Consider the following 115343-nt stretch of genomic DNA (forward strand, 5'->3'; position numbering starts at 1 on the left):
TGACCATCTTCCGCCCGAAATACATCACTTTCGATTGCCACGGTACGCTGATTCATTTCCAGATGGCAGAAGCTGCCCGCGATCTCTATGGTGATCGTCTGGGCGAGGCCGAGATGCAGCAATTCATCAAGGACTTCTCTGCATATCGCCTGGACGAGGTCATGCATGACTGGAAGCCTTACGCCGAAGTTGTCCATAACGCTCTGTCGCGCACCTGCAAGCGCAACGGTGTGGCCTTCAAGGACGAAGATGCGGTAATGGTGTATGAGCGCGTTCCGACATGGGGTCCGCATGCGGACGTTCCGGCCGGTCTGGCGAAGGTTGCCAAGGAAATTCCGCTGGTCATTCTGTCTAACGCCATGAATTCGCAGATCATGTCGAATGTGGCAAAGCTTGGCGCGCCGTTCCATGCTGTCTATACCGCCGAACAGGCGCAGGCCTACAAGCCGCATTTCAAGGCTTTCGAATATTTGTTCGACATGCTCGGCTGCGGCCCGGAAGATATTCTGCACGTCTCGTCCTCCTTCCGCTACGACCTGATGTCCGCGCACGATCTCGGCATCAAGAACAAGGTCTGGGTCAACCGCGGCCACGAACCGGCAAACCCCTATTACGGTTATACGGAGATCTCCGATATTTCCGGTCTCGCGGGCGTCGTTGGACTGTAAGGAAGGACCGGATCATGAAGCTCGTCTCCTATTGGCACGACACGGCGCCCCTGTTTGCGGGGGCGGCGCAAGGTCCTGTCGAAGGCCATTACGATGTGGCCGTCATTGGTGGCGGCTTCACGGGTCTGGGTGCTGCGCGCCAGCTGGCAAAAGCGGGCGCGCGCGTGGTTGTTCTTGAAGGACAGCGCGTCGGCTGGGGTGCTTCCGGGCGCAATGGCGGCCACCTCAACAACGGGCTGGCCCACTCCTACCTCTCCGCCAAGGCGGAACTCGGTAAGGAGCGCGCCATCGCGCTCTACAAGGCGCTGGATGCCTCGATCGACACGCTGGAAAGCCTTATCGCCGAGGAAGGGATCGATTGTAATTTCCGCCGCGCCGGCAAGCTGAAAATGGCTTCGAAACCGCAGCATTTCGAGAGTCTGGCGAAGAATTTCGAGGCTGTTCATGCCGAGGTGGATCCCGATACGGCTCTTCTGTCGGTTGACGATCTCAAGGCGGAAATCGGCTCTCCCTTTTATGGCGCCATGCTGTCCAAGAAGAGCGCCATGATGCATATGGGCCGCTATGTGGCCGGCCTTGCGCAGGCTGCCAGCCGCCATGGTGCGGTCATCTTCGAAAATGCGGCGGTGACGAAACATACTCAGAACGGCAAGACACACACGCTGGAAACGGCGCGCGGCAAGGTCACCGCGGATAATGTTCTTGTGGCAACCGGCGCCTACACGCCCTCCGGCTTCGGCTATTTCCGCCGTCGCATCATCGCGGTCGGCAGTTTCATCATCGCCACGCGGCCGTTGACGGATGCCGAGATCAAGGCGTCCGTTCCGGGTAACCGCACCTACGTCAACACCATGAATATCGGCAATTATTTCCGCCTTGCACCGGACAACCGCTTGATCTTCGGCGGCCGCGCGCGCTTTTCCACGACATCGGACCAGCGTTCGGATGCCAAAAGTGGCGCGATCCTGATGGATAGCCTTCACCGCATATTCCCGCAGCTTGCGCATGTGCCGATCGATTATTGCTGGGGCGGACTGGTTGATATGACCAAGGACCGTTATCCCCGCGCCGGTTTCCATGACGGCGTCTGGTACGCCATGGGCTATTCCGGCCACGGCGCCCAGCTTTCCACCCATCTGGGCATGATCATGGCTGACGCCATTCTGGGCCGCCCGGACAACAACCCGCTGAAGGGGATGGACTGGCCGGCGGTGCCTGGCCATTTCGGCAAGCCCTGGTTTCTTCCCTTGGTAGGGCTTTATTACAAGATGCTGGATAAGATTCAGTAGCGGGTTAGTTCATTTCTTCATCATGCCGGACTTGATCTGGCATCCAGCCACTGCGCGCCTGCACGGTGAATAGTCTTTTACGATCAATGACGTGATCGCGCTGGACCCCGGATCTATTCGGAGGTCACGACACGTGAATGCCGTGGCTTTGCCAAACCAATTCATGCCTCCGGATTTTTCTTCCACCCCTGGGAATGCTGCTTTTTCAATTTCGCACCAAAAAAGAAGGGCCGCAGAGCGGCCCTTTAGGCGGGGAGAAAGAAACAGTCTTCAGGCAAGCCCACCGATGTGGAACGTCTTCATTTCCAGATATTCCTCGATGCCGACCTGTGCGCCTTCGCGGCCGAGGCCGGATTGCTTGACGCCGCCGAAGGGGGCGACTTCGGTGGAGATCGCCCCGGTATTGAGGCCGACCATGCCGAACTCCAGCGCTTCGCCCACGCGCCAGGCGCGTTTGAGGCTTTCAGTGTAGAAATAGGCGGCAAGGCCGAAGGGCGTGCCGTTGGCGATCGCAATCGCCTCCTCTTCCGTCTCGAAGCGGAAGAGCGGGGCGACTGGCCCGAAGGTCTCTTCGCTCGCCAGCCGCATGGCGGTTGTTGCGCCCGTCAGCACCACCGGTGCGGTATATTGCGAACCTTCAGGCAGATCATGAGGCTTGGTAATGATCTCGGCGCCCTTGGAAACGGCGTCATCGATATGCGCGCGGATTTTGGCGATTGCCGGCTCGTTGATCATCGGACCGATGGAAACACCTAGTTCCGTTCCGGGTCCGACACGCATGGCATCGACGCGATCAGCCAGTTTTTTCGCAAACGCATCGTAAACGCTCGCCTGAACGAGAATGCGGTTGGCGCAGACGCAGGTCTGACCGCCATTGCGGAATTTCGAAACGAGCGCGCCTTCGATGGCGAGATCGAGATCGGCATCGTCGAATACGATGAAAGGGGCATTGCCGCCGAGTTCCAGCGACAGTCGTTTTACACTGTCCGCCGCACCGCGCATCAGCAGCGAACCGACACGGGTAGAGCCCGTGAAGGAAATTTTCCGCACCGTCTCATTGGCCATGATCTCGTTGCCGATCTCCGTCGGCATGCCGGTGACGATGTTGATGACGCCAGCCGGAATGCCTGCACGTTCGGCGAGAACGCCGAGCGCTAGGGCCGAATAGGGCGTGAATTCCGAGGGCTTGATGACCACGGTGCAGCCAGCCGCCAATGCAGGTGCGACCTTGCGGGTGATCATGGCGTTCGGGAAATTCCACGGTGTGATGATGCCGCAGACACCGACCGGCTCCTTCAGCACCACGATACGGCGATCCGGCGTCGGAGAGGGAATGGTGCCGCCGCTGATGCGTCGGCCTTCTTCCGCAAACCACTTGACGAAGGATGCTCCGTAACGGATTTCGCCCTTGGCCTCTTCAAGTGGCTTGCCCTGTTCGATGGTCAACATCAGGCCGAGATCGTCGATGTGTTCGATCATCAACGCGAACCATTTTTCCAGAAGCGCCGCGCGCTCCGCGTGCGTTTTCTTCTTCCACGGCCCGAAGGCAGCGTTGGCGGCTTCGATGGCCGCGCGGGTTTCCACGCTGCCCATATCCGGCACGGTGCCGATCACCGCCTGCGTCGCCGGGTCGATCACGTCGACCGTCTTGCCTGATGCGGCCGCTTTCCATTCCCCGCCGATCAAACCCGTTTGGCGAAAGAGTTCCTTATCCTTCAAGCCCTGCATTATCTGTCTCCGAAATCAGTCGAGAGCCGCAAGAACTGCGGCAGTTATTACGTCTGTCTTGTCCTTGCCCGGCACGGTGCCAATGCCCCGGCCGGTCGCCATTTCCAGCGCCGCCATGACCCGCTTGGCCGCATCCGCCTCACCCAGATGCTCCAGCATCATGGCGCCGGACCAGATGGCGGCGATGGGGTTGGCAATGCCGAGATGGGCGATGTCAGGGGCCGAACCGTGCACCGGCTCGAACATGGAGGGTGCCGTGCGGTTGGGATTGATATTGGCGGAGGCGGCAAAACCGAGGCCGCCCTGAATGGCTGCGCCGAGATCGGTCAGGATATCGCCGAAGAGGTTTGAGGCGACCACGACATCAAGGCTTTCCGGCGCCATCACCATGCGCGCCGCCATGGCGTCGATATGATAACTGGAAACTTCAACATCCGGATATTCGGCGGCGAGCTTTTGCGTCACCTCGTCCCAGAACACCATCGAATATTTCTGGGCGTTGGATTTGGTGACGGAAGCCAACTTGCCGCGACGCTTTTGCGCCTGCTCGAAGCCGAAGCGCAGGATGCGTTCCACGCCCTTGCGGGTGAAGATGGAGGTTTCGACAGCGACCTCGTCTTCGGTGCCCTGATGGACGCGTCCGCCAGCACCGGAATATTCACCTTCGGTATTTTCACGGATGCAGAGAATGTCGAATCCATCCGCTTTCAACGGTCCCTGCACGCCGGGCAGAAGCCGGTGCGGGCGGATATTGGCGTATTGCACAAATGCCTTGCGGATCGGCAGAAGCAGGCCGTGCAACGATACCGAATCCGGCACCTCCGCTGGCCAGCCGACCGCGCCCAGCAGAATGGCGTCGAAGCCGCGCAGGGTCTCGATGCCATCCTTCGGCATCATCGCGCCGGTCTCCTTGTAGAAGGCGCAGGACCAGGGGAATTCGGTGCCTTCAAGCGCAAAACCGGAGCTTTTTGCTGCGGTGTTGAGAACCTGCCAGGCGGCATCAGTCACGCTTTTGCCGATGCCGTCTCCGGGAATGAGTGCGATGCGATGCGTTTTCAAGATGCTTCCCCTGTTACAGTCCGATCAGGACGCTTTTGCTCTTGCGGTTGGCGAGATAGGCCTCCCGTCCGAGATCCTTGCCGATGCCGGAGCGTTTGTAACCGCCGGTCGGCAGGATATGGTCGCGGGAGCGGCCATAACGGTTGACCCAGATCGTTCCTGCCTGGATGGCGCGAGACAGGCGCATGACGCGCGAGATATCGCGGCTGAAAAGACCTGCGGCAAGACCGTAGGTCGGATGATCGGCGAGCGCCAGCGCCTCTTCTTCCGTCTTGAAGGTTTGCAGGGTCAGCACCGGCCCGAATATCTCCTCTGTGACAGCAGGGGAGGTCTGGTCGACATTTGCGATCAAGGTCGGCTGGTAGAAATAACCCGGACCGTCCATGATCGCGCCGCCCGTCAGGCATTCGCCGCCATGCGCGACAGCCGCCTGCACGATGCCGTCAATGCGCTGGCGCTGCACTTCGGAGATGATCGGCGAATACTGTGTTGCTTCGTCCCAGGTCGGGCCGGGCTTCACTGTCTTCATGCGAGCGATGATTGCGGCGGAAAGCGCCTCTGCGACAATCTCTTCAACGATGATGCGCGAGCCGGCAACGCAGGCCTGCCCGGCATTGGACAGAATGTTGCCGGCGATCGCGGCGGCGGCTTTTTCGATATCGGCGTCTGCAAAAACCAGCTGCGGACTTTTGCCGCCCAGTTCCAGCGTCATGGGCTTGACGCCGGTACGCGCGATATTTGCCATGATGGCCGAACCTGCTGCCGTCGATCCGGTGAAGCTGACCTTGGAAATTTCGGGATGGCCGGTGATGGCATTGCCTGTCACAGGCCCGTCACCCAGCACGATGTTGATAAGCCCGGCGGGCAGCCCTGCCTTGATGGCCAGTTGCGCCATGAAAATGCTGGAGAAGGGCGTCATTTCCGATGGTTTCAGCACTACGGCATTGCCGGCTGCGAGTGCCGGGCCAAGCTTCCAGCCCGCCATGGACACCGGAAAATTCCAGGGCGTAATGGCGCCCACGACGCCATAGGGCTCGGTCATGATCATGCCGACGCTTGTATCGTCGGTCGGCACGAGATCACCGCCCTCCTTGTCTGCAAATTCGGCAAAGAAGCGGATCTGTTCGGCAGTGACGGCGATATCGCCGGCAATCAGGTGGCCCACGGGCCGGGTTGAGGAGAGCGCCTCGATTTTCGCCAGCGTCTCGGCTTCCTGCTCGATCAGGTCTGCCCAGCGTTGCAGCACCCTGGTGCGCTCACGCGGGCGCACGCCGCCCCAGTTACTGCTCTTCAGTGCGGCTTTGGCGGTTTGCACCGCCTCATCGACAAGTGCCGCATCCGCCTTCGGGCAACCGGCATATTCGATACCGTCCGAAGGACGATGCATGTCGATGCCGTTTTTAGCCGGGATCAGCCGGTCACCGATGAAATGGCCGATCGGCAGGGACAGGCTGTCTGGATCGAAGCTGAGCGTCATGGATGATCCTCTGTGGATATGCGCCGAAGCTACTCCCTGATGGCAAGCAGCATCGACCGACTGCGGCGGGGGCGGTGAACGAAAATCCTGTTTTGCTGGTGGCCCACAGCGCAATCTTCGGCGGGCATGAAGACCGCGCCGAAAACCTTGCGACGGGTCCGATCGAGGGCCGTAAATCCGGTCGAAAGGCATCCGGGCAGGATACCTATGTAAACCATGGCTGGCATCCGCCTGCGGATTGCCAGCCATCGCTGTTCTCAAAAATGCCTCTGCATCAGCCGGGATGCCAGGCATGCTGTTCGGCAAATCATCCGTTCACGGTCACATAGATCTTGCGCACGGTTTCGATTGTCTTCCAGACGCCAACGAAACCGGGCTTCATGACGAAGCTGTCGCCCGCCGTGTAACGCAGCGGCGCGCCGCCCTCCGGTGTGATCTCGATAACGCCTTCGAGAATGTGGCAGAATTCGAATGTCTCGCCCTTGATCGAGCGGCTTTCGCCGGGGGTCGCTTCCCAGATGCCGGTATGCACGGTGCCATCACGGGCTTCGTCTAGCGGCCAGGTTTTGAACGACGGGTCGCCGGCGATGAGGCGTTCGGGCAGGGCCTTGGAGGCTTTCGGTTCAAAGGCGGGATTGGTGTCGATGGTCTTGAGGAGAGACATGGGTGTCCTTTCTTGGAACGGTAGGATCAATATCCGCGGCTACGGTCAACGAGGCCGAGCGGTTCGAGACCGGATTCGTATCGTTTGATATTTTCGACGACGGTGCGGGCAGCGGAATGGGGCTGGGTGACGCTGGCAATATGCGGCGTCAGGAGAATTTTCGGATGGGTCCAGAAGCAGTGGTCTTTGGGCAGGGGCTCCGGATCGGTAACGTCAATCACCGCACCTGAAAGCCTGTCGCTGTTGAGTGCATCGAGCAAAACGTCATGATCTAGCTGTTTGCCGCGCCCGGCGTGAACCAGAGCAGCCCCTTCGGGAAGCATCCCCAGACGCTCGGCGTTCAGAAGCCCCGTGGTCTCGTCGGTGAGAGGCAGCAGGCAGACGATAATATCGCTGGTGGAGAGAATGGATTTGAGGCCGTCGTCGCCATGATGGCAGGTGACGCCATCGATCTGACGCTGTGAGCGGCTCCAGCCGGAAAGCGGAAAGCCGAAAGGTTTCAGCCGCTCCAGCGCCGCAACGCCCAGCATGCCGAGGCCGAGAACGCCCACCCGGCACTCTTCCGCCTGACGCTGGGGCAGGGCATTCCACAGTTGCTGGCGCTGCTGGTTTAAATAGACTGGCAGGTTGCGGTGGAGGGAAAGTACGCCGAGACAGATATATTCCTGCATCATGCGGATGATGCCCTCATCCACCATGCGTACGACCTTTACCGTCTCAGGGATCGCCTCGATGTGAAACTGGTCGACACCCGCGCCGATCGAAAACAGGACTTCGAGATTGCGGTAACGGGCAATGTCCCGTGGTACCGTCCAGGTGATGAGGTAACGGACTGCGTCGGGATCGACAGTTGATGCATCCATCGAAAACGGCAGGTCAGGCAGTTCTGCAGCTAGAGCCTGCCGGAAAATCTCGCCGCGCTTGGCGTCGGAATTGAAGAGAAACGTCATCTGAAATCTATGCTTCCCGAAGGTTCAAGCCGTACAGCGGCTTGCGAGTGTTTCCAGCATCGACTGGCAGGCCGATAGTTCGCCCGTCGTTATGAACTCGTCCGGCTTGTGGGCGCGACCGATATCTCCTGGTCCGCAGATGATGGCGTCGATGCCCGCCGCCTGGAACAGCCCCGCCTCCGTGCCGTAGCTGACGGCGGCGAGACAGGGGGTGCCGGTCAATTCCTCCAGAAGCAGAACAAGCGGAGCATTGGCTGCAAGCGAAAGCGCCGGATAATCGCTCATAGGCGTCCATTCGATATCGACACCCTTTGCTGCAAGAGCCTCGACGCTTGCGCGAACCGGCCCGAGCAGTTCAAGCGGAGATATGCCGGAAATCGCCCGCGCTTCCAGCTCGATGGCCGAGAAATCGGGGATGATGTTGATCGCCTGGCCGCCCTTCATCGTGCCGATCTGCAGCGAGGAGTAGGGTGGCTCGAAAGTCGCTTCAAAAGGGCCTTTCGTCAACTCATGTGCCGTCTCCACGGCCTTTGCCATGATGCCGGTCATCAGGTGAATGGCATTCACCCCCTGATCAGGCCGGGACGAATGGCCGGAACGACCACGGATGGTAATGCGAGCTGCTGCTTTACCCTTGTGCGCACGAACCGCCCGCAAATTGCTCGGTTCGCCGATAATTGCGCCGGCCGGTGCGGCGCACAGTTCAGGCAATCTGGCGAGAAGGTGCGGAACGCCACGGCAACCCGCCTCCTCGTCATAGGAAAAGGCGATATGCACGGGACGTTTCAGCGCCGTGCGCGAAAATGCAGGCGCCGCGGCGAGAACCGTGGCCAGGAAACCCTTCATGTCGGTGGTTCCGCGCCCGTAGAGACGATCATTTTCCGCCCGCAGTGTAAAGGGATCGGAAGACCATTCCGGCTCGCTGGCGGGTACGACATCCATATGGCCGGACAAAACATAGCCGGCGCGATCGGCCGGGCCGAAGGTGGCGAAGAGATTGGCGCGGTCGCCCTCCGGTCCCGCAAGCAGCGATACTTTCGCGCCGTGGCTTTCAAGATAATCGGCGATCCAGCCGGCAATATCGCCATTGGCGGTTCCAACGACCGACGGGAAACCGACGAGACGCTCAAGGATTTCGATTGCGTTCAATGGTCGTCTCCGCTGACCGGATTGTCATCCCGAAAGCTTAGAATGGACTGCGACGTTTATCTGCTGAAATGCGAATGATTTCGGTAGATTGTTGTGACCTTCCAGTGCTTTCAGAAAATTCGTGCTGGCGTAACCGGCTACCGTCGGATGTCGTGGGCTAGGCCGGGATCGGATGAAGGTTGTGAGCCGTAGGGGAAGAGGGCCGTTGGTTATGGACCTGCTCAAAGTCGATAGTTTCGAGTTGCGGACCGTGGATATCGCGGACGTGGCTGCCGATCATCTGCATGCACTCTCCATGGCCGTCGGATGGCGATATCACGCGAATGAATGGTGTTTTCTGCGGCAATGCGGCGTGGGTCTCGCTGCGCTCGATGAGATCGACCGTGTTGTCGCAACCGCGATGCTCTTTCCCTATGATCAGGGGTTTGCGACGCTTGGCATGGTCATTGTTTCCCCCCGTTTGCAGGGGCAGGGCGTAGCACCATGGCTTGTGCAGAAACTTGTCGCGAAATTCCCCACTGTCTCCCTGCGGTTGAACGCGACGGGAGCGTCGCGGCGGTTGTTTTCAAGGTTGGGTTTTGCCGGTGATACGGAAAAAGTATATCTGTTCCGGGGAAGGGCGAATTGCCTTTTCGAGATACCGCCGCCCGGCAGAAAACAACGAATAGAGCCGTTATCCGCAGGTCATCTGACTGATGTGGTGGAACTAGACCGGGCGGCTTTTGGCGTTTCGCGCCGGAACGTTTTGCAGCGACTTTTGACGCAGAATGCGGGTTACGGTGTGTTTGAGGCAGACCGTCTTACCGCTTTTGCGCTGCGCCGTGCGGCGGGGCGGGGCCACATTATCGGTCCGGTCGTTGCGGGTGCGGACATGGATGCGATTGCGCTTGTGAGGCGGCATTTTACCGATCTGGACGATGAGCTGGTGCGCCTCGACACCATCGGCGACAATAGTCTCTTTATTGATTTTATTGCGCAATCCGGGCTGGTGGTGATTGAAACCCTTACCGCCATGTCCAAAGACGCACCGCAACCGGCGCCTTCCGGCGCTACAAAAATTTTCGCGTTGGCGGGTCCGTCTTTGTGCTGAGCTGCGGCACTATCGCAATTGACGCCCCGGCGCTTGCCCCTTATGTCAGAAAGCGACGGTTCCTGAAGCCGAACGGCAAAGGGATTAATAGGGAACATGGTGCGGGTGATTTCTATCGCCCAATGCCGTGGCTGCCCCCGCAACTGTAAGCGGATTGCCGTTCATCCTCGTGACGCCTGAAAAGCGTCATGCCACTGCACCCTTCAAGGTGCGGGAAGGCAGATGAACGGCGCATATTCGCGAGCCAGGAGACCTGCCGTCATAATATTGACCATCGTTACGGGCGGGGATGCCCGGAAGAGGAGCTGATTATGACCTTTCCGTCCGCGGAAACGTATTTAGAGTCCCGTTCTCCATCTCCACACTTGTTGTCGCTCTGTCACTACGCGTTTTGACGCGCGGCCTGCGGATCACGCCACTTTATTTAGACTGGAGAACATATGTTTCATTTCAAACGCCTGCCGGTTTCCGCCGGTCTTCTGGCTGTCGCACTAGCGGCCTTGCCCGCCGGTGCCGCTCAGGCTGCCGAAACCACCTATCCGCTGACGATCAATAGCTGCGGCCACGAAATCACCTTCAAGCAGGCGCCCGCCCGCACAGTATCGGTCGGCCAGAGCACGACCGAGGTTCTCTATCTGCTCGGCGTGGCCGACAAGGTGGTGGGCACGGCGCTGTGGATCGGCCCGGTTCTGAAGGGTTACGAAGACGCCAATGACAAGGTGGAGCGGCTTGCCGACAATGATCCGAGCTTCGAGGCGGTGGTTGGCAAGAGGCCAAACCTCGTGACGACGCAGTTCCAGTGGCAGATCGGTCCCGAAGGCGTTGTCGGAACACCGGAGCAATTCGCCGAACTCGGTATTCCCGTTTATACCTCCCCTGCCGATTGCATGGGCAAGGACAATTCCGGCGGCGGCGATGGCGTGCGCAAGTCCGTTTTCACCATGGACCTGATCTACCAAGAGGTCCGCGACCTTGCGAAAATTTTCAACGTGCAGGATCGCGGCGAGGAAGTCGTTGCCGACCTGAAAAAGCGTGAGGAAGCCGCCCGCGCCAAGATCGCTTCGGCGAATGGCAAGATTTCAGCAGTCTTCTGGTTCTCCAGCGCCGAGCTGGATATCGATCCTTACGTGGCGGGCCGCAATGGTGCGCCGGGTTACATCATGTCCGCGCTCGGGCTGAAGAACGTTATCGAAAGCGATGAGGAATGGCCGACTGTTGGCTGGGAAACCATCGCCAAAGCCAATCCGTCCGTGATCGTTGCCGGCAAGATGGACCGCCGGCGTTTCCCCGCCGATGACGTCGCCGTCAAGCTCAAGTTCCTCGCTACCGATCCGGTTGCCAGCATCATGCCCGCCGTCAAGGCGGCCCATGTCTTCGAAATGGACGCGCAGGCGATGAACCCGACCATCCGCACGATCGAAGGCATTGAAACGCTGGCCGAGGCGATTTCCACAGCCGGTCTCGCCAAGTGAACGGTCTTTCCGTCAATCTCGGCAGGGCGGGTCTGGCTTTTGCCGCACTCGCCCTGCTGCTCGTCGCGCTGATGGCCGGTGCGGCCATCGGCGAGACTGCCATTCCATTCGACGTGGTGGCAAAGACCATTGCCAATCGTGTCTTCCATGCGGGTTATCCGCTGGAGCCGCTGGATGAGGGCATCGTCTGGAGTTACCGCCTCAGCCGCGCCGTCGTTGCCGCGTGCTGTGGCGCCTCGCTGGCGCTGGCCGGTGCGGTGCTTCAATCACTTCTGCGCAACCCGCTCGCCGATCCCTATATCCTCGGTATTTCCGCAGGCGCCTCAACCGGGGCCGTGGCCGTGGCGCTTCTGGGCTTCGGGGCGGGGTTCCTGACGATGCCGGCTGGCGCCCTGATCGGGGCTTTTGTGGCTTTTTCGCTTGTCAGCCTTCTGGCGGTGCGGGCAGGGCACGGCAACAGCGCCATCATCCTGGCGGGGGTCGCCGGTTCGCAACTGTTCAACGCCATGACGTCGTTCATCGTCACCAAATCCGCCAATGCCGAACAGGCGCGCGGCATCATGTTCTGGCTGCTGGGCAATCTTTCGGGCGTGCGCTGGCCGGATGTCTGGCTGGCTTTGCCGGTCAGTATTGCGGGTCTTGGGGTGTGCCTCTGGTACGCACGCGCGCTTGATGCTTTCGCTTTCGGCGGTCAGGCAGCAGCTTCGCTCGGTATTCCGGTGCGCCGGGTCTATGCGGTGCTGATCTCGGTTTCGGCGGTCATGACGGCAGTCATGGTGTCGCTGGTCGGTTCTATCGGCTTCGTCGGTCTCGTCATCCCGCATGCGGCGCGTATCTTCGTTGGCGTTCGCCACGGCATGTTGCTGCCGGTGACGGCGCTGACCGGTGCAATTTTCATGATCATCGCAGATATCCTCTCGCGCACCGTCATTCCGGGGCAGGTGCTGCCGATCGGCGTGATCACTGCGCTGGTCGGCGCGCCCGCCTTCGCCTTTATTCTCGGGCAGAAGAGAGGCCGGTCATGAAATTATCCGCCCACGATCTGCATTTCCATGCCGGCAATCTCGACATCGTGCGCGGTGTTTCGCTGGAGGTCGCCACGGGCGAGTTTCTGGGTATCATCGGGCCGAACGGTTCGGGCAAAAGCACGTTGCTTTCCATGCTGGCCGGCATTCGCATGCCGCGTCGGGGTCATGTCATGCTTGGTGAGGAACGGCTTGCCACATTCGGGCGGCGCGAACTTGCCCGCAGGCTGGCCTTTGTGGAGCAGCAGGCCGAAACCACCGAGCGCATCAGCGCGCGACAGGCCGTGGAACTGGGGCGCACGCCCTATCTCGGCCCGCTTTCCGCATGGTCGCCAAAGGACGACGCCATCGTCGATGCGGCGCTCGGAAATGTCGATATGGCGGACAAGGCCGAGCGAAACTGGCATCACCTTTCCGGCGGCGAACGCCAGCGCCTGCACATTGCCCGCGCATTGGCGCAGGAGCCGCATATTCTGCTGCTGGACGAACCGACCAACCATCTCGATATCGGCCACCAGATCGGTCTGCTCGATCTGGTGCGCAGGCAGGGACTGACGGTTGTGGCGGCGCTGCATGATCTCAATCACGCCGCCATGTTCTGCGACCGCGTCGCCATCATGCATCGCGGTGAAATGATCGCTGTCGGCCCACCGCGCGAGGTCCTCACCTCTTCGACCATCGCCGATGTGTTCGGGGTGCAATCCGTCGTCACCACGGATGAAAGCGGATTTTCACATATTCGTTTTCTGCCGGCCCACGGTGCGGCCGATCACGCAAGGAAAGCAACGGCACGATGATGAAATTGAAAAGACTTGCAAATCTCCACTTTTGCGCCCGACAGCTTTGCGTTTCCGCGGGACTTGCCATGGTTGTGGCCACAGGGTTTTCCATTCAAGCCGGAGCCGAGACCTTCGAGGTGAAGATGCTGAACCGTGGCGAAAAGGGCTCCATGGTGTTCGAACCCGATTTTCTGGAGATCGCTCCCGGCGACCGCGTGCGCTTCGTGCCGAGCCACAAGAGCCATAATGCCGCGACGATCGATGGTATGGTTCCCGAAGATATTGAAGGTTTCAAAAGCCGGATCAACGACGAATTCGAGACCGGTTTCGAAAAGCCAGGCTTTTACGGCATCAAATGCTCGCCGCATTACGGCATGGGCATGGTTATGCTGATCAAGGTGGGGGACGCGGTTTTGCCGCAGAGCTACAGGACGGTAGAGGTCCCAGGCCGGGCGAAGCCGCGCTTTGAGGAGCTATTCGAGCGGGCGGAAAAATGAGGTCCCTGCATCGCGTTTTCATGCGTCATGCACGACTAGATCCGGCATCCAGCCACGGCGCGTCTGCACCGTGAGAAACTATTATTAAGCGATCAAGGACTTGGTCGCACTGGACCCCGGATCACATCCGGGGTGACGGAGAGCTGGGCGGCAGCTTGGTGGCTTTGGTCGCCCTATCCCTTGCCGGACGTGTGCGGCTTCACGGCGCATATTGCATAACGGTGCTGCAATCCCCGCAAAATGCCTTTCAGCAGACTGAAATTTTTCGCCTGGGCACGATGAATGGCCTGAAGTTCCTGATCGATAGCAACGGGCTCGAAGCCGGTTTCACGCAACAGCGCTGCAACGTCACCAGCTCTTGCACCCTGTGAAAAATAGACCCGCGATAGAATGCTGTTGAAGGTGTTTTCCGGATCCGCCGGCTTGTGCGGCTGGTCCGGCTTCACAAGGCCGATGCTTTCCAGACCCGCCGCCAGCTTCTTGACCAGTCTTTCGCGCCAGCCGGTGTTGACGAAATCGCCATCGACGATCAGCAGGCGTCCGCCGGGTTTCAAGACACGGAACCATTCGGCAAAGCTTGCCTTCGGGTCAACCAGCGTCCAAACCAGATGGCGGGTGATGATGACGTCGGCGCTTTCGTCCGGCTCCATCGTGTTTTCGGCGTCGCCGACAAAAAAGCGGATATTGCGCCCGCGGGTTTTCGCCTTCGCCCTTGCAAGCTCCAGCATGGTTTCCGACCAATCCATGCCGGTGACCTGAAAACCGAGATCGTCCATCAGGTGCGAGATAACGCCGGTGCCGCTGGCCAGATCCAGCGCCTTGCGGCCTTCTCCCTGGCCCAGATGCTTCAAAACCAGCGCGTGCCAGGCCTTGCGCTCTTCTTCGGAGAAAATCTCATGACCCGGGGAAAGGTCGAAAGTCGCGGCGCGGCCGGACCAATAGGTTTTGATTTCGTCTCTCAGGCTGTCGTTTTTGCCATAGTGGATAGTGTCGATCATCGGTCTTCAGCTCACATACCGCTCAGTTAAGAATGGCTCTAAAACATAAAACTTGACTAGTATAGTCAGAAAATAATACAGCCGCGCCAGTCAACACTGGAGAGCAATATCCGATGCGCATCTCAGCCAAATCCGCGGCACTTGCCCTTGGCCTTCTCGTATCCGCAGCGTGGCCTGCATTGGCCGAAAAGGTCACCGTCAAGGATGTGACCGGCCGCGACGTGGAAGTCAATGTGCCCGTTTCGCATGTGATCCTCGGCGAAGGCCGTCAGATCTATTTCCTGGCGGCGCTCGACAAGGAAAACCCTTTCCAGCACGTTGTCGGCTGGCGCGACGACCTGGCGAAAGCCGACCCGGAAACCTATGCGGCCTATCTTGCCAAGTACCCTGATATTGCCAAGCTGCCGACCTTTGGCGGCATGAAAGACGGCACCTTCGACATCGAGCAGGCCATTTCGCTGAAGCCAGACGTGATCCTGATGAACATCGACGCGAAGACCGCGACGCAGGAGGCCGGTTACATCGAGAAGCTCGAAAAGGTCGGCATCCCGCTCGTTTACGTCGACTTCCGCGAAAAGCCGATGGAAAACACCGAGCCGAGCATGCGTCTGATGGGCCAGCTGACCGGCAAGGAAAAGATCGCCGAGGACTTCATCAAGTTCCGCGCCGACTCCATCGCCAAGGTCACCGATACGCTCGAAAAGGCCAATCCGAAGAAGCCCGTCGTGTTCGTCGAACGCGCCGGCGGTTATTCCGACGATTGCTGCATGTCCTTCGGCAACGAGAATTTCGGCAAGATGGTCGAACTCGCCGGCGGCATCAACATGGCCAAGGACATCATTCCCGGCACGTTCGGCAACGTCAATCCGGAACAGATCATCGCCTCCAATCCGGAACAGATCATCATCACGGGTGGCAACTGGAACGGTTATGTTCCCGGCGGCAACTGGGTCGGTGTCGGTTATGGCGCGGATATGAAGGAAGCCCACCGCAAGCTTGAAAACCTGACCAAGCGCCCGGCTTTCACCGGGGTACAGGCGGTCAAGAACGGCAATGTCCACGCCATCTGGCACCAGTTCTACAACAACCCGTATCAGTTCGTGGCCATTCAGGAAATCGCCAAGTGGCTGCACCCGGACCTCTTTAAGGATCTCGACCCCGAGGCGACCTTCAAGGAGCTGCATGCCCGCTTCCTGCCGCTCGACTACAAGCCCGGTTACTTTGTGTCGCTGAAGGACACGAAATAAGACAGGGACGGTGAAGGGGAGCGCCGTCCGATCGATGGATGAAGCCGCAGCCATGCGGCTTCATCATTTTCTTTTGGAACTAAGAGGACTTCTCATGCGGCTTAACGCTCTCAGGCATCTTGCGGTGCTGGCTTTGTCTCTTCTCGCTTTACCGGCTTATGCCGGAGAAATCACCGATGTCACCGGACGCAAGGTCGAGCTGGACCTGCCGGTCAAACGTGACATCGTCGGTGAGGCGCGCCAGATCCACGTCATCGCGGCGCTCAAAGGCGACCAGACCTTCGACACCATCGTCGGCTGGCGTGACGATCTCCTCAAGAAGGACCCTGACAGCTACGCCGCCTATGTCGAGCGCTTTCCGCAGATCGAAAAACTGCCGCGCTTCGGTTATGTGCCGCAGGGCGATTTCAGTCTGGAAACGGCCATTACCCTTTCGCCTGACGTGATCACCCTCAATCTGGAAGCGGAAAAATCCGCCAAGGAAAGTGGTTTCGAAGAGAAGGCCGCCGCCGCCGGAATCAAGATCGTCTATCTCGATTTTCGCATCGATCCCGAAAAGAACAGCGAAGCCTCGATTGAAATTCTCGGGAAAATGTTTGGCGCGCAAGAGCGTGCAAAGGAATTCATCGCCTATCGCCGTGCAGAAATCGCCCGCGTGACCGACCGGCTAGCCAGCGTCAAGGACCTGAAGCGTCCCGGCGTCTTCATCGAACGCGCGCCCGGCATTTCCGGTGAGGACAATTGCTGCCGCACCTTCGGCTCGGTCAATTTCGGCGCAATGGTCGATCTCGCTGGCGGCCATAATATTGCCGACGGCATCATCAAGACGACGTTCGGCGATCTCAATCCCGAGCAGCTTGTCGTTGCCGATCCGGATCATGTCATCGTAACCGGCTCAAACTGGGCGGCTGAATCCGATATCAACCAGTTCGTTCCCGTTGGACGCGGAGCCGACATGGCTCTTTCTCGGAAAAGACTGACAAACCTGATGAAGCGCACGCCGTTTCCGGAACTGAAGGCTGTCAAACAAGGTAATGTCCATGCCGTCTGGCACCAGTTCTACGGCGCGCCCTACGAGTTCTTTCCGATTCAGCAATTCGCCAAGTGGTTCCATCCCGAGCTCTTCGCCGATCTCGATCCCGAGAAGAATTTTGAGGACTTTCACCGGAAATTCCTGCCCGTCACCTACAAGCCGGGCTACTTCGCATCCCTCGAAAAAGGTTCGAATGAATGAGTTCGTTGAATGAAAGCGCCGTTGGCGTGAGTGGGCGCGATCAATATCGCTCCCTTGCCGCACGAAGGATCGTTATTCTCTTCGGGCTTTTCATCGCCCTTTGTTTCAGTATGGCTGCCGACATGGCACTTGGTCCGGCGCGCTACACGATATCAGAAGTTCTGGCGACGATTGCCGATCCGGCTGCTGCTGCAAACCAGCTTCGGGTGGTGATATGGGATATCCGCATGCCGATTGCGCTGATGGCGGTCACCGTCGGCGCGTCGCTTTCGGTTGCGGGCGCACAGATGCAGACCATCCTGTCCAATCCTCTCGCCAGTCCGTTTACGCTCGGCATTTCGGCCGCCGCCAGTTTCGGCGCCGCGCTGGCCCTTGTTGGCGGCGTTGCGATCTTTCCCGGTGCCGTCCAGTACATGGTGCCGATCAACGCCTTCATCATGGCGATGATTGCCGCCCTGTTCATCCATTTTGCCTCGACGATGCGCGGCGTAACCGTGGAGACTATCGTCCTTCTCGGCATCGCGCTGGTGTTCACCTTCAATGCCGCATTGTCGCTGCTTGAATATCTGGCTTCCGAACAGGCGCTCGCCGCCGTCGTTTTCTGGACCATGGGCAGCCTGACCAAGGCCACGTGGGAAAAGGTCTATATCACCGGTGGTATTCTTCTCGTTACGGTGCCGATGTTCATGCGCAACGCATGGGCGCTGACGGCGCTTCGGCTGGGTGACGACAAGGCAGCCAGCATGGGCATCAATGTGCGTCGGCTGCGGCTGCAGACCATGCTGACGGTCAGCCTTCTTGCCGCGATTCCGGTTTCTTTCGTTGGCACCATCGGTTTCGTCGGGCTTGTCGGCCCGCACATAGCCCGAATGGTGGTGGGCGAAGATCAGCGGTTCTTCCTGCCGGGCTCGGTGATCTGCGGTGCGCTGCTGCTGTCGGCGACCTCTGTTATCAGCAAAATCCTCATTCCCGGCGCAATTCTGCCAATCGGCGTCATCACGGCGCTGGTTGGCGTACCGTTCTTTTTCGCGCTCATTTTCGGCAACAGGAGACGCGCATGGTAGCGCTCGCATTGAAGGATGTCGGCGCTGCCTACGGCCGCACGACTGTTCTCTCCAAGGTCGGCATCGATACGCTGGAAAGCGGCAGTGTCACGGCGGTCATTGGCCCGAACGCTGCCGGCAAGTCCACGCTTTTCAAGCGCATCGCCAGCCTGATCTCCGGTCCCGGGCTTGTCGAGTTGTCAGATACGGCACGCGGCAACCGGGCCATCTGCTACATGCCGCAGGACACCGGCGCCAACGCCGTGCTGACGGTTTACGAATCCGTGCTTCTGTCCGCCAAGCAGGGCGGCGGATGGCGTGTTCACGACGATGAGCTGTTTGAGATCGACGCCATTCTCAAGGCGCTGAAAATCCACGATCTCGCCTTCCGGGGGCTCGGCGAATTGTCTGGCGGTCAGCGGCAGCTTGTGTCCCTGGCGCAGGCGCTGGCACGCAAGCCGGAGGTACTGTTGATGGACGAGCCGACATCTGCTCTCGACCTCCACCGGCAGGTCGAGGTTCTGGGGTTTGTGACCGACCTTGCCCAGAAGACTGGCATGATCGTGCTGATCGCCCTGCACGACCTCAATCATGCGCTTCGTTATTGCGAGAATACGATGGTGATCGCGCGCGGCGAAATGGTGGTGAGCGGCAGCACCGAGACGGTGATAACCCCGGCCATGCTGCGCGATATCTACCGCATCGATGCGCGCATCGAACCCTGTTCGCAGGGCAGGCCGATGGTCATAGTCGACGGCGCTATCTGACGCTATCACAGGGCCCGGCCGCGCCTGCCGCCGGGTCTGCGAGTCTCTGGCTGTTGCAGGACCCGCGACCGCACAAATTCTTGATAATAATAGTCATGAAATAGCTGTTCGGTCGAGAGTTTGGGTGCTAGAGGTTTAGACGGGAAAACTGCTTTGTCGTTTGGGGGCTTGCAGTTTCGTTTATCCTTGAAATTTCTCTCGGTTGAGACATGGGCATACGGGAAGATGACAAGCGTTATAACGCTTACGTCGCGCACAGGGTTGACCTGATCAAATACGCCACGCTTATTTTAGGGTCGCGGGCGGACGCGGAGGACGTGGTTCAGGAGGCATTCCTGAAATTCGTTCCCGAAGGTTCCGGCAATCCTTCCAACCTCAAATCCTATCTTTTCCGCATCGTCCGCAACCTCGCCCTCGATAATCGCCGCCGCAACCGGCAGGACCTGCGGGAGCGGCCCGACGATACCCCGTTCTGGGGCATACCACAGGGTCACGGCACACCAGAAGAGCATGCCCTGTTCTGCGATGAGGTCCGGCAGATGCAGATTATTTTGGCCTCTCTGCCGGTTCAGGCGCGTGTGGCATTGGAAATGCATAGATTTGGCGGCTACAATATGGAAGAGATCGCCCGTCACCTCGGCGTATCCGTGGCTAGCGCCCATCGTCTGATTAAGAGTAGTATTGCCGCCATTACCAAAGAAATGCAGTAAAATAGCCTTTATTGTTTCATCTTGTGAAAAAAAGTTCTCCCTCAAACGTCTTTAAAGCAACACGGAAGACGAGGCATCTCCTCCGCCCAGTCAAAGGAACTGACCGGCTCAATGACAATTGATCCCGATAAAAAAATAACATTGCCGACCGGGAAGGCGGAAGAGGCTGCCGACTGGCTGATACGCCTGCAAACGGGTTCGGCGGAACCGCGGCTGAAGGCGGAATTTGATCGATGGTTGGCTGCTTCGCCGGCAAATCGTCTGGCCTGGGAGCGGACATGCAAGACTTGGCGCAATCTCGGTCTGGTTGAGCCGGGTTTAAAGAGCCTCTGGGAAGACGCGCCGCACCTGCCTGACGTTGCCGGAAAACAGGCATCGCGACGGCGCTGGTCCTTGCGGCATTATGCCGGCATGGCGGTGGCAGCAGGTTCTCTCTGTCTTGCGGTGCTGTTCGTTCCCACGCTTTTCGTCCATATCAAGGCCGAATATCAGACCAGTACCGCAGAGAGCCGCACCATAACCCTTGAAGACGGCAGTAGGGTGCAGCTTGCCGCGGCAAGTGCGCTTACCACTGATTTTGCCAATGGCCGCCGTAATGTGAAGGTGCTGAAGGGCGAAGCTTTTTTTGATGTCGTGCCGGATAGCGACCGTCCCTTTGTCGTGGAGGCGAAAAACCTGACCGTCCAAGTGCTCGGCACGGCTTTCGATGTCGACATGACGGATGGCGTGACGCAAGTCGCTCTTGCGCATGGTTCCGTGGAAGCTTCCTTCCGCAACGCGCCACCAACGCGGCTGGTGCCGGGTGAGATGCTGGTTGTCGACGCCTCCGGTGCAATCCGGAAAGAGACCGTTCCCGTCGAGGATATTGGTGGCTGGCGCAACGGCGAGCTTTACGTTGTGGATGCGACGATCGGTTCTGTCGTCGAGCAAATCCAGCGGTATCATCCCGCATGGCTGACGATGGCGGACAAGACGCTTGCAGAGCAGCGTGTGACTGGCTTCTACAATCTTCGCGATCCGGACCGTGCGCTGGAAGCATTGGTGGAACCCTATAAGGGCAAGGTGCATGCAATTGCCAATACTGCCCGCATCATCACCCGTTTCTGAAGCGCCATAAAACAAAAAATCGTATTCATTTTCAGTCGTTTATAAAAAATTCTCCTAAACCCTGAAAAAAACTGCCGAGGCAATCGTCTTTTTGTTGAGTAATCCGGTCAAGATATAGCCGGAGCGAAGACAGGAAGACAAAAGCAGTATGCGCCTCCAGATACGTAAGAACGGTTCAGGGAAAAACGCGGCAAAGCCGGCACGTATGACCGTGCTTTTGGCGACAACGGCGGTGGTCGTTTCAATGTCGGTACCGGCTTTTGCGCAGAGCGGACCGAATGCCGCCAATGGTCAGCGCTCCGGTGGCGAGCAGGGTGCAACGCGGCCTTTTAATATTCCCGCCCAGCCGCTGTCCTCCGTTGTCGGCGTTTTCGGGCGACAATCCGGTCTGCAGGTTACGCTTGCCACACCGTCCGCCGGCAATGTGCGCACCAATGCCGTTACCGGCAGTTTTACGGTGCGGGATGCGCTGTCCCGGCTTCTGGCAGGCACGGGCGTGAATTTCCGGTTTGCCGGAAATGGCAGAACCGTCGTCATAGGCTCGGGGCAGGCCGTTGCCGATCTTTCCGGGGCGGAAGGCACCACCGTTCTGGAAGAAATTACCGTGACGGGAAAAACCGGACGCAATTCCATTGCCGGCACCGGTTATCAGGGAACGCCCGACTGGGTTTATGAAACACCCGCCAGTGTCAGCGTCGTCAGTCGCGAGGCGATCCAGTCCGCCGGCGTGCGCAACACGCGCGATGTCTTCAACCGCGTCTCCGGCGTCTATGCCGGTGAGGGCAATGGCAGCTTCCCTACCGTTTCGCCCAATATACGTGGCTTGCAGGAAAGCGGCCGCGTGGTCGTCTCCATCGATGGTGCGCGGCAGAATGCGCAGCGTGGCGCAGCTTTCGGCGGGGCCACGAGTTACACCGCGAGCGCCGGGCAGGGTTACGTCGATGTTGCCTTTATCCGTGCTGTCGAGATCGAGAAAATAACCAATGCGAGGTCGGGTAACGCGGGTTCACTTGGCGGGAAGGTCGAGTTCCGTACCGTCAGCGCCGCCGATCTGATCCCCGAGGGTGCGAACAAGGGGGCGGAGGTGAATGTCTCCCGTGGCACCAATGGTTACGATTTTCAGGGTTCGGTTCTGGCCGCAGTTCGTGAGCCGAATGGCCCTCTCTCCTTTGTTGCCGGTTACAGCCGCACGATCATGGATGAATACAAGATCGGAACCAAGGGTGAGGCCCGAAGCACCGCTTTGACGATGAAGGACCTGCTCGGCAGGGACGGTTGGTCGACCTTTTTCAAGGGCGAAGGTGACTTCGGGGATGTGCAGACTTCGTTGTCATGGATGCATCAGCAGAATGATTTTGTTCAGGGTGCGTCCACCGTGGTCGACAGGGAAAGTGTACGCAACGACAGCGTCGTCGCGAAGCTGGACTGGGACCCCGAAAGCGAACTCATCGATTTCAAATCTTCGTTGTGGCTGAACGACAATATGACGCAAGAGTTGCGATCGGCGCGCACTTATGCGGTGGAGACCAATCTAGATATGGGCCTGCGCAGCTTCGGTGGCAACTTGGAAAATACCAGTCGTTTCGACACCAAGGCGGGTGCGCTCAGCCTAAATTATGGGGCCGAAGCCTTCCGGGATATAGCCACATCCGTTGCTATGAGCTCCAAGATCAAGGAAAACCCCTCCTTTGCTACCAGCTACACGGCTTTCAGCCCCGCCGGGCGGCGCGATGTCGCGAGCCTGTTTTTAAACGGTGAGCTGGAGCCGGCGGATTGGATCACGCTAAGTGGCGGCGTGCGTTACGACTGGTCACACCTGAAGGGATCGGCGACTTATTACAGTACCCGCAGCTATCTCGTAGACACCTCTGTCCCCTGCGATCCAGTCGGCAACCATTACACACCTCTCGACTATTTCAATCAGGTGTTCCTTCCCGCCAACCCGTCCTGGGCTGCGCTCTACGCGCTTTATCTGGCGCGTGCCTGGCCTAATGCTTCGGCAGGTTGCATGCCTGGAACTGGCACAATTACGCCACCGATACCTGTTACCGAATACCCGGAGCACAATGTCGATATCGATCGCACCTACGGTGCCTGGCTACCCTCCGCCACGATTGAACTGAAACCCGTCGACTGGTTCCGTCCCTATGTGAGCTATTCCCAAAGCCTGCGTCCGCCGACAATTCTCGAGGCTCTCTTTGCCGGTGCCCGTCCGGGGGACAGCCCCGGATATGAATATGCCCCGAACACATCCCTGCGGGCCGAAAAAGCCACCACTTACGAAATCGGCGCGAATATGAGCTTTGACGGCGTGCTGCTGGACAACGATTCCGTCCGCATCAAAATGGCCGCCTTTCGCCGTGGGGTGAAGGATTACATCGCTCTCGGTTATCTCGTCACGGATCAGGTGGCGGATCGGACCTATACCAGCTTCGTCAATCTCGACGGCACGACCTATATGCGCGGCCTTGAATTCGAGGGCAATTATGATGCGCGGAGCTTCTGGCTTGGTGGCTCAGCGACGCTGCTGAAGACCGATTGGCCGGACAAAACCCAGGTTTTCTCTAACGGCACGACCACGACAAGCGGCGAGATCGTCGCATGGCCGGGTGACGTTGCACCCAAGGTGAAGCTGACGCTTGATGGCGGCATGCGTTTCTTCGAGGAAAAATTCTCTTTGGGCGCACGGCTCAACCATGTCACGCCGACGCAATCGCGGACGCTCGATACGGAGGGCAATCTGCGAGAGGTAACCGATCCCTACACGACGGTAGACCTATACGGCTCCTATACCTTCAACGAAAAGGCGACGCTTCGTTTCGCGGTCAATAACCTGACCGACCGCAAATACATCCCGGCAGCCAGTGCCTATACCGCGCCGGGCCGCACATTTATCGCAACGATGAACGTGAAGTTCTGATGCGCGGAAGAAATTCTCCGGGCTGGGGTTGCAGCCCGTCCCGGAGATGAAACGCCTTCGTCACATGACAAAGGTATCCCTATTGGCCAGCAAAGGAGTACACCTATGGCTACCACAATTCAACTGACGCAGTCTTCCTCCGACCTGATAGGTTACCTCAACGGTTGGACGAGCGGTTTCGGTTCGACCTATGGTGCGTTCTACGACGCTCAGACCAGCTCTCTCGCCACTACCACTATCGATCCGAACACGACCTATGAGGCGTGGGGCGATGGCAGCAACGGTGGCAAGGGCATTGTCATGAGCGGTGCCCTGCAATACTCCCAGGGCAACCTGACAGGTTCGGTCGACAGCATCGTTCTCGGCACCGGCTACAGCCAGTCCACTAGCGGCATCGCCGTCAGCCAGCAGGAACTGTTGATCGATCCCGACGGCTCCTACTCGCTCGCAGGCGCGCGCGATCTTCTCGATCTCGCCGTTTACCAGCTTGCCCGTTTCGGCTCTCTGGCCGGCTTCTATGACTACTTCGCGGCCACCGGCACGGTGATCGAGGATACGGCCGCTTCCAATACCCTGACGGGCTTTGCCGGCGCGGACACCTTCGTATTCTCCGGCGGCAATGACGTCGTGAACGCCGGCCCGACCGGAACCTACGGTTATCAGGATGGTACGGATACGCTTGATGTTTCCGCCTGGGGTGCAACTTCGGTGAATGATTTGTTGTGGTATAACGATAACGGAAATGCCGTTATCCTTTCGGCAGCAGACACGTCCGTATCCATCACGCTCAACGGTGTCGATGCAAGCGTACTCGACGCATCGGACTTCATTTTCGCCAGCGCATCGGCGCTTGCCGCTTAAAGGAAAATCAGGCTGTGGGCTTTCAAAACCACCAGCAGACACTGCCGCAGTCCCTCACTGCGGCGGTTGTTTCGCCCCTTAAAAGCACGTTTTTCGGTGTGGCGCTCGTCAGCGGTGTGGTCAACATCCTGGCGCTGACGTCGCCCCTGTTCATGCTTCAGGTTTACGACCGGGTGCTGGCCAGCGGCAGTTTGCCGACACTTGTCGGGATCGCCATTCTTGCGCTCGGCCTCTATGGCTTCCAGTGCCTGCTCGACATCATCCGCGCCCGGGTCCTGATCCGTATCGGCGAGGACTTCGACATGCGCTATTCCGGCAAGGTGCATTATGCGGTGGTGCGCCTGCCGCTCGTCAACCGTATGCCGGGGGACGGCCTGCAGCCGCTGCGCGATCTCGACAACGTGCGCGGTTTTCTGTCCGGCACGGGGCCCACCGCCTTTTTCGATCTGCCTTGGATGCCGCTCTACCTTGGCATATGTTTTCTGTTCCATTTCTGGATCGGCGTGACGGCTCTTGCCGGTGCCGTTCTGCTTATATCCCTCACCATCTTGACCAATATGTTCTCGCAGAAGCCGATCCGCGACACCATGGTCGAAAACATGGCGCGCAACCGGCAGCTGGAAGCCTCGCGCCGCAACGCCGAAGTCGTGCAGGCCATGGGGCTCGGCGGCCGGCTTGGCAAACGCTGGCAAATCTCCAACGAGGCTTATCTCGCCGCCAACCGCAAGGCGGGCGACGTGGCCGGCGGCCTCGGCAATATCGCAAAATCCCTGCGGATCGTGCTGCAATCGGCCATTTTGGCGGTCGGCGCATGGCTGGTCATTCAGCAGGAGGCCTCAGGCGGCGTGATGATCGCCAGTTCGATCATGATGGGTCGGGCTTTGGCGCCCGTCGATCTTGCCATATCCAACTGGAAGTCCTTCGTTGCCGCCCGCCAGAGCTGGGCGCGGCTAAGGGAGCTTTTTGCGCAGATGCCGGTAACGGCGACCGCAATGGCACTGCCGAAGCCTGAGAGAGAGTTGAAAGTCGAAAACGTCACCATCATTCCGCCGGGAGAGAGAAAACCGACCGTCGCGGGCCTTGGTTTCGTCATGACCGCCGGGAATGCGCTCGGTGTCATCGGCCCGTCCGGCTCGGGAAAATCCACCCTCTCGCGCATTCTCACTGGAGCCTGGACGCCCGCCGCCGGCAAGGTGCGGCTTGATGGTGCGAGCTTCGATCAATGGGATCGCGAAGCGCTCGGCCGCCATATCGGTTATCTGCCGCAGGGCGTGGAGCTTTTCGACGGCACGATCGGCGAAAACATTTCCCGTTTCGAGGACAATCCCGATCCCGACGCAATCATTGCCGCTGCGAAAGCCGCCGGTGCGCACGAACTGATCCTGCGCTTCGAAAAGGGGTATGACAGCGATATAGGTGAGGCCGGTTCCGCGCTTTCGGCAGGACAACGCCAGCGTATCGGTCTGGCGCGTGCGCTTTATGGCGATCCCTTCATCGTCGTGCTGGACGAGCCGAATGCCAATCTCGATGCGGAGGGCGAAGCCGCCGTTGTCAGGGCGATTGCGTCGGTCAAGGCGCGCAACGGTATCGCCATCGTCGTTGCGCATCGGCCCAGCGCGATCGGTGCCGTTGATTTCATTCTGATGATGGAGGAGGGGCGGATGAAGGCCTTCGGTCCGCGCGACGAGGTTCTCTCGAAAGTGCTGCGCACTCCGAATGCTCAAGCGGCGAAAGGTTTCACTGCATCCGCGCACACGGTTTCACCATTGCGTGTCGTCGCGAATACCCAACCTAAGACGGTGGCGCTGCAAGAGAGTGGCGAAGAGAACAGGCAGGAAGGAGATACGGATGTCAAAAATTGACCAGCGCACGCAGGTGTCCCGCTCCATCCGCAAACATCTTCTTGCCGGTCTTGCCGCAAGTGTAGCACTGCTGGCCGGCGTCGGCGGATGGGCAGCGACGACAAATCTTGCTGGCGCGGTCGTGGCGTCCGGTCATCTTGTGGTCGATTCCTATATCAAGAAGGTCCAGCACCCCAAGGGTGGCGTCGTCGGTGAAATTCTGGTGAGCGAAGGTGGCAGGGTAAAGGCCGGCGACGTCGTCATGCGTCTCGACGCCACCCAGACCCGCGCTAATCTCGCCATAGTGACCAAGCGGCTGGATGAGCTGAGCGCGCGCATGGCAAGGCTGGAGGCCGAACGGGACGATCTGCCGGAACTCGTTTTTCCACAGGCTCTGGTGGCGCGCAAGGACGATCCCGATGTCGCTTCCGCCATGCGCAGCGAAACCAGGCTGTTCGAATTTCGCAAATCCTATCGCGAGGGGCGCAAAGCACAGCTTGTGGAGCGTATCACCCAGTTCGAACATGAAATCGAAGGGTTGAGGGCACAGGAAGTCGCCTACGACAACGGGCTTGCGGTTTTGCAGGCTGAGATAACCTCGCAGAAATCCTTGCGGGAGCAGGGCATCGTGTCCGTGCAGCGGCTGAACAGCCTGCAGACCCAGGCCGCGACATTTGGCGGTGAGCGTGGCGAAAAAATCGCCTATCAGGCGCAGACGGCGGGCAGGATCACCGAAACGAAACTGCAGATCCTGCAGATCGATCAGGAACTGCGCACCGAAGTGGGCCGGGAACTGCGCGAGATACAGGCGCAGACGGGTGAATATGTCGAGCGGAAGGTCGCTGCGGAGGACGAGCTGAAGCGCATCGATATCATCGCGCCGCAATCCGGCATGGTGCATGAAATGGCGGTGCATACCGTGGGCGGCGTGGTGACGCCGGCCGACCCGATCATGCTCATCGTGCCTGATGGGGACGAACTGGCACTCGAGGTGCAGATCGTGCCGAAGGATATAGACCAGTTGCAGGTAGGGCAAAAAGCGATGCTGCGGATGACCGCGTTCAACCAGCGTGTCACGCCGGAACTGGAAGGCCATGTCAGTCGCATCGCCGCCGATATCACCACCGATCAGAGGACCGGCCTCTCCTATTATCTGGCGCGGATTTCCATACCGGTTGCCGAGCGGGAAAAGCTGAACACTGCGCCGCTGATGCCGGGCATGCCTGCCGAGGCCTTCATCCAGACCAGCGAGCGCACCGCGCTCTCCTATATCGCCAAGCCGCTGACGGACCAGATCAACCGCGCCTTCCGGGAAGAATAGCGGGCTTTTCTGATTGGCAGTCACGACTTGAGATCAAAGCCAGCCCAGCGCTTTCGCTGCGCGGATCGCTTCCGCGCGGCGTTTGCAATCCAGCTTGCGGAACAGGTTTCCGAGATGGAATTTTACCGTCACTTCCGAGATGTTGAGGGTCTGGGCAATCTTCTTGTTCGACATGCCGCTGGCTAGCAATTGCAGCATCTGTGCTTCCCGCTGTGAAAGCCCGCCATGCAGGGCGCGTGCCTGCGGCGAGTTGACCGAGGCGGCGAAAATCGACAGCGCGTTCCGGACATCGGAAGAGGTTTCGATGAAACCGCGGATACGGCGATTGTTCAGAAGCGGCGACAGGAATATGCGCTCCTCCGACAGGACGCCGTTGCAGCCAAGGCGCGTCGCCGATTCAAGTGCGTTGAGGATATGGGCGCGGGCGCCGGCACTGTCACGACGCTGGTGTGCGGCATAGCTCTGCCATATTCTGAGCGCGACCTTTTCGCGGTTGGTGACCTTGGGGTTGGCGATCATTGCATCCATCTGCCGGGCGAGATAGGCGCGCGGCGTGAAAAGATGTACCGCGTCGCGGAGCCAGGCCATCACATAGGCGATTTCGTCGCGCCGCGTGAGCCGGGCAAGGTCCTCATTCGCGCTCTCCACCCAGTTGCGACCCATCGGCATGCGAATTGCCGATAGCGTCGCTGCCGCATCCGCCCAGCGGTTGGCGTTCTGGTAGGCGATGGCCGTTCTGATCTCCATCATCGCATGGAATTGCAGCCCTTCCGAAAGGTGAATCCACAGGCCGTCGAGAAAGCCCGGACGAACGGTCATCGGAAAATGATCGATCAGCACCTGCGAGGCATAATGCAGGGCAAACTGCATCAGGCTCGGCCATATCTCGGCGGCGGCGAAGTGGTCGAATTCATGCTCGACGAAGTGCAACAGGTCGCGTGGTTTTCCCGCCTCATAGGCAAGGCAGGCTTCCGCCAGCCGCAGCATTCGGAACTCCTGCGCGGCGTCGTGTGGCACCTGTTCCAACCTCGTGCGCGCATCCTGTGCCGCGCGACGGGCCAAGAGCACATCACCGCTCATCAGTCGCAGGACGATCTGGTGCAGATGGATGAAGAATTCGAGCAGCGGTTGCCCGCCCATCTTGCGCAGATAGATAAGCGCGCGGGCGGCGGCGGCCTCGGCCTCGCGAAAATTACGGCGGCGGATTTCGAATTCCAGCAGCGCATTGTAATAGGCGGCCCATTTGCCGTGATCGTCCATGGGGTAATCGGCCATGAATTCCCCGAGGCGCGTTATCACAGCGTCATTGGGGGTCAGGTCCTCGGCAATCATCAGGTTCAGCCGGAAGGTGCGGGCGGCAAAGGAAAAACGCGAACCGCGGGCAAGCACCTTGAGTGGATCGAGATAATCCGAACCGAGGCTCTTGCCAAGCAGATGGCGCACGCGTTGCAATTCGCCCTGTTTCAGCAATGCGCGAGTGACGGCGAAGAGGACTGTTTCATTCGCCGCGATCATGTCCTGCGAAAACCGCATGATGATCTCGCGAAACCTGTCGACGCTGCTTCGGTAGATCAGTTCGCGCCCATGGGCGCGTTCTAGGATTTGCGCAGCGTGGGTCTCATAACCGCGGTCAAGCAACATGGCCATTGCCGCAAGCGCCCGCCCTTCCTTCTCGAATGCGGAAGCGACCTCTACCACTGCCCTGCCAGCCTGTAATGTGGCGAGACGTTCTCCCGCTGCCACGGTCAGAAGCCTTATCAGTGTGTCGTGTTTTTCCGGGTTTGCGATCAGGAAGGGCGGCAGAAGTTCTGCCCATTCAGCGTCGGGTTCTGCCGAGGGATTTTCCAGCCAGAGCGAAAGCGCGACCGTCTGGGCCGGTGACAGATGCGGCAGATAATTTTCCCGCAGATAGTCGACGCATAGTTTTTCGTCGGCGAGGCGAGCGAGAGACAGAAAGGCCGGCCACCCCGCATAATCATCGAGCGCCAGACGCTTCTGTTCTGTTGGAAGGCCCGCGGTCTCATCTTGGCCAAAGGCCAGTTCATTTGCTCCGATCGTCAGCGAACCACGATGCAATATTTGCCGCGCCAGCCCGCTGATACGTTGATCCGGACGGCAGGCGATGACCACGAAACGCACGGTTTCCAGAATAGGGGCGGGCATGCGGACCGCGCGTGCGAAGACCGGCACATCCCATAGCAGCCAGCCTTTTGCCGCCTCATCACTTCTGGGCTGGTGCGTCCGGCATACCTCGGTCCCCAGCTCTTGTGCCAGCAAGTCCATAAGAACGCTTTTCCCGGCGCCCGCCGGCGCGCGCAGAAAGATCACGCCTGCGGTTTCGCTGGCGATACGGCGGCAGAGTGTGGTGCGCGGCAGAAGCGTCATTCAGACAGGGATAGGAGATCTGAATTCAAAAACCTATACTCATTTATCAAAAAACTATACCTTTCTGCGATTGTTCAAAAGGACATGTGGTGAAAACTTGTGCTCAGGAAACTGATGCACAAGGAACGGTCCACCGATGCAGCAACATCCGCTGGTCGCGATTTTGAACAGACTCGGCGCTTTCGTACTGGTCATGATCGCCCTGTCCATCATGATTTTTGCTCTAGCCCGTGTGGTGCCGGGTGATCCCGCCCGCATGGCGCTCGGCCCTGCGGCAACACAGGAACAAGTTGATGCGCTGCGCGGCGAGATGGGTCTCGATAAGCCGCTCGCCGCCCAATACCTCGACTATATCGGCAACGCCCTGCACGGTGACCTGGGCTTCTCGCTGGTTTCCCAGCGCCCCGTCACCACCGATCTGGCCCAGACCGTTCCTGCGACCGTCGAACTGGTTCTGGTCTCAGTGATCTTCATGTTTGCCGTCGCCATCCCGCTCGGCGTCATCACGGCGCATTACCGCGACCGTCCGCTCGACCATATCGGCCGTATCCTCTCGCTCACCGGCGTGACGATCCCGAGCTTTCTGTTTGCCATCACGCTGCAACTGCTGGCCGCTCGCTTTCTCTCCGGGTGGCCGATCATCGGTAGGATCGATCATTCACTTGGCTGGCAGGGTGGCCCGACGGGCTTCATCCTGATCGACGGTACGCTTGCCGGACGGTTCGATGTGGTGCTGGATGCGCTGAAGCACCTTGCGCTGCCGGCCTTTGCGCTCTCCGTGGCCGGTATCGGCCAGATCACCCGCATCACGCGTTCCTCGATGATCGAGAACCAGCGCAAGGATCACGTGCTCACCCTGCAAAGCTTCGGCGTGCCGGAGCGGGTCATCATCTTCCGTTATCTGCTGAAGCTTTCCTCCATCGCGCCGCTGACGATCATGGGGCTCGAATTCGCCTCGCTGATCGGCAATGCCTTCGTGATCGAAATGGTCTTCGCCTGGGGCGGATTCGCATCCTACGGGCTGAACGCCATCCTTCAGAAAGACCTCAATGCCGTGACTGCCGTGGTGCTGGTAGCCGGCCTGTTCTTCATCGTTGCGAACCTGATCGTTGATGTCCTGATCTCGATCATCGACCCGCGCCTGCGCCGCAAGGAGGCTCGCTGATGGCTGATATGAAAATGCTCGAACCCACCGATCGGGGCTTAAGCGCCGGTTACATGATGTGGTACCGCTTCAGCCGCAATCCGGCAGCGGTCATCGGTTCGCTGATCCTGTTGTCGGTGCTGGTTCTGGCGATCTTTGCGCCCTGGCTTACACCCTATCCCAAACATATCGGCGCGGTCGTCGATTTCCGTGCCCGCCACATGCCGCCGGATCTGGAGCACTGGTTCGGAACCGACAAGGCCGGACGCGACATCTTTTCCCGCACTGTCTTCGGGCTCAGGGTCTCGCTTCTTCTCGTCATCGGCGTGCTCGGCATCTCGGTCCCGGTCGGTACCGTGCTTGGCCTGGTCGCCGGTTATTTCGGCGGCTGGACCGAGAAAATCATCAGCGGCCTGACGAATGTGATGCTGGCCATGCCGCCCCTCGTCATGGCGCTGGCGGTCTCCAACCTGCTGGAACCCACCTTGATGAACGCCATGATCGCGATCACGCTTCTATGGTGGACCTGGCATGCGCGGCTGATCTATTCGGTGTCGAAATCCATCGCATCCGAGGACTACATCGAAGCGGCACGTCTTGCAGGTGCGGGTCCGCTGCACATTCTCTTTCGCGAAATTCTGCCCAATTGCGTCTCGGTCATATCAGTCAAGACGACGCTGGATGCGGCATTCGTCATCCTCTTTGGCGCGACGCTGAGTTTCCTCGGTTTCGGCGTCAAACCGCCAACTCCCGATCTCGGCTCAATGGTTGCCGATGGGCGCCAGTTCATGCCGGATTTCTGGTGGGAAGTCCTCTGCCCCGGCGCGGCCGTGCTTTACGTGACGCTGGGTTTCAATCTGCTGGGCGACGGCCTGCGTGACATGTTCGACGTGGAAAGCTAGAGCCATGACTGAACCGCTTCTCAAAGTCGAAAACCTCAACGTCAACTTCACCAACTACGGTCGCACGCGCCAGGTGCTGCGCGATGTCGCCTTCACAGTCTCAGCCGGCGAGCGGGTGGCGCTGATCGGCGAAACCGGATCGGGTAAATCGGTCACCGCCAAGGCGATCATCGGCACTTTGCCGAAGAATGCCACTATTGCCTCCGGCGCCATTGTCATCGACGGGCGGGATGTGCTCGCCATGCCGCGAAGGGAACGCGAGGCGCTTAAGGGAACGGCGTTTTCGCTGATCATGCAGGACCCGCTGTCTTCCTTCAATCCGGTCTTCAAGATCGGCACGCATCTCGATGATGTCATGCGCTTTGCCGACAAGCGCAACGGCATCAACTCGTCCAAGACAGAGCGCCGCACCCGTATCGCAGCGGTTCTGCGCCGCGTGCAGCTTGGCGATACCGAGCGGGTCATGAATGCCTATCCGTCCGAGCTTTCGGGCGGCATGCGCCAGCGCGTGTTGATCGGGCTTGCGCTGCTGCATCAGCCGAAGCTCCTCATCGCGGATGAGCCCGGCACGGCGCTCGACGTCACCACGCAGGATGAAATTCTCAATCTCATCAACCAGCTGGTTGCCGAAGAAAATATGGCGCTGCTGATGATAACCCATAATCTCGGTGTCGTACGTAAGGTGGCGGATCGGGTCGTGGTTATGCACCATGGCGACATCGTCGAGACCGGTCCCTGCACGCAAATCCTGCACGCTCCCGCTGCGGACTACACGCGTTCGCTGCTGGATGCGGTGCCGCCGCTCTACGGTCCGCGTGTCGCCGATCTGGCGCAGAGCACACGCTCGCCGATCGTTACCATCGAGGGCCTGAACAAGATTTACGGCAGACGCAACGGTTACCACGCCGTGCGCGACGTGAACCTGACGCTGAAGGACGGCGAAATTTTCGGTCTTGCGGGCGAGTCCGGTTCTGGAAAAACCTCGGTCGCCCGGATGATCATGGGACTTTCGCGCCCGACCTCCGGCAATCTTGTCATCGACGCCCCATCTCCCGGGCGTGGCAAGCGGCTGACGCAGATCGTCTATCAAAATCCGGGCACTTCCCTAAATCCGAAGCGCACGGTCAGGCAGACGCTTACCCTACCGTTGAAATCCATCGGTATGGACGGTGAGGCGCGCGAACGCCGGATGCAGGAACTGATGGGGCTGGTGCGATTGCCGCAATCCTATCTCGGTAAATATCCGCATGAACTTTCCGGCGGACAGAAGCAGCGTGTCGCCATTGCCCGTGCACTCGCGGCTGAACCGAAGATCCTCATCCTCGACGAGCCGACGGCGGCGCTTGATGTCTCCGTGCAGAAGACCGTTATCGACCTTCTGCTGCAGCTGCGGGAAGAGCTTGGCCTGACCTATCTGATGATCTCGCACGACCTCTCGCTGATGCGCAATTTCTGTTCGCGCATCGCCATCATGCTGCGTGGCGAGATCGTCGAGGAAGGGGTGACGTCTGCGGTTTTCACCGAGCCGAAGCATCCCTACACCCGCGCCCTTATCGCGGCGATCCCCGTCGTCACCGACGAGGAAGAGCGCCTGAAACCCACCGTGACAGAGGAAGAGCGTATGCGCTTCCTCGTAAAAACGACCGATTGATAAAAGAGGAGCCTGACGTGTATCGCGTTGGAATTGACGTCGGCGGCACAAATACCGATGCCGTTGTGTTACAGGAAAAGACTGTTCTGGCGGGGGTGAAAGCCTCCACCACCGAAGATGTGACGTCCGGTGTCATCGAAGCCCTTGAAAAGGTGATCGAGGCGTCGGGCATCGACAGGGCACACATCGGTGCCGTGATGATCGGCACCACGCATTTTACCAATGCGGTGATCGAGCGGCGGCATATGGACGAGGTCGCCGCCATCCGGATCGGCCTGCCGTCCGGCGCCGGCCTGCCGCCGATGGTCGACTGGCCGGATGACCTCCGGGAAATCGTTGGTAACCACGGTTATCAGGTCCGCGGCGGATATGAATTCGACGGTCGCGAAATCTCAGCCCTCGATGAGGACGAAATCGTCCGCATCGCCGCCGATATCCGCGCAAAGGGCCTGAAGGCCGCGGCCGTCACCTGCGTCTTCAGCGGCATCAATGATGCGATGGAAGTGCGGGCGAAGGATATCCTGCAGGAGCGCTGCCCCGGCCTGCCGGTGGTTATGTCCAAGGATATCGGACGGCATGGTCTGCTCGCCCGCGAAAGTGCTGCGATCATGAATGCCAGCCTTCTTTCGCTTGCGGACCGCACCGTTGCCGCTTTCGGCGAGGCGCTGAAGGCAGCGGGCATAACCTGCCCGTTCTACATCACCCAGAACGACGGCACGCTGATGGCGGCGGATGTGGTGCGCGGCTTCCCTGTGCTCACCTTCGCCTCCGGCCCGACGAATTCCATGCGCGGCGCTGCTTTCCTCACCGGCCTCAAGGATGCCGTGGTCGTGGATGTCGGCGGCACCACCTCCGATGTCGGCTCGCTGTCGCACGGCTTTCCGCGCCAGGCGTCCACGACGGTGGATATTGGTGGCGTGCGCACCAATTTCCGCATGCCGGATGTGTTCTCGATCGGTCTCGGTGGCGGCTCGCTGGTGGTCAATGGCGAACATGGCCTCACCGTTGGCCCGAAATCAGTTGGTTACCGCGTCCGCCGTGAGGCGCTCTGCTTCGGCGGCACGACCCTGACTGCAACCGATATCGCTGTCGCCTCCGGCAAGGCGGACGTGGGCGAGAAGGCTCTGGTTTCCACTCTGGACAAGCGGCTGGTGGATGCCGCAGTCAAAAAGATCAACGACATGCTCGAGTCCTGTGTGGAGCGCAGCCGCATCTCGTCATCGCCGGTGCCGGTGATCGCCGTTGGCGGCGGCTCCATTCTCATGCCTGACCGTATCGGTGATCTGGACGTCATCCGCCCCGAGAATTTCGCGGTGGCGAATGCCGTGGGTGCAGCGATCGCGCAGATCAGCGGCGAGACGGACCGCGTCTTCTCGCTGATCGAGGGGCGCACGCGTGAAAGCGCGCTTGCGGAGGCGGAGGCCGAGGCACGCGAAAAGGCGATTGCGGCTGGTGCAGTGGCCGAAACGCTGGAAGTCATCGAGCGCGAGGATATGCCGCTTGCCTATCTGCCCGGCAATGCCACCCGCATTCATGTGAAAGTCGTTGGAGAAATGGGAGCCAATCATGGCTGAGACGCGCAAGCTGAAATATGACGAAGCGGCATTGCGTACGCTGACGAGGGAAGATCTCGACGCGCTGGAAATCGGTGCGGGCATTCTCGGCACCGGCGGCGGCGGCAACCCCTATCTGGGCAAGCTGCTTGCACTCGAGGCCATGAAGGCCGGTTACGAGATGAAGATCCTTGCGACAGACGCCATCGAGCCGGACGCGCTTTGCATGTCCATCGGCGGCATTGGCGCCCCCGTTGTCGGCGTGGAGCGCATTCGCGAGGGCCGTGAGGGGCTGCGTTGCCTGCGCGCCATGGAAGAGCTGATCCGCACGCCGGTAGACGCCATCGTCTGCGAGGAAATCGGCGGCTCGAACTCCATGAACCCGCTGGTGACGGCGGCGCTTGGTGGGCTGCCGATCCTCGATTGCGACGGCATGGGCCGGGCTTTCCCAGAGATGCAGATGACGACCTTCTCCATCTACGGCCACAGTTCGACGCCATCGGTGATGTGCGACCTGCACGGCAATGCCGTGATCTTCAGCCACGCCGTTTCCGAAGTCTGGCACGAGCGCATGGCCCGCGCCTGCGTCGTTTCTCAGGGCGGCGGCGCAATGCTGGCGACCGCGCCGATGCAGGCCCACTACGTGCACCAGTACGGTATTCCGAAAACCTACACCAAGGCGATCGCGCTCGGCGAGGCGGTGATGCGTGCCCGCAAGCAGCAGGAAGACCCGATTGCGGCAGTCTGCGCGCTTGAAGGCGGACGGCGCATCTTCAACGGCAAGATCACCGATCTGAAACGCCATCTGCGCGGCGGTTTCGCCGTGGGCGATGTCGAGCTTTCCGGCTTCGACGATTGCTCGGGCCAGACGGCGAGCGTGGCGATCCAGAACGAATTCCTGCTGTTCCGCCGTGACGGCAAGGTGGAAGTGACCGTCCCTGATCTGATCGTCTTGCTCGATGTCGATACCGGTTACCCGATCACCACCGAAGTCCTGCGTTACGGCCAGCGCGTGGCCGTGGTCGCGATCCCCTGCCACGATCTGCTGCGCAGCGCCCGCGCGCTCGAAGTCGTTGGACCGGCGGCTTTCGGTTACCCGGACATTCCTTTCTCACCGCTGCCCGTCCCGGTCGGCAAGGCTGCCTAACCATAAGCGGGGCAAATGACCCGCAATAAAGAGGAGAACGACAATGAAAATGCCAGGACTTCCTTCCCGCCTTGCCGTGCTTGCGCTCGGCACGGCAATCGCGTTGCCGCTTGTTTCTTCCGCTGCTTTTGCGGATGACAAGGTTTCGGTCGCGGTCAACACCATGCAGATATTCAGCTCGCTCGACCCGGCGAAAGTGACTGACTATACCGGCTACATGGCCATCGTGAACATGTATGACGGCCTGACCACGGTGAACGCCAAGGGCGAAATCGTGCCGCATCTGGCAAAGTCCTGGGATATTTCTGCAGACGGCCTGACCTATACCTTCCATCTGCGCGACGATGCGAAGTTCCAGGATGGCACGGCGGTGAAGGCTGCCGATCTCGTCTGGTCGGTGCAGCGCCTGCTCGGCATCAACAAGGGTCCGTCGAACCTCATCGTCGGTGTGTTGAAGCCCGAAAACGTCAGCGCGCCTGATGATGCGACGCTCGTCATGAAGATCGAGCGTCAGTTTTCGCCCTTCATGGCCTCCACGCCGCTGATGATGGCGTTGAACAAGTCGTTGATCGAAGCCAATGCCAAGCCCGAAGACAAGTGGGGCGAGGCCTATGTGGGCGAACATTCCGCCGGTTCCGGCCCATACAAGCTCGTCAGCTACAACCGTTCTGCCGATATGGTCATTGCCCGCAATGCGGACTATTTCCTTGGCTGGACCAAGGGCAAGCCGATCGACGAAGTACGCTTCGTCCAGACGAGCGACGACGCTACCGTCAAGGCGCTGGCTGAAAAGGGCGAACTTGGCCTTTCCTCGCACGGCCTTGGCAACGACACCTATGAATCCATCGGTCGGATGAAGGGTTACAAGCTCATCCAGACCCGCACCGCCGGCGGTTTCGTCATCAAGCTCAACACCAAGGTTTACCCGACCGACGACGTTCACGTTCGTCGCGCCATTGCCTATGCGACGGATTACAAGACGATCCAGGAAGTGATCTATCCCGGTTTCGACATGCAGGGGCCGCTATCCGACGCTTTCAAGGACGCGCATAACGGCGATATTCAGCCCGGCGTCTACGATCTGGAAAAGGCGAAGGAAGAACTGGCGAAGTCGAAATATGCCGGCCAGAAAATCACGCTGGTCAACAGCTATGTCGCTTCGCTGGCCTTCGAGGCGGAAGTGGCGCTGCTTTTGCAATCCAGCCTCGAGCAAATCGGTATTACGCTCGATATCAAGCCAGAGCCGTGGAACCGTATCGTTGAGCTTTCCTCCAAGCCTGAAACGACGCCTGCGTCGACGCAGGTGAATATCTCGCCGACCTATCCGTCTCCGGATGCGATGTTCTACAACCAATATCACTCCAAGGCATCAGGCACATGGATGTCGATGGAATGGCTGCAGAACGCGGAAATCGACGGGCTGATCGACAAGGTCCGTGCCACGACCGATACCAGCGAACAGAACGCAACCTACAAGGAACTGCAGACCAAGATCGCCGATCTTCAACCGGATGTCTGGGCGGTTGCGCCGAACCGCCGTTATGCGGCGAACAAGTGCCTTCAGGGTTACGAGTTCATTCCCATGCAGAGCTGGGACCTGAACTTCTCCAACTTCCATTGGGACTGCAAGGCGGAGTGATCTCCGTCCCATGAAAAGCGGTCCCGCCGCAGGGCGGGGCCGATGAGACTTGGAACGATAAAGGGAAGGAGCATCGCTTGCGCCGGAAAGGCTGCGGCATGCCCGAGGATGACGCATGATCCAGGAATTTTCCGAAGACGATATCGAACCTCTTGCCACCGGCGCCTGGATTCTGGGAACGGGCGGTGGAGGCAATCCCTATATCTCGACGCTCAATCTGCGCCGTCTTTATGCCGAAGGCAGACGGGTGAAGGTCATGGACCCCATGGCGCTTGCTGATGACGACATGGTTGCGGTCGTCTCCAAGATGGGTGCACCGCTTGTTGGTCAGGAACGGCTGGGAGACCCCGTTCATCTTGCCCGCGCGGTCGAGGTCATGGAAGATTATCTCGGCAAGCCTTTCCGGGCGATCATGAGCGTGGAAATCGGCGGCTCGAATGCGTTATCGTCCTTCCTCGCCGCCGCCATGCTCGACCGGCCCGTCGTCAATGCCGATGCCATGGGACGTGCTTATCCCGAAGCGCAGATGACCTCATTCGCCATCGGCAACCTGCCGATGTTTCCGCTGTCACTGGTCGATGTGCGAGACAACGAGGTGATCGTGACGCGCGCTGCATCGTGGAAATGGATGGAGCGCATCTCGCGCAAGGTCTGCACCGAAGTTGGCTCTACCGCCGCCACCTGCAAGGCGCCGCGCACCGGCAAGGAAGTGAAGGAATGGGGCATTCATTACACCGTCACAAAGGCGACCGAACTCGGGCGCGCGGTGATGGAGGCGCGTGCACGCCATGATGACCCGGTTCAGGCGGTTCTCAACCATGAGGGTGGCAAACAGCTGTTCCGCGGCAAGGTGGTGGATGTCGCCCGCGAGACCACCGGTGGCTTTCTGCGCGGCAGTACGACCATTGAAGGCATCGACGCCGATCGCGGCTCACGCATGGAACTTGCCTTCCAGAACGAGTGGGCGGTCGCCTTCCGCGACGGCCAGCCGGTCGCCATGACGCCGGATTTGATCTGCCTTCTCGACACTGTTTCGGGCAGCGCCATCGGCACGGAATCGGTGCGCTATGGCCAGCGTGTCACGGTTATCGCCCTGCCGGCGCCGGAACTCTTGACGACGCCTGCCGGCATTGCTGCCGTTGGCCCGCGTGCCTTCGGTTATGACATTGATTTCAGATCGGTATTCCCATGAAACGCATCGGTATTGACGTTGGCGGCACCAATACGGATGCCGTTCTGATCGATGGAGACGCCATCGTTGCCTCGATCAAGGTTCCGACCACGCAGGATGTCCTGTCCGGCGTGAAGGCGGCCCTCGCTCACGTGTCTGGCCATGTCGGCGCGGCAGATCGCCCGATCGATGCGGTTATGATCGGCACCACCCATTTCACCAATGCTGTCGTGGAGCGAGCCCGGCTGGAGCGAGTTGCGGCCATCCGCATCGCATTGCCGACCGGCTCTTCACTGCCGCCCATGTGCGACTGGCCGAAGGATCTCTACGAGGCCGTCGATCCGCTGATCTTCATGGTTCATGGTGGCCATGAATACGATGGCAGTCCGCTGGTGCCGATGATCCCGGATGAAATCCGTGAAGCGGCGATGAAAATCCGCGATGCAGGCATTACCTCGATCGCCATTTCGGCAACCTTTTCGCCGCTGACCACGGAGTGCGAGGTGAGGGCGGCGGAGATTGTCCGTTCGGTGATCCCCGATGCACGCATCACGCTTTCCCACACGCTGGGCCGTATCGGGCTTCTGGAGCGCGAAAACGTTGCACTTCTGAATGCCGCCTTGCAGACCCTTGGCAGGACCACGGTACAGGCATTTTCGGATGCGCTGCGCGAAGCAGGTGTGAAGGCGCCGTTCTATCTTACACAGAATGACGGCACCGTGGCGCTTGCGGATGTAGCTGCCGCAAACCCCGTGCACAGCTTCGCTTCTGGCCCGACCAATTCGATGCGTGGTGCCGCTTTTCTCACCGGGCTTTCCGATGCCATGGTGGTGGATGTCGGCGGCACCACCTCCGATATTGGTTGCCTTGTCGGTGGTTTTCCGCGTGAGGCAAATAATATTGTCCATATTGGCGGGGTCCGCACCCTGTTCCGCATGCCCGATCTTCTACCTGTAGCACTGGGCGGCGGCACCATTGTCGACCCGCAGACAGGCAAGATCGGCCCGCGCTCGGTTGGGTATCGCATCCTGACCGAAGCCCGCGTTTTCGGTGGCGAGACACTGACGGCATCGGATATCGCCGTTGCGGCAGGCCTGATCGAGATGGGTGACAGGGATCGTGTGAAGGGCCTCGATCCGGCATTCGTGCAGGCGACGCTCGGCCGTATCCGCGACATGGTGGCCGACAGTTTCGACCAGATGAAGACATCAGCCGAAGACGTGCCGCTGGTTGCAGTCGGCGGCGGCGCATTCCTGATACCGGAGCAGGTGCCGGGCGCATCCGAGGTGCTGCGTGTGGAAAATGCAGGCGTTGCCAATGCGCTCGGCGCAGCGATGGCGCAGGTGTCCGGTGAGGTGGATCAGGTCTTTTCCGGGTTGAGCCGCGACGAAGCCCTTGCGAAAGCCGAGACCGAAGCGCAGAACGCAGCGGTCGCTTCGGGAGCGGAGCGCGCGAGCCTCAAGACGCTTGAGGTGGAGGATATTCCCATCGCCTATTTGCCAGGCGGCGCTCGCAGGGTCCGCGTGCGTGTTATCGGCGATATAGCCTTTCATTGATGGTAAGAGGCCCTGCCTGCGGCGGGGCAACAGTGGAGTGAGGATATGACGAAGATCGCACTGGCCATTCACGGTGGTTGCGGGGTTATGCCGGAAGACAGCATGACTCCGGAGGAATGGGACGCGGCGCGCCACGATCTGGCGGCGGCACTGCGCGCCGGTTATGGTGTGCTCAAGGCTGGCGGAACTGCGCTGGAAGCGGTTGAGGCGGCAGTCGTCGTTATGGAGGACAGCCCGCATTTCAACGCAGGCCATGGGGCGGCGCTCAACGAGAATGGCATTCACGAACTCGACGCGTCGATCATGGATGGCAAGACCCTTGCGGCAGGCGCAATCAGCGCCTCCCGCGCCATCCGCAACCCGGTGAAGGCGGCCCGGGCGCTGATGGAGGATGAACGCGCAGTCTATCTCACCGGTGAAGCGGCTGACCGGTTTGCACAGGAGAAGGGGCTTGCCACGGAGCCTCAATCCTATTTCACCACCCAAAAGCGTGTCGAGGCGCTGGCGGCCATGAAGGCCCATGCCACCGCAGGTACGGAAGCGACGGAAAACGAAAAACATGGAACCGTCGGTGCCGTGGCACTCGATGCGGCTGGGCATCTCGCAGCCGCGACATCCACCGGCGGCTACACCAACAAGCCTGACGGCCGGGTGGGTGACAGCCCTGTGATCGGGGCGGGCACCTATGCACGCGATGGCGCCTGCGCCGTTTCCGGCACCGGCAAGGGTGAATTTTTCATCCGTTACGTCGTCGGCCATGAGATCGCGTCCCGTGTCGCCTATCTCGGGCAGGATCTGGAAACCGCCGCCGGCAACCTCGTCCACAAGGATCTGGCGCCCTACGATATCGGTGCGGGTCTTGTCGCCATCAATGCCGAAGGCAACATTGCCGCACCCTATAATACGCCCGGCATGTTCCGGGGCTGGGTGACTCCATCAGGAAAGGCCCGTGTTGCCACCCACGACAGGGTCTATGACGTGGAATTGTAACCGGCGACCGACCGGGCCGAATGATAGTGCGAAAAAAACCGGTGACATGAAGGCCTATCGGCGGCAAAAGGTCTAAACCGAAACCGGCTCGTCTTTTCATCCCGTGGTGCTGGCCTCATGAATATCAAGCAGCTCGAAGTCCTTCGCACGCTTCTTTCCACCGGCTCGACCATCGCCACCGCCAAGGCCATGGGGCTAAGCCAGTCCGGTATCAGCCGGCTTCTGGCTCAGCTCGAGGCGGACCTGTCGCTGACGCTGTTTGCCCGTGACAAGGGGCGGCTGATCCCGACGCCGGAGGCAGCGCTTCTCGCGCGTGACGCGGAAAATGTGCTGCTTGCTGTCGATCGCATGTCCGGCCACGCCGAAGATCTGCGCAATGGTGCTGCCGGTCCGGAAATCGTCCGCATCGGCCTGCCGAGCAGCATGTGGGAGAACTTCGCGCCCGCCATGCTGATCGACTATGTCAGGGATTTCCCCGGCGTGCGCATCGAGACTTTTTTTGAAACGACCACCGCCATCAACAGGCTGGTTGGCGAGCGGGTGATCGACCTCGGTTTCCTGCGCATGGAAGGTGAGATTGGACCGGGCATTGATGTCGAGCGTGTCGCCACAGGCAAAAGCGTCTGCGTGGTCCGTCAGGATCACCCTTTAGCCGAGCTTACCGAGATAACAGTTAAGGACCTGCGCAACATTCCGCTCATTCTGATCGGCCGGCAGCGGCCGAACCGAATGGCGCTCGAGCAGGTCTTCAAGAAGGCGGGCGTCAAGCCCATGGTGAAGATCGAGACCCACACCAACAGTTCCGCATGTGCCTATGTCGCGCATGGTCTGGGCGTTACGATCATCAGCAGTTTTTATGCTAACCTCTACAGGCACCTTCCCGTCGTGGCGCTGCCCTTCATTCCGCAATCAACCCAGGAGTTCGGTCTTGCCCGGGCCTCGGGCGCACCGCTGTCCATCGCGGCGCAGGCACTCAGCGACGCCTTGAAGCAACAAATCCAGCTTTCGCAAAAAATCGACTGAAAACAGGGTTTTTCGCGAAAAATCTCATTGTCCCTGTCAGGATGAAACGTGCCACCATTCTGCATAGGCATATGACGTTTATGCATAATATTGCGCGTTATTTATCAATCCGTCATAGTCATTCGCAACGAAACCGATAGAGGCGGGAGCACGTTCCCGGCCATCAATCGTGGGGAACCGATGATAAGATTCATACTGAGCCGTCTTTTGATGGCGCTGCCGACGATCGCCTTTGTGTCGATCACGGTCTTTGCGCTCATCCGCTTCATTCCGGGTGATCCGGCCGCCCTGATGCTGGGCGACATGGCGCAACCGGAACAGATCGAGGCGATGAGAACAGATCTTGGTCTCGACAAGTCCATGCCGCAACAGTTCGTCATCTGGGCGGGCAATGTGGTGCAGGGCGATTTCGGCCGGTCCATCGTCAACGACGAGGCAGTATTGCCGCTGGTCGTGTCGCGGTTCCTCGTCAGTGCTGAGATCGTCGTCGTCGCCGTTCTGCTGGCCAGCCTGATTGCGGTTCCGGCGGGTGTGATCGCCGCCTGGAAACAGAACAGCCTGACCGATCTTGCACTGGTTGGAACGGCAACCCTGCTTTTGTCCATACCGACATTCTGGCTCGGGCTTCTGCTTCTGCTGTTCTTCGGTCTAAAGCTTAGCTGGCTGCCGGTGCTGGGATACGTATCGATCAGCGACAATCTCGTTGGCGGCATGCTCTATCTTGTCCTGCCTGTCATGACGCTGGTGATCCACGAGATGGGTGTCTTGATCCGCATGGCCCGCGCCTCAACGCTTGAAGTGCTGCGGCTGGATTACATTACCCATGCCCGCGCCAAGGGACTTTCGGAGAGTGCCGTCCTCTGGCGGCACGCCTTCAAGAATGCCTTTGGTCCGACATGGACAATGATCGGCCTCATCCTCGGCAATCTTCTCGGCGGCATCGCCGTCATCGAGACGGTCTTTACCATTCCGGGGCTCGGGCGGCTGATGGTCGACAGTATCGTTGCGCGTGACTACCCCGTCATACAGGGCTGCCTGCTGTTCGTTTCCCTGTCCTACGTGCTGGTCAATCTCTTCGTCGACCTTCTTTATCCCCTCTTCGATCCGCGTGTGGTTGCCGAATGAAAAAGTTCACACTCAACGGGCTTATCGGCGGCGTTCTCATCGGCCTCCTGCTCATCACCGCCATTACCGGCCTGTTCTGGACGCCCTATGATCCGATGAAGCTCGGTTTCGCCTCGCGGCTGGCCGCGCCCGGTCCCAGCCATCTTCTCGGCACCGACGAATTCGGGCGCGATGTTCTCAGCCGCCTGATGGTCGGCGCGCGTGCCAGCGTCTGGATCGGCTTCCTGACGGTCAGCTTCGCGACGATCTGCGGCACTCTGATCGGTCTTGTCAGCGGTTATGCGCGCGGCTGGATTGATGGCGTCATCATGGCCATCAACAATGCGCTTCTCGCTTTTCCCGGCATTCTCCTGGCGCTTGGCCTTCTCGCGGTCTTTGGTGCCAACCAGTACGGCATCATCTTTGCGCTCGGCATCGCCTACACGCCATCCATGGCCCGCGTGGTGCGTGGCGCCGTATTGTCGCTGCGTGAGCGCGAGTTCATCGAGGCATCGCTGGTGATGGGCAATGGCGAGATCTACACCATGTTCCGCCATATCCTGCCCAATTGCATCGCGCCGATCACGGTGCTTGCCACATCCATGTTCGGCTGGGCAATCCTCTCGGAAAGCGCACTGTCCTTCCTCGGCCTTGGCGTGCCACCGCCGGCCCCCACCTGGGGCAACATGCTGGCCGCTGGCCGGCCCTTCATCCAGCAGGCCGTCTGGCTCGGGCTTTTCCCCGGTCTCTGCATCGCGCTGACACTGCTCGGCATCAATCTTCTGGGCGATGCCCTTCGCGACAGGCTTGACCCGCGCATGAGAGGTCTCAAATGACGGACAATACTCTTCTTACCGTGCGCGGCCTTTCGCTGGAGGTCGCGGGAAGCGGCCACCGGGTAGTCAAGGATGTTTCCTTCGATATTGCGCCTGGCGAAATCTTCGGCATCGTCGGTGAAAGCGGATCGGGAAAGACGCTGGCCACCCGCGCACTCATCTCGCTTCTGCCCCCGGCAATCGCCGTCACCGGTGGATCGGTCATCTACAAGGGAAGGGACGTGATGTCCCTGCCGGCAAGGGAACTTCGCCGCCTGCGCGGCGCGGAAATCGGCGTCGTTTTCCAGGAGCCGATGACCTCTCTCAATCCGTCGATGACGATTGGCCGGCAGCTGGAAGAAGGCCTGATCCTTCACACCAAGTTATCGCCGGAAGAGCGCCGCGAGAAAATTCTCGAGATGCTGAGACGGGTCGGTATCCGCGATCCCGAAGGGGCGCTTGCTGCCTATCCGCATGAGTTTTCCGGCGGCATGCGCCAGCGCATCATGCTGGCCTCGATCATGCTCCTGAAACCGGCGCTGCTGATCGCCGACGAGCCGACGACGGCGCTCGATGCCGTCATCCAGCGCGACGTCATGGAGCTGATGGTCGAACTGACACGGGCGGAGGGAACAGCCGTCCTTCTCATCAGCCATGACCTGCCGATGGTGGCCCGCTATACGAGCCGTATCGTGGTCATGGAGAAGGGCGCGATTGTCGAACAGGGTCGCACCGAAGACCTGCTCGATGCGCCGCAGCATCCCTATACGAAAAAGCTGCTTTCCTCTCTGCCCTTCCGGGGCGAGCCGCGTATCGTCGACACCAGCAAGGCGCCGATGATTTCAGCCCGAAACATTGTTGTCGATTATGCCGGACGCAAGTCACTGCTGAAGAAAGCCAAGCCGAAGCGGGCGCTGCATGGGGTCAGCATCGATATTCACGAGGGTGAAGTCGTGGCACTGGTCGGTGGCTCCGGCTCCGGCAAGACCACGCTTGGCCGCACCATTGCCGGTCTTGTAAAGGAAAGCGAAGGGCAGATCCAGTTTCAGGGGCGGGAACGCAACGAGGACTGGAACGACTATCGCCTGAATTGCCAGATGGTGTTTCAGGATCCCTATTCCTCGCTCGATCCGCGAATGACCATTCAGGCGCTGGTGGAGGAGGCGTTGCGTCTCGTCCCCGGCCTGGATCAGGCCGCCAAGCGCAAGCGGGCGCTGGAAACGCTGGAAGAGGTGGGGCTTGGCGCGGATTATGCCAGCCGTTATCCGCACGAGCTTTCCGGCGGCCAACGCCAGCGCGTGGCGATTGCCCGTGCCATTGCCCGCCGTCCGCGGTTCCTGATCGCCGACGAACCGGTTTCCGCCCTTGACGTGACGGTGCGGGCGCAGGTGCTCGATCTCTTTTCCGATCTGCAGAAACGTTACGGCTTTTCCTGCCTGTTCATCAGCCACGATCTCGGCGTGGTCGAACAGGTGGCCGACCGTGTCGTCGTCATGCAGGACGGCCGTATCATCGAAGAGGGCGACCGCGACACGATTTTCGACAGCCCGAGAGAGGCCTACACACGCCGGCTCCTCTCGGCCATTCCCGCCCTCGACCAGAATGAAAAGGGCGGTGTGACACTCAAATGGCGTCTGGAAGAAGAAGTTTAACAGGAACATGACAATGACTGTGGCTGCCCAACTGAATGCTATCTGTGATGCACAGCCTTTTGTGACGCGCTTCATGGTGCGCAATCTCCTGACCGGCGAAGAGATCGGACGGGGAGAAAACGAGGAGACCCCATCGGGCAGCACCCGCAAGACGTCGATTATGATGGCAGTGCTCAAGGCTGCCAGCGAAGGGCGGCTCGATCTCGACCAGCCCGTCACCTATGAGAAGAGGCTGGCGGAAGAGGTGGCCAGCGGCATGTTCCGCTATCTGACGCCGGGCATTGTCATTTCCCTGCGCGATGCGCTCGCCGGCATGATGGTGCTGAGCGACAATGTCTGCACCAAGATGGTGCTGGAGCGGCTGACGCTTGAGGAGGTGGACAGCTATTGCAAGACGCTCGGCATGGCCAATACCCACCACCGTTTCCTCATTCCGCCGTTGGCGCTGGCGGCCGATCATCCGCTGAAGACCGTCACGACCACCTCGGCGGCAGACCAGGTGCTGCTGCTTCAGACCATTCTCGATGCCCAGTCCTCGCCAGAGGCGCAGGCAAAGCTCGGCTGCAGCCCGCAATTGTGCGGCTGGGCAATGCAGACGCTGAAAAACCAGATATTGCGCTACGGAATCCGCTCCCGCCTGCCGTTCGAGGCTGTGGTGGCGAGCAAGAGCGGACGCGGCAAGCGCGGGCGTATGGACGCCGGCATCGTCTACAGAAACGGCGCGCCGTCTTTCATCATCACCGCCTATACCGATGAAGTGCCGCAGGTGATGCCTGACGGCACGCCGGGATACACCATCGCGCTCGAAACGATCGGCCGGCTGGCGCAGGCCTGCTGGGACGGCTTTCAACAATGATAATCAACGACAACAAAGAGGGTAGAACAGTGAACAAACTTCTTCTCGCAGGCGTGGCCCTGCTCGTAACAGCCAATATCGCGGCGGCTCGCGACATCACCATCGCGCAGAGCTCCGATCTGCGCAGCAGCAATCCCGGCGTCAATCGTGACGGCAATACGGACGGGGTGATCCTGCACATCGTCGAAGGCCTCGTCGGTTACAACAATGGCGGCGAAGTAAAGCCGCTGCTTGCCGAGAGCTTCGAGGTTTCGCCAGATGGCCTCACCTATACGTTCAAGCTGCGCGCCAATGTAAAATTCCATAACGGCAAGCCGCTCACCGCAGAAGATGTCGTCTGGAACTGGACGCGCTATCTGAAGCCCGAAACCAAATGGGCCTGCCTGAATGATTTCGTGGAAGGCGGTGCCGCGCATGTCACCGGCGTCAAGGCCACGGACGCCTCCACGGTTCAGATTACGCTTGAAAAGCCGTCAGCCGTTTTCCTCGGCCTGATGTCGCGGCCCGAATGCGGTTATACCGGCATGATCTCGCCGGAATCTGTTGCCGCTGACGGCAGCTTCGTCAAGCCCATCGGCACCGGTCCGTTCCAGTGGAACGAATGGAAGAAGGGTGAATATATCCGCCTCGCCAAATTCACGGATTATGTTTCGCCTGTGAACGACGGCAAGCCGGATGGCATGGTCGGCTCCAAGCGGCCGCTGGCCGACGGCATCAAGTTCATGGTTATTCCGGACGCCTCGACCGTGAAGGCGGGCCTCGAATCCGGCGTGCTCGACACCGCCGAGATTTCTCCCGATCTCATTCCGGAGTTCAAGACGAATGAGAAGATGCAGCTCATTGTTGCCCGCAACAACGGCAAGAACCTTTTCTATATTCAGACCCGCGACAAGGTGCTGAGCAATCCAGGCGTGCGCCGCGCCATGGCGATGGCGCTTGATCTAGATGAACTGGTCGCCGCCGCATCGAACGGTACGGGCGAAGCCAACGGCTCGATGGTTTCGCAGGACTCGGTCTATTTCGATGAGACCCAGAAGAAGCGTCCGGCCTATGACATCGAGGCAGCCAAGAAGGAACTGGAGGCAGCCGGTTACAAGGGCGAGCCGATCTCAATCATCGCCAACAAGCGCGGCAATGTGCCGAGTTTTCCGGCAGCCGTCATGGCGCAGGCCATGATGCAGCAGGCGGGTCTGAACGTACAGATCGAGGTGCTGGACTATGCCACGCAGGTGGATCGTCGCCGTTCCGGCAATTATCAGGTGATCTCGCAGTCTGTCGCGCCGCGTCTCGATCCGGCCCTGATGTATGCATTCTACGTCGGCAACAAGGACAAGAACGCCTCCCTGATGTGGGATGATCCGAAGGCGATCGAGCTGATGAAGGCTGCCTATGTTGAGGCCGACCAGGCGAAGCGCCAGAAGATTTTCGACGAGTTTCACGAACTGATGCTGAAGGAAATGCCCGGCATCTTCCTTTACGACATGGTCGATGTCTGGGGCGCGACCAAGAAGCTCAAGGGTCAGCCGGTCTGGCAGTCGAACGCCCGCCTCTGGGAAGTCTCGGTCGACAACTGATCCAATATTGCCCGCGCCGGAAGCAAAGCCCGGCGCGGGCATTTTCCATCATGACCGTAATGATTTGGCGGCCCCCCGCCGAAGCGTTTGCGTGCGCCCTTAAAGGGCAGGAATGCGAGGACAAGCCATGAACCGTGAAGCCGTGATGTCGATTGCCGCCGAAATCGAGTCAATGAAGCCACATTTCACCACTTTGAGCGACAGCATCTGGGATTTTGCCGAACTCAAATTCGAGGAGAGGCAATCTGCCGGGGTTCTAGCAAACGCGCTTGAGGAGAACGGCTTTGTGGTCCGCCGCGGTGTAGCTGGCATGGACACGGCCTTCATCGGTGAATTCGGCCACGGCAAGCCGGTTATTGCCTTCCTCGGCGAATTTGACGCGCTTGCTGGCATGAGCCAGATGGCCGGCGTGGCCGAGGCAAAACCGCTTCAACCCGACGCCTCCGGCCATGGCTGCGGCCACAATCTGCTCGGCGTCGGCTCGCTGATGGCCGCCATCGCACTTGCCCGGCATATGAAAGCCAACAACCTGCCCGGCACGGTGCGTTATTATGGCTGCCCCGGCGAAGAGGGCGGTTCCGGCAAGACTTTCATGGTGCGCGCCGGTCTGTTTGACGATGTCGATGCGGCTTTGACATGGCATCCCGCGCCCTTCAACGGCGTACGCTCCACCAACAATCTCGCGGTGCTGGAATATTTTTATCGTTTCAAGGGCGTTGCTTCCCATGCTTCCAACGCCGCCCATCTTGGTCGCTCGGCGCTAGATGCTGTCGAATTGATGAATGTTGGCGTCAATTTCCTCCGCGAACACATGCCGCAGGATTGCCGGGTGCATTATGCGATCACCGATGCCGGCGGCAAAGCGGCAAATGTTGTGCAGGCAAAGGCCGAAGTGCTCTATCTGATCCGCGCACCTGAAATGCGCCAGGCGCTTGATCTCGCAGCCCGTGTGGACAAGGTCGCGCGTGGTGCGGCCATGATGACCGAAACAGAGGTGGAGATCGTCTTCGATACCGCCTCCACCAATCTACTGCCCAACATCACGCTCGAAACGGCGATGCATGAAAACATGGTGGCGCTTGGACCCATAGCATTCGACGAGGCCGATCAGGCCTTCGCCAAGGTCATTCAGGACACATTCACGGAAGAGGCGATCAAAAGCAGCATCCGGCTCTACCAGATCAAGGGCGACGTCTTTTCCAACGGGAAGATCGACGGGTCGACGCCGCTGCATCTCGGCCTGCGCGATTTCGAGGGGCAGTCGCATTTTCGTGCCGGCTCGACCGATGTCGGTGATGTCAGTTGGGTTACGCCGACAGCGCAATGCTGGACGCCCGCATGGGCAATCGGGACCAATCCGCATACATGGCAGGTGGTGGCGCAGGGCAAAAGCCCGGCCGCCCACAAAGCCATGGCACACGCTGCCAAGACGCTCGCATCGACGGGTCTTTCGCTGATGACCTCGCCCGAGCTGCTTGAAAGTGTCAAAAAAGAATGGCTGGAGAAAACCGAGGGCAGTGATTATGTCTGCCCCATTCCGGCGGATGTGATGCCCGGTTTTCACGATTAAGACGTGGCGCGTCTTTCGCGCCCGTCCAACTCTTCCATTTGTCCGTGATGTTTTATCGCAGGCAGCCCAGCAACTTCCGCGAAAGTGCTCAGCAAGCGCATGAGCCCCCTCCGCCCACGCCAGGGCGGAGGGGGCTATCCCCGTTTTCTCTGAAAACTCCTGGTCATCACCGCCTTGTGTGCCGTATCGCTTCACGGCCACGAAGAAAGCATTGACGTTCGAACCAAAAATGGAATAAATATATCGAACAACAGAAATTCGGTTTCATTATTCCGTTTTCTGGATGTGAGGAGTTAGCGGCGGGCTCTCGGGTCCGTTTCCGGCTGGGAGAGGTGGCGCTGGACACCGAGGAGGAGAAAACAATGAAAAAGCTTATTATCAGTGCGGCTATGTCTGTGCTTTTGGGCACGGCGGCACATGCCGAGACCGTCGGTGTTTCGATGGCCCTGTTCGACGACAACTTCCTGACCGTGCTGCGCAACGGCATGCAGGATTATTCCAAGGAGCTGAAGGGCGTCACCCTGCAAGTTGAGGACGCGCAGAACGACGTTGCCAAGCAGCAGAGCCAGATCCAGAATTTCATCGCCTCCAAGGTCGATGCGATCATCGTCAATCCGGTTGATACGGATGCGACGGCGGCCATGTCGAAACTTGCTGCTGAAGCCAAGATTCCGCTGGTTTACGTCAACCGCCAGCCGGTAAACGTGGATTCCCTGCCAGACGGCCAGGCCTTCGTGGCATCGGAAGAAACTGTGGCCGGCACGCTTGAAACCAAGGAAGTCTGCCGCCTTCTCGGTGGCAAGGGCAAGGCCGTGATCATGATGGGCGAGTTGTCCAATCAGGGCGCTCGCATGCGCACGCAGGCCGTTCACGATGTTCTGAAAACCGATGAATGCAAGGGCATTTCCGTGGTTGAAGAGCAGACGGCCAATTGGCAGCGCACGCAGGGTTCCGACCTCGTCACCAACTGGCTGTCCGGCGGTATTGAGTTCAATGCCGTCATCGCCAATAACGATGAAATGGCGATCGGCGCTATCCAGGCTCTGAAGGCCGCGGGCAAGGACATGAAGGAATATGTCGTTGCCGGTGTGGATGCCACGCAAGACGCTCTTGCCGCCATGCAGGCAGGCGATCTCGACGTGACGGTCTTCCAGGATGCGGCTGGTCAGGGCAAGGGTGCTCTCGATGCCGCACTGAAGCTCGTCAAGGGCGACAAGGTTGACAAGAAGGTCTACATTCCCTTCCAGCTCGTTACCCCGGAAAACGTCAAGGACTACGTAGCCAAGAACTGACGACCCTTTACCGGCATTTGCGACCGTTTCAAGCAATATCGGAAGCAAATGCCGGTTCTGGACGGCAGTCGGCGTCTCAGACGCAGAGTTGAACCAAGCTAGAATAGTATTTCAGTGAATTCAAAGTGTTACAGCGCTCTTGTGTGTCTTGATCGGCACGGCGCTGTAAGCCTCCCCGGAGGATGGGCGCCTTTTGGCGAAACCTCTTCCCCGGTCATTTTTGTCTATCGTGGAGGATAAGATGGTCGTCAGCCCATCGACAATGGCCGCCGTGCGCGCCAGCGGCGCCGTGCCCAATGCAGAATATCTTCTCGCAGCGGACGGCATACGCAAGGAATTTCCAGGCGTTGTCGCGCTGGATGACGTTTCGTTCCACCTCAAGCGCGGCACCGTGCATGCGCTGATGGGTGAGAACGGCGCCGGTAAATCGACGCTGATGAAGATTCTGGCAGGTATCTACCAGCCGGATGTCGGAGAAATTCGCCTGAAGGGCGCTGCGATACGCCTCGATTCACCGCTTGATGCGCTCGAAAACGGCATTGCGATGATCCATCAGGAACTCAACCTGATGGCCTATATGACGGTGGCGGAAAATATATGGATTCGCCGAGAGCCAAAAAACCGACTGGGCTTTATCGACCATGGCGAAATGTATCGCCGCACCCAGACATTGCTCGAAAGGCTCGGTATCGATCTCGATCCGGAAATGCGTGTCGGCGAACTATCGGTCGCAAGCCGGCAGATGGTCGAAATCGCCAAGGCGGTTTCCTACGACTCCGACGTTCTCATCATGGACGAACCGACGTCAGCGTTGACTGAGCGCGAGGTGGAACATCTGTTCCGCATCATCCGCGACCTCAGGGACCGCGGTATCGGCATCGTCTACATCACTCACAAGATGAATGAGCTTTTCGAGATCGCCGATGAGTTTTCCGTCTTTCGCGACGGCAAATATATCGGCACCCACGCGTCCACCGATGTGACGCGAGACGACATCATCCGCATGATGGTGGGGCGCGAAATTACCCAGATGTTCCCGAAGGAAGAGGTTCCGATCGGCGATGTGGTGCTGTCGGTCAAGAATCTGACGCTGAACGGCGTCTTCCATGACGTGTCATTTGATGTTCGCGCCGGGGAAATTCTAGGTGTCGCCGGCCTTGTCGGTTCTGGCCGCTCGAACGTGGCGGAAACGGTGTTCGGCGTTACGCCGGCGTCTTCGGGCACTGTGGAAATCAACGGCAAGCCTGTGTCGATCGCAAGTCCGACAGAGGCGATCCGTCACCGCATGGCGTTCCTGACGGAAGACCGCAAGGATACCGGCTGCCTGCTGATCCTCAATATTCTTGAGAACATGCAGATCGCGGTTCTACAGGACAAATATGTCGCCAACGGCTTCGTGCAGGAAAAGACGCTTTCGGAAGCCTGCGACGACATGTGCCGCAAGCTCCGGGTCAAGACGCCCAATCTTTACGAGCGCATCGAAAACCTGTCGGGCGGTAATCAGCAGAAGGTGCTGATCGGGCGCTGGATGCTGACACAGCCACGCATCCTCATTCTGGATGAGCCGACACGCGGCATCGATGTTGGCGCAAAAGCCGAAATCCACAAGCTGGTTGGCGAGATGGCGCGCAATGGCGTCGCCGTCATCATGATTTCCTCCGAAATGCCGGAGGTTCTGGGCATGAGCGACCGTATCATGGTCATGCATGAGGGTCGCGTGACGGGCTTCCTTGACAGAAGTGAAGCCACACAGGTGAAGGTGATGGATCTCGCATCGCGGTGAGGCGCGCCGGGATTTCTCGAGGAGGAATGACTATGAATACGAACGCCGCCGCCAACGCAGAGTTGGATGCAAAATCCGGGCGCAAGCCGCACAGGCGCATACCGCCCGAAGCAAATATATTTTTCGTGCTGATTGGCATCGCGCTGGTTTACGAAATTCTTGGCTGGATTTTCATCGGCCAGAGCTTTCTGATGAACCAGCAGCGCCTGACGATCATGATCCTGCAGGTGTCGGTCATCGGCATCATCGCCGTCGGCGTCACGCAGGTCATCATCACCGGCGGCATCGATCTGTCCTCCGGTTCGGTCGTCGGTCTGACGGCGATGTTGTCCGCCAGCGTGGGGCAGTCCTCCACATGGCCTCGGGCGCTTTATCCGGGTCTGACCGATCTGCCTTTCTTCATGCCGCTGGCTGTCGGCATTCTGGCTGGCGCTTTGGCCGGTTTCATCAACGGGCAGCTTATAGCACGCACGAAAATCCCGCCCTTCATCGCAACCCTGGGCATGATGGTGACGGCGCGCGGCCTTTCCAAATGGTACACCAAGGGCCAACCGATTTCCGGTCTGACCGACGGTTTCACCTTCATCGGAACAGGTGTCTGGCCGGTCGTGGTTTTCCTCGTCGTCGCGGTTATTTTCCACGTTGCGCTGCGTTACACCCGTTACGGCAAGTTCACCTATGCCATTGGCGCCAACCAGCAGGCCGCCCGCGTTTCCGGTATCAATATCGAGGCGCATCTGATCAAGGTCTATGCCATTGCTGGCATGCTGGCCGGTCTTGCTGGTGTCGTCACCGCTGCCCGTGCACAGACGGCGCAGGCCGGCATGGGTGTGATGTATGAACTCGACGCCATCGCCGCGGCCGTTATCGGCGGCACTTCGCTCGCCGGCGGTGCTGGCCGTATTACCGGCACAGTGATCGGCACCATCATTCTCGGTGTCATGACATCCGGTTTCACGTTCCTCAGGGTCGATGCCTATTACCAGGAGATCGTCAAGGGACTGATCATCGTGGCCGCCGTCGTTGCAGACGTCTACCGCCAGAAGAAACGCGCAAAACGCTAAGCACTCCTCCTCCCGGACCTGGGGCAGGCCTTCAGGCTTGCCCCTTTTTTTGTCCTATCGACAAGGACCTGAATGGCCTTGGAGGGGAGGGGTCGGTTTCAGGTCTTGCTGTTCCGGTACTCGTGAACTGCCTTGCCGAAAGCTTCAAACAAAGCGCGCGAGGGTGCGTCTGTCTCGGCCCAATATTCCGGGTGCCATTGCACACCAACGGCAAAGCCCTTGGCATCGATGACCGAAACGGCCTCGATCGTGCCATCTGCCGCCGTCGCCTCCACCTGCAGGCGTGGCGCGGTCTCGGCAATTGCCTGCCGGTGCAGCGAATTGATCTGGATTTCTCCCGACATGCCAAGATGCTGCGCAATGCAGGAGCCTTCGCGCACATGCACCGGCTGGCGGATGGCGAAGGCCACGTCGCGGTCTTCATGTTCCGGCTTTCGGTGGTCCCATATTCCGGGCTGTTCCTGAATTTCGGAAGCAAGCGTGCCGCCCAGCGCGACGTTCAGCTCCTGAATGCCGCGACAGATGGCAAGCATCGGAATGCCGCGTTCCAACGCCCGGCGGATCAGCGGCAGGCTGGTGGCGTCGCGGGCTGGATCGAACGGACCGTCACTCTCCTGTGCCTCTTTTCCGTAAAGAGAAGGGTGAACATTGGAGGCCGAGCCGGAGACGAGCAGGCCATCGACCCGGTCGAGGATGGCATCGACCTCATTGCCGTCCTCAAAGGCCGGAACGATGAAGGACATGACATCAGCCACCTTCAGCGCCGCGGAAAGATACTGGTTCTGCGCGGCGTGCCAGTCGGCTCCGGTGAAATGCCGGATGTCGGCGGGGACGGCGATAATCGGTTTTGGCATGGTGGCTCCGGGGGCGAATCTTCGAAAATTTGTGCGACTGCCAGCGGGCCAAGTCAAGCATGTGTTTCGTCCTCGGAACGCAATATATGCGGCTAAAGTATAAGGCGGCGTCGCGATATTTCAGTTGCAAATAAAATAGCGAAGAGGCTGCCGAAAAAATCCTGATATGGCTGGTTTTCCGGCAATTAATTCTTGGCGCGGGTGCTTGTCAGCTGGGCGGTAACCGTGCTTACTTTGCTGCGATGCCTGAACAGCACGAGGGGAATTCAAGCTGCGGGCAGCGTTGATATCTGGGAGGATATAGATGGATCGCCGTTCCTTTATGAAAAAAGGTGCGCTGGCGGGGGCTGCTGCGACAGCCTTGGCTGCGCCCGCAATTGCACAACAGAATACCAAGATCACCTGGCGACTGACGTCGTCGTTTCCGAAGTCTCTCGATACAATCTATGGCGGCGCCGAGGATATTGCCAAACATGTGGCGGCCGCTACCGACGGCAATTTCACCATCCAGCCCTTTGCGGCTGGCGAAATCGTGCCCGGCCTGCAAGCAGCCGATGCCGTATCATCGGGTACGGTGGAAATGTGCCACACCTGCTCCTATTATTACGTCGGCAAGGATCCGACCTTCGCTATCGGCACGGCGATACCGTTCGGTCTTAATGCCCGCCTGACCAATTCCTGGTTCTACGAAGGCAACGGCAACAAGCTGCTCAACGAGTTTTACGCCAAGCACAATCTCTACGGCATGATATCAGGCAATACCGGCGCCCAGATGGGCGGCTGGTTCCGCAAGGAAATCAACACCGTCGACGATTTCAAGGGCGTGAAGATGCGCATTGCCGGTCTTGCCGGCAAGGTGGTGGAAAAGCTCGGCGTGGTCCCGCAGCAGATCGCCGGCGGCGATATCTATCCGGCGCTGGAAAAAGGCACCATTGATGCCGCCGAATGGGTTGGTCCGTATGATGACCACAAGCTCGGTTTCCAGAAGGTGGCGAAATATTATTATTACCCGGCCTTCTGGGAAGGCGGCCCGGTCATCCATTCCTTCGTCAATCTGGACAAGTGGAACAGCCTGCCGAAGAACTACCAGACGGTGCTGCAGGATGCCTGCGCTTTCGCCAATACCAGCATGATGGCGAAATACGACGCGAAAAACCCTATCGCCATCAAGCAGCTGGTTTCGGAAGGTGCCGTGCTGCGGCCCTTCAGCCAGGAAATCCTCGAGGCCTGCTATAAGGCGGCGTTGGAAGTCTATGCCAATATTTCAGCAACCAACCCGGACTTCAAGAAGATCTACGAGGATCAGGTCGCCTTCAAGCGCGAGGGTTACCTGTGGATGCAGCTTGCGGAATATACTTTCGATACTTTCATGATGATCCAGCAGCGTAACGGCAAGCTCTGATTATTCGGTGCGGCGGACCGGACAAAAGCCTCGGGGACTTCGGTCTCCGGGGTTTTTGTTGTGCCGTCGCGCCTGCATCCGCCCGCCAGGAAAGGGCGATTGACGATTGGGGCTGTCGGAAGCAAAAGCAGCAGGCTCAGTGACCAGGCGCAGTCTCGGCAAGGATTGGCCACGCTGACCTCGGAAAAACCGGACAGGCTGGTCGATGACTGTCAGGTTCAATTTTCACACAGAGTAAATGGAAGGCAGGGGTGCAACCCTGTCTTCCACTCAGCAATGATCAGTTCTCCGAAAAATCCTTAAAAGACGCCGGTTAAGGCCCGATCTTCGGTGGTTCACCGAGGTTAGGCATGCCTGGCAACCCACCCGGCTGGCCTCCTGGCAGGCCGAAATTGGGCATGGTGTTGCCGCCCTGATTGCCGAAGGCAGGCACTTCGATCTTGATGGAGTTGAGGTCCACCTGGGGTGCTTTGTCCAACCAGTAGGTGACGGATTCCGGCCAGAAGATCACGATGGCGACGAGGATGAGCTGCATGCCGAGCCAGGGAATGGCACCCATGTAGATATCCGAGGTCTTGACCGTGCGCGGCGCGATTGAGCGCAGGTAGAACAGCGCGAAACCGAAGGGCGGGTGCATGAAGCTGGTCTGCATGTTGATGCAGATCAGCACGCCGAACCAGATCAGGTCGATGCCGAGCGCCTGCGCGATGGGTGCGAGCATCGGGATGACGATGAAGGCGATCTCGAAGAAATCGAGGAAGAAGGCGAGGAAGAAGATGAAGATGTTGACGAAGATCAGGAAGCCGATCGGGCCGCCCGGAATGCCCGACAACATGTGCTCGATCCACAGCGAACCGTCCATGCCCTGAAAGACGAGGGAAAAGCAGGTGGCGCCTACCAGAATGAACACCACCATGGACGTGATGTGCATGGTGGAATGCATGCCCTGCTTGACGAGATCCCACGTGAGGCGGCGGTGGGCTGCGGCCAGCGCCATGGCGCCGACGACGCCGAGCGCGCCGGCTTCCGTTGGTGTTGCAAGGCCGAGGAAGATGGTGCCGAGCACGAGGAAGATCAGCACGATGGAGGGCACCATGCCCGCCAGCACGCGAAATACCAGTGCACGGTTGAGTTCGCCCCGCGCTTCTGGAGGCAAAGCAGGCAAATCCTTCGGCCGCACGATCGACATGAACAGGATGAAGAGCATGAAGATGGCGACCTGCAGGATCGACGGGCCGATTGCGCCGAGATACATGTCGCCGACGGATTTGCCGAGCTGGTCGGCAAGAACGATCAGCACGAGCGAAGGCGGAATGACCTGCGTGATGGTGCCCGACGCGGCGATGACGCCGGTGGCGAGGCGCGGATTGTAACCGTATTTCAGCATGATCGGCAGCGAGATGACGCCCATGGTGATGACGGAGGCGGCAACCGTGCCTGTGATCGCGCCAAGGATTGCGCCGACGATGATGACGGCATAGGCGAGGCCGCCCGGAATGGCGCCGAACAGCTTGCCCGTGCCCTCAAGCAAATCTTCGGCGAGCCCGCATCGCTCCAGGATCGCACCCATGAAGGTGAAGAACGGAATGGCGAGCAGCAGGTCGTTCGAGACGATGCCGAAGATGCGCAGCGGCAAGGCCTGAAGGAAGGCCGGCGAAAAATGCTCGGTGAAGATGCCGATGACGCCGAAAACCAGACCGACGGTGGCAAGAGAGAAAGCAACCGGAAATCCGTAGAGCATGAAGATGATCATGCCGAGGAACATCAGTGGCGGAAGAATACCATATTCGAACATGGGAAATATCCTGAAGGTTCAGATCGCGGCGATCATTGCAGGGGTTTTTCGTACTTCGTATCGAGCGCATAAAGCCCGTTGAGGGCGCCGATGCGCTTGATGAGTTCGGAAAATCCCTGAAGAACCAGAAGGGCGAAACCGGCGAAGATGATGAGTTTCACCGGCCAGCGGATGAGCCCGCCGGCATTGGAGGACATTTCGTTCTGATGCCAGGAAAGCATGAACATCGGCCAGGAAAGCCAGGCCAGATAAAAGCAGGCGGGCATAAGAAAAAGTACGATGCCGATGATGTCTACCCACAGGCGCGTGCGAGACGAGATAGCCCCGTAGATGATGTCCACACGCACATGTTCGTTCATGCGCAGCGTGTAGGAGGCACCCACCAGCACGATGAAGGCAAACATATACCACTGGATTTCGAGCCAGCCGTTTGAACTATAGTTGAAGGTATAACGCACCATGGCGTTTCCGGCGCTGACGAGGCAGCAGACAAGCACCAGATAACCGGCGACCTTGCCCAGAGCTTCGCTGACAAGGTCGATCAGCGCACTTAATTTCAAAAGCGGTTTCATGACTTTCCCCTCTTCCCTTGCCGGGCCCTTTGCGGGTTATGGTGGCAAGCAAGCCGGTCGGCCATCGTGACGGGCACGCCTCCACGCGTATCCGCACAGCCAAATTCCGGCGTTCCTCCCCACAGAATCCCGTGTATGGGCAGGTTGTCCGAAAAGCAACCGAAACCACTATTAAACCGGCCGCATGGCCGCCGTTTTCAACCGTTTACAAAAGAATGTTGCACGACGGCACGCTTTGCACGGCATACCGTTTGCCCCGCTTTCCATCGATGTTCTTTCGTGTGGAACGCATTGCACTTTTCGCCGACTTCATGTTACCTCTGGCTCTGGAGAATCCGGCATGGGCCCGTTATCGTCCGCAGGGCAAATTGTCTTGTGCGGCGGGTATGGCGGATGGAGCAGAAGGGGAAGCGGAATGAGCGAACACCACACAGGTCCGGTCGAAGTTGGCGCCGAGATGAACTACGCCGAGCATGAAAAGACCTACAACGCTTTTCTTGCCATGACGAAGTACGGCACGATGCTGGTCTGCGTGCTGATGCTGGCCATGGTCGCGGGTTTCTTCACGTCCGTGGGTTTCCTTGGCGGCCTTATCGTTTTCCTCGTGCTTTCGGCTGCGGGTTTCATTCTGCTGCGCTGAGCGACGCTGTTCACAAGCGTGTCGCGGCGCGGACGTTGCGATGCCTTGCAACAGGCAAGCCCAAACCCGGAAAGGCGAAGCAATGAAACGCCTGTTTGCCTGGCTGTTATTGCTGGCGGTGATGTCGCATCCCGCTTTGTCGCGCGATCTTTTGCCGTCTGAGCAAGACAATCTGCAAACACAGATAGAGCGGTTCAGCGCCGCCTTGAATGCGCAGGATTTTGATTTTGTCGGCCGGACGGTGCCGCCGAAAATCTTTGAATTCATTGCAAACGACGCGGGTGTTTCCGTCGGGCAGTTGCGTAGCGCTCTGACCACGCAGATGCAAATGGCGCTTGCAGCGGTCAAGATCACCGAATTCACCATGGACACGGCGGCGATCAGTGTGCAGCAGACGCCTGATGGAACGCCCTATGCGCTCGTTCCGACGAAAACGGTGATGGAAACCGGCGGCCAGACGATCGAAGCGAAATCCCATACCCTGGCGCTTATCGACGGTACGCAATGGTATTTGCTGCGTGTGAGCGATCAGCAGCAGGTGACCATCCTGCGAAAGGTCTATCCATCCTTCGCCACGGTGGAGTTTCCGGAAGATTCCGTACAGCAGGTGAAATAGCGTGCAGGCGTCCGCTAAACCGTAGAAACTCTAACCGGCTTGAAACCGGATTTCCGCATTGTCAGGAAAAACGCCCCGGACGGAACGGATCGACCGATATTGCGGTCTCCTCGCCGTTTGCCAGTTGCGTCACGAGGCGGGCGGTAGCTGCCGATTGCGTCAGCCCCAGATGGCCGTGGCCAAAGGCATAGATGACGGAAGGTGTGGTGCGCGCCGTGCCGATGACGGGAAGACAGTCCGGCATCGAAGGGCGGAACCCCATCCATTGCTGGCCGCCTTCAACCTTGAGACCGGGCAGGAAACGCCCGGCTTTCTTGAGCATAGCCTCGGATCGCTTGAAATTCGGCTTCAACTCCAGACCGCCCAACTCGACTGCGCCGCCAACGCGGATGCCGGAAGATAGCGGTGTAACGACAAAACCGTGGTCGTTGAAATAAAGCTGGCGCGTGAGGTTGAAGGCGCCGGCGGGCAGGGTGGTGTTATAGCCGCGTTCGGTTTCCAGCGGCACGATGTTGCCAAGTGTTGCGGCAAGCGGCTTGGACCACGCGCCGCAGGCGATCACCACCTTGTCGGCGTCAATCTTGTCGCCGTTTTCCAGGGTCACGATCGTACTTTCGCCGACGGCGTCGATGCGTTCTGCCTCGCCCTTGCGCAGCTTTCCGCCACGGGCGATCACCAGGTCGAAAATGGCACGGGTGAAGTCGTAGGGATCGGAGACCTGCAAGCCATCAGGCGAGAACATGGCGTGGCGGAATTGCGGGGCAAGACCCGGCTGCAACTCGTCTATCTCGTTGCGGGCGACACGCTTGGAAGAGAAGCCTGCCTGTTCCTTTTCATCCCAGTCCTTGCGGGCAGCGTTGAGGCTGGCTTCGCTGTCGTAAAGATCGAGCGTGCCGGTTTTCGCGACAAAGTGCGAGAGCTCCGGCATGGCGGCGACATGGGCCATTTCGGTGGCAGACAGCCGGTTGATCTCGCTGAGCGTTCTCAGGCCGTGGCGAAAGTTGCGCTCAGCGCTGACGCGCCAGAAACGCCACAGCCACGGCGCGATCTTCGGCGCATAGGCAGGCGGCACGCTGAGCGGGCCGAGCGGATCGAAAAGCCAGCGCGGTGCTTTTCTCATGATGCCGGGGGCGGGAATGGGGATGATTTCGGGAAAGGCCAGGATGCCGGCATTACCGGAGCTTGCGCCCCGGGCAACTTCACCGCGCTCCAGAAGAAAGACCTCACGCCCGGCATTTTGCAGGTAAAGCGCCGCCATGGAACCGATAATGCCGGTGCCGATCACCAGCACGTCGCATTTCAGGGTTTTGGTCATCGGCGCTCCTGCAACACAAATCTTTCAAGCCCGCCATAACAATGAATGCCGTACCGATGAAAGCCCGTATCGCTCTGCGGCGGCAGAAATATCAGCACTGTGGCAAATAAGCGGTTCTCATCTGGTGAGGACGGGTTGGTAAAGGCAGCTCGGTCTGAAGTATTCTTGCCAACAGTTTCGGTCATTGGACCAATAGTTATGGGTCATCATTAATTGCTATTTAACGGTGTCCGGCTAGGTTTCGCGTACACGCAGACCGATCCTTTATTTTCATCTCTTTGGCATCGAGGAGGAAAGGTCCGCATACAAGTTATTGTTGGGAGTTCAAAGACATGTCGCAATTTTTCAAACTCGGTACGGACGCATCTGCGGTACTTGATGCCCTAAGCCGCTCGCAAGCCATCATTGAGTTCGATCTGACTGGCAAAATTCTGAAAGCGAACGACAATTTCTGCAAGGCGGTCGGCTATCAGCAATCAGAAATCATCGGACGCCCCCATAGCATGTTCCTGTCTCCCGAAGATGCAGCGTCACCCGAATACAAAGCCTTCTGGGCGAAACTCTCAAGCGGCGAATACGATCAGGGCCAATATCGGCGGCGGTCGAAAACCGGCGACGACATCTGGATTGAAGCCTCCTACAATCCGGTTTTTCGTTTCGGCAAACCTTACAAGGTGGTCAAGATCGCTTCCGATATCACGGCGACGAAGCGCCGAAGCACCGAGGATAACGGCAAGCTGGCAGCGCTTTCGCGTGCGCAGGCGATGATCGAGTTCACGCCCGAGGGGAAAATTCTCTCCGCGAATGAAAACTTCCTGACAGCACTCGGCTACACGGCGGAAGAGATCATCGGCAACCATCATTCGATGTTTTGTGAGCGTGGCTACGTGCAGTCCGAAGAGTACCGCAATTTCTGGAAAGATCTTAGTAAGGGAGAGTTCTCGACCGGTCAGTTCATGCGGCTTGGCAAGAACGAAAAACGCGTCTTCATCCAGGCGTCCTACAACCCGATCATCAACGAGCGGGGAAAAGTCGTCAAGGTGGTGAAATTCGCCTTCGATGTAACGGACCGCGTGCATGCGGTGGAAGAACTGGGCGCTGCGCTTGAGCGTCTTTCCCAGTGCAACATCCGCGTCACGCTCGACAAGCCTTTCGTGGGTGAGTTCGAGGGGCTGAGACGGGATTTCAACAAGTCCATCGCCGAATTCCAGAAAACCCTGGAAAATGTTCTTGGGCAGACCGATGACCTGACCAGAAGCAGCCAGGAAGTCAGCGAAGCCTCTGTTCATCTCGCCGAAAGATCGCGTGAGCAGGCCGTGGCGCTGGAGGAAACCTCGGCGGCGCTGGAGGAAATCACCGCGACCGTACGGGCATCGACGGAAAACACCAAGGAAACCCGAAAACTCGTTCAGAGTGCGCGGACGTCAACGGCGGCTTCCACGGAAGTCGTTGGGCGTACCGTCAACGCCATGCAGCGCATCGAGACGGCATCGCGGGAGATCAGCCAGATTATCGGCGTTATCGACGAAATCGCCTTCCAGACCAACCTTCTTGCCCTGAATGCGGGCGTCGAAGCCGCGCGCGCGGGCGATGCGGGCAAGGGTTTTGCGGTCGTGGCACAGGAGGTGCGCGAACTTGCGCAACGCTCCGCCAGTGCCGCCAAGGAAATCAAGGCGCTCATCAACAATTCCGGCACCGAGGTTATGGAAGGCGTGCGGCTTGTCGGCGAGACGGGTGAGGCGCTGAAGCAGATCGATGCGCTGGTGAAGCACATTGACGGCAATGTCGATATGATCGCCAAGGCCGCCGATGAACAGGCCTTAGGCATCAGCGAAATCAACCGTGCAGTCAACCAGCTTGACCGGATGACGCAGGAAAACGCGGCGATGAGCGCGCGCACGACCGCCATTAGCGCTACACTTGCCCAGGGTGCGGATGTGCTGGCGCAACTGGTCAGCCTGTTCAAATTGAACCGCCGCGCGACCCAGCGCGACGACGGGGCATCCATTTCATCAAACTCGTCGCGGACGAGCCACAGTGTGAAACTGTCGGGAAGGAAAGCAGCCTGACGGATCGGCGACAGCCTGCTTCTACGTGAGCTCTTGTCATGCGGATGCCCGTCGCCGGGCATCCGTTTTTTATGCCCGCAGGGCAGGCCTGTTGATGCCGAGATGGTCGCGCAACGTCGAGCCTTCGTATTCCCTGCGGAACAGGCCACGTTCCTGCAAGAGCGGCACGACTTCGCGGTTGAATTCTTCCAACCCACCGGGGAAGAAGGGCGGCATGACGTTGAAGCCGTCTGCCGCGCCGTTCTCGAACCACTCCTGCATGCGATCCGCAACGTCCTTGGCCGTGCCCATGACGATATGGTGGCCACGACCAGCTGCAACGCGCAGCGCCAGTTCCCGGATCGTCAACTTTTCGCGGCGCGCCAGTTCTGTCAAAAGTTCGGCGCGGCTGCGCAACTGGTCGGAAATAGGCAGGTCCGGCAGCGGGCCGTCGAGATCGTACTCGGTAAGGCTATGGCCGATGCGTTCCTCAAGCAACGGCATGGCGCTCTTGATGTCGGTCCAACGGTTCAGCTCCTTCAGCTTTTCGCCGGCCTCTTCGAAGCTCTTGCCGATGATGGGCATGAAACCCGGCATCACGGCAACGCTTGCGGGATCGCGGCCGAATTTCTCCACTCGCGCCTTTAGGCTGGTGTAGAAGGCCTGCGCCTCGGAAATGGCCTGCTGGGCTGTGAAGACGATATCGGCAGTGCGGGCGGCGAGATCCTGCCCCGGGCCGGAGGAGCCTGCCTGAATGAGAACCGGGTGACCCTGCGGCGAACGCGGAATGTTCAGCGGCCCCTTCACCGTGAAATATTTGCCTTCATGATCGAGAATATGGACCTTCTGCGGATCGACGTAACGGCCGCCTTCCTTGTCCTTGACGAAGGCGTCGTCGTCCCAGCTGTCCCACAGGCCACGCACGACGTTCACATATTCTTCCGCAACGGCATAACGCTCGTCATGCTCGGGATGGCTCTTGGAGAAGTTCGCCGCCGTGCGGGCATAGGAGGTGGTAACGATGTTCCACGCCGCACGCCCGTGGCTGAGATGGTCGATGGAGGCGAAGGCGCGTGCGGTGTGGTAGGGCTCACCATAGGTGGTGGAGGCGGTGGCGGCCAGTCCAATCTTGTTTGTCACCATGGCAAGCGCCGCAAGCAGGGTAAGCGGCTCGAAACGGGCGATCATCGAGGGATGGGCGTCGACGCCGCTTGTGAGGCCATCGGCCAGAAAGACCATGTCGAACTTGGCATCTTCGGCCATTTTCGTGACACGGGTCAACAGGTCGAAATTCTCGCTGCCGGCTTCCGCATCCGGGTGACGCCAGCCGGAAACGTGGTGGCCGGCTCCTTGCAGGAACAGGCCAAGATGCATCTGTCTTTTGCGGGTATTCGTGGTCATGGTGATCATGCCTTTATTTCGGTCGTGTTATATTTGCGTTGCCAGAAGCGCTTCTAGCTTCTTGAGGTCGGCTGAGGTTTTCATGGTCCGCACCAGTGCCGGAATTCCGGCGAATTTTTCATTGCCGCCGGTGGCGTCGGCAAATTTTTCCGTGGGGTCATCAATGCCGGGAAGTCCGTCAATACGGCGCGACAGCACCGTGCCATCCTTCTTCGTCACGTCGATGACCACGAAACGGGTGGTAGGATCCGGCGAGAGGCGGCGGGCGGTCTCGTCGTGCCGGCGCGAGACTTTTGCGGAAAGTCCAAGCAGGTCGGCGCGTGCAGGGCTTTCGTCGAAATGGCTGATGCCGAGTGCGCCATCCGTCAGTGCGGCGGCGAAGACATATTCGGCGCTGAAACGCGCATCGATGCCCGTGGCGGGTGTGGCCGAACCCACAAGAGCGGCATCGCCTCCCGGGGGAAAGGTGATGACGACAGTTTCGATTTCATCTGGTGCCAGATCATTTGCGCTGCGCAGTGCAAGCGCACCAACGGCAACAGGGTGGCTGGCGGTGCAGCAGGGAAATGCCTTGAGCGTCAATCCGGGAGAGACGATCTGCCACGGTGTACCCCAGCCGGACAGGAGCCGTTTCGGCTGTTCCGCGCCAAAGGCGAAGGCGGAATAAAAGCCGATAGGGTTTTCGAGAAAATCCGGCGCGCCCTGAAAACCTGATCTTGCCAGCTGCGCGGCGGTGAGGCCAGCGCGTGTCGCAAGCCCGGCATGCAGGGGCTTCGCATCATAACCAAATTGCAGGCGAAGTCCGGCCGACTGCGTGGCGGCAAGGCCGAGTGCAATAGCGGTCGTCTGCGGGGTGAATTTGAGAAGATGGGCAATGGCCGCCGCCGCACCGATGGGGCCGAGGGTCGCGGTGGCGTGGAAGCCATTTTCGTAATGCTTGGTGCCGAGCGACAGGCCAAGCCGCGCCATGGTTTCCAGCCCGACAATATAGGCGGCGATAAATGCATCCGCCGTAGAGCCTTCCTCGACCGCAACAGCCAATAGAGCGGGAACGATGGCGACGGTGGGGTGGCCACGCACACTGCCATGGACGTCGTCATAATCCAGCACGTGCCCCGCATGACCATTGATGAGTGCGGCGGTGAAAGCATCCGTGCGCAGATCATGGCCGACAATGCCCGCCGTGCCGGATGTGCCTGACGTAAAGCTGTCGATGAGGATTTTCGTGCTTCGGTCGGAAGCGCCACCCAGCATACAGGCAAAAAAGTCGATCAGCGCCGTGCGGGCGATCGTCACAGCCTCTTCGTCGCGGAGCGGATCAGAGGCGGCGATGGCTTCTGCCAGATGAAGGGTGAGTTTTTCGTCGGCGGTCATGGCGTCAGATCCCTTCGCCGTCGGCGACCCGTGCCACCTGTCCGCCGAGGCCCTTTACGAAGGCGTTGATACGCGGATTGGTCGACTTGTAGAAGATGTGCTCCGGCGTGCCCTGATCAACGATCAGGCCGTTTTCCGTGAAGACGATATTGTCGCTGATTTCCTCGGCGAAGCGCATTTCGTGTGTCACGAGAATGCTGGTCATGCCGTCATTGACGAGATCGCGGATGACGGCGAGCACCTCGCCCACGGTTTCCGGATCAAGTGCGGAGGTAACCTCGTCGAACAGAACCAGTTCAGGCCGCATGGCAAGCGCGCGGGCAATGGCCACACGCTGCTGCTGGCCGCCGGAGAGCTGACCGGGATAGGCATCCACCTTCTGCGACAGGCGGACTTTTTCCAGCAATTCGCGGGCATGACGCTCGGCTTCCGCCTTCGGCGTGCCGAGGATTTTAATCGGCGCGATGGTGATGTTTTCCATGACAGTCAGATGCGGGAAGAGGTTGAACTGCTGGAAGACAATGCCGATGCGCTTGCGCAGCGTTATGCGCTCAGCTTCCGTTTTCAGCTGATCGACGCGGGTGCCCCCCACGGTGATCTTGCCAGATTGCGGAATGAGCAGGCCGTTGATGCAGCGCAGGATCGTGGATTTGCCCGAGCCGGAAGGGCCGATGATGGAGACGGCGTCGCCCTTGTTGACGGTGAGATCAATGCCTTTGAGCACTTGATTGTCGCCGAAGGACAGGTGCACGCCTTCCAGTTCAACCAGAGCTTTGGCGGCGGTTTGGGGGGCGGATGCGGACATGGTGTATTCCAATCAGCGGGAAGCGAAGCGCCGTTCAAGGCGCTGCGTGAAACGGGACACGGGATAGCAGAACAGGAAGAACGCCATCAGGACGGTGAGATAGACCACGACGGTGAAATCGTTGCGCTGCACGGCGGTGCTGGCATCGGTCGCGGCGTGGAGAAGCTCATGCACGCCGACCAGCGAGGCAAGCGCCGTGCCCATGGTGATGGAGGCGTAAAGGTTCATCCACGGCGGCAGCGAGCGCTTCACGCATTGCGGCAGGATGATCCAGCGCAGCGTCTGGTTGCGCGAAAACCCGAGGCCCTGCGCCGCTTCCCATTGCGCGGTGGGAATGGACTGGATGGCGCCCCGGGTGATTTCGGCGATGTGGGCGCTGGCCGGAATCGCAAGCCCGACCACGGCCTTGATCCAGTCTGGAAACGGAATGTAGTTGCCGAAGGCGACGATCTCGAAGGGGAAGATGTAGGTCGCGGCGAAAATCAGCACCAGATGCGGGGCGTTGCGGAAGATTTGCACGTAGGTGAGCGCCGGCGCGCGCACGAGGCGATAGGGCGCAAGCTCCATGATGCCAAGCAAGACGCCGATGATGGTGCCGATGGCAATCGCCAGGATGCTGATCAGCACATTCATTGCAAAACCCTTGCCGAGATAGGGCAGCCATTCCAGCAGCACCTGTCCGAGCGAGGGATCGAGAACCAGCCACAGCACGACAGCAACCAGCACGCCGCACAGAAGAATGGTGCCGAAAGGCAGCTTCTTCGCCGCCTGTGTTGGAGAGACCACCGCGCTCATTGACCGAACCCCGGAACCGCAAGACGCCGCTCAAGCCACAGGCCCGCCCTTGCGACGATGAAATTGATGACACTGAAAAAGATGAGGATCACCAGCATCAGTTCGACCACATTGTCGCGCTGCGTCCAGATCAGGATCGAGGCATAGGTGATTTCACCGACCGCAATCGCCGAGCCGACGGTGGTGAGCTTCACCAGATTGATGAGATTGTTGATTATGGAAGGAAGTGCCGTGCGGATTGCCAGCGGAAATTCCACGTAACGTAAAATCTCGAAAGAGCTGAAACCGATGGCGCGTGCCGCCTCGATGGTGGTAGCCGGCACCGCCTCGATACCGCCGCGCAAGGCTTCCGCATGGAAGGCGGCAACGTGCAGGCCGGTGATGGCGACGACCCAGAAGAACGGGGTGAGCGGATTGTTCTGCGCACCGCCGAGCGCGTTTGAAATCAACATGTTGAGCACAAGGAAACCACACATCAGCTGCACCAGCGTCGGCGTGTTGCGCGTCAATTCCACATAGGTGCGCACTGGACCGGCGAGCCAGCCTTTGCCTGACGTGAGCATGGCGGCGAAAATGAAGCCGAAAACGAGGCTGAGCGGCAGGGTGACGGCGACGAGGATGAGCGTCATCTTCATGCCGTCGAGCCAGATCTGAACCTCGTAGCCGCTGTTCACAAATTCATAGTTGAGGCCTATATGCGCGGCCAACTCTATGAAACGCGCTGTAAATCCATCCTGCATCGGATATCCATGCTGTTGTCGCGGCTGCCGCCCGGCAGGCGCTGCCAGAATGACCTGTCTTGCTATAAAGCAGAAAAGAACGGCGGGCGAAACCGGCCGTTCTCAGTGGTGAGGGAAATCTCCGTGATGGCAGATGCCCCTACGACATGCCGGTCCCCCGGACCAGGTCCGGGGTGACAGAGCAAGCGGGATTGCCCAGCCTTTACTGCGCCGCGGAGAGCTTCGTCTTCTGCTCTTCCATGAAGCCGATGCTCGGCAGGCGGTTGGCCTTGGCGAATTCGATCATTTTGCCGGAAGCGTGCAGCTCCTTGACGATCTTGTCGAGCGCAGCCTGCGTGTCGGCCTCGCCCTTGCGCAGCCAGATGACGGAGTCAGAAGGGATAAGGTCGGTGGGGATCAGGATGCCGTAATCCTTCCACTCATCGGCGCGGTCCTGAAGCATCAGGCTCAGCGTGCCGTTGACGTGCACTGAGACATCGCAATTGCCGCCCTTCAGCGCGAGCAGCGATTCCGGCTGGCTCGGCAACGCCTTTACCTGCGCGCCATATTGCTCGATCAGCGGCTGGGTGTAGTTGGAGCCCTGCGATACGCAGGCAATCTTGCCCTTCAGGTCCGGCCAGTCCTTGATGCCCGAGTCCTTTCGGCCGATGGCTGCGCCGCCCTGGCGGTCATAGGGGGTGGGCACGTAATCGAGCGTTTTGGCGCGCTCTTCCGTGTACTGCATGTTGGCGATCAGAATATCAACCTTGCCCTGCTGCAGGAACTGCACGCGGTTGGGCGGGGTCACGGTTTCGGTCACCAGCTCCACACCGAGACCGGCGGCCAGTGCCTTTGCGACGTCGATGTTGAGGCCCTTCTGCTCCTGCGTCTTCGGATCGATGAAGCCGAAAGGCGCGCCGGACAGGATGACGCCGACGGTGAGCTTGCCGCGACCCTTGATACGGTCGAGCGTCGCATCCGCGTGAGCGGCGGTGGCCATCGAAGCGATAACGACGGTTCCGGCGATGAGTTTTGCGGCAAATCTGGAGAAGGAGAGGGCCATGGGTATTTCCTTTTGGTTGTGGGTGGAAACTACATGAGGCGTCCGTCGAGAGCGAGAATTGGCGTTGCGCAAAAAATCGTATAAATAAAATCGTGTTCCAATAAGTTCTCTGGTGAGAAAAAATAACCTAATAATTTGAAATCGTAGAATCTTGTTCTTACGGTGGCGGGGTTCGGCGCTTTGGCATATCCTCGCCACGGGGCGAGGATATGCTGGCTATGCTTGGGCATTTTGAGCGCCCTTCTCCCGAAGAGCGCTCCCACATCGTTACCGACCGGCGTTATAAGCCGCGATCGCCGCCATATTGACGATGTCGCTGTCCTTGGCACCCATCGAGGTGATCTGCACCGATTTGTCGAGGCCGACGAGAAGCGGGCCGATGACGGTCGCGCCGCCCAGTTCCTGTAGCATCTTGGTGGAGATCGAGGCGGAATGGATGGCGGGCATGACCAGCACGTTGGCCGCACCGGAAAGGCGGGCAAAGGGATACTGGCTCTGCATGCGATGATGGTTCAGCGCCACATCGGCCGACATTTCCCCGTCGACCTCAAAATTGACGTTGCGCTTGTCGAGGATTTTCACCGCTTCGCGCACCTTGTCGGAGCGTTCGCCAACCGGCTGGCCGAAGGTGGAATAGGCGAGCATCGCTACACGCGGTTCGTAGCCGAAACGGCGGGCGAGACCGGCTGCTTCTTCGGCGATATCGGCAAGGTCTTCGTCAGACGGCATGTCGTGCACGGCGGTATCTGCCACGAAGACCGTTCGGTTGCGCGACACGACCAGCGAAACGCCGATGACACGGTGGCCGGGTTTGGTGTTGATGCAGCGGCGGATATCCTCGAGCGCCGTGGAATAGTTGCGGGTAACGCCGGTGACCACGGCGTCCGCATCGCCCATCGCCACCATGCAGGCGGCGAAATGGTTACGGTCGTTGTGGATCAGGCGCTGCACGTCGCGCAGCAGGAAGCCGCCGCGCTGCAAACGCGCATAGAGATAATCGACATAGGCATCGACGCGGCTGGAAAGGCGGGCATTGGTGATCTCTATATTGGCGCGGTCGAGATCGATGCCGGCACGCTCCGCATTGGCCTTGATGATGTCGTCACGGCCGAGCAGGATGGCGGTGCCAAGCCCCTGCGCGGTAAACGAGATCGCCGCGCGCATCACCTGTTCTTCTTCCGCTTCGGCGAAAACGACACGCTTCGGAGAGCGGCGCACACGCTCGTAAAGGCGCTGCGTGGTCGACGCCATGGGGTCGCGGCGGGCGGAAAGCTCGCGGGCATAGGCATCGAGATCGGGCAATTCGCGGCGAGCGACGCCGGTTTCGATGGCGGCCTTGGCCACGGCCACCGGAATGGCCGAGATCAGGCGCGGATCGAAGGGAACGGGAATGATATATTGCGATCCGAAGCGCGGGCGGTTGCCCTGATAGGCGGCGGCCACATCATCCGGCACATCCTCGCGGGCAAGATCGGCCAGCGCCTGTGCAGCGGCAATCTTCATTGCGTCGTTGATCTGGCTTGCACGGACATCGAGCGCGCCGCGGAAGATATAGGGAAAGCCGAGGACGTTGTTGACCTGGTTCGGATAATCCGAACGCCCCGTCGCCATGATGGCGTCATCGCGGATGCGGGCGACTTCCTCAGGGGTGATTTCCGGGTCAGGGTTGGCCATCGCGAAAATGATCGGCTTCGGCGCCATGGAGCGGATCATCTCTTCGGTGAAGGCACCCTTCTGCGACAGGCCGAAGACGACATCCGCGCCCTTCATGGCCTCAGTCAGCGTGCGGTTGTCAGTCTTTACCGCATGGGCGGATTTCCACTGGTTCATGCCTTCGGTGCGGCCTTGGTAGATCACGCCCTTGGTGTCGCAAAGCGTGATGTTTTCGGGGTTGAAACCCATGGCCTTGATGAGGTCCATGCAGGCGATGGCAGCAGCACCTGCGCCGTTACAGACGAGCTTCGTCGTCTTGAAGTCTCGGCCCGTCAGTTCGATGGCGTTGATGAGACCGGCGGCGGCGATGATGGCGGTTCCGTGCTGGTCGTCATGGAAAACGGGAATGTCCATCAGCTCGCGCAGGCGGCTTTCGATGATGAAACATTCCGGCGCCTTGATGTCTTCCAGATTTATGCCGCCGAAAGAGGGGCCAAGGTAACGCACGCAATTGATGAATTCGTCGGCGTCTTCGGTATCGACCTCGAGATCGATGGAATCCACATCCGCAAAGCGCTTGAACAGAACGGACTTGCCTTCCATGACAGGCTTGGAGGCGAGCGCACCGAGATTGCCGAGACCGAGGATCGCCGTGCCGTTGGAGATCACTGCCACCATGTTGCCGCGTGTCGTATAATCGTAAGCGGTCGCCGGATTTTCGGCGATGGCTTTAACCGGCACGGCCACTCCCGGCGAATAGGCAAGCGACAGATCCCGCTGAGTCGCCATCGGCTTGGTCGGGGTGATTTCCAGTTTCCCCGGTCTGCCTTGCGCGTGGAAATCCAGTGCTTCCTGATCTGTAACCGATGTTCTGGGGCTGGCGGGCTTCGTCGTGTCGGACATGGGCTGAGTGTGCTTTCGTGTCGATAACAGTGCAAAAATATCCGTCGTTGTTATTGTATTTTTCGCGCGCGTGCCAAGCGTTGAATGTTGTTCAGTGCAGCAAATTTAGCCGTGGCGAAATTTGTGGCCGATTCAATCGATTAAGTGCGTATTGTCGGCATTATAGGTGGGACTGGTAGGCCTGCCGTACCATATTCACGAAGGCCTCCACGTGGAGGGCAAGCGGACCGCGTCTGACGACCAGCACGCTATCTGACCAGGCATCGGCGCTTTCGAGCGGCACACCTGTGATGCCCCTTGTGGAGCGCACGGTGCTTTCCGGCAGAATGGAAATTCCCGCGCCAGCTTCCACGAGGGCAAGGATGGTGTTGACGTTAGCGATGCGCATGCCGATTTCCGGCTCACAGCCTGCATCCTCGAAAAGGGAAAGCGCGCTGCTGCTGAGCCCCAGGCCGATCTCGTCCACCGGTAGCAGCAGTTTTTCCTGAACGATATCGACAACCGAAACTCTGGGGCGGGAGGCGAGCGGATGGCGCTCCGGCAGGGCGACGCACAGTTTGGAGCGGTCGAAGGGCATGGCCCGCAAGCTCTGCGGCAATTGGGGCAGGGGTGCGCGAATGAAAGCGACGTCTGTCTTGCGCGTCGCCACCTGCTCGATCAATTGTTCCATCGTCATGCCGGGCAGGAGTTCAAGCGTAACCTCCCTGTGGTCGTTGCCATAGCGGGTGATCAGCGCCGGCAATTTTCGTTCCGCCATTACGCTGGTGCCGAAGCCGATGCGCAGCGTGCCGAGCTGGCCGCGCCTGATCTGGTGTGCCTTTTCCAGCGCCCCCTTGGTGCGGGCAAGAATTTCCTCCGCATCGAGCAGCATCGACTGCCCAGCCGGCGTAAGTTCCACACCACGGTTGACACGGAGGAAAAGCTTGAAGCCCAGATTCTCTTCCAGTTGCCGGATACGCTGCGTTACGGCCGGTTGGGCGATGCCCAGCTGCAAAGCGGCCGCGCGGAAATTTTTGGCCCTTGCGGCTTCCACAAAAATGGCGAGCTGGCGAATATCCATCGGCGGAGAGGTCTTTGTGTTGTAGGTGTTGATATGGTATAAGCGCAGCTTATCAAAAATGCCCGTCTTGCGCATTGTCATCTTGTCGCAGGCGACGTTATACCGCACCGAGGTTTCGGTCGCCCAGTGCCCGCATGCGGGCCTCTGCGATACGAACTTGGGAGGATTTGTTCGAGCACATTGTCCGCCGTCCATTGGGGCCGGCGATAAACTGCAGTGAATGGGTCAAAATGACAGTCACCACGGAAGTCTCCCGCACCATTGTTCCCCATTTCGCCTCGTCGCCTTCAGCGCATCTTCGCTCAGCCGTAAGTGCGGCGGACTGTCTGGCCTGGGCCGGGCATTGAAAGATCATCGGGCGTCAGCCTTCGCGGCGGCTCTCCTAACCGGATATTTAATTTCATGAGTAAACCAGCAACCTCAACGTCGCTTGCAGCCAGATTATGGCTCTTCGTGCTCGGCGCCGTCATTGTCGCTGCGGGACTGTTCTTCGCCATTGGCGGTGGGCAACTCGCAACACTCGGCGGCAGCCTCTATTTTGTCTTGGCGGGTATCGCGCTGATCGTCTCCGGCTTGCTTATTCTCCTGCGCAAGCCCGCCGGCGCGCTCCTCTTCGGCCTTGTCTTCATCGTCAGCGGTGTTTGGGCAGTGTGGGAAGCCGGACTGCACTTCTGGCCGCTCATCTCCCGCCTGCTGGCGTTGGGCGTGGGCGCCACGGTGGTTACGCTCTCCTATCCGCTGCTGCGGCGCGCGGCTGGCAAGACGCCAGCTTACGGCGCGTCCTTTGCCCTTGCTGGCGTTCTGGCCATCGCGTCCGCTGCCGGTTTTGCCGGCATGTTCGTGCCGCATCCGACCGTCGCCTTCAAGGGTGAGGTTGCTGCACTGACGCCGGTAACGCCGGAAAAAGAGCAGAAGAACTGGGAACATTACGGCAATACGGCGGGCGGCAGCCGCTTTGTTGCGCTTGACGAAATCAACCGCGATAACGTCAAGAACCTTGAGGTGGCATGGACCTATCGGACCGGCGACATCCCGATCAGCCCCGGCGCGAACGGTGCGGAAGATCAGGAAACGCCGCTTCAGGTCGGCGACACCGTGTTTGTGTGCACACCGCACAACAATGTCATCGCGCTCGACGCCGATACCGGCGCGCAGAAGTGGAAGACCGAAATCAACGCCAAATCCACCGTCTGGATGCGTTGCCGTGGTCTCGCCTATTTCGATGCCAAGGCGCCGCTGAAGCAGCCGACCGCTCCGGGCGCAACGCCTGTCACCCCGGCGATCGTAGCCGACGGCGCGCTTTGCCAGCGCCGCATTCTCATGAACACCATCAACGCGGAACTCATCGCGCTCGACGCCGACACCGGCGCGTTTTGCCCGGATTTCGGCACCAATGGCCGCGTCGATCTGAAGATCGGTCTTGGTGATGCGCCGGACCCGCAATATGTGCTGACATCGGCCCCCACACTGGCCGGCACCACCGTCGTGGTCGGAGGGCGTATCGCTGACAACGTACAGGTGGATATGCCTGGCGGCGTGATGCGCGGTTTCGACGTTGTGACGGGTGAGCTTCGCTGGGCTTTCGATCCCGGCAACCCTGAAATCACCAAACTGCCGCCCGAGGGCCAGACCTACACCCGTTCCACGCCGAACGTCTGGGCATCCATGTCCTACGATCCGGAGCTGAACACGGTCTTCATGCCGGTAGGCAGCCCCTCGGTCGATCTTTATGGCGCGACGCGCACACCGCTCGATCATAAATACGGCGCTTCCATGCTGGCGCTCGATGCCACGACCGGCCGCGAAAAGTGGGTCTACCAGACGGTTCATAACGACCTATGGGACTTCGACGTGCCGATGCAGCCGAGCTTCGTCGATTTCCCGAAGGCTGACGGAACGACCGTTCCGGCTCTGGTCTTCGGCACCAAGGCCGGTCAGATCTATGTGCTGGACCGTTCGACTGGCCAGCCGCTGACCAAGGTGGAAGACGTTCCGGTCAAGGCCGGCAACATTCCAAACGAGCCATATGCACCAACGCAGCCGCGTTCGGTGGGCATGCCGCAAATCGGCGCGCAGACGCTGACGGAAGCCGATATGTGGGGTGCCACCCCTTTCGATCAGCTTCTGTGCCGTATCGCTTTCAAGGGCATGCGTTATGAAGGCCTCTATACGGCGCCGGGCACGGACCTCTCCCTCGCCTTCCCGGGCTCGCTCGGCGGCATGAACTGGGGCGGCATCTCGACTGACCCGACGACCAACACAATCTTCATCAACGACATGCGCCTCGGCCTGTGGATTGAGATGAAGGAAGCTGCTCCCACCAAGGCAACGGCAAGCGGCGGCGAAAGCGTCAATACCGGCATGGGCGTCGTTCCCATGAAGGGCACGCCCTATGCGGTGAACAAGAACCGTTTCCTGTCTGCTCTCGGCATTCCCTGCCAGGCTCCGCCCTATGGCTCGATGACTGCGATTGACATGAAGACGCAGCAGATCAAGTGGCAGGTTCCTGTCGGCACCGTTGAGGATACCGGTCCGCTTGGCATCAAAATGGGTCTGCCGATCCCGATCGGCATGCCCACGCTCGGCGGAACGCTTGCCACCCAGGGCGGTCTCGTCTTCATCGCCGGCACACAGGATTATTATCTGCGCGCCTTCGATACGGCGACCGGCAGGGAAGTCTGGAAGGCCCGCCTTCCTGTCGGCAGCCAGGGCGGCCCGATGAGCTACAAGTCTCCGAAGACGGGCAAGCAATATGTCGTCATCTCGGCCGGCGGTGCACGTCAGTCTCCTGACCGTGGCGACTACGTGATCGCTTACGCGCTGCCGAACTGATCCTGACAGGACATCGCTCTGAAAACGGAAACCCGGGCCATTCGCCCGGGTTTTTCTTTGCGGCCTGTCAACGCCACTGAACTACCTTTGCGCGGAACCTCACCCTGTGCGTTGCGTTAGCAAAACGGGTCCGACATTCACCAAGCTTTCACAAGGCGAACTTATGAGCTTGCGCTTATCCGCCCGTGAACCGATGATGGCAGCATTGGTAAATATGTATATTGTCCGGCCCGCCGGAAGTTTTTTAAAGTTGGAAAGGTTTTTATTGTGACGGAACAATCTCGAAAGATCACGCCGGTTCTTCTTGCTGGTGGGGCGGGATCACGGCTTTGGCCGGTATCGCGCGATCAGTTGCCCAAGCAGTTCCAGCCGCTGGTCGGCAATCTTTCGACCTATCAGCAGACACTGACGCGCGTGGCCGACAAGGCGCTTTATGCCGAGCCGCTGGTGATCACCAACGAGGATTTCCGCTTCTTCGCCCGCCGTCAGGCTGAGGAGATCGATCTTCCGGCGACGGTGGTTCTCGAACCCGCCCGCCGCGACAGTGCCGCCGCCATGGCCGCTGCCGCTGTGCTGGCCGAGCGCCGGGAGCCGGGATGCCTGGTGCTGGCGCTCGCCGCCGACCATGTGGTGCTGGATGCCGACAAATTTTCAGAGTCCGTGAGGCTTGGCGCCAGGGCCGCCGATCAGGGCAATATCGTCGTTTTCGGTCTGGTGCCAACCGAGCCGCGCACCTCTTACGGCTACATCAAGCCTGGTGAAGCGATTGATGGTGAAGCTGACCTGAGCATCGTCGAGGCATTCGTGGAAAAGCCGGATGTGAAGACGGCAATCTCCTATCTGGAGAAGGGGTATCTCTGGAACTCCGGCAACTTCCTGTTCCGTTCCGACGTGATGATTGCCGAACTCAAGGCATTCGCGCCGGAGATTCTTGCGGCAGTAACGCAGTCGGTCGAACAATATGAAAGTGACCTTGGCTTCGTGCGCCTACATCAGGCGAGCTTCGAAGCCTCGCCGAAAAACTCCATCGACTATGCGGTGATCGAGAAGACCAAGCGCATGGCGGTGGTGCACGGCCATTTCCGCTGGTCGGATATCGGCAGCTGGGACGCGATCTGGGAAATCGCCGACAAGCACGGCAACGACAATGCGCTCGAGGGCGACGGCGTCTTCATCGATTCCGAGGGCTGCCTGATCCATTCCACGCAATTGCTGACGACCGTGGTAGGGGCAAAGGATCTGGTGGTGGTGGCTACCAAGGATGCGGTTCTGGTGGTGCCGAAAAACCGGGTGCAGGACGTGAAGGGCCTGGTGGAGACACTGAAGGATGGCGAACACGCGCCGCGGACGCAAGCGCACAGGCGAGTGTATCGTCCATGGGGTTACATCGAACATATGTATGTGGACGAGCGCTACCGCGTGGGCCACATCACGGTTGATCCTGGCCACCGCATCTCGTTCCAGAAACACTATCACCGCTCGGAGCACTGGATCATCGTCAAGGGCACGGCAACCGTAACGATTGGCGACGAAACCCGGCTGCTGACGGAAAACCAGTCCGTCTATATCCCGATTGGTCAACCGCACCGGCTTGCCAATGAGGGGCAGATTCCGCTTGAGTTGGTCGAAATCCAGACCGGCGCCTATCTTGGCGAAGACGACGTCATCCGCATCGAGGATGATTATAAGAGGCATTAGGACTGCTGCCCGCACCGAAGCGGCATTTTATCCCGGCCGGCGAGGCCGGGATGATAAATCCCTGACTTATCTGTCGGCTCGACGGATCAGGAGGCAGTTGCATTCACGCAGTGGGCGAAAGCGTGTGAAAGCATCGCTGCTTCCAGCCCGTGACGCCAGAACAGCCACCCGAACATCAGGCCGGGGATAAAATTGCCGAGCATGACACTGACAATCAGCAATGGTTGCGGATGAACGGTAATGGCAAACAGAAAGGGCAGGTGGCCCACGGCAAAAAGGGCCGCTGCGATGACAATGGCAGTCCACAGCATGACCGGCTGGACTTGCCCCTTGCCCACTATTCGCCAGAGAACCCATGCGAATAATGCCATCAAGCCCCATCGGGTCAGCAGCTCCTCCGTTATGCCGCCATAGAGAAGCCGAGTGACAAGTGGGACTTCAAACGCCGCCATTTTTTCCATGGTTGCCGTATCGGTGAAGGCAGGCAGGATCACAGACGAATAAGCGATCATCAGCAGGCCGACGATAAGACCCGTCAGCAAAGCTGCTGGGGCTTGCCTGCGCAAGACTGGCCCGAACCCGGTTCCTTTCAGCCAGGCATCGATCAGCGGAGTGCCGAGCCCGAGTTTGCCGGCAAGCGCTTGACCCGTCGCCACCGCAGCAATGATCAGGACTGCCGGCTGGACGAGCATCACAACCCGTATCGTGAAGGAAAGATCCTGTCCCGACGCCAGCCGTTCGAACGGTGCGAGCAAAAGCGATAACACGCCCGCCAGACCGATCATCAAAAGAATGTGCCAACGTTTTACCATCGCTCACCTTATGTTCGCCCGTCCATGCGGGCTTGGCACTCTGTGCGCAGGAACCGACGCCAAAGTCGGAAGACTATGAAGATACTACGTTGCCTGCAGATTACCGGTGCGCAGTCTTTGTCGTGCCATTCGGCATCCTTCCAATTTCCCAATCTTCTTTCTCAACAAAATCTAGCCGTTCGGCACGTTTGTATCTGCTCGAAACAGCGCGGCGAGCTGCGGCGAGATTCATTTTTTAGGCGGTTGCCTAATCAAAAATCTTCGCTTACGTTCCAACTGCAACGTTTCAGTGAGGGAGGAGACTCATGCGAATGCGCTTTATTTCTGCGGCCTTTTTGGCCAGTGTTATGATTCCGGCGGGTGTCGCTGGGGCTACCGATCTTGAAGTTACCCATTGGTGGACATCGGGCGGTGAAGCCGCTGCCGTTGCCGAACTTGCCAAGGCTTTTGATGCCACCGGCAACAAGTGGGTGGACGGCGCTATTGCCGGTTCGGGCGGCACCGCCCGTCCGATCATGATCAGCCGTATCACCGGCGGCGACCCGATGGGTGCCACCCAGTTCAACCATGGCAGACAGGCCGAAGAGCTGGTGCAGGCCGGCCTGATGCGCGACCTGACCGACGTTGCCGAAAAGGGCAAGTGGAAAGACGTCATAAAGCCGGCAAGCTTGCTCGACAGTTGCACCATCGACGGCAAGATCTATTGCGCGCCGGTCAACATCCATTCCTGGCAATGGCTGTGGCTTTCCAACGAAGCGTTCAAGAAAGCGGGCGTCGAAGTTCCCAAGAACTGGACTGAATTTGCTGCCGCAGCACCGGCACTGAAAAAAGCTGGCATCCAGCCGCTCGCGCTCGGCGGTCAGGCATGGCAGGCCAACGGTCTGTTTGACACGTTGACGCTTTCGATCGGCGGCAAGGAACTTTATCAGAAGGTCTATGGCGACAAGGATGCCGAAGCAGCGGCCGGTCCCGACATGGCCAAGATTTTTGCGGCCGCCGTCGAGGCCCGCGACATGGCCAAGGGCACCAATGTTCAGGACTGGAACCAGGCCACCAACATGGTCATAACAGGCAAGGCCGGCGGCCAGATCATGGGTGACTGGGCGCAGGGCGAGTTCCAGCTTGCCAACCAGAAGGCGGGTACCGACTACACTTGCCTGCCGGGTCTCGGCCTTAACGACTATCTCACCACCGGCGGCGACGCCTTTTATTTCCCGCTGCTGAAGGATGAAGCAAAATCCAAGGCGCAGGACGTTCTGGCCGCAACCATCGTCGATCCTAAAACGCAGGTGGCTTTCAACCTTAAGAAAGGCTCGCTGCCGATTCGTGGCGACGTCGACCTCAATGCGGCCAATGACTGCATGAAGAAGGGTCTGGAAATTCTGGCCAAGGGCAATGCGCTGACCAGCACAGACCAGCTGATTTCTGCTGATACGCAGAAGCAGAAAGAAGACCTGATGGCAGAGTTTTTTGCCAGCGCGATGACTGCAGAAGATGCACAGAAGCGCTTCGCCGGCATCATCGGTTCCGCTGACTAACCGCAACCTCTTGTGCGGCGGGTGGCATCCATCCGCCGCAAGCTCCCTGCGGGATGCGTAAACGCGCAAGCCCGGAGGATTGGGGCAAGGTCTTTGAGACCTTGCCTGGCTATCAACGGCAACGTTACAGGAGGGTCATCCATGGCGGGTCTAGCGCGCTCCGGCCGCCCCAACCAGCTTTTCCGCAATCTCAATTCGAAGATTGCTTCCATTCCCATGATATTGACCGCCGTCGTGATTTTTCTCGGCGGAACGGTCTGGACGGTGATTTATTCATTCACCAATTCCAAGCTTCTGCCACGTGCAAGCTTCATCGGTTTCGACCAGTATGAGCGGTTGTGGGCCGCGCCGCGCTGGATCATTTCCATCCAGAATCTGGCGATCTACGGCATTCTGTCGCTGATCTTCAGTCTGGTGATCGGCTTCGTGCTGGCGGCGCTGATGGATCAGAAGATCCGTTTCGAGAACACCTTCCGCACCATCTTCCTTTATCCCTTTGCTCTGTCGTTCATCGTAACCGGCCTTGTCTGGCAATGGCTGTTGAACCCGGAATTCGGCATTCAGTCCGTGGTCCGCTCGATGGGGTGGGAAAGCTTCACCTTCGATCCGCTTTATAATTCCGAGATCGTTATCTACGGCATCCTGATCGCTGCGCTCTGGCAGGGCACGGGGCTCGTCATGTGCCTGATGCTGGCCGGTCTTCGCGGCATAGACGAGGATATCTGGAAGGCGACGCGCGTCGACGGCATTCCGATGTGGAAGACCTATATCCTCATCATCATTCCCATGATGCGGCCGGTCTTCATCACCACGCTCGTCATTATCGCGAGCGGCATCGTCAAGGTGTACGATCTGGTGGTGGCGCAGACCAGTGGCGGACCGGGCATCGCATCCGAAGTGCCGGCGAAATATGTCTATGACTACATGTTCCAGGCGCAGAACCTGGGGCAGGGCTTTGCCGCCTCCACCATGATGCTTCTGACCGTCGCCATTATCGTCATTCCATGGGCGTACCTCGAATTCGGAGGCAAGAAACGTGGCTAATATCAGCACATTGAACACGGTCGCCGCCGCAACTGATGCGGTTGCCACGGACCTTTCCGGTCCCCGCGGCAAGAAGCCGAAAAAAACGTTTTCCCGCCGCAACATCATTCTCTATGGCACGCTGTTTGTCGCTGCCGCCTATTATCTGCTGCCGCTTTACGTGATGGTCGTCACCTCTCTGAAGGGCATGCCGGAAATACGGCTCGGCAACATTTTCGCGCCACCGGTGGAAATCACCTTCGAACCCTGGGTGAAAGCCTGGGCGAATGCCTGCACCGGGCTGAACTGCGACGGGCTTTCACGCGGCTTCTGGAACTCGGTACGCATCCTCATACCGTCGGTCGTGATCTCGATCATCGTGGCTTCCGTCAGCGGTTACGCCATCGCGAACTGGAAGTTCAAGGGGTCGGAACTGTTCTTCTCGATCCTCATCATAGGTGCCTTCATCCCCTATCAGGTGATGATCTACCCGATCGTCATCGTGCTGCGCGAATTGGGCATTTATGGCACGCTGACCGGCCTCGTGATCGTGCACACGATTTTCGGCATGCCGATCCTGACGCTGCTCTTCCGCAACTATTTTGCGTCGCTGCCGGAGGAATTGTTCAAGGCGGCACGTATTGATGGCGCCAATTTCTGGCAGATCTATTTTCGCATCATGCTGCCCATGTCGCTGCCGATCTTCGTCGTGGCGATGATCCTGCAGGTCACCGGCATCTGGAACGACTTCCTGTTCGGTGTCGTGTTCACGCGGCCGGAATATTACCCGATGACGGTGCAGCTCAATAATATCGTCAACTCCGTGCAGGGCGTGAAGGAATACAACGTCAACATGGCTGCAACCCTTCTCACCGGTGCCGTGCCGTTGATCGTTTATTTCGTCTCCGGCAGGCTTTTCGTCCGTGGCATCGCCGCAGGCGCAGTAAAAGGTTGAGTTATATGAACAAAAGCGTTTCCATTCGCGATCTTTCCCTGTCCTTCGGTGCCGTTACCGTCCTGAAAGACCTCAATCTCGATATTTACGACGGCGAGTTCCTCGTGCTGCTCGGCTCTTCCGGCTGCGGCAAGTCGACACTTCTCAATTGCATTGCGGGCCTTCTGGAGCCAACTGACGGGCAAATCTTCATCAAGGACCGCAACGTTACCTGGGAGGAGCCGAAGGATCGTGGCATCGGCATGGTGTTCCAGTCCTATGCGCTTTATCCGCAGATGACGGTGGAGAAGAACCTCTCCTTCGGCCTTCAGGTCGCCAAGGTTCCGAAAGAGGAAATCGACCGGCGCGTCAAAAGGGCGGCGGGCATATTGCAGATCGAACCACTCCTGAAGCGCAAGCCCGCCGAGCTTTCCGGCGGCCAGCGCCAGCGCGTGGCGATCGGCCGGGCGCTGGTGCGCGATGTGGATGTGTTCCTGTTCGATGAACCGCTTTCCAACCTCGATGCCAAGCTGCGCTCGGAACTGCGCGTCGAGATCAAACGGCTGCACCAGGCGCTGAAAAACACCATGATCTACGTGACACACGATCAGATCGAGGCGCTGACACTGGCTGATCGTATCGCCATCATGAAAAGCGGCGTCATCCAGCAGCTTGCCGATCCCGTCACCATCTACAACAAGCCAAGGAACCTCTTCGTCGCGGGCTTCATCGGTTCGCCCTCGATGAATTTCCTGCGTGGCGAATTGATCGAGAAGGACGGCAAGGTGGTCTTCACCACCAACGGCGTCACCTTCTCACTGGATGGTTATCAGCCGGAGGCGCCGCTTGTCGCCGGTCGTGCCGTGGTTCTCGGTGTGCGTCCCGAACATGTGCGCGTCGATGCCGACATCGTCAGCGGCGAGGTGCATGAGGCGATCGTTGACATCGAGGAGCCGATGGGCGCCGACAATCTGATCTGGCTCAAACATGCCGGTCATACCCTGTCCGTGCGCGTTGGCGGCCACAGGCGGTTTGCGCCGGGCACCCGGGTTCGCCTCGGCCTAGACCTCACCATGGCCTCGCTGTTCGACGCACAGAGCGAAGAGCGGCTTTAGGAAGGGCCCCGTTTTACCCCCAACACCATCCCAAGCACCCACATCTCTATGGAGGAGATAATGACAGAACTCGGTTTCCAGCTTTACAGCGCCCGCAATTTCCAGCCGTTTTCCAATATTTTGAAGAAGCTTTCGGCGGCTGGTTACAAACAGGTCGAAGGTTACGGCGCCATGTACGCCTCGCTTGATGACGCTGGGTTGAACAGCCTGCGCTCCGAACTCGATGCCAATGGTCTTGCCATGCCGACCGGCCATTTCGGCCTCGACCTTCTCGAGGGTGATCCGAAAAAGGCTCTGAACATCGCCAAGGTTCTGGGCGTGGAAGCGATTTATTGCCCGTACCTGATGCCCGACCAGCGCCCGGCGGACGCGGCTGGTTGGTTCGCCTTCGGCAAGCGCCTGCAGGAAGCGGGTAAACCATTCGTGGATGCCGGGCTGACCTTCGGCTGGCACAACCACGATTTCGAGTTCAAGGTGCTCCCGGACGGCTCCACCCCGCAGGAGCAGATTTTTGCCGGCGGACCGGACCTGAAATGGGAAGCGGATATTGCCTGGATTATCAGAGGCAATGCCGATCCGCTCGCCTGGATCGAAAGCTACGGCAAGCGCATCACCGCCGTGCACGTGAAGGACATCGCACCATCAGGCGAAAATACGGATGAGGACGGCTGGGCGGATGTCGGCCACGGCACGGTGGACTGGAAGGCCCTTGTGGCAGCACTGAGGGCAAAATCCGCCACGAAACATTTCGTGGTCGAACACGACAATCCCAAGGATATCGATCGGCTGATCACGCGCTCCATCGCATCCTTCAAAACCTATTGAGCATCAATCCGGAGTTTTCATCATGCAAAGGGAACTGGGCGTCGGCATCATCGGGTGCGGCAACATCTCGTCTGCTTACTTTTCGCTGGCACCGCTCTTCAAAGGCATCAAGGTGCTGGCCTGCGCCGACCTTAACCGCAATGCGGCGGAACTGAGGGCAGAAGAATTTGGTGTCACGGCGCAGTCGATCGAGGAACTCCTCGCCAACAAGGACATCGACGTGGTGGTGAACCTCACCATTCCCGCCGCGCATTTTCCCGTGTCGAAAGCGGCACTCGAGGCGGGTAAACACGTCTATTCGGAAAAGCCGCTGGTGCTTTCGCTGGAGGAAGGCGAGGAGTTGCGGCGCATCGCCCGCGAGAAGAACCTTTCCGTTGGCTGCGCGCCTGATACTTTCCTTGGCGGCGCGCATCAGCTTGCCCGGCAATATATCGACGAGGGCAAGGTCGGGCGCATCACCTCCGGCACCTGCCATGTGATGAGCCCCGGCATGGAGATGTGGCACCCCAATCCGGGCTTCTTCTTCCTGAAGGGGGGCGGGCCGATCCTCGATCTTGGCCCCTATTATGTGGCGAACCTCATCAACCTCATCGGCCCGGTCAAGCGCGTTGGCGCACTGACATCAATGGCCAACCCCACCCGAACGGTGACCAGCCAGCCGCTGAACGGCGAGATCATCCCGGTAGAAACGCCAACCAACATCCATGCGCTTCTGGAATTCGTGAACGGAGCAACGATCACACTTTCGGCCAGTTGGGATGTGTGGTCGCATCGCCACGCCAATATGGAACTTTACGGTACGGAAGGATCGATCTACGTGCCGGACCCCAACTTCTTCGGCGGTGTGGTGGAGGCGAGCGGACGCGACAAAAATATCCAGCCGCTGGAAGACTGGGCGCATCCCTTCGGCATTGCCAACCAGGAAAGCCCGAATGGCCCGCGCGCCAACTATCGCACGGCAGGCCTGGCCGATATGGCGATTGCTATCCTTGAAGGCCGCGATGCCCGCTGCTCGCTGGATCGCTCCCTGCACGGTATCGACGTGATGACCTCCATCCTCAAATCCGGGGAAGAAGGCCGCTTCATCGAGATGACCACAACCTGCACGCAGCCGGCAGCACTCGGCATCGAGGAGGCGCAGGCGCTGCTGCGCTGAGCCCGGTTTATCGAAAAAAAAGAGCCCGGCGCACTGCCGTTTTGCCGGGCTCCTTCCGCTCCGCCGCATCATGGCGGGCTTCGTGTCTCAAAAGCCAATGAAAAAACCAAGCCAGCGTGCGACGGTCGTGACCATCCAGATCAGGAAAACGAACGGGGCGATCCCTATCGTGGCGACGAGCGTCGCGGAGGCCACGAAAAGTAAGACTGCAAGATTGCGCCTGAGCCCTGGGCGTCTGTTGCCGAGTGCCTTATCCATGACGCACGGTAGCCATCAGCCCACGAATGGTAAGGGTGACATAAAGCGTGCCTGCCAACGCCATCAAAATGCCAGAGCCGATGGAGCTGAGATCGCTTAGCGAAAAGAGGAACATAGAATCGGCCGCCATCGGCAACATCCTTCAAGAACTGCAACGTTCAATCCGTTCTAGATCAAGCCGGTTTCCCGCTTATGTCGCGATTGTTTCGTCTTGTTGCTGCGGCGGGGCAATTTCGTGGATTGCGCGGAATTTCCGCTATTTCCGCAAAGCCCTTCACAATCGCTTCGCTTTGGTTTAAAGCCGCCCCCGTAATCCGGTCGCAGCCCACCCGGTCAAAACAAGGGATCCCAACGTATGAAAACCATCGTCATCTGCTCCGGCGGATTGGACTCCGTTTCGCTTGCGCACAAAATCGCGGCGGAACATGAACTTCTCGCTCTTGTCTCCTTCGATTACGGCCAGCGCCACAAGAAGGAGCTGGATTTCGCAGCCGACTGCGCAAAACGTCTCGGCGTGCCGCATCATGTCATCGACATCACAACCATAGGCGCGCACCTCACCGGTTCCGCGCTGACGGACGATATCGAAGTGCCGGACGGACATTATGCGGAAGAGACCATGCGCTCCACGGTGGTGCCGAACCGCAACGCCATCATGCTGACCATCGCCTTCGGCCTTGCCGCCGCCCAGCAGGCGGATGCGGTGGCGATCGCCGTGCATGGCGGCGACCATTTCATCTATCCCGATTGCCGGCCGGGCTTCATCGACAGCTTTAATGCCATGCAGGCGCATGCGCTGGAAGGCTACGCAGACGTTACCTTGTTTGCGCCCTATGTCACCGTCTCCAAAGCGGCGATTGTGACTGACGCGGTGAAATACGGCACCCCATTTGGCGAAACCTGGTCCTGTTACAAGGGCGGCTCTCGCCATTGTGGCCGTTGCGGCACCTGCGTGGAGCGGCGCGAGGCCTTCCATCTGGCAGGTGTTACCGATCCTACGGACTATGAGGACCCGGATTTCTGGGTGGCGGCCACCCATGCTTATGCGGCACAGGAGGTGCGTTGATGTTTCGCATCACCAAGGAGTTCCATTTCTCCGCCTCTCACCAGCTGAAAAGCCTGCCCGCCGACCATCAGTGCGCCCGCCTGCACGGGCATAATTACATCGTTGAGGTCGAACTATCAGGCGAGGAGCTGAACGAGCACGGTTTCGTGCGTGATTACCACGAACTCGCGCCGCTGAAGCGCTACATCGACGATCATTTCGATCATCGCCACCTGAACGACGTTCTCGGCCATGACCGGGTGACAGCAGAATGTCTGGCGAAGCACTTTTACGATTGGTGCAAGACGAGCCTGCCGGAAACCAGCGCCGTGCGAGTGAGCGAAACCGCCAAGACCTGGGCGGAATACCGGCCATGACGGCGGCTGCACAGAAAGTTGCAGCGAAGGAAACAGCGATCCGCATCAGCGAAATCTTCGGCCCGACCATTCAGGGCGAGGGTTTGCTGATTGGTCTGCCTACCGTTTTCGTTCGCACTGGCGGCTGCGATTACCGCTGCTCCTGGTGCGATACGCTGCATGCCGTCGACAGCGAGTATCGCGACACATGGAAACCGATGTCCGTCGAGGCGATCTGGCAGGAGGTGCGACGGCTTTCCGGCGGTGTGCCGCTGACGGTGTCGCTTTCGGGCGGCAATCCCGCCATCCAGCCCCTTGGGCAACTAATCGCGAAGGGGCAGGGCGAGGGCTATAGGTTCGCGCTGGAAACGCAGGGCAGCATCGCAAAAGACTGGTTTGGCGATCTCGATCATCTGGTGCTGAGCCCGAAGCCACCATCGAGCGGCATGGAAACCGACTGGCAGGCCTTTGAAGACTGTCTTGCCGCCGCCGGCGATGGACCGCAGGTGGCGCTGAAGATCGTGGTGTTTGACGATGCGGACTATGCTTATGCCAAGGCTGCATCGGCCCGTTTCCCGCATTTGCCGATTTACCTCCAGCCCGGCAACCACACCCCGCCGCCGCCTGATGACGACAACGCGCGTGTGGATATCGATGGGATCATGGATCGCATGTTGTGGCTGGTGGACAAGGTCAGCGAAGACCGTTGGTTTTCCGCCCGGGTGCTGCCGCAGCTGCATGTGCTCTTGTGGGGGAATAGGCGAGGCATTTGAGGTAGTACCTCCGTCATACAGCGCTAGATTCGGGGTGACGGGAGATAATAGTACACGCTGCAGTATTGGAAGCGGCGGCTTACGCCGCCGCGCCCTTGCAATTCAAGCCGAGACGGCCAGCTCCCGCCGTTCGCGGTCGGCGATGATCGAGAGATCAAGCACCTTCTGCAAATTCGCCGCGTGGCGGAAGTCCGGATCAGCAATGCCACCTTCCATGACGGCCTTGGCGAATTTTTCGTAATTCGTCGGCACCGGGTCGACATCGATTGTCTTCCAGATCGCCTTTTCCACATCGTCGCCGATGCAGGCCCGCAGGCTGGAATAGTCAGGCGTGTGAATCACCTCCAGCGCACCCTTGTCGCCGTGGATGCGCAGGCGCAGTTCGTTGAGATGGCCCGTTGCCCAGCGGCTGGCGTGAATGACGCCCATGGCGCCGTTTTCTAACTCGGCGGTCATGGTGAAGCTGTCATTGGCGTCGAGATCGTAGGCGCCGATCTTGTTGCCTTCATATTTGTCGAAGGTCTTCAGGCGCGTGAAGATCCGCTCCACATCGCTGCCCGCGCCATAGGAGGCGAAGTCGAGAATGTGGATGCCGACATCACCCAGAACACCGTTTGAGCCGTGCTTGGTGGAAAGCCGCCACAGCCACTTGCTCTCCGTCATCCAGTCGCCCCAGGCCTTGGAAACGAGCCAGCTCTGGAGATAGGAGGCTTCCAGATGGCGCACCTTGCCGATCTTGCCAGCCAGCACCATTTCGCGTGCCGCCTGCAAGGGGGCGACATTGCGATAGGTGAGGTTGACCATGGCAACAAGGCCCGCTTTTTCTGCGGCATCGGCCATTTCGGCGGCCTTGGCGTAGTTTTCCGCCAGCGGCTTTTCGCAGAAAACATGTTTGCCCGCCGCCAGAAGCTTGAGGCTGGTCGGGTGGTGGATGGCATCCGGCGTGACGTTTGCCGCCGCGTCGAACTCGCCCCAGGCAATCGCGTCATCCAGCGAGGTAAAGGAGAGTGGAATGTTGTGGCGAAGCGCAAAGCCCCGCACAACCACATCATCCACATCCACCGCAGCCACCAGTTCGACGCCGGGGATTTGCGAAAAATATGTGGCATGGTTGTTAGCCATGCCGCCGGTTCCGAGAATGAGAAGTCTCATGGCTGTTTACCTGTAACCTGCTTCGCCTGCCTTGTGCAGCTTGGGGCCGCGTTCTTCGATAGGCTCCAGCGCCTTGTCGACGGGAACGTTGGGGGCGTCATGAATGCTTTTCAGCGCGCCGACCGGATTATAGGCCCATTTCACCGAATTGCTGATGACCTTCTGTACATTGGCGTCGTGATAGGTCGGATAAGTCTCGTGACCGGGGCGGAAATAGAAGATGTTGCCTGCGCCACGGCGCCAGGTGAGGCCAGATCGGAAGACTTCGCCGCCCTGGAACCAGGAGATGAACACGGTTTCCAGCGGCTCCGGCACGGAGAACTGCTCGCCATACATCTCTTCGTTTTCCAGCTCGAAATGCTCGGGCAGGCCGGCTGCAATCGGGTGGCGCGGATTGATCGTCCACAGGCGTTCGCGTTCGCCCGCCTCACGCCATTTAAGCGCGCAGGGCGTACCCATCAGTCGCTTGAAAGGCTTGGAGAAGTGGCCGGAATGCAGGACGATGAGGCCCATGCCTTCCCAGACACGCTTGGCAACGCGCTCGACGATCTCATCCTGAACCGCACCGTGGTCCTTGTGGCCCCACCAGACCAGAACGTCGGTCTTGTCCAGACGCTCCTGCGAAAGGCCGTGTTCCGGTTCCTGAAGCGTGGCGGTGGTGGCGCTGATCTCAGGGTTGGTATTCAGCGCATCGGCAATGGTGTTGTGCATACCATCAGGGTAGATCGAACGCACCGTCTCGTTGATGTGTTCGTGGATATTTTCGCCCCATACAACGGTGTTGATGGTCATTTTCTTGCTCCTTGGTGAAAGCCGGAAGCTTGGGTGATCCGGCGAAAGTTAATTGTTCAGGCGGCGCCGCGCACGGGATTGCGCGCAAGGGCCTGGCCCTGCGCGTCGAAGCGGTGGATCTGCGCCGCATCCGGCACGAGAACGATTTTTTCTCCCGGCTTGCGGTCGGTCACGCCTTCCTCACGAACGACGATGGGTTCGCCAGCACCAATCTCGACATAGATGTAGCTGTCCGATCCCAGCATTTCCGAATGGATGATTTCGCCGTTCCAGCCGGTCTCACCGGCACCGATCGCAAGGTGTTCGGGGCGGATGCCGATGGTCGCGGCACCTTCGACTTCCGCATATTTGCCGGCAAGGAAGTTCATCTTCGGCGAGCCGATGAAGCCGGCAACGAAGGTGTTGACCGGGCTTTCGTAAAGCTCGAGCGGCGTGCCGATCTGTTCGACGCGGCCATCGCGCAGAACGCAGATGCGGTCGGCGAGCGTCATGGCTTCCACCTGATCATGGGTGACGTAGATCATCGTCGTGTCATGCATCTCCCGGTGCAGCTTGGCGATTTCGAGACGGGTTGCGACGCGCAGCGCCGCATCGAGGTTGGAGAGCGGTTCGTCGAACAGGAACACCTTCGGATCACGCACGATGGCACGGCCGATGGCGACACGCTGGCGCTGGCCGCCGGAAAGCTGCTTCGGCAGACGTTCCAGATAGGGCGTGAGCTGCAGCATTTCCGCTGCCGCCTCTACACGCTTGCGGCGCTGCTCCTTGTCGGCGCCTGAGAGTTTCATGCCGAAGGCCATGTTTTCGAATACGGTCATATGCGGATAAAGCGCATAGGACTGGAAGACCATGGCGACGCCACGCTTGGCGGGTGGCAGGCGGTTGACGGCTTCTCCGTCAAAGGAGAGCGTGCCGCCAGTGATTTCCTCGAGCCCGCAGATGAGGCGTAGCAGCGTGGACTTGCCGCAACCGGAAGGGCCGACGAAAACCATGAACTCGCCGGAGCGGATGTCCATGTCGATGCCCTTGATGACATCGAAGGCGCCGAAGGATTTGCGAAGATTGCGCAGTTGAATGGTGGTCATAAGTTTTCTCCTAGCCTTTGACGCCGCCGGCGGTGAGGCCGGAAATGATGCGTCGCTGGAAGATAAGAACGAGGACGACGAGCGGGGCGGTGACGATGACGGAGGCCGCCATGATCGTTCCCCAGGGGATTTCAAACTGCGAACCGCCCGAAAGAAGTGCGATGGCGACGGGCACCGTGCGCTGTTCGTTCGATGAGGTGAAGGTGAGCGCGAAGAGGAACTCGTTCCACGCCGCAATGAAGGCGAGGAGCCCTGTGGTGACGAGCGCCGGCCACATCAGCGGCATGAAGACCTGGGTGATGATGACCCATGGCGTTGCGCCATCGACGATTGCCGCTTCCTCGATTTCGATCGGCAGGTCGCGCATGAATGTCGTCAGCACCCAGACAGTGAAGGGCAGAGTGAAGATCATGTAGGAAAAGATCAGCGCGAGCGGCGTGTTGAAGATGCCAGCCCAGCGGATGAGTTCGAACAGGCCGGCGAGAACGGCGATCTGTGGAAACATCGAGACCGAGAGGATGGTGAGCAGAAGCAGCGAGCGGCCCCGGAAACGGACACGGGCCAGGGCATAGGACGCCGTTACCGCAAGGAACAGCGACAGTACGACGACTGAAGATGCAACGAACAGCGAATTGCCGAGATTGCGCAGGAACGTGCCGTTGCCGATGACGAAGTTGTAATTGGTCAGCGAGAATTCACGCGGCCAGTAGTTCACCTGGAACAGCGCTGAGCCGGATTTCAGGCTGGTCAGTATCGCGTAATAGAACGGGAATACCGAAATCACCATGATGACGGCGACCAGCGCATAAAAGGCGGTGGTTTTCAGGATGCTTGGCAGGGTCATCGCGAAGCTCCATCTGTGTTGACGCGCCCGAGCCACATATAAACGACTGTTATCGAGGCGATGATGAGGAACAGCATGGTGGAAGCGGCTGCGCCATAGGCGAACTTGTCGAAATCGAACAGGTTCTCACGCGCCAGCACCGACATCGTGCGGGTCTGGGCGTTATTCGGCGTCAGAATGTAGATGAGGTCAAAGACGCGCATCGCATCCAGCATACGGAAGATGACGGCAACCATGAGCGCTGGCCGGATCATGGGCAGGGTGACGCGGAAGAACACCTTGACGGGGTGGATACCGTCCACCTTCGCCGCCTCATACATGTCCTTCGGCACCATTTGCAGGCCGGCGAGAATGAGCAACGCCATGAAGGGCGTCGTCTTCCAGATATCGACAATGAGAACGGCGACCATTGCGGTGTCCGGATTGGCGGTCCATGCGATCTTGTGGGAGATCAGCCCGAGATTGAGGAACAGGTCGTTCAAGATACCGAACTGGTCGTTCAGCATCCACGCCCACATCTGCGCCGAAACGATGGTGGGAATGGCCCATGGAACGAGGATGGCGGCGCGCACCAGGCCGCGTCCCTTGAATTCCGCGTTCAGCACCAGCGCAACGATAAGGCCGAGAACGGTTTCGAAGCTGACCGAAAGGATGGTGAATTTCAGCGTGTTCAGAACCGCGCCCCACCAGGCGGGATCAGCCAACAGGCCGCGATAGATGGTGCGGCCGCTGCTGAGCGTGATCCAGGTGAGGTAGTTCTTGAAGCCAACGAATTGTGCGCCGTCGAGATTGGTCAGCGACGCGTCGGTGAGGCTGAACCAGACGGTGCGCACCAGCGGCCAGCCGGCCACCAGCGCTAGTACCAGAAACGTGGGGGCAAGGAACAGCCATGCGGATTTCAGGCGTTCCGACTGAAGGTCGGAGCCGGTGCCGGATGCCGCGACCGGTCTTTGAAGGGCGGTATCGTTCATGGGGATATCTCGCAGTTGGGGTGTGGGAAACGCTCAGGCGAGACCGCTTCCCACACGGGCCGGATTACCAGCCGTTGCCTTTGAGATCGGTCAGTTCGACTTCAAGGAGCTCAAGGTTTTCCGCCGCCGTGCCGTTGCCGGAGAGCGTGTTGTGCACGGCACCCCAGAATTTGGCCGAAACCTCGTTGTATTTCACCTTCGCCGAGGCAGAGGGGCGTGGAACGGCGGTCTGGAAAATCGGCTTCCATGTCGGCATGAAAGGCTGTGCGTCCGCGACATCCTTGTCGTCGTAAAGCGAGGCGATCGTGGGCATGTTGGAAAGCTGGATCGCACGCATCTTCTGGGTATCCTTTGATGCGAGGAACTTCACAAGTTGGATGGCAGCTTCTTGATCGTCGGAATATTTCGAAACGGCGAGGTTCCAGCCGCCGAGCGTTGAGGCGGGTGCCGCACCCTCTTCACCGGCCGGCAACGGCGTGACGCCGAATTTGCCCTTGATGGCACTGTCGGCACCGTTTCCAAGCGCATAGGCATAGGGCCAGTTGCGCATGAAGACGGAATTGCCGGTCTGCCAGACGCCACGTGCTTCCTCTTCCTTGTAGGCAAGCACGCCCTGCGGCGCGATGGTGCCGACCCAGCCCTTGGCGGCTTCGATCGCGGCTGCGGCTTTCTCGTTGTTGATGGAGATGTCGCCGTTGGTCTCAACGATATGACCGCCACCGGCTGATGCAATCCATTCCAGCGCGTTGCAGGTCAGACCTTCATAGGCGCTGCCCTGGAAGACGAAGCCCCAGAGGTCCTTCTGCCCGCCTTCGCGTTCCTTGTCCTGAATTTCCTTGGCGGTCTCGTCCAGTTCCTTCCAGGTTTTCGGCGGCTGCTTGCCGTATTTTTCCAGAAGGTCCTTGCGGTAGAACAGAGCGGGTGCATCGGTGAACATCGGCATGGCGACAAGCTTGCCGTCCACGGTCTGTGACGCCACGATGGAGGGGAAATGATCGCCAATGACATCCTTCGTCGCTTCGGTCAGATCCACGAATTGGTCGGAGAGCTGCGGCGCCCAGATCACGTCCGTCTGATAGACGTCGACATCCTTGTTGCCCGCGGCAAGCCATAGCCTGTACTGGCTGAACTGCTCACTGGACGATGACGGCATGGTGACAAGATTGACCTTGTGGCCGGTCTCTTTTTCGAAGGCGGCGATCCGCTCCTTGAAAAATGCAATGTTCTTGCCGGTCGAGTTGGCGGCGATGGAAAGTTCGGCCGCCTGCGCGGAAACTGCCGCAGACAGCACGCTGCCACACAGCAACAAAGTCTTCATGGAAATATTCATTGTCAAACTCCTCCGTTGACGCTTCCAATCATCCTCAAAATTGAAAGCGCTTTTGACTGGTGTGAAGTTCGCAAAAGCCGACAAATCTGTCAATACTCTTTCTTATGGCGTGGAAATTGGGCATCTTCGGGTGTTGCCACGGAGGGTTTGCCTTTCGAAACGGCGAACTGTAAGGTTTCAGGTGGGGATAAATTGAAAGCGATTTCAATTTTTGTCCGCTTGAAAAATCTGCGGCGGCGACGCATGCAGGAGCAAATTGGCAGAAAACATGAAGCTCAAGGAATTCGCAGAAAAGGTCGGGCTGTCGCCCACAACCGTCAGCCGTGCGCTTGGCGGCTATCCCGAGGTGCGTGAAGAAACGCGCCAGCGGGTGATGGATGCTGCGCTGAAATACGGCTACCGGCCCAATGTCAACGCGGTCAGGCTGGCAACAGGCAGGGCTGGCGCCATCGGTGTCGTGATGGGCCGTTCGGGCGGCGGGCATTTCTTTTCGGAATTCATGGGCGGCATGGCGACGCGGCTGGAAGGCGAAGAGACCGACATTCTCGTCAGCGTCACCGTCGACAATAACATTGAGGAAGAGCTCGCGATTTTCAGCCGGCTGGCGTCGAGCGGACGGGTGGATGGCATAATCGTGCATTCGCCGCGTCCGGAGGACGAGCGCATCGCGCTGCTCAATCGGCTGGGCGTGCCTTTCATCGTGCATGGCCGCTCGAAGACGGCGTTCGAGCACGCCTGGCTCGATATCGACAATCATGATGTGACGTATCGTCCGACAATCCATTTTCTGGAACGTGGCCACCGTCGCATCGCGATGATAAACGGCCCGACAGGCCGTACATTCGTGCAGGACCGCGAACAGGGTTTTCGTGATGCGCTCGCGACCCATGGCATCACGCCTGATCCGCGCCTCATGATGAGCGAGCATTTCAGCGAAGATGCCGCCTTCCGTTTCGCCCGCTCGCTGCTGGAGCAGACGCCGCGCCCGACCGCCTTCGTCGCCGGTGCGATGATGACGGCGCAGGGCGTCTATCGCGCGGCAACCCAGCTGGGACTGGTGATCGGCAAGGACGTGTCCGTCATCGCCCATGACGACGTGTTTCCTTACCTCACTCCGGAAAGCATGATGCCGCCGCTTTCCACCACCCGCTCGCCCATGCGCATGGCTGGCATGCGGGTTACAGACCTGCTTCTGCAGATCGTTGGCGGCCGTCCCGTCCGCGAGGTTCAGGAATTGTGGCCGGTCGAACTGATCTTGCGGGAATCGGTCGGTCCAGCCTGAGCTCGTCGCCATAGCTCACTGATTCCATTCCATTTTGTGAACGTCAATTGATTGCCGTTCGTCTTTCATCGCCTATACGGCAGCGTCATCTCGTGTATAATCGAAGCTGCACAGGCCTTTTGGAACAGGACCTGGGCCAGCGCGTTGAGGGGACGTGTTGAAGGAGGTGACCGATGTTTGAATTTTTAAAGCCGCAACAACAGACTGTGATCGATGATGTGGAGGCAACCGGTACCTATGCCGATGCGCTGCTCAACGTACCCAGCCCGGAACTGACCCGTTCCACCGCTCGCGAACACGGCCATGAGGCCCACTCCCGCGACTATTGCGAAAACCGCGATATTTCCCGCAGCTCGCTGGGTTTCGCCTGACCACTCGCAAAAGCTTCCCAAAAAAACGGAACTGACCGGCGTTTTCCTGCGTTTGCCCTGTACAATCCGCAGGGCGGCGCAATGAAACCGAAGGGACCTGACCGGCATTTGACCGATGGGCGAATTGGGTGTTGCGCCGCCTGAGGAGGGGCCGCGCGCTCGCGTCGTCCCAGCAGATGAAAGCGCATTTCGATTCCGCATTGGACGAAGCGCTTATATCCAGGAGCTGCAATGCCAACTCTTCCCGTTGAACCCTATCCAGACCCGCCAATGCCGGTGCCGCCACAGCCGGATATACCGCCGGTCAAAGAGCCGGAGCCCGAAAGGCTGCCGGACGAGGCGCCAAACCCCAATCCAGATGAAAACGACGGACCGCCCAAGGTATTGTAGGTTTCAGGCTTGTTCGAATTTCCTGCTGAGGAAGGCCGAGCCTTCAAGTCCGAACCGCCACGGATAATCCTGCGCGCGGCTTATGCCGATGCGTCTGCCGCTGGTAACGGCAGCGGCCTCCTTTGGCAGGCGGAGGAAAAACGGCGGGCGGTCCAGCGCTGCTCCGTCCATTTCTCCGGTAATGGCCAAGGCCTGACAAAGCCTGCCGGGGCCGGAACATAACAGTTTCAGTTTGTCAGTTCCTCGCCGCAGTTTCATCATGTCTATGCCGGTGAGGGGTTCGATGGCGCGCAGAAGCACGGCGGAGCCCGGAGCGCATACGAAGTTTGCGCACCAGTGAATGCCGTAGGAGCGGTAGACATAGAGATGGCCGGCCGGGCCGAACATCGCCTTGGTGCGCGGGGTCTGCCCATTGAAACTATGGGATGCCGGATCATCAGGATGATAGGCTTCGGTTTCCACGATGATGCCGCCGGTATTGCCAACGCGGAATTCCACGCCGATGAGGGCGCGGGCAACGTCAACGGGATCGCGCTGAAAGAAGCGCTCCTGCATTTCCGGGCCCAAGGCCTGATCCATCTGGAACCCCTTCTGCTCTGCCATCGTTGTGAATTCAGGTTTCAGTGTGTTGTCGCATCGGGTTACGCCGATGCTTTTTCAAATCGGAGGGCATGTCATGCAACTTTCTACGACCTATGTAAAACGGGATAACGGAGTGATTTCCGTGGAATTTGTCGGCAGCGACGGCGATCAGGTCTCGGTCCGCCTTGCCGACGGTCTTGATGGCATCGACGATGCGGAGGCCATCAAACGCGCGAGCGCGGTGATGGTTCAGCTGACGGCATTCGGAACGCGTCAAGGCGCCGATGCGCCGTCGCAGTTTTCCGCTCTCGGCACGGCGCAGGATGAAGCCCCGCACGGTCAGGCGAGCGCCCGCACATCGAAGGATCGTGACATTCTTGAAGAGGAACTGGAAGAGGGGCTGGAAGACAGTTTTCCGGCGAGCGACCCCGTCTCGGCAACGGTCACCTCGATCGCGTCGAGAAAAGGAGGGCTGTGACCTTGGCCAATGGTAAAGTCGCCCTCGTCACCGGCGCTGGCTCCGGCATCGGCCGGGCTGCTGCCCTTCATCTGGCTGCGAAAGGCTTTTCCGTAGGCCTTCTCGGCCGTACCGAATCTGAATTGCAGGCAGTGGAAAATGAGATTTCCGCCTTATCTGGCGCTTCTAAGGTCCTCGTCGCCGATGTGGCGGAAGAGGCAGCTATGCGACACTCCGTCGCAGAGCTTGCCGATGCTTTCGGCCGTCTGGATGTCGTAGTGGCCAATGCGGGCGTCAACGGCGTCTGGGCGCCGATTGACGAGCTGACGCCTTCGGAGTGGGACGATACGATCCGCATCAACCTGCGCGGCACCTATCTAACTATCCATGCCAGTGTGCCGCATCTGAAGGCGGCAGGTGGCGGCTCCATCATCATCGTCTCTTCCATCAACGGCACACGCACTTTCAACTCGCCGGGCGCTACCGCCTATTCGGTGACGAAGGCCGGGCAGCTTGCCATGGCCCAGCAACTGGCGCTGGAGCTCGGGCGTCATCGCATCCGTGTCAACGCGGTGTGTCCGGGCGAAATTGAAACGGCGATTGACGAAAATACCGACATACGCGGGCGCGACAGGACCGAAGTGCCAGTCCGTTTCCCGGCGGGTGACATTCCGGTCACCGGCGGGGTTGCAGGGACGAGCGAGGATGTTGCTGCATTGATCGGTTTTCTGGCATCTGACCAGTCGCGCCATATCACCGGAACGCCGGTATGGATCGATGGCGGGCAGGGGCTTCTTCGGTAACGGCAGTTCCATCACAGGCTTGTGTGCGTATGATTAACGAATGGGTAACGTCTGTTCACGAGACTTTGTCCTTGCGGGAGGTTGCCGCCATATGGCCACCTTCGCTAGTTAAGCCTCTGCCACAAAGGCGGGCAAATCGGGCGGGCAGAACGATCCATGGGTATGAATGCATTGCTGAACTTCGCAAGTGCGGGGCTGCGGCGCAGGGTAAAAGCGGGAATGAGAATAGCTGCGGTCGTCGCGATCGGCAGCGGTCTCGCCGCGTGCACCTCCATGGGTCTCGACAGCGTCAAAAAGGACCCGCCGAAGCTGTCATCCAAGATGATGGCGCAGATGTCTGCCAAGAGCATGCGCCCGGAAAGCCCGGTTCTCGTTCGCATTTTCAAGCAGGAAAGCGAGCTTGAGGTCTGGAAGATCGACAAGACCGGTAATTATGCGCTGCTCAAGACCTATCCCATGTGCCGCTGGTCCGGAAAACTTGGCCCGAAGACGAAGACGGGCGACCGGCAGGCGCCGGAAGGGTTTTATCATGTCTCCGCAGGCATGCTGAACCCCAATTCGCAATATTACGTCTCCTTCAATCTCGGCTATCCCAACCGGCTGGAATCGGCGCTTGGTTACACCGGCGAAGCGTTGATGGTGCATGGCGCCTGTTCTTCGTCGGGCTGTTACGCGATGACCGATCAACAGGTCGGCGAGATTTATGCGGTCGTGGCGCGCGCGCTGCAGGGCGGGCAGGACCGCTTTCAGGTTCAGGCCTATCCCTTCCGCATGAGCGCCCGAAACATGGTGGCGAATCGGGACGATCCCAATATGCCCTTCTGGAAGACGCTCAAGGAAGGCTATGACTATTTCGAGGTGACGCGCCGCCAGCCAAAGGTTTCCGTTTGTGGCCGGCGATACGTTTTTAACAGCGAATTTGCCGGCGGTGAGCCTGCCGATCCGCTGGCGGCCTGCCCACCTGCGATAAACCAGCCGGACCCCTTGGTGGCGTCGAAAATGGCCGAAGAGCAACAGAAATTTGCCGCCGCGATGAACGAGGGAACTTCTGCCCCGGTCAGCGCGTATGTAGACGGCGGCATGCACCCAAGCTTCCGTGCCATCCTGAAATCCAGTGGCGCAAAGGCCATGGCATCGCAGGTCTCCGGCACGAAGTACCCTATAAGCCGCCCCGAGGCGGCGCTGGCAGATCCCTTTGCCAGCGCAAGATGACGCAGATGAGGTTTTTCAATTGAACGACACGACAACGACCCGGCGAGGTTTCCTGCTTGGAGCGGGCGGATTGGCGCTGGCCGGCCTTGCAGGCTGTAACACCACCTCGCGTGAGGCCACGCGGCCAACAGCCCCGGCCGACGACCCGATGTATGCCTTGATGTACGGTCCGAAGCCCGACGAGCAGTTTCCGTTGCCGGAAATTCCCTACAAGCGGATCCCGCGCCAGTTCCTGCGGCAAATGGTGGAAAACCCCACCGGTGAGCGTCCCGGTATCATTGTGGTCGATACCGCCAACCATTTCCTTTATCTCACCTACGAGAACAACCAGGCCATGCGTTATGGCGTCGGTCTCGGCCGCGCGGGCTTCGAATGGGCCGGACGCGGCGTTATCCAGTACAAGCGTCAATGGCCGCGCTGGACGCCGCCCGACGAGATGATTGCCCGCCAGCCTGAGCTGGAACCCTATAGCGGCCGCAATGGCGGCATGGAGCCAGGCCTCAAGAACCCGCTCGGTGCGCGTGCACTTTATATCTTCAAGGACGGCAAGGACACGATCTACCGTCTGCACGGCTCGCCGGAATGGTGGACGATCGGCAAGTCGGTTTCCTCCGGCTGCGTGCGTCTGCTGAACCAGGATATTGTCGACCTCTATAACCGTGTGCCTGATGGTACGCCGATTGTGGTGACGGCGCTCGGGCCGGCACAGCAGGGTGTTCCTATCGGGCAGGCGGGCGTGCCCGTGGCGCAGTATGGCGGCGGCGTGGTCGGCGACGGCCTGTCGCAACCAATGCAGACCTATTGATAGACGAAATTTCCAGCCGCCTGAGTGGGCGGCTGGAAATGGCTAATGAATGAAGGCGCAATTACAGCGCTTCGATAATGCTGCTGCCGGCGCGATCTGCGGCAGCGACCTCAGGCCACGCGACGGGTAACGTCGCGGCTACCGGCACTTTCCATTTCCAGACGGAACCGCGATACAAGCGAGCGCAGCTTTGCCGTTTCGGCGGCGAGCATTGCAGAAGCCGCGGTGGATTGTTCCACCATGGCAGCATTTTGCTGGGTGGCGTGATCCATGGAGTTTACCGCCGCGTTGATTTCGGCAAGACCGGTCGATTGTTCGGTCGCCGATGTGGCGATGGCGTTCATATGGCGATCGATGCCGGCGATACGCTCGCCGATCTCCTTCAGCGCCGTGCCGGTGTCGAGAACCAGTTTCACGCCGCTTTCCACTTCCGTCGAGGATTGCCGGATATGATCGCGGATTTCGCTTGCGGCCTTTGCTGCGCGCTGGGCGAGATCGCGAACTTCCTGCGCCACTACCGCAAATCCCTTGCCGGCTTCACCGGCACGCGCGGCTTCCACGCCTGCATTCAACGCCAGAAGATTTGTCTGGAAGGCGATCTCGTCTATGGCGCCGACGATGCCGGTGATCTGCCGGGACGAGGTTTCGATGCGGCGCATCGCCTCTTCGGCATGGCTGACAACCTCCACAGATTTCAGTGCGCTGTGGTTGGCATCGGTGGCGGCGAGCCGCGCTTCGGCGGCACGCTTGTTGGCGTTTGAAACATTGACCGTGATTTCATCGAGAGCTGCTGCTGTCTGTTCCAGAGACGCTGCCTGATTTTCCGTGCGGCGGGAAAGATCGCCGGCACCTGCGGCGATTTCCCGGCTGCTGCCGTCAATGGTGCTGATGCCATCGGAAATGGCGAACAGCGTTTCGCCGAGTTGACGCACTGAGCTGTTGAAATCGTGACGCAAGGCCTCGAATTGAGGGGCAAAGGCCTGATCGAGCTGAAAGGCCAGATCGCCCGATGCCAGCCGCTTCAGTCCTGTCGCAAGACCGGAAGTGGCGATGCGCAGCCGCTCTGACGCATCGTCCTCCGCTTGCTGTCGCGCCGCCGCCTGATCGGCTTCTGCCTGCAGTCTGGCTGCTGCGGCCTGTTCTTCGAGCGCCCGATTGGCAATCGCCGCCTGCCGGAATATTTCGACCGCGCCGGACATGGAGCCGATCTCATCCTTCCGGTCCATGCCGGAAGGAGGTTGTGACGTGTCGCCGCTGGCAAGGATTTCCATCGTCTTCGACAGGCGCAGGATTGGACCCGTTACCGTTTTGCGGGTGAGGATAAAGAGGCCTACGCAGAAGAGTGTCGCCAGAACCAGCAGCCCTTCTAATACGAGCTCGATTACCGCCTTCGTCTCCTGGCTTTCCGCGACAGTTGCTTCGGAAAGCGCGTCGATCTGTTCGCTCGCCGTTTCCATCGCGGTTTCGAGAGTGGTGAACTGGCGCATGAAGTCCGGAATCATTTTTGTCGCCGCGCCCGGATCGGCGTTGACGAGGCCAACCACCGTTTTGGCGCTTTCAAGATAGGACTGAAGCGGTTTTTCAACGCTCTCAATAACGGCTTTGGCGTTCGTACCTTCGGTAAGCGCCTTGTTTAGCTTCAATGCTTCAAGGAAAGTGGCTTCATGTTCGGCAAGGTCGGCCTTTACCGCGTCGAACGACAGGCCCATCGTATCATTCGTGGAAAGAATGGCTGCCAGCACGTCTGAGCGCAGCGCATCGTGCATCATGTCGGCACGCATATGATTGTGAAGTATCTCGGCGGACCGCGATACATCCGTACTATTGCGATTGAGCGTATTCGTCGCCCAGATACCGACCCCCGCCGCGCTTCCGGTGATGGAAAAGATTGCAATGCTTGCAAATATAATTTTTTTCTGAATCGACGCCATGAGGCCATTCCCGCTCGGTTGGTTATACTACGGGAAATTAATAGAATATGCTTAAGAAATGATCTATTTTTGTTGCGGTCTTGATAAATGCAAAAAAAGGCTGCAATAGAAATTGCAGCCTTTTATTTATTAGAGATTTATACTTTTAATCCGCTCTTTTCAGCGCGTCGCCCAAGATCGAGACGATATCGTCGAAATGGGATTTTTCGGCGATAAGCGGCGGCGAAAGGGCAATGATATCGCCCGTGACGCGAATGAGCAGACCGCGCTCGAAGCAATCCACGAAAACGTCATAGGCGCGTGCGCCGATAGCTCCATCACGCGATTGCAGCTCGATGCCGGCGATGAAGCCGATGGTGCGGATGTCGATGACATTGGGCAGGCCCTTCAGCGAATGGATGGCGTCGTGCCAGACATCCTGCATTTCTGCCGCGCGGGTAAAGAGCCCTTCGTCGCGGTAGATGTTGAGCGTGGCGATGCCGGCGGCGCAGGCAACCGGATGTCCGGAATAGGTATAGCCGTGGAACAGCTCTATCTGGTTGTCAGGCCCATGCATCAACGCATCGTGCACCTTGCGGCTGGTAAAAACCGCACCCATCGGGATTGCGCCGTTGGTCAGCCCCTTGGCGGTGGTAACGATGTCAGGCGTCACGCCGAAGTAGTTGCTGGCAAAGGACGAGCCCATACGGCCGAAACCGGTGATAACCTCATCGAAGATCAACAGAATGCCGTGCTTGTCGCAGATGGCCCGCAGGCGCTCCAGATAACCCTTCGGCGGCACCAGCACGCCGGTGGAGCCGGCAACCGGTTCAACGATACAGGCCGCGATTGTTTCGGCCCCATGCAGAGCAACCAGCCGTTCCAGATCGTCTGCCAGTTCGGCACCATGCTCGGGCTGGCCCTTTACGAAGCTGTTTTTCGCCAAATCGTGGGTATGACGCAGGTGGTCGGCCGGGATTTGCGGAAAAACACGGCGGTTGTTGACAAGGCCGCCAACGGAGATGCCGCCGAAACCGACGCCGTGATAACCGCGCTCACGGCCGATCAGACGGCTGCGGGTGCCCTGACCGATGGCGCGCTGATAGGCGATCGCAATCTTCAGCGCCGTATCGACTGATTCAGAACCCGAGCCGGTGTAGAACACGCGGTCGAGCTTCGCGCCTTCCGGGCCAGGCGCGATTTCCGCCAGCCGCTCGGCGAATTCGAAGGCGACGGGATGGCCCATCTGAAACGAGGGCGCATAATCCATGGTCGAAAGCTGGTGTTTGACGGCGGATGCAATCTGGTGGCGGCCATGGCCGACATTGACGCACCACAGGCCAGCTGTACCGTCGAGAACCTGACGACCGTCATTGCTGGTGTAATACATGCCCTCCGCGCTCGTCAGCAGGCGGGGATTGGCCTTGAACTGCCGGTTGGCGGTAAATGGCATCCAGTAGCTGTCGAGTGAGGTGGAGTTGGATCGGTTGGGGTTGTCCATAACGGTTCTCCTGTTCGGTGCCGGTGATTGAAAGCTATTTTCCGGGCTGAACAAGCCCTTTTCTCGCTGTGGCCAAGCCATTGAAAATGTTATAGGCGGGAAAGGTAGTTTTCGATATTTCGAACAACGGCAACGGGGGATCACGCATGTCGGTGGATATAGGCGGGCGTTTGCGCCATTTGCGGCTGCGTCACAATATTTCCCAGCGTGAACTGGCAAGACGTGCTGGCGTTACCAATTCGACGATTTCCTTGATCGAATCCAACACCTCCAACCCGTCCGTCGGCGCGCTGAAGCGCATTCTCGACGGTATACCGATCGGCCTTGCCGAATTTTTCGCCTACGAGCCGGAGACCAGCCGCAAGGCATTTTACCGCGCGGATGAACTTGTCGAAATCGGCAAAGGACCGATATCCTTCCGGCAGGTGGGCGAAAATGTTTTCGGCCGCAGCCTGCAAATCTTGAAGGAATGTTACCAGCCGGGTGCCGATACCGGCAAGGTGCCACTGGTCCACGATGGAGAAGAGGGTGGTATCATCCTCTCCGGGCGTCTGGAGGTGACGGTCGACGAGGAGCGGCGGGTTCTCGGTCCGGGGGATGCCTATTATTTCGAAAGCCGCAGGCCGCACCGCTTCCGTTGCGTTGGTCCAGTGCCGTGCGAGGTCATCAGCGCCTGCACACCACCCACCTTCTGATTCTATGGCTTTCGCGTAAAGTCACGCCGGAATGGTGGTCGGACCGTTGCAGCCGGAGATAATATGGTCCAGCCGGAGAGATTTTCTACGAGCCGACCGAACTTTGATACGGGTTCCTGCCATTATTTTGCCGCTTTTGCGCCGCTTTTGCAATTTTTCCATCGCTTTTTCTTGGCGAAGTTGGCGTGCCGGCAAAAAAATCCCGGTTAATATGTCAAATTTTATATGCATTGCCACAATCTTGCTGCGCTGCAAAAAAATTTAATATTCTTCCTGACGCATGGCTGTTCTTGGCGTTCCTGTCTCACCTGATTAAGTCACAAGAAACATATAAGAAAAGACTATCTGTTGTCGAAAACGCAATACATGCGGGAGCGGCACCCATGCTCTCAACACATGGCCGCCGGCACATTTGTTGCTTTTTTATGCAACCGTTAATATTGCCCTGACGTTGATCGGCCGCTCTCGCAAGAAATCGCATAGACGGTCAGGGGCAATGTGCCTTACAAAAAATCCATTAGCATCAAATTCAGAACACAGACTTGTTATCTCTTTTAGACGGAAAGACACGCCTCCGGGCACCGACCAATCGCAAAACATAAATGGAGTTCTCTCTATGAAGTCCGCGACCCAATCGGCTGAACAGACACTCAGCAGTTCCGAAGACTTCGATGTCAGTTTCCCTATCGGGGGCATCGCAAAACGCAGCTTCGATATGACATCGGCCCTGCTTGCGCTGCTCATCTTCAGCCCGATTTTTCTGTTGATCGCCGCACTGGTGAAATTGTCCGATCCCGGCCCGATCTTTTATGGGCACCGGCGTGTGGGACATAATGGCCGCTATTTCCATTGCCTGAAATTCAGGACGATGGCGATGAACGGTGATGAAATGTTGCGGCAATATCTTGCCGCCAATCCGGAGGCTGCCGAGGAATGGCGTGCGACCCGCAAACTCAAGAATGATCCGCGCGTAACCGCAGTTGGTGCCGTGCTGCGAAAGCTCAGCCTTGATGAGCTGCCGCAGCTTCTCAACATCATCCGCGGCGAAATGAGCGTCGTTGGCCCGCGCCCCGTCGTCGACGAGGAGCTGAGCTACTACGAAAGCGATGCCGCCTATTACCTCAGCACCCGTCCGGGCCTGACCGGCCTTTGGCAGATCAGCGGCCGCAATGACGTAAGCTACAAGACCCGCGTGGCTTTCGACACGCAATATGTGCAGAACTGGTCGATGCGACAGGACGTCTTCATCATCGTCAAGACCATTCCCGCCGTGTGCCTTTCACGCGGAAGCTACTGAAAACCGATATTGAGTTTGGCTTTATCGATCTTTGTTTTGCCACGCACCCTGACCGGGATCCCAAGTCCGGTCTTTGGGTGCGTCATTGGTGCAAATCATAATGGCCGCTTTTTTGCGGCGCTGTGCAGCCGGCACCGTCCGGCTGCTCTATCGCCTGATCGCCCGCGCGGCGATCCGCAAACAGGGAGTTTCCCGATGAACGGTCCTATTGCCGTCGCTAGCCGTCCGCTTGCAAAAAGAACCGCCGGACGCACTTTCTCCGCCCTTCTGCTTGTCGCATCCGTCGCATTTGGAGCGCCGCTTTCCGCAATGGCTGCGGAAGGCGCTCAATACAAGCTTGGCACCGCCGACAAGCTGCGCATCCGCGTTGCCGAATGGCAGCCGGCCGATGGCAGCATCCGCAACTGGGATGTCATCAACGGCGATTATTCCGTCGGCCCATCCGGCGCGCTGTCGCTGCCCTTCATCGGCCAGCTGGATGTGGCGGGGAAGACGTCCGCAGAGGTCGGTGAGGCGATTGGAGCCCAGCTTCAGAGCAAGTTCGCCCTTCGCAACCTGCCGTCGGCTTCTGTCGAAATTGCCCAGTTCCGGCCGATCTTCCTCAGCGGAGATGTACAGACGCCAGGCGAATATCCCTATGCTGCCAATCTCACGGTGTTGAAGGCCGTAAGCCTTGCCGGCGGGTTGCGGCGCTCCGATGCCGGGCAGCGTTTTGCCCGCGACTTCATAAATGCCCGCGGCGACGCAGCCGTTTACGACAACCAGCGCGCAAGGCTGCTTGCCCGTCAGGCGCGGTTGATCGCCGAGGTCAAGGGTGACACGGTCATCGCCAAGACGCCGGAGATGGAAAAGATTGCCGAGATCGACGCGCTTCTCGCCAGCGAAAGTGCGCTGATGAAATCGCGCACCGAGCGTTACACTTTGCAGCTCAAGGCACTGACGGATCTGCATGCGCTTCTGGAAAGCGAAGTCGAATCGCTGAAAAAGAAATCGGAAACGCAAAACCGTCAGCTCGAGCTTGCCAATGAGGACCGAGACCGCGTCAACCGGCTGAACGAGCAGGGCCTTGCACTATCGCAACGGCGTATTTCCGCGGAAGAACGTGCAGCGGAGGTGGAAGCCGCACTGCTTGATATCGACACGCAGTCATTGCGTGCCAAGCAGGATATCAACAAGGCGACCCAGGATGAAATCAACCTGCGCAATGACTGGGTGGCACAGCGCTCCAAGGAATTGCAGGACACGGAAGCGGAACTCGACAAGCTCAATCTGCAACTGGGTACAAGCCGGGAATTGATGTCGGAGGCGCTCGCACAATCGGCTGAGGCGATCCGTTTCGATCCGTCGGGAAAATCCGCGACAATCAGCTACGTCGTGGTGCGTGAGGAAAACGGCAAGCCGAAGGAAGTGAAGGTGGATGAAAACGCCATGCTTCAGCCAGGCGACGTCATCAAGGTCTCGTCCGAAATCCTGATGCAGTGAGGTTTTCATGCGGATCGCCAAATCGGCACTGATCGATCCCGAACGCAATGAGGTCTACGGAATGGCGGCGATTGCGCTGTCATTCTTCGTTTTCGCCTATTCGTCGCGTTTCGGGCAAATCTCGATTCTGGCCTATTATGGCATGTGGCTGCCCCTTGTAGTGGTCAATTACCGGCGCGTGCTGGGTAACTATCCGCGCTATCTGTGGATATTCGCCTTCGGCATCCTGACCGTGCTGTCGAGCTTCTGGTCGGAGGCAGCATCGGTCACAATGCGCGCTTCCATCCAGTATATGACGCATATCGTCTGTGCACTTATCGCCATGCGGGTGGTGTCCATCCGCACGCTGACGCGTGGGGCGTTGATCGGCATCACCGTCATTCTGCTCTATTCGCTGCTGTTCGGTGTCCACCTTTTCGATGCGCTTGATGGAACCTACAGTTTTGTCGGGGCTTTCTCATCGAAGAACCAGCTTGGCTTTTACGCCTCGCTCGGCGTCATTTTCGCTGTCTCATCCGTGCTGATCCTCAAGCAAAGGGGTATCTGGCTGCCGATCGCGGGCATCACCGGGCTCCTATCGGCCTATAGCCTAATTGCTTCGCAATCGGCCACATCCACCATTACCACGGCGGCGGTGGTCGCCCTCATCATCGGTTTCATCCCGATTGGCATGCTTTCACCCGCCAACCGCAAGATGACCTTTTTCGCACTCGGCGGTATTGGCATATTGCTGGTGGTCGCGTCCCTGCAGTTCGGCTTGCTTGATGCCATTCTCGGCCTTTTCGGCAAGGATTCGACACTGACAGGACGCACCTATCTCTGGCAGCAGGGCATCGAAGCGGCAAAGCAGACACCGATCCTCGGCGTTGGTTACCAGGGGTTCTGGGTGGTGGGTTTTGCCGATGCCGAGCGCCTGTGGAACGACTTCTTCATTACCGGACGCAGCGGCTTCCATTTTCACAACACCTATATCGAGACGGTGGTGGAGAATGGCATCGTCGGCATGGTTCTGCTCGGCATGGTGCTTTACGGAACGCTGCTCGGCCATCTGCGCTCGGTCCTGATGCGCCAGCGCGATCCGCAGGGCGTCATTCTCTTTGCCATCTGCGCGCTGTTCGTCGTCCGCTCCTTCGTGGAGATCGATATCATCTTCCCATTCCAGATCGGTTCGTTCCTGCTGTATTTCGCCGCCGGAAAACTGTGCCTTCCGGCGAAAGCCACGCAGAACAGCGAAACTCATCCCGCGATTGGCGTGCGGTTACAGACGCGAGCCTGAGCATTCGCTCTGCCCGATCCTAGAGGTAATCCGATGAGACGTGCGGGCTGGCGTGGATGAAACTCCACATGTCCTTGCTGACAGAGACGATGTCGGCGATGGATTTTTCGAGGTGTTCGATTTCTTTCTCGTCCATGCGTTCTACCTTGCCGTAACGGACCTGGGTTTCGTCCTCCACCAGTCGCATGAGCTGAGTGGTGGCAATTTCGCCCTTTTCGTCGAAGGAGTAGATGCAATGATTGTATTTGTTGCGCGTTTTCGATTCTTTCTTGAGCCGCGCCATGATGGAGAGAATGGTCTTGCGATCCGGCGCTGGCGTTGAGGGAAGTTTTGCCAGACGCTCGATGAGATCCATGCGCGCGCGCGTGGTGTTGAGCGTCAGAAACACGACGATGGCCGCTTCCTTCTCCACTTTCAGGAGATGGACGATCAGATAGATCATCAGGCTTTCGGTGTTGGTCCACACGTAATTCAGCCTGCCGACCATCAGCAATATATCCGACATTGCCGCCATGCTGTTCTCCCGCCCCACCAGACATATACTGGCATTCTATGCCGATCTGGACGGGATTGACAGTGTAGGTCCTTCTGCGTTCCGCATTTTCCAGACGCAAAACCGCCGTCCAACCTTCCTGGAAAAGCGGTATTTCTTCATCTTTCCTTGAATGCTCGGGACATGCTCTCGGAGATAGGCTTGGTCAGATATTCGAAGAAGGTTCGCTCCGAAGTCTGGATCAGGACATCCGCCGGCATGCCGGGAACGGGATGGAAATTATGGACCTTCGCGATCTCCTCGTCTGAAACCTGCACGCGCACGATATAGACGTCCTTAACCTGCAGGCCTGCATTTTCCTCGATGCTATCGGCGGAGACGTAAAAGACCTTACCGTTCAGAACAGGCGTGGTGCGGCGGTTCAGTGCCGAAAGGCGGATCGCTGCCGTCTGGCCTTCATGCAACTGGTCGATGGAGGTTCTCAGAACCTGCGCCTCAAGGATCAGGGGAACGTGGGCGGGCAGGATTTCCATGATTGGCTTGCCGGTGGTGATGACGCCGCCTGCCGTGTGGTAATAGGCGCGCACCACGGTACCGTTGACGGGGGAGCGGATGACGGTGCGTTCCAGCACTTCGGCGGCACCGCGCACTTGCTCGCGCACGCTGTCCAGATCGGCTTCTGCGGTTTCGAGCGCGTCGAGAGCAGCCTGCTTGTTGGCGTTGATGGCAATGACCGCTTCCTGCTTGAACTTGGCGATTTCAGCCTCGCTCTGGTTCATCTCGCCGGTCAGTCGGGCGATATCGCCCATGGCATCGGCAATGGCGCGCTCCAGCGCCAGCATGTCGGTCTTGCGGATGACACCGTCCTTGGCAAGCCTTTCCTTGGAATCACGCTCCTGGGTCAGAAGTGCCAGTTGACGGTCGAAGGACTGCTTCTGCCCCTCATAGCCTGCATAACGAAACTCCAGCGACTTGATGTTCTTTTCGATGAGATTCAGTTGCTCGTCGAGCTTCACGATCTTGCTGTGGAACACGATGTTCTGGCTCTGGATGATGGATTTGATATCAGGATCGCTGGCTTCCTTCATGACGATGTCAGGCACCTTGAAGCTTTTTTGGCCCTGCGCCTCGGCGCGCAGGCGCGTGACGATGGTTTCGAGGCGAAGGCGTCTCAGCTGGAACATGCGCTCGTTGGCGAGCGCCGTCGTCTTGTCGAGCGTCAGAAGCACGTCGCCTTCCTTGACGGTGTCGCCTTCGCTGACCATCATTTCCTTGATGATGCCGCCCTCCAGATGCTGCACGACCTTGTTGTTGCCTGTGGCGACAAAGCTGCCCTGGGCTATGATGGCGGCGGAGAGCGGTGCGGTGCCGGCCCAGTACCCGAAGCCGCCGAAGGAGGCGAGCAGCACGGCAAGACCGATTGAACTGTGGAGGCGAATGGAACGTGGCACTTCGCTGTACCACTCAAGCTGGCCCTGGGGTTTTACCTCTGCGACGGCGACGGCGGTTTTTTTCTTGAACATGACGATCCTCAACCCTCGATCTGCGGAGACTGGCTACTTTGCCGGCCATTGCCGGAAATAGCCTTCAGTACGTCCATCCGTTCGCCGAACATGGCGACCGATCCGTCCTTCAGCACCATTATCTTGTCGACGCACTGAAGAAGTGCGGGTCGCTGGGTGATGGTGACGGTGGTGATGCCCTGTTTCTTGGCGTGCAGAATGGCTTTTGCCAACGCCTGTTCGCCCTGCGTATCAAGGTTGGAGTTTGGTTCGTCCAGAACCACGAATTTGGGATCACCGAAGAAGGCGCGGGCAAGCGCGATGCGCTGCTTCTGGCCGCCCGAAAGCGGTGCGCCATCGGCGGCAACCACGGTTTCGTAACCCTGCGGGAAACCGGCGATCAGCTCGTGTACGTCAGCGAGCACAGCCGCCTCGTAGATCTGCCGGTCTTCAACATCGTCACGCATGCGACAGATATTGGCCTTGATGGTGCCGGGAAACAGCTGCACGTCCTGGGGCAGATAACCGATGCTTTCACCGAATTGCCGCTGGTCCCAGTTGCGCAGGTCCATGAGGTCAAGGCGGACATTGCCGGAAGTGGGAAGGATGGAGCCGACCAGCATCTTGCCAAGCGTCGTCTTGCCGGAACCGGAATTGCCGATGATGGCGAGGGATTCACCTTTCTTCAGCGAAAAGGAAATGCCGTTCAAGATCACCTTCTTCTGCGGCGGCGGCACGAAAAGGATACGTTCCACATCCAGACGCCCTTCCGGATTGGGCAGGCGCAGACGCGGGAAATTGAGCGGTGAGGTGATGAGAAGCTGCTTGATACGGCTATAGGAGGCTGCAGATTTGTTGAACTGATGCCAACCCTCGATCGCCCCTTCGATGGGCGCCAGCGCGCGGCCGGAAATGATGGATGCTGCGATCACCATGCCGCCGGTCAGTTCGCCTGCGAGAGACAGATGCGCGCCCCAACCCAGCAGTGCGACCTGCGTGATCATGCGGGCTGCTTTGGAAACACCTGAGAACATGATGTTGCGATCCTGCGCCGCCACATGCGACTTCAGTGATCCGGCTGTTTCACGACCCCACATCTTCACGGCCTCTGGGATCATCGCCATGGCATTGATGATCTGCGAGTTGCGCGACATGGAATCGAGATGGAAATTGGCGCGGCTCAGATAACCGGAGGCTTCCGCGAACTGTCTGGCGGTGAAGCGCTGGTTCAGCCAGGCTATGATGAACAGCACCGCGCAGCAGACCATGATGATGATGCCGAGATGCGGATGTACAAGATAAACCACCACGATGAAGAGGGGCATCAACGGCGCATCGAGAAAGGCGATCAGGGTGCCGGAGGTAATGAAGGAACGCAGCTGCTGCAGGTCCTGCAGAATCTGGTAGTCCTTGCCGCTGCCATGCAGGGAGGCACGGGCCGCTGCCGACAGGATCGGCGCTCCAAGCTGCACTTCAAGCTCGACAGCGGTGCGCATCAGGATGAAGCGCCGGATGGCGTCCATGAAGGCTTGCAACAGAACCGCGCCGAGAACGGCGACCGTCAGCATGACGAGTGTATCCATGGAGCGGCTTGTCAGGACCCGGTCCGAGATTTGAAACAGATAGAGCGGGATGGCAAGCAGCAGAACGTTGATGGCGATGGTGAACAGCATCACGATCGCCATGTTGCGCCGTATCGCGGCGATGCCCTTGGCGAGGCTGGCGGCGAAATTGACGGGTTCACTGCGCTTGTGGAAGCCGCTCTGGCTTCCGCCGCCGCCTCCGCCACCGCCGCCATTCTCCGTCGGCTCCTTGCCGTTGCCGCCGCCGCCCGTCACCGGACGGCGCTCGTTTTCACGGATAGGCCCGTCATTATTGTCGATGGTCTTGACGAAGGGCAGGTCGGGTGCGCTTTTCAGCTCGGTATTGTCCACCTTTGCTTCCGGCTCCGGCGGTGAGGCGGGGCGCCGGTCTTGCTGCGGCGGCACTGGCCTTTCCTGCGGAACGTCACGCATTTGCGGTTGTTCGGCGTATGGGGAATGTTGTGGAAGGGGCCGGGGCGGTGTGATCTCAGGGGAGGGCGAGGCTGCTTTCACGGTCGGTTCCGCGCCGGACAGGTGACGCAGGTTTTCGACGGCCTCGTTTATGGCCGAAATGCAGGCATCAGTCAGCTTGCTGTCTTCCGCATCCTGATCCAGCGGCAAGTCCAGCGAGTGCCCGGCGGTAATGGTTTTTCTTGAAATATGATCCATTTTTTTATTAATCCCCTCGGTGATCTCGCGGTTTCTGCGGCTTTGGCGGCGGGTGTTTCTCCCCGCCTGTCAAAACCTATGCAGTGACCGCCTGCATGACGTCGGATGAATGCGCGCTCGACCACGACATGTCGTGACCGGCGTTGATGACGCCATCGGATTCATTCTGAATGGTGGCGGGATCGTCGTGCAGAAACGCGATCACTTCGTTTGCCAGCTGCTGGCCTTGGTGACCCGGTTGCGACGCATCATTTTCGATGATGCCGCCCTGTATAAGGATAGCATCCGAATAAAGCCCGCCTGCGACGTAGGTGGTGGAACCGAAGCTGTCGTAATCGATAATCTGCGCGAGATTGATGACGGCGTTGCTGCCGGTATCGATATGGATCGTGACGTTCTCGTTGTTTTCCAGAATCTTTGCGGCTGCCTGCGTCACATAGTCGGAATCGCCCAGCACGCTCACCTGTTTGATGATGCTGACGTCATAAAGATTGCCAGTGATGTAAAGGACGTTGATCCCCTGATAGCCCGCAAAATTGGCATCGTGGGCAAGCGCGTCCGGCATGTTCGGATCACGCTCGTTAATCGCTTTCACCGTCTGCGCCATATAGTCCGGCATGGTTTCGAAACGGTCGTTGCCACCGACATTGTGGATGCTGGCGTCGTTCCACAACAGGTTGTTGCCGGACTGAACGGTGGCGCCCTCAGGCGCGTCGGGGTTGGCGCGGATCCAGTCATTGTCGTAAAGCACGGCGATCTGGCTGATGAGGTTCATGTCCAGCACATTGCCGCCGACGATGACCAGATCGTACTGCATGCCGATGCCGAGGAAATTGGCGATGTTGAGGGCAGCGTTGCCACCGCTCAGCAAGCTGACGCTGGCACCCGAAGAGGTAACCGTCAGTGTGTCGTTGTCGCTGATGAACTGGTACTGCTCGATCCAGTGGACGAAAGACACGTCTCCCTCGAGGACGCTGACACGCCAGGCAGTGGGAAATATTGGCGGTTCACCACTATCGTGGCTGCTATCGGCGCTTTCTGCACCCGGATAGACACTGCGTGAGAAGGTCGCAATATTGTAGGCGGCGGTTGCGTCATGGTCTTCGGACTGCGTGAAAACGGAATCGACCTCATCGCGGTCGCTATAGACATAGGCCTGGGTGATTGCATCGATCTGGTGATAATCGCCCATGACGGTGGTGACTGAGGCCATGACGGCAGTATTGACCAGCGTTGCTATGTTGGCGACGACATTTGCGCCGGCAGCCACATCGAGGCTGTTTCCGGCGGGGCTATCCTCATGCAGCGAAACATCGCTCTTTTCAGGCTCTTCAGCGGGCTTGGCAATGCCACGATCCGGCATGAAGTCGTCGAGCATTGGCTTTTCGCTTGCCATGGAGCCATTGATGTAGAGGCCGTTGATGTCATTGCCGGCGAGAACGAAATCCTGTTCCGCGCCGGTTCCAAGGGACGTCACGTCATTTTCGCGCGCATGGTCGATATAATCATGTGCTGATTTGGCGAGCGCCTGCAACGCGTCGTAGCTGTCGGTGCGCTGGAAAACGGAAAAGGGCGTGAAGACGGCTGCTTCGTTATGGAACTCGACGGTGCGCTGGGTCACGAAACTGGTGTCGCGCGCCACATTTGGGCCGTCCGTCATGTTCAGATAGTCGTCGTCCTGAAGAATGTTGACCTGCGTGACATGCGCGATAACCGAGCCAGGGCCGGTGTGCACCACCAGTTCGCGTTCTTGCTCAAAGGAGACACTGCCCGGAAAACGGAAATGCGCGGCTGACATATCGACCGGTATCGCATTTGCAAGCTGCTGCATGTCGTGTTCGACCATGCGAGCGAAATGCGGTTGCAGATAGTCGAAGTCGTAATAGCCGGCGCGATATTTAACGCCGGGATCGTAATCCTGAAGCTGCAAGTCGTAGGTCTTGTCTAGCAGTCTTGCCGCGTCATCATCCGACAACCGGTCTTTGTTCGCGTGTGCCGTGCCTTCGGCATAGTTGCTTCTTAGACGCGCTTCCTCGATCACCGTGTCGAACAGGCCGATGAAATGCGCAATCATGTCTGAAATTCTGTCGATTTGCATTGCAGGTCCCTCCCTGATCATCGCGGCAGAGCCTGGGCGGCGGGCGGCACACGTCCAAGAGGCGGTGCTTCGTCTTCGCGCAAACCCGGTCCTTCAACCGCAAACTGCACCGGCGAATGCCGGTGCAGCTTTTTTCATAGAGAGGTACTCGTCAGGAGCCGCTGTCCTCGCCGGTATCAGAAACATGCGAGTTACCGCCTGTGACCGAGACATCAACGGCATTGGAGAGCATGTTGGCGCCCTGCACCAGTTCCAGATGGAAGCCGGAGTTTGCAAGGATAGCCGATGCATCTGCAGTGCTGGTACCCGCAGCGTCGTCGCCAGCCTTGAGGTCCCATCCCTTGCCGTCCATGCCTTCTGCGCCAAAGGCGTCGCCGGCATTCGCGCTCAGGTGGTTCTGGGCACCACCATTGTCCATCCTGACATCCCAGGCCTGATCCTGATCCGCCAGGTGGTTGGCCTGCACAAGGCTGAAGCCCGTGTCGTTGCCTTCGCCGTTGAGCGAGCTGTTGAGGATATTGTCGACATCAAGTGTGAAGGAGAAGTCGTCACCGAGGTTAAAGGTGAGGTCTCCGCCAGCGATGCCGAGATTGCCGACATCCTTGACGCCGGCG

At 59.1% G+C, this 115343-nt stretch carries 99 protein-coding genes and 1 riboswitch (2 of these 100 running past the window's edge); of the genes, 62 read left to right on the plus strand and 37 right to left on the minus strand.

What is annotated here, in order from left to right:
• Positions 1–668 carry the 3' portion of a haloacid dehalogenase type II gene (locus AC5SEO_RS02500; RefSeq protein WP_003511068.1) on the plus strand. Its footprint begins 1 nt before the window's first position, so 668 of the gene's 669 nt are visible here — the last part of the coding sequence; its start codon straddles the left edge of the window (only 2 of its three bases are visible, at positions 1–2); its stop codon occupies positions 666–668.
• Between the two features lie 14 nt (positions 669–682).
• Positions 683–1957 (plus strand): NAD(P)/FAD-dependent oxidoreductase, encoded by a 1275-nt coding sequence (locus AC5SEO_RS02505; RefSeq protein ID WP_003511067.1) that lies wholly within the window; start codon positions 683–685, stop codon positions 1955–1957.
• Positions 1958–2227: 270 nt separating this feature from the next.
• On the opposite strand, the gene AC5SEO_RS02510 is transcribed toward AC5SEO_RS02505, so the two are convergent.
• From AC5SEO_RS02510 to argE, 6 genes are all read right to left on the minus strand, one after another.
• Complete coding sequence (locus AC5SEO_RS02510) at positions 2228–3685, minus strand: NAD-dependent succinate-semialdehyde dehydrogenase (protein WP_013761647.1); 1458 nt, start codon at positions 3683–3685, stop codon at positions 2228–2230.
• A 15-nt stretch (positions 3686–3700) separates the two neighbouring features.
• A complete protein-coding gene (locus tag AC5SEO_RS02515) occupies positions 3701–4744 on the minus strand; it encodes a tartrate dehydrogenase (protein WP_013761646.1) in 1044 nt (347 codons plus the stop codon).
• A gap of 13 nt (positions 4745–4757) precedes the next feature.
• Positions 4758–6221, minus strand: a complete 1464-nt coding sequence (locus AC5SEO_RS02520) for an aldehyde dehydrogenase family protein (RefSeq protein WP_174068848.1) — start codon at positions 6219–6221, stop codon at positions 4758–4760.
• 307 nt (positions 6222–6528) lie between these two features.
• On the minus strand, positions 6529–6885 hold the full coding sequence (locus AC5SEO_RS02525; protein WP_013761644.1) for a cupin domain-containing protein: 357 nt from the start codon (positions 6883–6885) through the stop codon (positions 6529–6531).
• 26 nt (positions 6886–6911) lie between these two features.
• A complete protein-coding gene (locus AC5SEO_RS02530) occupies positions 6912–7835 on the minus strand; it encodes a 2-hydroxyacid dehydrogenase (RefSeq protein ID WP_174068847.1) in 924 nt (307 codons plus the stop codon).
• A gap of 24 nt (positions 7836–7859) precedes the next feature.
• Entirely contained in the window at positions 7860–8984 is a 1125-nt protein-coding gene (argE, locus tag AC5SEO_RS02535; protein ID WP_035199507.1) for an acetylornithine deacetylase, read from the minus strand.
• Between the two features lie 211 nt (positions 8985–9195).
• Between argE and AC5SEO_RS02540 the strand changes: the two genes are divergently transcribed.
• From AC5SEO_RS02540 to AC5SEO_RS02560, 5 genes are all read left to right on the plus strand, one after another.
• Positions 9196–10074, plus strand: coding sequence for a GNAT family N-acetyltransferase (locus AC5SEO_RS02540; protein ID WP_495363712.1), 879 nt, complete (start codon positions 9196–9198; stop codon positions 10072–10074).
• A gap of 39 nt (positions 10075–10113) precedes the next feature.
• A riboswitch (cobalamin riboswitch) is annotated at positions 10114–10349 on the plus strand.
• 165 nt (positions 10350–10514) lie between these two features.
• The gene (locus AC5SEO_RS02545; protein WP_035199504.1) at positions 10515–11546 is read left to right on the plus strand and encodes an ABC transporter substrate-binding protein; all 1032 of its coding nucleotides are present in this window, start codon (positions 10515–10517) and stop codon (positions 11544–11546) included.
• Entirely contained in the window at positions 11543–12571 is a 1029-nt protein-coding gene (locus AC5SEO_RS02550; protein WP_003511052.1) for a FecCD family ABC transporter permease, read from the plus strand. Before AC5SEO_RS02545 ends, AC5SEO_RS02550 begins: the two co-directional genes overlap by 4 nt.
• Positions 12568–13368 (plus strand): ABC transporter ATP-binding protein, encoded by an 801-nt coding sequence (locus tag AC5SEO_RS02555; RefSeq protein ID WP_035199503.1) that lies wholly within the window; start codon positions 12568–12570, stop codon positions 13366–13368. The genes AC5SEO_RS02550 and AC5SEO_RS02555 overlap by 4 nt, the downstream gene beginning before the upstream one ends.
• Entirely contained in the window at positions 13365–13847 is a 483-nt protein-coding gene (locus AC5SEO_RS02560) for a pseudoazurin (RefSeq protein ID WP_174068846.1), read from the plus strand. The genes AC5SEO_RS02555 and AC5SEO_RS02560 overlap by 4 nt, the downstream gene beginning before the upstream one ends.
• A 173-nt stretch (positions 13848–14020) precedes the next feature.
• On the opposite strand, the gene AC5SEO_RS02565 is transcribed toward AC5SEO_RS02560, so the two are convergent.
• Positions 14021–14845 (minus strand): class I SAM-dependent methyltransferase, encoded by an 825-nt coding sequence (locus AC5SEO_RS02565; RefSeq protein WP_025595582.1) that lies wholly within the window; start codon positions 14843–14845, stop codon positions 14021–14023.
• Positions 14846–14958: 113 nt separating this feature from the next.
• Between AC5SEO_RS02565 and AC5SEO_RS02570 the strand changes: the two genes are divergently transcribed.
• The 10 genes from AC5SEO_RS02570 to AC5SEO_RS02615 all read left to right on the plus strand — a co-directional run bounded on the left by AC5SEO_RS02570 (position 14959) and on the right by AC5SEO_RS02615 (position 27896).
• Positions 14959–16092 carry an ABC transporter substrate-binding protein gene (locus AC5SEO_RS02570; RefSeq protein WP_003511043.1) on the plus strand — a complete coding sequence of 378 codons (1134 nt, stop codon included), beginning with the start codon at positions 14959–14961 and terminating at the stop codon, positions 16090–16092.
• 94 nt (positions 16093–16186) lie between these two features.
• Positions 16187–17326: an ABC transporter substrate-binding protein gene (locus AC5SEO_RS02575; RefSeq protein WP_174068845.1), complete on the plus strand. Its 1140-nt coding sequence runs from the start codon at positions 16187–16189 to the stop codon at positions 17324–17326.
• Positions 17323–18390: a FecCD family ABC transporter permease gene (locus AC5SEO_RS02580; protein WP_174068844.1), complete on the plus strand. Its 1068-nt coding sequence runs from the start codon at positions 17323–17325 to the stop codon at positions 18388–18390. The genes AC5SEO_RS02575 and AC5SEO_RS02580 overlap by 4 nt, the downstream gene beginning before the upstream one ends.
• The gene (locus tag AC5SEO_RS02585; RefSeq protein WP_003511038.1) at positions 18384–19136 is read left to right on the plus strand and encodes an ABC transporter ATP-binding protein; all 753 of its coding nucleotides are present in this window, start codon (positions 18384–18386) and stop codon (positions 19134–19136) included. The genes AC5SEO_RS02580 and AC5SEO_RS02585 overlap by 7 nt, the downstream gene beginning before the upstream one ends.
• Before the next feature lie 209 nt (positions 19137–19345).
• Positions 19346–19846: an RNA polymerase sigma factor gene (locus AC5SEO_RS02590; RefSeq protein WP_013761633.1), complete on the plus strand. Its 501-nt coding sequence runs from the start codon at positions 19346–19348 to the stop codon at positions 19844–19846.
• Between the two features lie 111 nt (positions 19847–19957).
• Positions 19958–20953 carry a FecR family protein gene (locus AC5SEO_RS02595; RefSeq protein WP_174068842.1) on the plus strand — a complete coding sequence of 332 codons (996 nt, stop codon included), beginning with the start codon at positions 19958–19960 and terminating at the stop codon, positions 20951–20953.
• Between the two features lie 148 nt (positions 20954–21101).
• On the plus strand, positions 21102–23873 hold the full coding sequence (locus tag AC5SEO_RS02600) for a TonB-dependent receptor (RefSeq protein ID WP_174068841.1): 2772 nt from the start codon (positions 21102–21104) through the stop codon (positions 23871–23873).
• A 105-nt stretch (positions 23874–23978) separates the two neighbouring features.
• Positions 23979–24734: a hypothetical protein gene (locus AC5SEO_RS02605; protein WP_035199494.1), complete on the plus strand. Its 756-nt coding sequence runs from the start codon at positions 23979–23981 to the stop codon at positions 24732–24734.
• A 14-nt stretch (positions 24735–24748) separates the two neighbouring features.
• Positions 24749–26596, plus strand: a complete 1848-nt coding sequence (locus AC5SEO_RS02610; protein WP_421460551.1) for a type I secretion system permease/ATPase — start codon at positions 24749–24751, stop codon at positions 26594–26596.
• Positions 26583–27896, plus strand: coding sequence for an HlyD family type I secretion periplasmic adaptor subunit (locus AC5SEO_RS02615; protein ID WP_013761628.1), 1314 nt, complete (start codon positions 26583–26585; stop codon positions 27894–27896). The genes AC5SEO_RS02610 and AC5SEO_RS02615 overlap by 14 nt, the downstream gene beginning before the upstream one ends.
• A gap of 33 nt (positions 27897–27929) precedes the next feature.
• Here AC5SEO_RS02615 and AC5SEO_RS02620 read toward each other — a convergent pair whose 3' ends face one another.
• Positions 27930–30281, minus strand: coding sequence for a helix-turn-helix transcriptional regulator (locus tag AC5SEO_RS02620; RefSeq protein ID WP_065662569.1), 2352 nt, complete (start codon positions 30279–30281; stop codon positions 27930–27932).
• Positions 30282–30417: 136 nt separating this feature from the next.
• Between AC5SEO_RS02620 and AC5SEO_RS02625 the strand changes: the two genes are divergently transcribed.
• The 19 genes from AC5SEO_RS02625 to AC5SEO_RS02715 all read left to right on the plus strand — a co-directional run bounded on the left by AC5SEO_RS02625 (position 30418) and on the right by AC5SEO_RS02715 (position 54767).
• Positions 30418–31446, plus strand: a complete 1029-nt coding sequence (locus AC5SEO_RS02625; RefSeq protein ID WP_174068839.1) for an ABC transporter permease — start codon at positions 30418–30420, stop codon at positions 31444–31446.
• A complete protein-coding gene (locus AC5SEO_RS02630) occupies positions 31446–32327 on the plus strand; it encodes an ABC transporter permease (protein WP_019564714.1) in 882 nt (293 codons plus the stop codon). The genes AC5SEO_RS02625 and AC5SEO_RS02630 overlap by 1 nt, the downstream gene beginning before the upstream one ends.
• Before the next feature lie 4 nt (positions 32328–32331).
• Positions 32332–33978, plus strand: a complete 1647-nt coding sequence (locus AC5SEO_RS02635) for an ATP-binding cassette domain-containing protein (protein ID WP_174068838.1) — start codon at positions 32332–32334, stop codon at positions 33976–33978.
• Positions 33979–33995: 17 nt separating this feature from the next.
• Entirely contained in the window at positions 33996–35552 is a 1557-nt protein-coding gene (locus AC5SEO_RS02640; RefSeq protein ID WP_026330690.1) for a hydantoinase/oxoprolinase N-terminal domain-containing protein, read from the plus strand.
• Entirely contained in the window at positions 35545–36678 is a 1134-nt protein-coding gene (locus AC5SEO_RS02645) for an S-methyl thiohydantoin desulfurase family protein (protein WP_111791747.1), read from the plus strand. The genes AC5SEO_RS02640 and AC5SEO_RS02645 overlap by 8 nt, the downstream gene beginning before the upstream one ends.
• A gap of 43 nt (positions 36679–36721) precedes the next feature.
• Entirely contained in the window at positions 36722–38317 is a 1596-nt protein-coding gene (locus AC5SEO_RS02650) for an ABC transporter substrate-binding protein (protein WP_174068837.1), read from the plus strand.
• Positions 38318–38432: 115 nt separating this feature from the next.
• Positions 38433–39509, plus strand: a complete 1077-nt coding sequence (locus tag AC5SEO_RS02655) for an S-methyl thiohydantoin desulfurase family protein (RefSeq protein ID WP_003506758.1) — start codon at positions 38433–38435, stop codon at positions 39507–39509.
• Complete coding sequence (locus AC5SEO_RS02660; RefSeq protein WP_013761620.1) at positions 39506–41044, plus strand: hydantoinase/oxoprolinase N-terminal domain-containing protein; 1539 nt, start codon at positions 39506–39508, stop codon at positions 41042–41044. The genes AC5SEO_RS02655 and AC5SEO_RS02660 overlap by 4 nt, the downstream gene beginning before the upstream one ends.
• A gap of 45 nt (positions 41045–41089) precedes the next feature.
• Positions 41090–42034 carry an isoaspartyl peptidase/L-asparaginase family protein gene (locus tag AC5SEO_RS02665; protein WP_174068836.1) on the plus strand — a complete coding sequence of 315 codons (945 nt, stop codon included), beginning with the start codon at positions 41090–41092 and terminating at the stop codon, positions 42032–42034.
• Positions 42035–42151: 117 nt separating this feature from the next.
• A complete protein-coding gene (locus AC5SEO_RS02670; RefSeq protein ID WP_003511007.1) occupies positions 42152–43057 on the plus strand; it encodes a LysR family transcriptional regulator in 906 nt (301 codons plus the stop codon).
• 180 nt (positions 43058–43237) lie between these two features.
• Positions 43238–44182, plus strand: coding sequence for an ABC transporter permease (locus AC5SEO_RS02675; RefSeq protein ID WP_495363713.1), 945 nt, complete (start codon positions 43238–43240; stop codon positions 44180–44182).
• Positions 44179–44997, plus strand: a complete 819-nt coding sequence (locus AC5SEO_RS02680) for an ABC transporter permease (protein WP_013761618.1) — start codon at positions 44179–44181, stop codon at positions 44995–44997. Before AC5SEO_RS02675 ends, AC5SEO_RS02680 begins: the two co-directional genes overlap by 4 nt.
• Positions 44994–46628 carry an ABC transporter ATP-binding protein gene (locus AC5SEO_RS02685; RefSeq protein WP_112292090.1) on the plus strand — a complete coding sequence of 545 codons (1635 nt, stop codon included), beginning with the start codon at positions 44994–44996 and terminating at the stop codon, positions 46626–46628. Before AC5SEO_RS02680 ends, AC5SEO_RS02685 begins: the two co-directional genes overlap by 4 nt.
• A gap of 13 nt (positions 46629–46641) precedes the next feature.
• Positions 46642–47484, plus strand: coding sequence for a serine hydrolase (locus AC5SEO_RS02690; protein WP_026330689.1), 843 nt, complete (start codon positions 46642–46644; stop codon positions 47482–47484).
• A 29-nt stretch (positions 47485–47513) separates the two neighbouring features.
• The gene (locus AC5SEO_RS02695) at positions 47514–49058 is read left to right on the plus strand and encodes an ABC transporter substrate-binding protein (protein WP_174068835.1); all 1545 of its coding nucleotides are present in this window, start codon (positions 47514–47516) and stop codon (positions 49056–49058) included.
• Positions 49059–49185: 127 nt separating this feature from the next.
• Complete coding sequence (locus tag AC5SEO_RS02700) at positions 49186–50628, plus strand: M20 family metallopeptidase (RefSeq protein ID WP_174068834.1); 1443 nt, start codon at positions 49186–49188, stop codon at positions 50626–50628.
• A 362-nt stretch (positions 50629–50990) separates the two neighbouring features.
• Positions 50991–51920 (plus strand): sugar ABC transporter substrate-binding protein, encoded by a 930-nt coding sequence (locus AC5SEO_RS02705; protein ID WP_003510994.1) that lies wholly within the window; start codon positions 50991–50993, stop codon positions 51918–51920.
• A gap of 241 nt (positions 51921–52161) precedes the next feature.
• Positions 52162–53703 (plus strand): sugar ABC transporter ATP-binding protein, encoded by a 1542-nt coding sequence (locus AC5SEO_RS02710; RefSeq protein ID WP_003510992.1) that lies wholly within the window; start codon positions 52162–52164, stop codon positions 53701–53703.
• 32 nt (positions 53704–53735) lie between these two features.
• A complete protein-coding gene (locus tag AC5SEO_RS02715; protein WP_003510990.1) occupies positions 53736–54767 on the plus strand; it encodes an ABC transporter permease in 1032 nt (343 codons plus the stop codon).
• Positions 54768–54865: 98 nt separating this feature from the next.
• Here AC5SEO_RS02715 and AC5SEO_RS02720 read toward each other — a convergent pair whose 3' ends face one another.
• Positions 54866–55621: a gamma-glutamyl-gamma-aminobutyrate hydrolase family protein gene (locus AC5SEO_RS02720; protein WP_111828860.1), complete on the minus strand. Its 756-nt coding sequence runs from the start codon at positions 55619–55621 to the stop codon at positions 54866–54868.
• A gap of 304 nt (positions 55622–55925) precedes the next feature.
• Here AC5SEO_RS02720 and AC5SEO_RS02725 point away from each other — a divergent pair, with 304 nt between their 5' ends.
• Positions 55926–57023 carry a TRAP transporter substrate-binding protein gene (locus AC5SEO_RS02725; protein WP_003510986.1) on the plus strand — a complete coding sequence of 366 codons (1098 nt, stop codon included), beginning with the start codon at positions 55926–55928 and terminating at the stop codon, positions 57021–57023.
• 313 nt (positions 57024–57336) lie between these two features.
• On the opposite strand, the gene AC5SEO_RS02730 is transcribed toward AC5SEO_RS02725, so the two are convergent.
• The gene (locus AC5SEO_RS02730; protein ID WP_003510985.1) at positions 57337–58818 is read right to left on the minus strand and encodes a TRAP transporter large permease; all 1482 of its coding nucleotides are present in this window, start codon (positions 58816–58818) and stop codon (positions 57337–57339) included.
• 32 nt (positions 58819–58850) lie between these two features.
• Complete coding sequence (locus AC5SEO_RS02735) at positions 58851–59390, minus strand: TRAP transporter small permease subunit (protein ID WP_003510982.1); 540 nt, start codon at positions 59388–59390, stop codon at positions 58851–58853.
• A 415-nt stretch (positions 59391–59805) separates the two neighbouring features.
• Between AC5SEO_RS02735 and AC5SEO_RS02740 the strand changes: the two genes are divergently transcribed.
• Entirely contained in the window at positions 59806–60030 is a 225-nt protein-coding gene (locus AC5SEO_RS02740; RefSeq protein WP_003510978.1) for an aa3-type cytochrome c oxidase subunit IV, read from the plus strand.
• An 82-nt stretch (positions 60031–60112) separates the two neighbouring features.
• Positions 60113–60646 carry a hypothetical protein gene (locus AC5SEO_RS02745; RefSeq protein ID WP_080801239.1) on the plus strand — a complete coding sequence of 178 codons (534 nt, stop codon included), beginning with the start codon at positions 60113–60115 and terminating at the stop codon, positions 60644–60646.
• 61 nt (positions 60647–60707) lie between these two features.
• Here AC5SEO_RS02745 and AC5SEO_RS02750 read toward each other — a convergent pair whose 3' ends face one another.
• Positions 60708–61961 carry an NAD(P)/FAD-dependent oxidoreductase gene (locus tag AC5SEO_RS02750; protein ID WP_495363714.1) on the minus strand — a complete coding sequence of 418 codons (1254 nt, stop codon included), beginning with the start codon at positions 61959–61961 and terminating at the stop codon, positions 60708–60710.
• A 332-nt stretch (positions 61962–62293) separates the two neighbouring features.
• On the opposite strand from AC5SEO_RS02750, the gene AC5SEO_RS02755 reads away from it, so the two are divergent.
• A complete protein-coding gene (locus AC5SEO_RS02755) occupies positions 62294–64030 on the plus strand; it encodes a methyl-accepting chemotaxis protein (RefSeq protein WP_111828863.1) in 1737 nt (578 codons plus the stop codon).
• Between the two features lie 69 nt (positions 64031–64099).
• Here AC5SEO_RS02755 and AC5SEO_RS02760 read toward each other — a convergent pair whose 3' ends face one another.
• The 8 genes from AC5SEO_RS02760 to AC5SEO_RS02795 form a co-directional block, all read right to left on the minus strand.
• Positions 64100–65419: an LLM class flavin-dependent oxidoreductase gene (locus AC5SEO_RS02760; RefSeq protein ID WP_162692338.1), complete on the minus strand. Its 1320-nt coding sequence runs from the start codon at positions 65417–65419 to the stop codon at positions 64100–64102.
• A gap of 18 nt (positions 65420–65437) precedes the next feature.
• Positions 65438–66784: an MmgE/PrpD family protein gene (locus tag AC5SEO_RS02765; RefSeq protein WP_111828864.1), complete on the minus strand. Its 1347-nt coding sequence runs from the start codon at positions 66782–66784 to the stop codon at positions 65438–65440.
• A gap of 4 nt (positions 66785–66788) precedes the next feature.
• Complete coding sequence (locus AC5SEO_RS02770; protein ID WP_013761605.1) at positions 66789–67589, minus strand: amino acid ABC transporter ATP-binding protein; 801 nt, start codon at positions 67587–67589, stop codon at positions 66789–66791.
• A gap of 12 nt (positions 67590–67601) precedes the next feature.
• Positions 67602–68384 carry an amino acid ABC transporter permease gene (locus AC5SEO_RS02775; protein WP_003510967.1) on the minus strand — a complete coding sequence of 261 codons (783 nt, stop codon included), beginning with the start codon at positions 68382–68384 and terminating at the stop codon, positions 67602–67604.
• A complete protein-coding gene (locus tag AC5SEO_RS02780) occupies positions 68381–69124 on the minus strand; it encodes an amino acid ABC transporter permease (protein ID WP_174068832.1) in 744 nt (247 codons plus the stop codon). The genes AC5SEO_RS02775 and AC5SEO_RS02780 overlap by 4 nt, the downstream gene beginning before the upstream one ends.
• Before the next feature lie 202 nt (positions 69125–69326).
• Entirely contained in the window at positions 69327–70166 is an 840-nt protein-coding gene (locus AC5SEO_RS02785; RefSeq protein WP_003510963.1) for a transporter substrate-binding domain-containing protein, read from the minus strand.
• Positions 70167–70433: 267 nt separating this feature from the next.
• Entirely contained in the window at positions 70434–72722 is a 2289-nt protein-coding gene (locus AC5SEO_RS02790; protein WP_174068831.1) for an NADP-dependent malic enzyme, read from the minus strand.
• Between the two features lie 160 nt (positions 72723–72882).
• Positions 72883–73857 (minus strand): LysR family transcriptional regulator, encoded by a 975-nt coding sequence (locus AC5SEO_RS02795; RefSeq protein ID WP_041694639.1) that lies wholly within the window; start codon positions 73855–73857, stop codon positions 72883–72885.
• A gap of 327 nt (positions 73858–74184) precedes the next feature.
• On the opposite strand from AC5SEO_RS02795, the gene AC5SEO_RS02800 reads away from it, so the two are divergent.
• On the plus strand, positions 74185–76614 hold the full coding sequence (locus AC5SEO_RS02800) for a glucose/quinate/shikimate family membrane-bound PQQ-dependent dehydrogenase (RefSeq protein ID WP_174068830.1): 2430 nt from the start codon (positions 74185–74187) through the stop codon (positions 76612–76614).
• Positions 76615–76881: 267 nt separating this feature from the next.
• Entirely contained in the window at positions 76882–78312 is a 1431-nt protein-coding gene (locus AC5SEO_RS02805; protein WP_003510955.1) for a mannose-1-phosphate guanylyltransferase/mannose-6-phosphate isomerase, read from the plus strand.
• A gap of 86 nt (positions 78313–78398) precedes the next feature.
• On the opposite strand, the gene AC5SEO_RS02810 is transcribed toward AC5SEO_RS02805, so the two are convergent.
• Positions 78399–79124, minus strand: a complete 726-nt coding sequence (locus tag AC5SEO_RS02810) for a CPBP family intramembrane glutamic endopeptidase (protein ID WP_174068829.1) — start codon at positions 79122–79124, stop codon at positions 78399–78401.
• Between the two features lie 305 nt (positions 79125–79429).
• On the opposite strand from AC5SEO_RS02810, the gene AC5SEO_RS02815 reads away from it, so the two are divergent.
• The 6 genes from AC5SEO_RS02815 to AC5SEO_RS02840 all read left to right on the plus strand — a co-directional run bounded on the left by AC5SEO_RS02815 (position 79430) and on the right by AC5SEO_RS02840 (position 85715).
• Positions 79430–80662, plus strand: coding sequence for an ABC transporter substrate-binding protein (locus AC5SEO_RS02815; protein ID WP_013761598.1), 1233 nt, complete (start codon positions 79430–79432; stop codon positions 80660–80662).
• A 141-nt stretch (positions 80663–80803) separates the two neighbouring features.
• Positions 80804–81706: a carbohydrate ABC transporter permease gene (locus tag AC5SEO_RS02820; protein WP_003510951.1), complete on the plus strand. Its 903-nt coding sequence runs from the start codon at positions 80804–80806 to the stop codon at positions 81704–81706.
• Positions 81699–82640 carry a carbohydrate ABC transporter permease gene (locus AC5SEO_RS02825; RefSeq protein WP_003510950.1) on the plus strand — a complete coding sequence of 314 codons (942 nt, stop codon included), beginning with the start codon at positions 81699–81701 and terminating at the stop codon, positions 82638–82640. The genes AC5SEO_RS02820 and AC5SEO_RS02825 overlap by 8 nt, the downstream gene beginning before the upstream one ends.
• 5 nt (positions 82641–82645) lie before the next feature.
• Positions 82646–83734 (plus strand): ABC transporter ATP-binding protein, encoded by a 1089-nt coding sequence (locus AC5SEO_RS02830; protein WP_003510949.1) that lies wholly within the window; start codon positions 82646–82648, stop codon positions 83732–83734.
• A 60-nt stretch (positions 83735–83794) separates the two neighbouring features.
• Positions 83795–84559 carry a sugar phosphate isomerase/epimerase family protein gene (locus AC5SEO_RS02835; protein WP_013761597.1) on the plus strand — a complete coding sequence of 255 codons (765 nt, stop codon included), beginning with the start codon at positions 83795–83797 and terminating at the stop codon, positions 84557–84559.
• 22 nt (positions 84560–84581) lie between these two features.
• Entirely contained in the window at positions 84582–85715 is a 1134-nt protein-coding gene (locus AC5SEO_RS02840) for a Gfo/Idh/MocA family protein (RefSeq protein WP_003510945.1), read from the plus strand.
• Between the two features lie 250 nt (positions 85716–85965).
• Here the strand turns inward: AC5SEO_RS02840 and AC5SEO_RS02845 are convergent, their stop codons facing one another.
• The gene (locus AC5SEO_RS02845; RefSeq protein ID WP_013761595.1) at positions 85966–86103 is read right to left on the minus strand and encodes a hypothetical protein; all 138 of its coding nucleotides are present in this window, start codon (positions 86101–86103) and stop codon (positions 85966–85968) included.
• 225 nt (positions 86104–86328) lie between these two features.
• Here AC5SEO_RS02845 and queC point away from each other — a divergent pair, with 225 nt between their 5' ends.
• From queC to queE, 3 genes are read left to right on the plus strand one after another with little or no spacing between them, the layout of a single operon-like run.
• Positions 86329–87039, plus strand: coding sequence for a 7-cyano-7-deazaguanine synthase QueC (queC, locus tag AC5SEO_RS02850; RefSeq protein WP_035199463.1), 711 nt, complete (start codon positions 86329–86331; stop codon positions 87037–87039).
• Entirely contained in the window at positions 87039–87395 is a 357-nt protein-coding gene (gene queD / locus AC5SEO_RS02855; protein ID WP_003510937.1) for a 6-carboxytetrahydropterin synthase QueD, read from the plus strand. Before queC ends, queD begins: the two co-directional genes overlap by 1 nt.
• A complete protein-coding gene (queE, locus tag AC5SEO_RS02860; RefSeq protein ID WP_174068828.1) occupies positions 87392–88147 on the plus strand; it encodes a 7-carboxy-7-deazaguanine synthase QueE in 756 nt (251 codons plus the stop codon). The genes queD and queE overlap by 4 nt, the downstream gene beginning before the upstream one ends.
• A gap of 102 nt (positions 88148–88249) precedes the next feature.
• On the opposite strand, the gene AC5SEO_RS02865 is transcribed toward queE, so the two are convergent.
• The 6 genes from AC5SEO_RS02865 to AC5SEO_RS02890 all read right to left on the minus strand — a co-directional run bounded on the left by AC5SEO_RS02865 (position 88250) and on the right by AC5SEO_RS02890 (position 94321).
• On the minus strand, positions 88250–89299 hold the full coding sequence (locus AC5SEO_RS02865; protein ID WP_003510934.1) for a Gfo/Idh/MocA family protein: 1050 nt from the start codon (positions 89297–89299) through the stop codon (positions 88250–88252).
• Between the two features lie 6 nt (positions 89300–89305).
• Positions 89306–90091, minus strand: a complete 786-nt coding sequence (locus tag AC5SEO_RS02870) for a ThuA domain-containing protein (RefSeq protein WP_003510932.1) — start codon at positions 90089–90091, stop codon at positions 89306–89308.
• Positions 90092–90147: 56 nt separating this feature from the next.
• Positions 90148–91176, minus strand: a complete 1029-nt coding sequence (locus AC5SEO_RS02875; RefSeq protein WP_013761592.1) for an ABC transporter ATP-binding protein — start codon at positions 91174–91176, stop codon at positions 90148–90150.
• A 10-nt stretch (positions 91177–91186) separates the two neighbouring features.
• Positions 91187–92020: a carbohydrate ABC transporter permease gene (locus AC5SEO_RS02880; protein WP_003510927.1), complete on the minus strand. Its 834-nt coding sequence runs from the start codon at positions 92018–92020 to the stop codon at positions 91187–91189.
• Positions 92017–92991 carry a carbohydrate ABC transporter permease gene (locus AC5SEO_RS02885; RefSeq protein ID WP_013761591.1) on the minus strand — a complete coding sequence of 325 codons (975 nt, stop codon included), beginning with the start codon at positions 92989–92991 and terminating at the stop codon, positions 92017–92019. The genes AC5SEO_RS02880 and AC5SEO_RS02885 overlap by 4 nt, the downstream gene beginning before the upstream one ends.
• Before the next feature lie 64 nt (positions 92992–93055).
• Positions 93056–94321, minus strand: coding sequence for an ABC transporter substrate-binding protein (locus AC5SEO_RS02890; RefSeq protein ID WP_495363717.1), 1266 nt, complete (start codon positions 94319–94321; stop codon positions 93056–93058).
• A gap of 268 nt (positions 94322–94589) precedes the next feature.
• On the opposite strand from AC5SEO_RS02890, the gene AC5SEO_RS02895 reads away from it, so the two are divergent.
• The 3 genes from AC5SEO_RS02895 to AC5SEO_RS02905 all read left to right on the plus strand — a co-directional run bounded on the left by AC5SEO_RS02895 (position 94590) and on the right by AC5SEO_RS02905 (position 96364).
• On the plus strand, positions 94590–95603 hold the full coding sequence (locus tag AC5SEO_RS02895) for a substrate-binding domain-containing protein (protein WP_035200558.1): 1014 nt from the start codon (positions 94590–94592) through the stop codon (positions 95601–95603).
• Positions 95604–95776: 173 nt separating this feature from the next.
• Positions 95777–95974 (plus strand): hypothetical protein, encoded by a 198-nt coding sequence (locus AC5SEO_RS02900; RefSeq protein ID WP_003510923.1) that lies wholly within the window; start codon positions 95777–95779, stop codon positions 95972–95974.
• A gap of 231 nt (positions 95975–96205) precedes the next feature.
• Entirely contained in the window at positions 96206–96364 is a 159-nt protein-coding gene (locus tag AC5SEO_RS02905; protein WP_013761588.1) for a hypothetical protein, read from the plus strand.
• A gap of 3 nt (positions 96365–96367) precedes the next feature.
• On the opposite strand, the gene AC5SEO_RS02910 is transcribed toward AC5SEO_RS02905, so the two are convergent.
• Complete coding sequence (locus AC5SEO_RS02910) at positions 96368–96943, minus strand: DNA-3-methyladenine glycosylase (protein ID WP_013761587.1); 576 nt, start codon at positions 96941–96943, stop codon at positions 96368–96370.
• A gap of 97 nt (positions 96944–97040) precedes the next feature.
• Between AC5SEO_RS02910 and AC5SEO_RS02915 the strand changes: the two genes are divergently transcribed.
• From AC5SEO_RS02915 to AC5SEO_RS02930, 4 genes are all read left to right on the plus strand, one after another.
• Positions 97041–97424: a hypothetical protein gene (locus AC5SEO_RS02915; RefSeq protein WP_025595660.1), complete on the plus strand. Its 384-nt coding sequence runs from the start codon at positions 97041–97043 to the stop codon at positions 97422–97424.
• Complete coding sequence (locus AC5SEO_RS02920; RefSeq protein WP_025595662.1) at positions 97421–98206, plus strand: SDR family oxidoreductase; 786 nt, start codon at positions 97421–97423, stop codon at positions 98204–98206. Before AC5SEO_RS02915 ends, AC5SEO_RS02920 begins: the two co-directional genes overlap by 4 nt.
• A gap of 156 nt (positions 98207–98362) precedes the next feature.
• A complete protein-coding gene (locus tag AC5SEO_RS02925; protein WP_013761584.1) occupies positions 98363–99418 on the plus strand; it encodes a L,D-transpeptidase family protein in 1056 nt (351 codons plus the stop codon).
• Between the two features lie 19 nt (positions 99419–99437).
• Positions 99438–100223: a L,D-transpeptidase gene (locus AC5SEO_RS02930; RefSeq protein ID WP_013761583.1), complete on the plus strand. Its 786-nt coding sequence runs from the start codon at positions 99438–99440 to the stop codon at positions 100221–100223.
• Positions 100224–100333: 110 nt separating this feature from the next.
• Here the strand turns inward: AC5SEO_RS02930 and AC5SEO_RS02935 are convergent, their stop codons facing one another.
• Together AC5SEO_RS02935 and aptA are read right to left on the minus strand one after the other, a co-directional pair.
• Complete coding sequence (locus AC5SEO_RS02935; RefSeq protein ID WP_003510912.1) at positions 100334–102154, minus strand: methyl-accepting chemotaxis protein; 1821 nt, start codon at positions 102152–102154, stop codon at positions 100334–100336.
• 145 nt (positions 102155–102299) lie between these two features.
• A complete protein-coding gene (aptA, locus tag AC5SEO_RS02940) occupies positions 102300–103634 on the minus strand; it encodes an omega-aminotransferase AptA (protein WP_003510911.1) in 1335 nt (444 codons plus the stop codon).
• Positions 103635–103780: 146 nt separating this feature from the next.
• Between aptA and AC5SEO_RS02945 the strand changes: the two genes are divergently transcribed.
• Complete coding sequence (locus AC5SEO_RS02945; RefSeq protein WP_003510910.1) at positions 103781–104329, plus strand: cupin domain-containing protein; 549 nt, start codon at positions 103781–103783, stop codon at positions 104327–104329.
• Between the two features lie 21 nt (positions 104330–104350).
• Here AC5SEO_RS02945 and AC5SEO_RS02950 read toward each other — a convergent pair whose 3' ends face one another.
• Complete coding sequence (locus tag AC5SEO_RS02950) at positions 104351–104560, minus strand: hypothetical protein (protein ID WP_141680512.1); 210 nt, start codon at positions 104558–104560, stop codon at positions 104351–104353.
• A 385-nt stretch (positions 104561–104945) separates the two neighbouring features.
• Here AC5SEO_RS02950 and AC5SEO_RS02955 point away from each other — a divergent pair, with 385 nt between their 5' ends.
• The 3 genes from AC5SEO_RS02955 (at position 104946) to AC5SEO_RS02965 (ending at position 108384) form a co-directional block, all read left to right on the plus strand.
• Positions 104946–105626: a sugar transferase gene (locus AC5SEO_RS02955; protein WP_003510909.1), complete on the plus strand. Its 681-nt coding sequence runs from the start codon at positions 104946–104948 to the stop codon at positions 105624–105626.
• Between the two features lie 195 nt (positions 105627–105821).
• Positions 105822–107108 carry a polysaccharide biosynthesis/export family protein gene (locus AC5SEO_RS02960; protein ID WP_013761580.1) on the plus strand — a complete coding sequence of 429 codons (1287 nt, stop codon included), beginning with the start codon at positions 105822–105824 and terminating at the stop codon, positions 107106–107108.
• Positions 107109–107115: 7 nt separating this feature from the next.
• Complete coding sequence (locus tag AC5SEO_RS02965) at positions 107116–108384, plus strand: O-antigen ligase family protein (protein WP_003510903.1); 1269 nt, start codon at positions 107116–107118, stop codon at positions 108382–108384.
• A 19-nt stretch (positions 108385–108403) separates the two neighbouring features.
• On the opposite strand, the gene AC5SEO_RS02970 is transcribed toward AC5SEO_RS02965, so the two are convergent.
• The 5 genes from AC5SEO_RS02970 to AC5SEO_RS02990 form a co-directional block, all read right to left on the minus strand.
• A complete protein-coding gene (locus tag AC5SEO_RS02970) occupies positions 108404–108898 on the minus strand; it encodes a hypothetical protein (protein ID WP_003510901.1) in 495 nt (164 codons plus the stop codon).
• Positions 108899–109035: 137 nt separating this feature from the next.
• On the minus strand, positions 109036–110400 hold the full coding sequence (locus tag AC5SEO_RS02975; RefSeq protein ID WP_003510897.1) for an HlyD family type I secretion periplasmic adaptor subunit: 1365 nt from the start codon (positions 110398–110400) through the stop codon (positions 109036–109038).
• 8 nt (positions 110401–110408) lie between these two features.
• On the minus strand, positions 110409–112631 hold the full coding sequence (locus AC5SEO_RS02980) for a type I secretion system permease/ATPase (RefSeq protein WP_013761577.1): 2223 nt from the start codon (positions 112629–112631) through the stop codon (positions 110409–110411).
• Positions 112632–112707: 76 nt separating this feature from the next.
• A complete protein-coding gene (locus AC5SEO_RS02985; RefSeq protein ID WP_035199460.1) occupies positions 112708–114729 on the minus strand; it encodes a hypothetical protein in 2022 nt (673 codons plus the stop codon).
• A gap of 151 nt (positions 114730–114880) precedes the next feature.
• Positions 114881–115343, minus strand: the 3' portion of a protein-coding gene (locus tag AC5SEO_RS02990; RefSeq protein WP_035199459.1) for a hypothetical protein. It continues 500 nt past the right edge of the window; 463 of the gene's 963 nt are visible here — the last part of the coding sequence; its start codon lies beyond the right edge, outside the window — the gene reads right to left on this strand; the stop codon is at positions 114881–114883.

It is taken from the genome of Agrobacterium sp. K11, from assembly GCF_059429395.1.

Excerpts from the sequence above, each read along its gene's own strand:
- AC5SEO_RS02945 (WP_003510910.1), top strand. The coding sequence starts at position 103,781 with ATGTCGGTGGATATAGGCGGGCGTTTGCGCCATTTGCGGCTGCGTCAC.
- AC5SEO_RS02670 (WP_003511007.1), top strand. The coding sequence starts at position 42,152 with ATGAATATCAAGCAGCTCGAAGTCCTTCGCACGCTTCTTTCCACCGGC.
- AC5SEO_RS02960 (WP_013761580.1), top strand. The coding sequence starts at position 105,822 with ATGAACGGTCCTATTGCCGTCGCTAGCCGTCCGCTTGCAAAAAGAACC.
- queE (WP_174068828.1), top strand. The coding sequence starts at position 87,392 with ATGACGGCGGCTGCACAGAAAGTTGCAGCGAAGGAAACAGCGATCCGC.
- AC5SEO_RS02645 (WP_111791747.1), top strand. The coding sequence starts at position 35,545 with ATGGCTGAGACGCGCAAGCTGAAATATGACGAAGCGGCATTGCGTACG.
- AC5SEO_RS02785 (WP_003510963.1), bottom strand. The coding sequence starts at position 70,166 with ATGGCCCTCTCCTTCTCCAGATTTGCCGCAAAACTCATCGCCGGAACC.
- AC5SEO_RS02630 (WP_019564714.1), top strand. The coding sequence starts at position 31,446 with ATGGCTGATATGAAAATGCTCGAACCCACCGATCGGGGCTTAAGCGCC.
- AC5SEO_RS02965 (WP_003510903.1), top strand. The coding sequence starts at position 107,116 with ATGCGGATCGCCAAATCGGCACTGATCGATCCCGAACGCAATGAGGTC.
- AC5SEO_RS02875 (WP_013761592.1), bottom strand. The coding sequence starts at position 91,176 with ATGACCACCATTCAACTGCGCAATCTTCGCAAATCCTTCGGCGCCTTC.
- AC5SEO_RS02950 (WP_141680512.1), bottom strand. The coding sequence starts at position 104,560 with ATGCATATAAAATTTGACATATTAACCGGGATTTTTTTGCCGGCACGC.
- AC5SEO_RS02710 (WP_003510992.1), top strand. The coding sequence starts at position 52,162 with ATGGTCGTCAGCCCATCGACAATGGCCGCCGTGCGCGCCAGCGGCGCC.
- AC5SEO_RS02625 (WP_174068839.1), top strand. The coding sequence starts at position 30,418 with ATGCAGCAACATCCGCTGGTCGCGATTTTGAACAGACTCGGCGCTTTC.
- AC5SEO_RS02915 (WP_025595660.1), top strand. The coding sequence starts at position 97,041 with ATGCAACTTTCTACGACCTATGTAAAACGGGATAACGGAGTGATTTCC.
- AC5SEO_RS02840 (WP_003510945.1), top strand. The coding sequence starts at position 84,582 with ATGCAAAGGGAACTGGGCGTCGGCATCATCGGGTGCGGCAACATCTCG.
- AC5SEO_RS02595 (WP_174068842.1), top strand. The coding sequence starts at position 19,958 with ATGACAATTGATCCCGATAAAAAAATAACATTGCCGACCGGGAAGGCG.
- AC5SEO_RS02655 (WP_003506758.1), top strand. The coding sequence starts at position 38,433 with ATGATCCAGGAATTTTCCGAAGACGATATCGAACCTCTTGCCACCGGC.
- AC5SEO_RS02745 (WP_080801239.1), top strand. The coding sequence starts at position 60,113 with ATGAAACGCCTGTTTGCCTGGCTGTTATTGCTGGCGGTGATGTCGCAT.
- AC5SEO_RS02790 (WP_174068831.1), bottom strand. The coding sequence starts at position 72,722 with ATGTCCGACACGACGAAGCCCGCCAGCCCCAGAACATCGGTTACAGAT.
- AC5SEO_RS02505 (WP_003511067.1), top strand. The coding sequence starts at position 683 with ATGAAGCTCGTCTCCTATTGGCACGACACGGCGCCCCTGTTTGCGGGG.
- aptA (WP_003510911.1), bottom strand. The coding sequence starts at position 103,634 with ATGGACAACCCCAACCGATCCAACTCCACCTCACTCGACAGCTACTGG.
- AC5SEO_RS02900 (WP_003510923.1), top strand. The coding sequence starts at position 95,777 with ATGTTTGAATTTTTAAAGCCGCAACAACAGACTGTGATCGATGATGTG.
- AC5SEO_RS02545 (WP_035199504.1), top strand. The coding sequence starts at position 10,515 with ATGTTTCATTTCAAACGCCTGCCGGTTTCCGCCGGTCTTCTGGCTGTC.
- AC5SEO_RS02530 (WP_174068847.1), bottom strand. The coding sequence starts at position 7,835 with ATGACGTTTCTCTTCAATTCCGACGCCAAGCGCGGCGAGATTTTCCGG.
- AC5SEO_RS02540 (WP_495363712.1), top strand. The coding sequence starts at position 9,196 with ATGGACCTGCTCAAAGTCGATAGTTTCGAGTTGCGGACCGTGGATATC.
- AC5SEO_RS02880 (WP_003510927.1), bottom strand. The coding sequence starts at position 92,020 with ATGACCCTGCCAAGCATCCTGAAAACCACCGCCTTTTATGCGCTGGTC.
- AC5SEO_RS02885 (WP_013761591.1), bottom strand. The coding sequence starts at position 92,991 with ATGAACGATACCGCCCTTCAAAGACCGGTCGCGGCATCCGGCACCGGC.
- AC5SEO_RS02650 (WP_174068837.1), top strand. The coding sequence starts at position 36,722 with ATGAAAATGCCAGGACTTCCTTCCCGCCTTGCCGTGCTTGCGCTCGGC.
- AC5SEO_RS02750 (WP_495363714.1), bottom strand. The coding sequence starts at position 61,961 with ATGACCAAAACCCTGAAATGCGACGTGCTGGTGATCGGCACCGGCATT.
- AC5SEO_RS02760 (WP_162692338.1), bottom strand. The coding sequence starts at position 65,419 with ATGATCACCATGACCACGAATACCCGCAAAAGACAGATGCATCTTGGC.
- queD (WP_003510937.1), top strand. The coding sequence starts at position 87,039 with ATGTTTCGCATCACCAAGGAGTTCCATTTCTCCGCCTCTCACCAGCTG.
- AC5SEO_RS02800 (WP_174068830.1), top strand. The coding sequence starts at position 74,185 with ATGAGTAAACCAGCAACCTCAACGTCGCTTGCAGCCAGATTATGGCTC.
- AC5SEO_RS02870 (WP_003510932.1), bottom strand. The coding sequence starts at position 90,091 with ATGACCATCAACACCGTTGTATGGGGCGAAAATATCCACGAACACATC.
- AC5SEO_RS02555 (WP_035199503.1), top strand. The coding sequence starts at position 12,568 with ATGAAATTATCCGCCCACGATCTGCATTTCCATGCCGGCAATCTCGAC.
- AC5SEO_RS02980 (WP_013761577.1), bottom strand. The coding sequence starts at position 112,631 with ATGGATCATATTTCAAGAAAAACCATTACCGCCGGGCACTCGCTGGAC.
- AC5SEO_RS02720 (WP_111828860.1), bottom strand. The coding sequence starts at position 55,621 with ATGCCAAAACCGATTATCGCCGTCCCCGCCGACATCCGGCATTTCACC.
- AC5SEO_RS02985 (WP_035199460.1), bottom strand. The coding sequence starts at position 114,729 with ATGCAAATCGACAGAATTTCAGACATGATTGCGCATTTCATCGGCCTG.
- AC5SEO_RS02890 (WP_495363717.1), bottom strand. The coding sequence starts at position 94,321 with ATGAATATTTCCATGAAGACTTTGTTGCTGTGTGGCAGCGTGCTGTCT.
- AC5SEO_RS02795 (WP_041694639.1), bottom strand. The coding sequence starts at position 73,857 with ATGCGCAAGACGGGCATTTTTGATAAGCTGCGCTTATACCATATCAAC.
- AC5SEO_RS02910 (WP_013761587.1), bottom strand. The coding sequence starts at position 96,943 with ATGGATCAGGCCTTGGGCCCGGAAATGCAGGAGCGCTTCTTTCAGCGC.
- AC5SEO_RS02715 (WP_003510990.1), top strand. The coding sequence starts at position 53,736 with ATGAATACGAACGCCGCCGCCAACGCAGAGTTGGATGCAAAATCCGGG.
- AC5SEO_RS02775 (WP_003510967.1), bottom strand. The coding sequence starts at position 68,384 with ATGAGCGCGGTGGTCTCTCCAACACAGGCGGCGAAGAAGCTGCCTTTC.
- AC5SEO_RS02525 (WP_013761644.1), bottom strand. The coding sequence starts at position 6,885 with ATGTCTCTCCTCAAGACCATCGACACCAATCCCGCCTTTGAACCGAAA.
- AC5SEO_RS02565 (WP_025595582.1), bottom strand. The coding sequence starts at position 14,845 with ATGATCGACACTATCCACTATGGCAAAAACGACAGCCTGAGAGACGAA.
- AC5SEO_RS02810 (WP_174068829.1), bottom strand. The coding sequence starts at position 79,124 with ATGGTAAAACGTTGGCACATTCTTTTGATGATCGGTCTGGCGGGCGTG.
- AC5SEO_RS02560 (WP_174068846.1), top strand. The coding sequence starts at position 13,365 with ATGATGAAATTGAAAAGACTTGCAAATCTCCACTTTTGCGCCCGACAG.
- AC5SEO_RS02660 (WP_013761620.1), top strand. The coding sequence starts at position 39,506 with ATGAAACGCATCGGTATTGACGTTGGCGGCACCAATACGGATGCCGTT.
- AC5SEO_RS02705 (WP_003510994.1), top strand. The coding sequence starts at position 50,991 with ATGAAAAAGCTTATTATCAGTGCGGCTATGTCTGTGCTTTTGGGCACG.
- AC5SEO_RS02690 (WP_026330689.1), top strand. The coding sequence starts at position 46,642 with ATGACTGTGGCTGCCCAACTGAATGCTATCTGTGATGCACAGCCTTTT.
- AC5SEO_RS02765 (WP_111828864.1), bottom strand. The coding sequence starts at position 66,784 with ATGACCGCCGACGAAAAACTCACCCTTCATCTGGCAGAAGCCATCGCC.
- queC (WP_035199463.1), top strand. The coding sequence starts at position 86,329 with ATGAAAACCATCGTCATCTGCTCCGGCGGATTGGACTCCGTTTCGCTT.
- AC5SEO_RS02820 (WP_003510951.1), top strand. The coding sequence starts at position 80,804 with ATGGCGGGTCTAGCGCGCTCCGGCCGCCCCAACCAGCTTTTCCGCAAT.
- AC5SEO_RS02865 (WP_003510934.1), bottom strand. The coding sequence starts at position 89,299 with ATGAGACTTCTCATTCTCGGAACCGGCGGCATGGCTAACAACCATGCC.
- AC5SEO_RS02725 (WP_003510986.1), top strand. The coding sequence starts at position 55,926 with ATGGATCGCCGTTCCTTTATGAAAAAAGGTGCGCTGGCGGGGGCTGCT.
- AC5SEO_RS02935 (WP_003510912.1), bottom strand. The coding sequence starts at position 102,154 with ATGGCGTCGATTCAGAAAAAAATTATATTTGCAAGCATTGCAATCTTT.
- AC5SEO_RS02905 (WP_013761588.1), top strand. The coding sequence starts at position 96,206 with ATGCCAACTCTTCCCGTTGAACCCTATCCAGACCCGCCAATGCCGGTG.
- AC5SEO_RS02585 (WP_003511038.1), top strand. The coding sequence starts at position 18,384 with ATGGTAGCGCTCGCATTGAAGGATGTCGGCGCTGCCTACGGCCGCACG.
- AC5SEO_RS02735 (WP_003510982.1), bottom strand. The coding sequence starts at position 59,390 with ATGAAACCGCTTTTGAAATTAAGTGCGCTGATCGACCTTGTCAGCGAA.
- AC5SEO_RS02780 (WP_174068832.1), bottom strand. The coding sequence starts at position 69,124 with ATGCAGGATGGATTTACAGCGCGTTTCATAGAGTTGGCCGCGCATATA.
- AC5SEO_RS02925 (WP_013761584.1), top strand. The coding sequence starts at position 98,363 with ATGGGTATGAATGCATTGCTGAACTTCGCAAGTGCGGGGCTGCGGCGC.
- AC5SEO_RS02975 (WP_003510897.1), bottom strand. The coding sequence starts at position 110,400 with ATGTTCAAGAAAAAAACCGCCGTCGCCGTCGCAGAGGTAAAACCCCAG.
- AC5SEO_RS02665 (WP_174068836.1), top strand. The coding sequence starts at position 41,090 with ATGACGAAGATCGCACTGGCCATTCACGGTGGTTGCGGGGTTATGCCG.
- AC5SEO_RS02605 (WP_035199494.1), top strand. The coding sequence starts at position 23,979 with ATGGCTACCACAATTCAACTGACGCAGTCTTCCTCCGACCTGATAGGT.
- AC5SEO_RS02615 (WP_013761628.1), top strand. The coding sequence starts at position 26,583 with ATGTCAAAAATTGACCAGCGCACGCAGGTGTCCCGCTCCATCCGCAAA.
- AC5SEO_RS02835 (WP_013761597.1), top strand. The coding sequence starts at position 83,795 with ATGACAGAACTCGGTTTCCAGCTTTACAGCGCCCGCAATTTCCAGCCG.
- AC5SEO_RS02830 (WP_003510949.1), top strand. The coding sequence starts at position 82,646 with ATGAACAAAAGCGTTTCCATTCGCGATCTTTCCCTGTCCTTCGGTGCC.
- AC5SEO_RS02520 (WP_174068848.1), bottom strand. The coding sequence starts at position 6,221 with ATGACGCTCAGCTTCGATCCAGACAGCCTGTCCCTGCCGATCGGCCAT.
- AC5SEO_RS02580 (WP_174068844.1), top strand. The coding sequence starts at position 17,323 with ATGAGTTCGTTGAATGAAAGCGCCGTTGGCGTGAGTGGGCGCGATCAA.
- AC5SEO_RS02815 (WP_013761598.1), top strand. The coding sequence starts at position 79,430 with ATGCGAATGCGCTTTATTTCTGCGGCCTTTTTGGCCAGTGTTATGATT.
- AC5SEO_RS02770 (WP_013761605.1), bottom strand. The coding sequence starts at position 67,589 with ATGTCCGCATCCGCCCCCCAAACCGCCGCCAAAGCTCTGGTTGAACTG.
- AC5SEO_RS02685 (WP_112292090.1), top strand. The coding sequence starts at position 44,994 with ATGACGGACAATACTCTTCTTACCGTGCGCGGCCTTTCGCTGGAGGTC.
- AC5SEO_RS02510 (WP_013761647.1), bottom strand. The coding sequence starts at position 3,685 with ATGCAGGGCTTGAAGGATAAGGAACTCTTTCGCCAAACGGGTTTGATC.
- AC5SEO_RS02620 (WP_065662569.1), bottom strand. The coding sequence starts at position 30,281 with ATGACGCTTCTGCCGCGCACCACACTCTGCCGCCGTATCGCCAGCGAA.
- AC5SEO_RS02600 (WP_174068841.1), top strand. The coding sequence starts at position 21,102 with ATGCGCCTCCAGATACGTAAGAACGGTTCAGGGAAAAACGCGGCAAAG.
- AC5SEO_RS02895 (WP_035200558.1), top strand. The coding sequence starts at position 94,590 with ATGAAGCTCAAGGAATTCGCAGAAAAGGTCGGGCTGTCGCCCACAACC.
- AC5SEO_RS02675 (WP_495363713.1), top strand. The coding sequence starts at position 43,238 with ATGATAAGATTCATACTGAGCCGTCTTTTGATGGCGCTGCCGACGATC.
- AC5SEO_RS02970 (WP_003510901.1), bottom strand. The coding sequence starts at position 108,898 with ATGGCGGCAATGTCGGATATATTGCTGATGGTCGGCAGGCTGAATTAC.
- AC5SEO_RS02570 (WP_003511043.1), top strand. The coding sequence starts at position 14,959 with ATGCGCATCTCAGCCAAATCCGCGGCACTTGCCCTTGGCCTTCTCGTA.
- AC5SEO_RS02755 (WP_111828863.1), top strand. The coding sequence starts at position 62,294 with ATGTCGCAATTTTTCAAACTCGGTACGGACGCATCTGCGGTACTTGAT.
- AC5SEO_RS02845 (WP_013761595.1), bottom strand. The coding sequence starts at position 86,103 with ATGGCGGCCGATTCTATGTTCCTCTTTTCGCTAAGCGATCTCAGCTCC.
- AC5SEO_RS02700 (WP_174068834.1), top strand. The coding sequence starts at position 49,186 with ATGAACCGTGAAGCCGTGATGTCGATTGCCGCCGAAATCGAGTCAATG.
- AC5SEO_RS02955 (WP_003510909.1), top strand. The coding sequence starts at position 104,946 with ATGAAGTCCGCGACCCAATCGGCTGAACAGACACTCAGCAGTTCCGAA.
- AC5SEO_RS02590 (WP_013761633.1), top strand. The coding sequence starts at position 19,346 with ATGGGCATACGGGAAGATGACAAGCGTTATAACGCTTACGTCGCGCAC.
- AC5SEO_RS02740 (WP_003510978.1), top strand. The coding sequence starts at position 59,806 with ATGAGCGAACACCACACAGGTCCGGTCGAAGTTGGCGCCGAGATGAAC.
- AC5SEO_RS02635 (WP_174068838.1), top strand. The coding sequence starts at position 32,332 with ATGACTGAACCGCTTCTCAAAGTCGAAAACCTCAACGTCAACTTCACC.
- AC5SEO_RS02680 (WP_013761618.1), top strand. The coding sequence starts at position 44,179 with ATGAAAAAGTTCACACTCAACGGGCTTATCGGCGGCGTTCTCATCGGC.
- AC5SEO_RS02575 (WP_174068845.1), top strand. The coding sequence starts at position 16,187 with ATGCGGCTTAACGCTCTCAGGCATCTTGCGGTGCTGGCTTTGTCTCTT.
- AC5SEO_RS02730 (WP_003510985.1), bottom strand. The coding sequence starts at position 58,818 with ATGTTCGAATATGGTATTCTTCCGCCACTGATGTTCCTCGGCATGATC.